We start from the raw sequence: 109272 nt of genomic DNA, 5'->3' as shown, positions 1-109272 counted from the left end.
AAATATTTTATGAGTACGCATGTTTCATCACTCCTTCTACAAAATAAGAACAAATGCAATAAATACATGTTTTCAACTAACATTGATGGTGTTGCGCGATGTCATGCAGAAGATCCGTGAACTCTTGCATGGACTCACCTGGTCCAAGAAATAGCTGGTAAGTCCGAATGTAAGGACCATGAATCAATATACGTTTTTCGAGTGTTGGTAAATGGAGTTGATAATGAATTTCTCCAACCTGACTGACCGACGCACTATCCATCGGAGATACCGTCTCTTTAAAAGTAAGCGTCAATTTAGCAGAATTGGCAGTCATGTAATCAATGTGCATTCCGAAATTCTCTTCTGAGAAATGGTGCTCGACAAGATTGACAAAGTGGGCACCACTAAAAAACTTCATAACACCCACACCTCCTTTAACTATGTATATCCTGTACATGTTTATTGAAAACCTGTATTTCAAATATTACAAAAAAACCACCTCAATAAAGAGATGGTTTGCGTTATCCTGCCAGTTCAAGCATTTGAACGAACGCGACGTCTGGATCAGTCGTCTCAAATCGATTCAACCACTCCTTGAAGTCACCTTCATACAAAATACGACCTTGATGGAGGAAGATGACGTGGGCATCGGTATGTAATAGATCGTGTAATTGATGGGTCGAGAAGAGACACGTTTGTCCACTTGCGGTCATCTGCTCGAAGCGTCGCATGATATGAAGTCGTGTTGCCGGATCAACTCCGCTCGTCGGCTCGTCAAAGATGTAGAGCGAACGTGGAATTGTCGTCAACAGTGTGACGAACAACCATTTCTTTTCGCCAGCGGACATCTTGCCGATTTTCATCTCCCAAAGATGAGCGAATAGATCGAGCTCTCGTGGCTGTTTCAGATGGTGCGTATAGGTCTCTTGCTTGCGATATGCTTTCAAGCGGGCGAGCCGACCGACGAAGACGGCGACATCCTTGCCTTTTAGTTCATCCGAGTAATAGATGAATTGTGTGAGATACAGAATGTCTGAAATATGAGGTAAATCAAGTTCACCAGATGTAATCGGTAAGGCACCGGTCATGCAATCAAACAGTGTCGTTTTGCCGGCACCATTCATCCCGATCAAGACGTTCAGTTTTCCGGGAATGAGCGAAAAGGAGACATCATGTAACAGGTCTGGTGATTTCGGATAGTTGAAGCGTATGTGTTGGACGTGCATCTGAATCCTCCTATCGAGTCAGCAATGACATGAGATTAAAACGTTTGACAGAGAATAGACCAAGTAACAGATAAACGACGAGTACGACGCTCAAGATAAGGAACGATGCTCCCGTAACGTGCTCAGAGACAGCGAGACCGAGTGTTTTCATGACATAAAAAGGATTCAAGTAACTGTACCAACGATCCGGTTGACTACTCGCGAACAAGAACAGTGGATACATGACGATGTTGAGCAATGTCGACATACTCGAAATCTTTGCCGGCAGCATTGTCAAAGCGATGCTCGCGAAGGCGAGCGGGATGCTTAGCACCAAGACGAGATAAGCGAGTAACAACGTTAAAGGTGAGAAGAAGTCGAACACAAGCATCAGAATCGTCGTAAAGACCGTTAAACTAACGGCTGCAAATACGAGCTGAACGAGAACGAGTGCGAGAATACAACCAATCTTACTACCGGAAATCATGATATACGTCTTCATCAAACCATGTTCCCGCATCCTGGCAAGTTGGAGACCAATGCCGTTGACATAAATCGAAAGTAAGATATAGCCCCAAAAGAGTGCAAGAAATGATAGGAAACTGCTCTCTGTGAAATCGAGTCGTGACCCGAAGACGAACGCGAGAATCAATGGGAAGATCAACGACCAAAAGACCGGAATCTTATCCGTCAGCATGATTTTTAAGTAAAGTATGAAGTAGCTAGGAATCGAGTACATATGTGCCTCCCGTTCATAAAAATATGATGCTGTCTATTTTTATACGAATAAAATTGGATAAAAGTTCCTTAATAAGTGATTTGTTAATAAAAGTAAGCATATCAAAAACGCTTAAATATTGTAAACTGAAGCAAAGAACAGGAGGTGTCATGATGAAGTATCTCTTAACTTCAGGTGGGGTACAAAATGCATCGATTCATCAAGTGTTACTGGAGATGCTCGGAAAACCGATTGAAGAATGTCATGCCATTGCAATCACGACAGCGTCTTACGCACTAAAAAGGGGGATGGACCTCGCTGTCAACTTCATTCAAGGAAAAGATGAGGCACCAATGGTCGATGTAGGATGGAAGTCAGTCGGTCTGTTGGAATTATCAGCGGTTTCAGTGGTTGATCCAGCAATTTGGCAACCAGCGGTCGAACAAGCGGATGTCATCCTCGTCAATGGTGGGGATCCGCTATTTCTACATCACTGGTTCGTCGAATCGGGCTTTGATCGACTATTACCGCAACTGACCGGTGTTTATGTCGGGATGAGTGCCGGTAGCATGGTGCTCACTCCCCGTATCGGAACGGAGTTCGTCGAATGGCAGAAGACCCCGGAGCAATCGGACGCAACACTCGGTCTCGTTGATTTTTCGATCTTCCCGCATCTCGATCACCCGCAGTTACCAGACAATCACATGCAAGCAGCAAAAGAGTGGGCAAAGAGACTGACGAATCCAGCGTACGCGATCGACGACACGACAGCGATCCGTGTCATTGGTTCAAACGTCGACGTGATATCCGAAGGAAATTGGGTCAAATTGCAATGACAACGATTTATTTCGTCCGACATTGTGAATCGGTCAAAACGGGGAGTGATCGTGAACGAGGTTTAACCGATGCAGGTCAACAGCAAGCACAGAAACTAGTGGTGTTCTTTAGAACGATACCGATTGACGCCATTTATTCGAGTCCAATGCGACGGGCGATGGATTCCGTTCGTCCACTTGCAAATCAGAGGAACATGCAGGTCATAACGGTTCCATTTCAAGAGCGACTTTTTCAACTAATCGATGAACGATTAACGACTGAGAGACTCGAGGAAGTATTGAGACAGTCATTTTTAGACGCCGATTACTCTGAAGTTGGTGGAGAGTCGAATCGCATGACACTTGATCGTGCTGTAGCAGCCATCGAAAAGCTCCATGACATGCATCCGAATCAACAAGTGGTTGTCGCGACACATGGACTTGTATTGGCGTTAGTTCTTGAAAAATATACTGGGCGAGCGGCGAACGAATGGTTAGATGCCATGTCGAGTCCAGCGATTCACCGGTTGACATTCGATGCCCTCGGGAAAGCGTCTCATGAACAACTATAGAAAGACGATTAAATTTGACCGCTGAAGATGTAACCGAGAAAGAGTAGTAGCAGCACGCCGAGCGGAATGGCACAGGCGAGACTGACATATTTAAGAATCCCGGGCTCCCGTCGTCTGAAGGCGACGATCCCGAGACCGATTCCGAACAGATAGATGGCAAGTCCGATCGGAATCGTAATCATCGAGTTTAGACCGAATGGCCAGTTAATCGGTGGGAAAATCATATAAGCAATGAACAAGCCGAGTAGACTGAAGAAGATAGAGGCTTTAGCATATGTCATGTGAGAACTCCTTTTAGTTAAGTCTGTAAACAAGGAATTCGAATCACAGACACAAAATCCTGCTCTCACCAGTAAATTTCCAGTTTGTCTTATACATGAACGGGAACTATATCTAAAAGATACTATCTTTTAGATATAGGAGGGAACGATGCCAAAAGAAAACATGACACGTTATGCGATTCTTGGACTCCTCGCAAGTGGTTGTACGTCTGGTTATGAGATGAAGCATACGATCGACACGAGTTTGAACCACTTTTGGAAGATCAGTTTCGGCCAAGTCTACCCGACACTGAAACGGTTAGAAGCGGAAGGATTGATCGTGGAAGAGGTTACGGATGGGGAACGAAAACAATTCTCCCTGACGGAAAACGGACATGTGGAGCTCGAGCGTTGGGTCGCTGAACCGTCCGTTGATTTGCCAGTGCAACGAAACGACTTATTGTTGAAGCTTTATTTTGCCCGCCATGTTTCAAAAGACGTCACGATGCAGAAGATTCAGGAGCATGCACGCTTGCTCGAAGAGCGGCTCGAGACGTATCAAGCAATTGATGCGATGATTCGTTCTTATCCTGACTCAAACGACGCCGTTTATTGGTTGCTGACGCTTGATTATGGCATTCGAAAAACACGGGCGTTACTCGACTGGTGTGACGCTTCTCTTGAGACCCATGAAGGAGGAAATTGACATGAAACGGATCATTGCGACTCCGAACAAAGACGTCGTCGTGTTCATCATCGGGTTACGGATCAATCGCCTGCGCTCCGTCCGGCAATGGTTGCCGACGGTCCAAGCGATGGGACCGATGCTGCAAGAGTGTTATGCGAACGATGTCGGACTGATTTCGCATGAGTCCCTTGTCGGCTGGCGATCCGTGACGTTGATTCAATACTGGCGTTCAACGGAAGAGTTGGTGGCATATGCCCATGGTTCGCGCCATTTGACGGCGTGGAAACGATTCAATCAGAAGGCACGGACATCAGAAGCGGTCGGGATCTTTCACGAGACGTTCGAAGTCAGCAATTATGAGTCGATGTATGTCAATCTTCCGACACGTGGTCTTGCGAAAGCACTTGGCGAGTCGGCGATCAAACCGCATCAAGAACAAGCGAAAGGACGATTAGCCGAACGACAGTCGCAAGAGACGATCTGAATAGACAAAAGACGGGTGCCGAGGCATCCGTCTTTTTATATAGTGACTGGCGTGGCGGGTTCGAGCAGCTCCCCACAGTTTTGACAAATATGATCGAGCGTTTTTGTACACGGTTCGCAAAACGTACAAGCATGTGAACATTGATAGACCGTCGTTTCAATCGTTTCTTGGCACCGGACACAGGTTGGTTCCATGCGTATCATCTCCTATTAGTAGTATAAGAAATACTATTCAATGAACACAGCAGCAGAACAAAGTAAAAGGCTATATTTTCCTTTGATTCCATGTTAATTTGAAGAAAGTGGTTTTGAATCAGAAGGAGGATGGAAAATGGACCAAATTGATCAACAGATTGTCCGGATTCTGCAAGATGATGCACGGATCCCATGGTCGGAACTCGGACGACAGATCGGGTTATCGGCACCAGCCGTCATCGAACGGGTCCGAAAAATGGAGGACGCGGGAATCATCGAAGGATTTCGCGCTGTCATTAATCCAGAAGCACTCGCACAAGAGTTACTCGCGATCGTCATGTTTGAAGAGACGCGGTGTGCGGGTTTGATTGAATTTTGCAAAGGGCATCCGGAAGTCGTCGAGTGTCACCGACTGACGGGTAGCTATAACTTCATGGTCAAGTTGCAAACCGCGTCTGTTGCAACACTAGAACGTTTTCTCGATGACGCGTCGGTTTACGGAAAACCATCGACCTGGATTCGATTGTCGACACCGGTTCCGTTCACGGGGTATACGATATGACGGAGGAGACCCGTCTAAGCATCGAGCAAATGACGGGAACAATCGAGGACGTCGAAAAACTCGATGAGCAAGGGGGGACATCGACGGTCTACCGAGTTGAAACGAAAACAGGAACATACTTACTAAAAACTGCAACGAAAGCGAGATATCAAGAATGGCTCGCTGAAGAAGCAATCGTCTTAGAAGAATGGATACAACGAGAACCAGGGTTCCTACCTGAGTACGTCGGCTTTTTCAAAGACAGAACAGCACCGCACAGTCATCTCTTGATGGGGTGGCGGGATGGAATCACGTTGACGAGAGCATTAAAACAGGCGACAAGCGAACAACGGATTTAGCTGTGGCAAGCGTTTGGAACCTATCTCTTCCATTTTCATCAGCGAGCGACAGTAGGAATGTCGGATGTTTGGTTAACGGAACGACTCATGACGGCAGAACGTTATGTCGCGTCTGGTTTGGCGTCCGGAACGATGGATTTACTCGATCGTCTAAAAGAGACTCGTCCACAACCGATCGATGTGTGCTGGATACATGGTGACTGTACGACGGACAACCTGTTGGTCGCGACGAACGGAACGATGTCGTTCATCGATGTCGGAGCGATGAGACCAGGCGATCGACGGTATGATATCGCACTCGCCATCAGTACGATCATCAATGATAGAAAAGCCCTTAATGCCTTTTTTGAAGGCTATCGCTTTGAGCAACTGCCCAGATCAGAATTTGATTATTATGAACAAGGACTGTACACCTTTTTCTAAAAAGACACTGCAAAGGAGAAATAAGATGAACCTCATGCTAATCGGTGGCGGACAACTGATTGCGCCGTCTCATCAAGTCATCAATCGTCATGTCTTTCAACTGACGTCACACGTACCGCATATCGTCTTCCTGCCGACGGCAAGTCGGGACGAGCGATTGTACCAACAACAATTTCGAGATACATATGAAGCGCTTGGAGCGACTGTCTCGATCGTCACATTGTTTGACGATAACCAAACGATTGATACACAACGACAACTATTACAGCACGCCGACATCATCTATGTCGGCGGTGGTAATTATCCGCTACTCGCCAAGACACTTGAGAACTCTGGAATAAATGTACTCCTCAAGCAAGCCATCGATCGCGGCGCCTGGTACGTAGGTGTCAGTGCTGGGGCAATCTATCCGATGGAATCCGGGATTCGCACGACAGAAAGTGGTAACGATTACTGTCTTGATACAGGACAAAGCTGGCTGAGTGGCTGTCTCTGTCCGCATTTAAATCAAGAAAGAAGGGCAGCCCGTTTTCAGGAACATTTGTCTCAAATGGATAATGCGATCGGTTTACCTGACGATACGGCGTATATTCAATCGGAGACAGATCACTATCTATTAGGAGAAGGGCACGTGTTTTGCTTTTAATGATGATGAACGCTTCGAAAATCCGTTGTGTTTATCATCATGATATAAAGTAAATCAAAACAGTTGACGAAAAAAAATTGAGATGGTATATTTATCTCGAATTAAAGATATATGAATTAAAGATACAAAAGAGGTGAACGAAATGACACGACCGAACCCGAACTTGAAAGCATTAATGGTCATGGTGCGCGCAGTCGACGCGTTACATGAAGTCATCAAGAAGGACGTTGCGCAGTGGGGACTGAACCCGACGGATTTTTCGGTTCTTGAGTTGCTGTTTCACAGGGGCAGGCAACCGATTCAATTGATCGGAAAAAAAGTCTTGATTACGAGCAGTAGCATCACCTATGTCATCGATAAGCTCGAAAAAAAGAATTATGTCTTCCGTAAAGCATGTCCAGAAGATCGGCGCGTGACATTTGCGGAACTGACCTCTAAAGGGCAACAACTGATGGAAACGATTTTTCCGGAGCACGAGCAAGCGATTAATCAAGTATTTCAAGGGATAGACCCGTCTGATCTTGAAGCTTTCATCGAGACAGCCAAAACAATCGGTTATCAAGCAAAAGGTAAATAAATTTTTTTAGACTGATATCTCGAATTCGAGATAATAATGATTAGAGGAGCGATTTTTCATGAATGAACTAAAAGGTATCCACCACGTTACAGCGATTACGAGCAGTGCTGAGAAGAATTATGACTTCTTTACCAATGTCTTAGGTATGCGATTGGTCAAGAAGACCGTCAATCAGGATGACATCCAGACGTATCACTTATTCTTCGCCGATGATAAAGGATCTGCCGGCACGGATATGACATTCTTTGATTTCCCTGGTATCCAAAAAGGATCACACGGGACGAATGAAATCTTCAAGACGGCGTTCCGTGTCCCAACGGATGCCGCACTCGAGTACTGGATCAAACGGTTTGACAAATACGACGTCAAGCACCGTGGTATCAAAGAACAGTTCGGTAAACAGACGCTCTCATTCGTCGATTTCGATGAACAACAATATATGTTGATTTCTGACGAGCACAATCAAGGCATCGCATCCGGCACACCGTGGCAAAACGGTCCGGTGCCACTCGAGTTCGCAATCACGGGACTTGGTCCAATCCACATCCGGATCGCGGAATTCGACAACTTAAAAGCGGTACTCGAACAAGCAATGTTGATGCGCGAAGTCGATCAAGCTGGTTCACTGCATTTGTTCGAGATGGGTGAGGGCGGAAACGGTGCCCAAGTCATCGTCGAGCATAACGTCGTCCTGCCGAGTGGACGTCAAGGATTCGGAACAGTCCACCACGTCGCCTTCCGCGTTGAAGATACGGCTGCCTTACAGGAATGGATCGAGCGGATGCAACAGCTACGCTTCAACACATCGGGCTACGTCGATCGGTTCTTCTTCGAGTCCCTTTATGCTCGCGTCGCGCGCGGTGTCTTGTTCGAGTGGGCAACGGATGGTCCTGGTTTCATGGGTGACGAACCTTACGAAACGGTCGGGGAGAAATTGTCGTTACCACCATTCCTTGAGCCACAACGCGCACAGATCGAACAAATGGTCCGTCCAATCGATACGGTCCGGAGCACTCGGACGATCGAAAAAGAATATCTTTAAAAGAAAAGTAAGCTGACAGCATCTAAACATGAGGAGGAAATGAAAATGGAGAAATTAAACATTGGGATCATCTTAGGATCAACACGTGAAGGACGCCTCAGCCCACAAGTCGGGAACTGGGTCAAACAAGTCGCTTATCAACGGGGTGACGCAAACTACACGATTCTTGATATCGCCGATTACAAATTACCACTCCTTGGTGAAAAAGATGGGGATGCGTCAGGTGCTGCTGCTTGGTCGAAGGATGTCGCGGTGCAGGACGGCTTCGTCTTCATCGTCCAGGAATACAACCATTCCATCGCAGCGTCACTCAAGAACGCGCTCGATTATCTACGCGTCGAATGGAACAATAAAGCGGCAGGGATTGTCTCTTATGGTTCCGTCGGTGGAGCGCGGGCAGCTGAACATTTGCGCGGCATCTTAGGAGAGTTATTGATTGCCGACGTTCGGGTGCACCCGGCGTTATCGTTGTTCACTGATTTCGAGAACGGATCGAACTTAAAAGCGGCAGCCGTTCAAGAAACGTCGGTCAACCAAATGCTCGATCAAGTCATCCCGTGGGCAACGGCGTTAAAAACAATCCGCTAAATCGTGATTGATCCAGAAAACCCCCTCATTTCGAGCTGAAATGAGGGGGTTTTTTATCGTTGTCATGTACAACACGACGTGACGCGGCGCAAATTCTTTTCTTGAATGTAAAGCGTGTGTTGACGGACTTTATAAGGAATGTCAGCCGCTTGAAGACGCTCAAGATAGTGACCAGTCGGAGCGACTGTCCACTTCACATAGGATGTTGCGGCATTTGGTGAGGCGAGACAGATGAGTAGTAAAAGCGGAAGGAGCCATTTTCGAATCTTCAACCGTATACCTCCTTTATTATTTCAAATACTATATTAATGATTTTATTGTTTGAGTCAAAAAATAAAAATCGCGACTCACGTCAACAAAAAATAACTGACCATCAAACCGACTAACAGACCACTAAAGACGAGTCGATAGACAGGTGAACGATGGGTACCTTTGTTTCGTTTCACTTGATAGACGATGAAATAAGCCACACTGATCACTATGATGAGGATGGCTAGTGTACTGAGTATCGTAGACATCAGCATTCCTCCTTATCGTAAAATCTTAGATAATGCTTTTCCTTTTGCCAGTTCATCGACAAGTTTATCGAGAATCCGGATGTTACGGATGTGTGGATCCGTTAAGTTCTCGACTCGAATCCCGCAGATGACACCAGTGACTAAAAATCGACGTTCGTTCAAATCGGGTGCGTGCTCAAAAAAAGCTGCGACGGTTTGGGTTTGTTTTGCTTGTTCGAGTGAAGAGTGCGAATGCCCCGTTAACCAGAACAGAACTTCATCGAGCTCCTCTTGCGTCCGTTGCTTGCGCTCTACTTTTTGTAGGTATACGTTGTACAGCTGTTGCATCGGCATTTGAAATACTTTTTCATAACTCATCTGAATCGCCTCCTTTCATGGTAACATATGGGAAAAGATCTTGTGTTAAGGATTTCGATTTCCTTTTGGAGGTGCAGGATGAAATGAGACGTCGAATGATTGGAATGACTTTCATGATATGCGTATTGCTATTTTTAGGCGTCGTTGGTGTAAAACTGTCGTATCAAGCATTAGTCGATCCTCCGATCGATCAGTCGACGGGAAACTGGGTACATGTCCCGAGCACGATCTTACCGACTAAAAAAGTCATCTATGCGAAAAAAGATTTGATCACAAAGGCACTGAGCTCTTCGAAAAATGGGCACAAAGGATATCGGAAAGAGCCGGATAAGAAACCTGTTGTTAAAGTGGGAAAGGAATCATGGACGGATGCAATCAATCAAATCACTCGCGTGGCTCCTTGGATTGTCGCTCTAGTGATGATCATTTATCTCTATCGTAGACAACGATTCAACCGCATGCAGTGGTCATTCCCCTCGGGGCATCAAAGGAAGCGAACCGATCTATCGCTTCCGCTAACGCCTGAAGTCCAGCTCTCCTTAGAAGACAGTATTCTTGATTCGGAAATTCGTGAAGCGGTGCGTACGTTCAATCGGTCACTTGCTCCAGCGCAGCGACGGCGGACACATGAGACGCTGAAGGAGTGGTTGACACGCTTAGAAGTCACGGTTCCGAGTGAGATGTATCAGCTCGTCCGCTATGCCGACGTGGAAGAGCAGACACTCGATCCCTCTCGACGGACTGCTTTCCTCGAACAGCTTAAGCAAAATCAGACACGGCTCGTGTAATCAGCCGTGTCTTTTTTGGTGTCCGCGATACTTGTTGAGGGCGAGCATATTTAAGAGGAACAGTGCTGCGCCGTAAAGGAATAATCCGAGCCAGTACGGCCAGATGCCTGACCACCCGTTGCCGTAGACGAGCACCTCTTTGATCGCACTCGCTCCGTAGAAAATCGGTGTGATATATCCGATGTTACCGAGTCCGTACGGGATTAAATCGAGCGGAATCAAACCCGAGAAGAAGATCTGCGGAATGATCGTAAAAGGAATCAACTGGACGACTTGTAATTCAGACTGGGCAAAGATCGAAATCGTTGCCCCGAACAAGACTGCGACAACGGCAAGTCCAAGCATCGTCAGAAAGACCCAGATGATCGAGCCTTCAGATGGAAGATCAAGAACGATTGTCGCGTACAGGACGACAAGAATGGCTTGGATGGAAGCAAAAACGCTATAACCGAGCGTATAGCCGAAGATGACGTCGGTTTGGCGAATCGGTGTCATCATCAAGCGCTCGAGTGTGCCACCACTGCGTTCCTTGACGAGTGCCATTGCTGACAAGATAAAGACGAAGAAGAATGAGAACAGCGATAAAAAGACGAAGCCAAGCGCATCAAAGGTCGATTGATCGACATCTCCGTACAGATAGTTCGTCTCGAGTTGCATCGTCGGTTGCAGCGATGCCAGTCCAGCTTGAATCTCGCGTAGTGCTTTCGAACTTTTCGTCGATGGTTCGCGGAGACTTAAGGACAGCTGATTGTCGCTCATCTCTAAGACGACGTCGACCGTTTCGTGATCTTTAAGATAGACGTCCGCATCACTACCGTTATACGTTTTAAGCGACAGATCCTGCTTTTCGATCGCTTGTGAGACTGGAGCTGGTACATCCTGGTCAATGGCGACGACTGGCGTGTAGTCATTGTTTCCAAGTAGGAAATAGATCAAGGTGAAAATTAATAACGGAGCAAGCAAAATCAGTCCGACGCTTCGTTTATCGTTCAACGTTTGACGGATGACCCGTCGTGCGAGTTGCCACATCACGTCACGTCCTTTCCAGCGAGCAGGAATAGTTCTTCAACTTTTCCGTTTTCCGTCTGTGCGAGCAAACGGTCGAGCGGATCATAAGCGATGATTCGACCGTTATAGATCAATGCCGCCCGGTCACATTCATTGATTTCATCCATGACGTGGGTCGAGACGACAATCGTCGTACCTTTCGCACGAATCGCTTGGAATTGATTCCAAATCTGTCGGCGTAACACGGGATCAATCCCGACGGTCGGCTCATCCAGAAATAGAATACTTGGACGATGTAGGATTGAGATGGCAAGGGACAATCGTTTCTTCATCCCACCGGAATAATGACGGACGAGCTTTTTTTGATCATTCGTCAAATCGACGAGCGTCAACACTTCTTCGATTCGTTTTGCTAAGTCCTGACGAGACATGTTGTATAAGGAACCGAAAAACTGTAGGTTCGCAAGACCAGATAAATCCTCGTACAAAGCATCGTTTTGTGGCATGAAACCGATCTCTGATAACATCTTAAAGTTCGGCATCAAGGTGTCACCGACTTGAATCGTCCCAGCATCTGCTTGAATCGCGCCGATCATCAAGCGAATCAACGTCGTCTTACCGGAACCTGACGGACCAAGCAAGCCACAAATCTCACCAGACGGAATCAAAAGATCAATTTTTTGGAGGACGTCCTGTTGATGAAACGATTTCGATACACCGTGTAGTTGTAAATCCATCGTATTCTCCCTCCTTTTTATAAAATAATTATTGAACAACGTGTTGATTAATTTCATTATAAAAGGGAGAGAAACTGGGAGCAATGACCAATTGAAGTCCATCTGTTGCTTAAGCGACATATCCTGACAAACTGTTGAAGAAAGAGGCGATTTCGATGAAAAAACAGGATTTACGCGTTATCCGGACCGACCGGAGGATACGCGAGACGTTCCTTCAGCTGATCGACGAAGTCGGCTTTGACGCCGTGACAATCAAGTTATTGACGGACCGCGCTGAAGTCAATCGCGGGACATTCTATCACCATTACGCCGATAAATACGAATTGCTCGAACGGATGACGAATGAAATCTTTGAAAAGATCGAAGCGACATTTGAACGGGAGATTCCCTTTGTCCTAATCAACAAAACGGAGGACTCTCCGTACCGGCGAATCATTCCGTTTTTGATCTTCCTCTATGAGAATCGGACGCTGATGCGAATCTTGCTCAGTCCGACGAGTGACGGGATGTTTCGGAAGCGCGTCCGTGATTACATGCAACAGATTCTTTTTTCAGGGTTACACGAACAGGGGGAACGACTCGTTCCAGAAGACTATCTCATCGCCTATCTTTCTGCTGCCCATCTCGGTGTCATTGAATCGTGGTTGAGTCATCCGAATGAGACGACCCCGGAAGAGATTGCCCGGATCATCTTTACGATTTCGATGGAAGGACCGTTTCGAGCGGCAGGGTTCCGGCGATGAACTTACAGGAAGTATTAGCCTATATCGTCAAGGCATTACAACAAGAGCAAATTCGCTTCGGCATCGGTGGTTCATTGCTGTTAGCACATCATGGACTGCCTGTCACTCCGCGCGACATCGATCTCGTCGTCGCACTAGAAGACGTTGAACGAGCCATTCAATTGTTATCGGAGATGGGAACTGTCGTCGAACACGATGAGACGTCATTGTACGCGACACAAGTGTTTCAGGAATTCATCATTCATGATATTGATCTCGATCTGATGAGCGGACTGCGGATTCGCCATGATGAGGGAATCTTCGTCTATCCATTTGCTGAACAAACGATTAATGAGACCGGACCTCCATTTATGTCACTCGTCGATTGGTATGTCATCTATCAATTAATCCCAGGACGAGAACAAAAAGTCGTGATGATTGAGCACTGTCTTGCTGATCAGGAAGTGGACCGAGAACGACTCGAACAACTGAGACGACTTAATCTCCCGCAAGACGTAAACAATCGGATAGATCAATGGCTGAACTGACTCATAAGTCGCGCATTAAAACGACTTCGTTCGTTGCCGGTAAGTAGGCATGATTCGAGTCAAGCAGTCCGCAGAGAACGTACTGATCGAGCGTCTGGTCGAAAACATAATAGGGCTTTAATGTCACATAAGGCATGAGTGCGTCACGTATGGCTTCTTTGGGCACGCTATTAGGCAACGGTTGTGACGAGTCATGGTAGAGCGCGATAATCGACTCGTTATCAACGAGTAAGCTGACTTCGTAAGTTTCTTCAATCAGGAGAATCGTCAAACGACGTTTATGAGCGAGATTTGGGTCGTCATGTGTCCAGCGTACTTTCACGTTAATGAATGGAAAATCCCGATAGATTTCCTGAATCGTCCACGCTCCTGACTCTTCAGGATACTCCGCGGCGATGACGTCTTTAGCAATTGATTGACAAGTCGTCAGTGTCTCATCGGTCAACGGTCGGTAATCCGGATGTGATGTTTGAGCTTCGGCATCGAGTGCCGTGGCGGCGTCTCTCCGCTTAATCAATTTGCGCGTGTAGGAGAACATAGATGGCTTGTCCCATGTCACGATCTCGTTCAGGGCAACGGACGAAGTGTCTGGATCACTAAAGGGATACGTATGCGAGCCATCTTGAGAAACAAAGATTTCTTCGATTGTATGCGCCTGTATTCGTTGTTGCTCACCAGGAGCTGAAAAGAACCGTATCTGTTCTGTAATGATCGGTGTGATTTGAACAGGTGACAGTGAAAACGATTCAGTCGGATAATTGTTGCTCAGGGCGGGGGTTCCATACACACTGAAAAAATCAAGCGCTCCGTCGTCCGTCAATTCAAGCGAAATGATAAGACCAGGGAAGAGGCGAATCCCGTTATGACAGCTGACATACTGATACAGCGAATCTTGATGCGTAAGTAACATGAATTGCTGGTCGAATGTCATTCCTAATTCTTGCTCAAGCCAATCAATCCGGATGTCTGAATCACGTAAATCATCTGGAACCGAATGAATCGTGACATCACCATGTTTGTTGATTGATGTCGTTCGTCGTGTAGCTGTATCGACTTGGATCTCAATCGTACCGTCTGGATAACTCTCGTCTTCAGACCATGGACCGTGCAGAATTGGGAACCAACATGTCTCAAACGAATACTGAGTTTCACCATGAATTTTTTCGCGGTGATAGAAGGATTCATGTAGGAAATAATCGTTCAGTTGATATTTATCTTGGATATGGGAGATTAAATCTTTCGTTAATGGATGCAATGTGTTCACTCCTTTATTATATGAATTCACTTTAAAGATCTCGTAATAAAATGACCTTATTTGTTGCGGGTAAGAAAACATGATTCGAGTTGAGCAAGCCACAAAGAACATAGTGACCTTTTGAAGCGTCAAATACATAACGCGGTGTGAGAGACAAGTACGGATGTAGTGCGTTGAAAATGATGTCTTGCTGATGATCTTCGAGCTCCGGTACGGTAACGGAAGCAAACACGGTTTGGAGTTCCTGATTGTCGACCAAGTCAATCCAGTGAAGTGTTTTTGCGTCAAGGAGAATCGTGATGCGTCGATGCTGATCGACATAGGACGTCGGATGCGCGTGTGACAACGTGACAGCAAGGTAGGGATCTTGTCGGTAAATGTGCCGAAGCATCCATTGTCCGGAATCGGCAGAATACTCGTTTTGTATGATGTCTTTGATCACGGCGCGACAAGCGTCCGCAGTCTCCTGCGGAATCGGACGAAAATCCGGATGTTCGGTCTGCGTGATCACGTCATTCGCGGTCACGGTTTCTCCAGATTGAAACGGATACCGTTCATGCGTCTTAGACGATAAACCTGTCCAAGATAACACATCATTCACTTCGATGGATGATGTGAAATCTAGTTTACTTGGAACAAGGATAGACGCTTCTTGCGTCACGAACGCCTCAGCGACGGTATGCGCGTATTGATTTCCTGTTTTAGGGTAGGAAAACCATTTTATTTGTTGTTTGGTTAGCGATTCAATTTCCTCAAGTGTTAAGGTGAAAGATTTTGATTCCACTCGGTGATCAAGCGGATGAGGACCGTATATGAACAACTCGTCGAGTTGACCATTTTCCGTTAACGTCAGATGGATGAAGCAACCGGGAGACAGCCGGACTCCGTCGTAACAACTCACATAACTGAAAAAAGTTTCGTCGTCTTTTTCGAGTATGAAATGTGTACCATGGATCATGCTGGTTTCTGACTCGAGCCAAGCGATACGAGTGCTGATATCACGTAAGTCGTTCGGTACGGAATGAACCAGGATCTGACCGTGTAAGGATAACGTTGTCGTTCGTTTCGTGACAGGATTTATCGCAATCTGCACCGTTCCTTCAGGAAGCATCGTGCCATCCTCTTCCTCGATGACCGATGTACCACGCGGAATCCAGAACGTTTCGAAAGAGTAACCGGTTTGGTCGTTCATTTTGTTTTGCGTGTAGGACGATTCATAGAGCACATAATCAGTTAAATGATATTTCTCGAGCATATAATCAGTCAGCTGTTTCGTTAAAGCATGCATCGTATTCACCTCTATTTCGTACGTTCAGTGTAACGTGAATCTCCTTGTGATGAAGCGGAATTGAAAATTATTACATAATTGTAAGGCTTAGAATATAGATTAATGTAATATTATAGTGAAATAAATATAAGGACCATTGAAACGTAGGAGGAAACAAAAGTGTCAGATTTTAGTCTAGCAATGAATCTTTTATTTGGGAGTGTCCATCTCATTCTTATGGCGATGGCGATCCCATCAATCATCTATGCACTCTATCTATTACGAAAAATCGCTAACAAATGATTGCAGGAACTTTTTGGTAAGAACAAGAAGACAGTTTAAGTACCCTCGCATCATCAAAAGGAGACGGTAGCATGTCATTTTGGACATGGTTTGCAATCTTATTTGTGTTAGCGAACAGTATCTTCGTAGCTTCTCAATAGAAACGTTCCAAGAAATAACAAAAGGCGCGACTTCCGTTTACGGAATTGCGCCTTTTCGTTTATTCAGTTTTGCTTGTCGAGCCAAGCGATTGCCTCTGCCAAGTCGTCGGTGATATAGTCGACGTTTGCTTGATCCATCCGGTCAGCGTAATCACGAATGGAGCTCTCTCCGGCACCGGTTCGGACTAAGATTTTGATACATCCGGCGTGTGCAGCTGCCACCATATCACTCCAGCGGTCCCCAATGACGACACATTGCTCGAGTCGGAGATCGTGTTTTGCTTGTGCTTGCCATAATAAATTTGGTGATGGTTTGCGACAGGTGCAGTGATCTTCCGCTGCATGCGGACAAATCAGCGTATCATCAAAGCCGAAGCCCTGTAATTCTGTTCGAAAATCCTCTTCACGCGCGAATCCTTTTGAGATACCAGGTTGATTCGTAAACGCAATCAATAACATACCTTGGTTACGTAAGCGTTCTATTAGTGAAGCGACGTGAGGGAATAACGTAAACGTTCCGGGATAGTGGACGGTGTTATCTCCACCAATCGTTCCGTCTCGGTCAAAAAATATTGCTTGAATAGAATTCATGTGCACAACTCCTTAGTTTACGAAGCATCTTTCAGTTCTTGGTACGGTTGAACACGTGCTGCCAATTGTGCTGGGATGAAGGCGGCGATGACACCGAACAAAATCGGTAAGGCAAGCGACACGCCAATCAGCAACGGTTCATTCCACGGGACGAGATCATACAGGAAGTAAATCGTCGTATAAGCGACAATCAGTCCGACGATGCCGGAAATCAGACCAACAAGGAATCCTTCGAGCACGATCAACTGCCGGATTGCGCCGTTCGTCCAGCCGAGTGCTTTTAAGACGGCGAGAGATGCGCGGCGATCGGTGACGTTTTGCCACATGATCTCTCCCGTCGTTAAAATAGCGATCGTGATCGCAACACCCATCGTCACATAATGCATTGGTCCGACTTGCAGAGCGACGAATTGACCGAGCCATGATGTATAGAGAACACCTTGTAAATGGAACGTGACGTACAGGAAGAACGTCAGCAAAGCCGTTGGGAGAGCGATCGAGAGAACGGACAAGCTATTGCGTTTCCATTTCCCGATCAGTTCCTTCAGTGCGAGCGTCATCGTCGAGCGGAGCTTCAGTCCGACGCGAGCTGCCTTCGCATATTCACCGGTCTTGATCGCTTCATATGGTGAGATCCGGCGAATCGTCCACGCCGACCAGACAGCACCTGCAAGGTAGATGACGAGACTGAATAGGGCAATCCAAACAAGACTCCAGCCGTTCATCGCTTCGTTCCGAACGAGCGAGAAAATGCCTTCGACGATTAAGGCAATCGTCGAGACGAATCCGGCTAGGATGGCTGCCTCAATCAAGATGATTTTATAGAGATCCTTCGTCCGCCAACCGAGTGCGAGCAAAACAGCAAACTCTTTCCGGCGCGCGAGCATCGAGACGTAGCTCGTTGCAAGGACATAAACGATGGCGACTGCGAGCATCGCAAAGATGACTCCTGAGAAACCGACACTCGTCTCACGGAAAATCGTCATCGCGGCACCGATATGGATCCACGGCTGTTCGATCCAGCCGAGTGTCTTGCCGTCATCAACGACTTTCGTGACGACCGGTTGCGGAGAGGAACCTTTAGTGATCGTGACCATTAAGCCAGTTTGCTGTTCAATTTGTTGTTTCACGTCTTGGAGTAGTTGCTCCGATGCTTCACTGACGGTCGAAGCGCCTTTGATTTTAAGGCGAATCGAAGAAATGGCTTGTTCACCATTGACTGCTCGCGCGCTGTCAATCGTCGTCAGGATGTTTGGAGAACTCGTCAACAGTCCGACGGGATTACCAGACGTATCAATCGATTTCGCTGGGTTGACAGGTTCCCCCTTCGCATCTAAAACAAGATCGGCAGACGAAGGACGATAAGTTTCCATTGGTAACTCGTTCAGCGGGTCTTTTGAGACCTTGATGTTTTTCGGATCGTACAGACCAACGACTTTAAATTGTAAAAATGGAAAGCGGACATTAGATGAGCCTGGTTCTGGTTTTTTAACCTTTTGTCCCATCGATGTGAGGGAGCGAAATCCTTTATCTGAAATAAGTTCCTTCTCAACACCGATTCCTGAAATTCGTGTCGACGTCGCGGATACTTCGAAAGCGTTGCTCCATCGGCTTGTAAATGGACTAAGCGTTGATTGGAATTGAAGAGGGCCAGATTGATAAACCAATTGTCCTCCTTCTGCATATTCAGAATCCGTTTGTAAGCTGTTCGTTTTTTCAACCATCGTTCGCAGATAGGTTTCTTCTACTTTAGCGGTTGGGATGGAAAGGTGTTGAATACTCTTAGCGGGATAAGAGGCAAGAGGAGAATTGATAATAGACCGTTTTGGTTGTGTTTTGATGACCTTATCAATTAGTTTTTGCTGGTCTTGTTCGGTTTGATAAGGAGCATCGAGACGTTCGATATCATAGTCGTAACTTCCTCCCTTATTAAAAGAGTTCGGATTCACTAAGATCGGGATGATATTTTGATTATTAGCCGCGTCTGACTCATGGTGATCAGTCGAATTGAAGTATCGGGATTTGTTCGTCGTACGTACACTCTTGTCCAGACCGACCAACCGTGCTTCTTCTTTTGGATCAATACCGACGATCAGGACTGGATTTCTAGCGACAGCCGTTGAAAAACCATCAATTTGTTCAGAAATGAATGAAGCGTTCTCAGGAACTTGAACTTTTGTTCCTTGAGCAAGATGAAGCACAGTTTTTGATTGTTGCTCTTTCTTGAAGCCGTTTTGAATATAAGTGGTTTCTGTAAAACGATAGATTCCCGGTGTGGAAGGAATTTTAATCGCTTTTTCAAAGGAAACGTTAGACATGACATGCCCCATGACAGCGACCGGAGCTGCAATTTCAATGTCGTTCATTTTCTTGATGGTTTCGTATTGTTTAAACGAAATCCCACCATTGATCCCATTGAGATAATTCGGTTCGAGTAAATTATTTGATTCCGTCGACATCTGGCTGCCTTTTGGTCGCACAACGATATCATAAGCAGACGACCATTTCTTTTGTAACGTCTGTTCGACCGTTCCTTGACTGGAGTCGGTCAAGTTGAACATTAAACTGAGCCCGGCACTGATGATCAGGGCACCGACGAGCGTCAGGGTGAATTTCCCGCGCTGCCGAAGCCATTGATTGATGACGAAGCGTAACATATGTAGTCTCCTTTGTAGTTTAGTGGGAGAGCTTTGTCTTTAAATAACGCGCAAGATCTTGTTCGAAATGATGAATCGCTTGTGCATCGAGTGCTTCTACTTCTGCTTGCGCCGCGTAGCGGGTGACGAAATAAGGTGAGAGTGGCGTCACCAGGTGAATGCGATCTGTCCAGTCTGTCAACGATTCATGGCTTCGTCGCTTGAGGGCGAGTGGTAAGCGTTGATTAAAATCAAATAGCATCAGGCGTAGTGATTGTTCTGGCGGAGTGAGTACCGACTGAAGATTTGTTTGCCGAATGGACGTTTCAGACGATGCTTGGATCCAGCGGGTTGATTCACTTTCAAATTCTCGTGGTAGTGATGAACGTCGCCGACGATGAAAAATCCGGTATCCTACGAAAGCAACCAGTACAAGTACAGCGGTGAAGAATATCATTTTGTTAGAGGAGGATGTGCTTTCTACAACATTCATAATCGAAAATGGAGGAAGGTCCTTTACTTTTCGATCGCGTGGTGTGCCACCCGTACTTTTATTTTGATCATCGGACTCACCTAAATCGATGCCGTCTTCTCTCTCATCGATTTTGTCATCGAAATTACAACTATTTTTTGTGAAGAATAAATTGGATAAGTCGTTATGATTACATCCCCTCACGATCGTCGTCTCTTGTTCCGAGAAGTCCGCATTCCGAAACGCTTCATACGCAGACTGCGTCGATACGGACAACAATAGAAAAACGACAATAGAGCCAATGAAACTCGCAATCAGTTTGCTTCGAAACGTTTGCATCGCAGACACCTCCTCATAAACAGTACTTAGACACTTTGCACCGTGCGTTTTCGGCGGTCTTCGACGATCCGACCATCCTGCATGAAGAGAATTCGGTCAGCGCGTTCGGCGAGTTCTAAGTCGTGTGTGACAAATAAAACGCCACATTTGGCTTCACGATGCAGTTCTAGCAACAGTTCAAAAATCGCGTCACCGGTCATGGAATCAAGATTACCAGTCGGCTCATCTGCAAGAATCCATTGCGGATGATGCAACAAGGCGCGGGCGATTGCCACCCTTTGTTGTTGCCCGCCGGATAGTTGAGCAGGTAAAGCATTTCGTTTGTCGTCGAGTCCGACCCGATCGAGCAGCTCGAGGATTCGCTCGTCTTGATTAAACGACGTCTTTTGTTTTAACAAGGCGACCTTTAGGTTTTCAGACACCGTCAGTGACGGTAGGAGATGAAACTGCTGGAAGATGAAGCCGATCTCTTGCGAGCGGAATTGTGATAACCGTTTGTTTTTCCAAGACGTAATGTCCTGTCTGTCATAGAGAATCTGACCGGACGACGGACGATCGAGCGAACCAAGGAGACTAAGGAACGTCGATTTTCCGGACCCGGACGGACCGACGAGTGCCGTTACTTCCGATTGCAAAAATTGTCCGTTTAGTTGATGCAAGACATCGGTCCGGGCACCGCTTCGCTCGAACGAGTGCGAAACATCTTGAAAGGTAATATTCATGTGACCACTCCTTTTACATAATTTGGTTAAATATAGTGTATTATTTTTAGAAAATTTTGTCTATTGTGTTTTTATTTTCGAAATCCTTACTCATTTATGTTTTTCTTATAACTTCTCTCTAAGATTGGATTAACCCCAATCTAGGGAGATATTTAAAATGAAACGAAGACGTAAGAAATGGCTATGCATTAGTAGAAGAATCATGCTGAAGCTCCTGTGAATTGATACCACCATCTTTTTAGGACGATGAGAGGCGTAAGGAACGAAAAGAGTAGTGGAGTCGAAGACATTAAAAATATTCTTCTACTTCTCAGGAACGACAGTGGACGAAGAAATTACTTCGACTTGTCCTTGATTTACTTGGCGTGTCCGTCGATCCTCAAACGAATTATCGCTTCACCTGAAGATGAGGTAACGATTGAAAATCATCCGGATCAAGGAACTAGCATGACAATTATGTTGATGATGCACGAGCTTCAAGCATGATGACATAAAAAAGAAGCACGAACTCACACGAGTCATCGTGAAAAGCAGCGCTCCTTTTTTATGTTTCTAGTCTGATATGAATTGCTCGTAATTGTTTTTTCAAAGCCGTTCTCGCTAAAGGTTCACCCTTTCCTGTACCAGGCTCAAAGGCATAAGGGCTAAAGACTTTAGCACCTTCTTTGAGCCAGTTTGAGCGATACAAGTCATGTGTCTCACTTCTCGATAAAAAGATACCGTCCTCGATTTCGACATTATCGTCTACTCCGAACTGAAAGCCGCAGCAAGAACAAATTTCAAACGAAGCGTCACCATTTTCGTCATAAGCAACGTCGTCCATTTGCGCATATCCGCAGACGGGACATATGTATTTCATGAAAGCACCTCATTGTTCAAGAATCTTTTGATACGTGTACCCTTTTAAGATATCTGCTTGATTCGTATAGGTCCAGTCAGCAATGGACTGATCTGGATGCGACTCAAAATAGTGATTGAGGATATCACGTCCCAAAATGTAGTTACTCCAGCGAGGAATCTCTTTTTGTTTGTTACCTACGACGAAGTCGAGTTGTGATACTTCATAGCTGTTGACCAGATGTACGACATGTTTCTTCGTTGCTTCATCCATTTCGACATTCCATGGAGGCGAGACGCCTTTGACGATTCGGTCGGCAAAGGCATCTGCCTTTCCTTCGACGATGACGGAATTAAGAGTCGTACTTAAACTAAAATCAGGTGTATCCTTGAGGACTAAGTGATGATATTCGTGTGCCGTCGAATATGCCAGGATGTCTTTATCGTAGTTTGTATCCAGATAGAGAATGAATGCATCTTTATAGGCTGCTCCTGTAACACCTTTCATTGACTGAAGATCGAAAGAGGATTCAGGATTAACCGGAGCGACGATGATGGTACTTTTCTTTTTGGGAAGGATCTTATGAGAAGCGATGTAATTTTTTTTAATGATTTTTGTAATGTCATCTTGTTGTTTCATCAAGTTCTCGATTTTGTCGAGTAGCTCTTGTTCGTACACGGTTGATTGCAACATTGGGAAACCTTTCAAGTCGGCTGTCGCAAACTGCTCCTTTTCCCCGATTTTGTCGATATAGCTTAAGATATATTTCGCATAATTCTTTTTATCTTCTTCAGGATCATTGTTTTTTAAGGACGATTGTAGATATTGTTTGTATGGTTCATAAAGAAAAACAATGTTCAATTTACTTTCGGCATCGATTTTTACAGATTCGTATTTTACTTTTGTACTCTTTGATAACAGTTCAGTAGTGGGTTGTGTTGTCTTTTGCTCCTCTGTACAAGCAGATAAAAGCAGAAGGGGAGCAGTTAAAAGTAATATCAGTGATTTATTCAATATACGTTCATCCTCCTTTTTTATGATGTAACAACTGCTTTCTATATCAATACTCTTTCGTCATATGATCAACGACGATCGGATCGCTGTAGGACAAAATGTAAAAATCCTGTTCATGCGTCCTGACAGCAAATAAGTGCAAGTCTCCCCGTTCAGTATAGACTTCATCCGTTTTCATAAACTTCGCAGCAAAATCACCGAACATCGATTCTTTTGACTTCACGACTGGATACGGGTTCCGAAGTTTCTCGTCGATGATGCCATGCTCTTGTAACGTTCCTAGGAAGACGGCGTACTTTTTAAAACGCATCAAAAAGTAATCACGCGAAGGATCGTTGATTATAAGCTTGAACGCTTCGTCAGCCCCATAAAAATAGAAATCAATCGCATAATGATCATTTGCCTTTAGCGACATCTTATCCAGTTCAAGTTCGTATTCTTCAGTCGTCAGTAAAAAATCAAGATCAATCGTTTTCACGGGAAATCACTCCTCTATGAAGATCACGGACATCTAACGTGAAAGATAAACTGTTATTTTTCTGATGAATCTTTATCGATGAACCATTTCGTACCATGTTCCGCGATGAAACGATGTTCTGCTCGATAATGTGTATCGTGACCCTCTTCTTTCATCTTCATGAAGGCAACATCGCCGTCGACAGCTCGTTGATCAATCAACAGATATAGCGCTTCGACGCGCAACAATAACATCGGTAGCAATTCGGAACGCGGACCTTCATAACCATAAGCATCAAGGAATCGACTCACTCGTTCGGCGAAGCGTGCATCATCTTGCTCCGGTGAATAGGCAAGAACGGATCCGTCAGGTGCTTGGCGTCTACTGCTGAGCGGGACGAACGTATAGAGCGCGTAGACGATATCCCATGCACGTGGTCCGGGTGCTGCAAAATCAAAGTCGATCACGCCACTTAGACGTTGATTCTGAAAAATCGTATTATAGACAGCAAAATCATTGTGACAGATGACTTCGTATGGAATAGGGGTGTTGATCAATGGCTCCCAGTCACTGGTTTCGAAGTCGACTGTAGCGTCATGATACTGGCGCATCAGATGTGCGACATCGTCCAACACATCGTCTTGCCACATGTATGCTTTTAGCGGATAATCGGCCGTTTCGCCAGGGAGGAAGGTCAGGATCTCTCGATTTTGTTCATCGATGCCGACGAAACGCGGAACACCGGATAGATGTTTCGCTTCTAAATGGCGTAATAGACGGTGAACATTTGGACTGTTCTCATTTTGTGTACGATAGACATAGTTGCCTTTTTGATAGACAGCAGAGACATTTCCGCCAGTCAATCGTTGTTCTTCAGACATGAGTGTTCCTTCTTTCTTTTGTAATCGGTTACATATCGGCTAGTCTTTTTGCATGCGTTGATGAAGAAGCGAGTGCTTTACGCACGATTGTCATGTTCTTCAATCAGTCGACACCGCATCGAAGAGAGCATCAAGCGTCGGATTCGTGACATGGTCGAGGAATGTGTCAACGTCTTCCGTCGAACGAAGACGAACGATTTTGTCCGCTTCACCGGAAACTGGCGGCTCGATTCGTTGACGCTGATAGATGTCGTAGTACGACGAGTCGCCACGAATTTCTCGTCCATCGCGTTTGGAGTGAGTCAGTCGGTTTGAAAGGATGGCTTCGGGTAAATCGAACCAGACGAGGATCGAGCGGAACGTCGAACGGGGAAATTGATTTAACAGCTGTTTCCGACCGGTCCGTGTAGTGTTGGCATTACATAAAATGATTGTCTCAAAGGAGGAAGTAATCGCCTTCTCGATCAACCATCCCGTCAAGTCATGTTTGATCTGATTCGATCCTTCTGTTGGAACGAGGTCTGGATAATGTTCGAGCAAAAAACGTGCTTGAAGATCCTGATCGATGACAAGGCTTGCTGGTAGACGTTGAGCAAGCTGTCGTGCGAACGTCGTTTTCCCGGCATGGGTCGGTCCAATCGTCAACAGGACGGTCCTCATGACGTCAGTTGTTCTTCCGGTAAGCGATCGGCGAGAATCTGCGCGAGCCAGTCTTCTTTCGTTCCGAAGCAAGGAGTCGTTCGCCCGATATGATAAAACGTACTGGCCAATGGTCCGGTGAAGTAGGTCGCATTCGGCATACATAAGTAAATCGGGCGATTCGTCGCGAGCGCAATCCCGAGTTCGACGTGACTACTTTTTCCTGCTGGTAACACGAGGACGAAGGCGTCCGCTTGCTTGACAGCCTCGAATTCCGCAAGACCAATTTTTCTTAATGCTTCAGAATCTTCTGCCCGGTCGTTCTTCGTCCAGTCGTATGTTAAATCGTGACCACGCAAGCGGAGTTCATCCCGGAGCCAGCGGACGGTCAAAATGTGGTCAAAGCGAGAAGCGATATAGAGTTTCATTCGTCGTACATCCTCCTTTTTTATCTCTCTGTGTCCCATCCTATCGAATTCATTCACTCAAGAAAAGGGAATTATAAGAAAAATTTGAAAAAAATGAAACTTTTTAAATGTGTTGCGTATCTAATAAGGGGTGATTGCAAAAGAGGAGGATGCCGATGTGTTTCGAAAGTCAGGTGCAGCATTATCCGATGCTGCTTTTGAAGCAGCTTTATTCGCAGAAGAAGACTATGTGTATCGCATTTCCTTCATTTATCTGAAAGAGGAGACGGCAGCGCTTGAGAACGTCCAAGAGGTCGCGTACCGGGCATGGCGTGGGCGAAAGAGTTTACGGGATGCTTCGTATTTTAAGACATGGTTGACGCGCATCACGATGAATTGCGCTTTCCAGCAACATCGAGCGTCGTTTCAGCCACTCGCGATCGAACCGAGTCAAACGACGTCGTTTGAAGAGCGTCTCGTCGATCGCTTGTACTTGGACGATTTACTGGATGTCCTTGAGCCGACCGAGCGCTCGATCGTCTACTTCCGGTATGAAGAAGATTTGTCATTGCAAGAGATTGCGCAAACCTTCAATGTGCCACTGAGTACGATCAAAAGTACGTTGTACCGCGCACTCGAGAAAGTACGACGACAGAAGGGGATGAGTCTATGAATCACGAGCCAAAATTCTTGATCGACGTACCGTCATCCGTCAGGCAACGAACAATTCAGGGTATCCGCAAAGCGAAACGGCGCCGGCGCTCGGTACAAGCTGTTTGCCTCGCAGCAGGTCTGACGATCATCGGCTTTAGTTCCTTGCATGAGACCGTTCCCGAGCAATCGTCGCAATCGATGGTAGTCGGCATGTATTATGATGAACAGTTTTACACAATAGCAAAAAGAATCACGGATCCAGACTGGCAACAGCTGAAAGGGAAGCGAATTGGCGTTACTGACGATGTCTTGACCGATACGCAACTGGAACAGGACACATCTGATTTTGCGTCGAACCTTGATGCGTTTACCGTCTATCAAATCAAGGTCGATCCGGTATCCGAGCACGTGCTGGTCGTTGGTGAGGAAGAGGGCCGAGAACGGGTAATGATTTTGTCGCCAACACAGTAAGTGAACAGTGGCATTCGACTGGAACACGAAACAGCCCATCACTTTTATCAGGAGATGGGCTATAACGTGACGAGCACGAGTTAATCGAAGTCGTTCACGTCATCGAGATTGACGGAATCCATAGAAAGCACGAAATCCTTGCTCTTCATAGAAAGTAGCGGATTGACGAGTTGCCAGTAAATCAATTCGTGTCGGGTAGGTGTGCTTCAGGTGATCGAGCAACCGTTGTCCGTACCCACGCCTGCGTGCCTCGCGGCTGACGAGGAGCTCGCAGACAAACGTTGTCACCGAACCGTCCGTCAAAGCACGGACATAAGCAAGGACTTGTCCGTCGCACTCGAGGACGTAAGCGGCATTCGCATTGATCCATGCTTCACGCGTCCGCTCTTTCTCAGCGACGAGATCCTGCCACCCTTCTAATTCGTTCAAGCGATGAATCTGCTCAAAATCTTCAGGTTGGAAACGGCGAATCTGTTCAGTCATAGATGAGTCTCCTTTGGAATAAGATTGTGTAACGGAAGCGGCAACTGGTGCCAGTCCGAAAATTGAGTGTCGGTCAACGCAACATCGCCCGTGCGCTTCCAAATCGTCTGCATACCGAGCGCTCGCGCCGGTAAGATATCGTGATCGTAGTTGTCTCCAACAAACAGCACCTCTTCTGGACGAACACTTAAACGTTCTGTCACACGTAAGAAAAACCCCGGATCCGGTTTACGTAAGCCTTCTTGCTCCGAGGTTCCGATCTGCGTAAAGGCAGAAGTGAGTCCAATCGCGTCAAGGACGGCACGTTGAAACAACGTTCTACCGTTCGAGAGCAAACCAATCGGTAGCTCGGGCGGTAATTGCGCAAAAAAGGTAGTAACGCCAGGAAAGCTCCGTGCGAAAGTCGGATAACGCGTCACGTAGTCGTGTAGCAGTACTTCAATAGAAAGTGACAACTGAAAGCGAGTAATCATTTCGGCGTAAACGACATCCTTCCAAACCCGTCCGCCTTGATCAAGCTCTAAGAAGACGCTGACGTATTCGTCTAGCGCAATAGGCGAGATTTGAGCTGAAAAACGCTCATATTGGTTCTCGAGAAAGGAGGGAAGAGACCCGCTCCGGTCATGTAATGTCTCGTCTAAATCAAACAATAGCGCACGAATCAAGATCAACAACACCTTTCATACTATAGAGGAGTGATTTCATTGGAACGAATGATTCAGCAACAAGAGAAACAAGTGACGTACTATGATAACGGTTCAACAGGTCGACCATTGTTGTTATTACCCTCGCTCGGTGGGACGTATCAGGACTGGTCGGACATTTTGACAAATTTAGTGCCAGACTACCGAGTCGTCAGCTTCCATCCGCACGAATGGTCGGACGATTATATGGACGGAACGACCGGCATCTTACGCCAAATCGACCAGTTTCTCAGCGCAACGAATATCACGATCCCGGTCACACTCGTCGGACATTCCTACGGTGGTCTCGTCGCACAAGCTTTCGCTTTACATTATCCGGAACGTGTCGCCGGTCTCGTCCTTGTTGAGGCGACGTCCGTTGACTTAGAAGAACTTGATCAGCTCGATACACCGACGCTCGATAAGGAAGGGGACGACGCCGTCTGGATCGAACGATTCGCGGAATTAGCGACAGCAACTGATTTACGTGACCGTTTCCCGGACGGGGATGACCGTACGGATTGGAACCCAGCGTATTACCGGGCGATGCATGCGATCATTTCAAAGTGGAAGAGTGATGCGAAGGCGCTTCAGCCACTCATGCGTGACCTTGGGTTCCCGATGACCGTTCTCGGTCGGGATAAAACGAACTCAATCCAGACGATGATAGCAGCCGGTTTTCCGGAAGATGAACTCGAACGAATGGAAAATAAATGGCAGGAATTAATACGGCGACAGGCGAATCTATCCTATCAGGCGAACGTGACGTTCGTTCCGGGAACATCGCACCTGATGAATCGCGATCGTCCGGACGTCATCGCAAACGCGATATTGACACTACATCAATTTAAGGAGTTTACCGTATGACACGTATGTACGTATTGCATGGTTTAATGGGGACGGCAGCAACACACTTTGCACCACAGCTATCCGCTTTAGCGGATGATTTTACGTTCATTCCGATTGATCTGCCTGGTCACGGAATGACGACGGAGCCGGCAACGGAGGATTACTTATCACAAGCAACACGTGCCATCCGCGAACGGATGGCACAGGAAGGTCCAGGATGGATTCTCGGGTTGTCGCTCGGCGCGACGCTTGCGATGCAACTGGCACTCGACCCACCGGACGAACTCGAAGGTGTATGTATCACGGGTTTTTCACCATTCATTCCTAAAGCGATGGAACCGCTGATGCGCGAACAACGAGAGTTTTTCCTTAACATCGATCAGCAAGCACCGGAAATTGCCGACCAATTTGAACAGTTGCATGGTCCTGCCTGGAAAACGACAGCACGGGCAGTCCTCGATTTGATGACGTTCCGTTTCCCGGCACTGACGGAAATGATGTTGCAGTCGATCACCTTGCCGGTCGTCATCCTAAACGGAACGAATGAAACGTACGAAGTCGACGCAACCGCGTTCGTTGCGGAACACGTGCCGAACGTCATCGTCTTACCGGTCGAGGAAGCAGGGCATACGGCAAATCTCGATCAACCAGAACGCTTCAACGCCTTACTGCTTCAAGCGCATCAATCCATGCTGGCGACCTAAGCGTTTTTTCATCTTCTCTTGATACATCCGTGCATCTGCCTCATGCAGGACGTCGTCGATCCGGCGTCCTGTTGTCGCATGAACGGCACCGATCGCGAGTCCAATCTCGTGCGTCGCGAACGTCGAGCGGACGTGTTCGACGAATGCCTCAAACGTGTCAATCGACGGACTATCGTCGATCAAGACGAATTCATCACCACCGATCCGGTAACCATGATCTGTTAAGCGGCGGATGCAAAGTCCTGTTTGTTCAAGCAAGGCGTCACCGACCGCGTGACCGAACCGGTCGTTAAGATCCTTTAGTTCATTCAAGTCAAGCAGAATCAATCCATACGTCGCCTTCTTTTGATCGAGATCGCGGACAGCTTCGTTGAAGGCATGGCGATTCCCAAGCCGTGTCAAGGCATCGATACGGTATTGATCGAGTAATGCCTGTTGTGATTTCAACTGTTCGTCAATGTTACGGATCACCCCTTGGATGGCAACGATCTGTCCATTTTCGCGAATCGGTGTCGCATATTCTTCGAACCAGACGTACGTCCCGTCATTTGTCCGCCAGCGTTGCCGAAACGGCTGATCGTAGTCACAGTCGCCCGAAATCTTCGACATCAAGACTTCGATGTCTTCCGGATGAATCCGCGCGAAACACTGATCCGGATCCATATAGCTGGCTGCTGCCACTCCCTTGCCGATATGGTCATCGAGGGACGGACTGATATATCGGAATCGATATTCCGGATGGACTTCAAACACGTAGAAGATATCTTTACATAACGCAATTGTATCCGGTTGTTGCTGGTGGAATAACCGGAAACTGAGCAACATTAAAAGACTACCTATAACCAATCCCAATACAAATATGACGTCCACCTCCTGTACTCAACGTCCATCATATCACGATTGGGTATTATTCCCTATTATTGTGAAAAACCGCTTCGTTTAGACTACGAAGCGGTTTTTGGTTTATTCCAATTCAAGTAAAACACGGAATCCGCGGCTCGCATAATAGGAATCCACTCCGTTGTGATAGATGAATGTCGTCTCATAACGACGATCTCCAAACAAAGCGCCACCTTTTTGACGAATCACGTCTGGTGTTGCGAGCCAACTGGAGGTCTTTTCGTCAAACGAAAACTGTGTCTGAAGTTCTTGATATTGTTCTGGTGTCAACAGGTCGAGATCAAGTGCTTCAATCATTGACTCGACGCTAGCTTCGGGCGCATTTTTCTTTCGACCGAGTCGAGCGACTTCGTCAAAACAAACGCTTCGTCGACCAGCTGGACTCTCTTTGACCGTATCGATGATGACGAATCGTCCATCAAGGTTTACGATATTCGGTTCTCCTCCTGTTTGTTCCATCCAAGCGAGTGCTTCTCGTTTTGAAGGTGTCAGGCGTGACTCGACCTCAATAAACGAAAGACCATCGTGGTAATCAGGTGTAGCTTCAAAGCGATCACGAAACACCGTTAATTGTTCATCCATCGATAAAACCTCACTTTCTTAGTCCGTTTTTTTCATTATTCTATGAATTCGTTCTCATTGCAATCGTACATAGACTGAATAAGTCAATCTGAAGATAATTGACAAATGAAATCGAACTACCTACACTAATTGTACATATTTGGTTTCTGTCACGATCGCGTGTACAGGAATAACATTCAGGAGAGGAGCCAACCGTATGCGCTGGATCAGTTATGCGGCTGTTGTGACGATTCTTTCGTTCTTAGCGTTCACGGCGTATTCGTTCCTGACGACGATTGACTTTGAGATCGTCTATCAGTTCGGGACGTTTGCGATGACGTTATCCTATTTTATCTTTGGGTTACCGATGTTATGGATTGTCCGACATTATCCATTGCCCCTTCGGCTGCTTATCTACGTGACGACGAGTAGCGTCGTTCTGTTTTTGTTCATTGGTCTATATGAAGTGTGGCACGAAGCATCGCTGTCTCCACTACCATCAATCGGTAGCATGATTCAGTTCACGACTCTTGCATGTATATTGTTCGTCTTACCGTATGAGATCGTCTATCGTAAAAATTTCGTTTCTATTCAACCGAGAGTTTCCTGACAGTATTCTTGTTCCATAAGAGTACTGTTTTTTATTTCCTTTCATTTAGAAGGAATTACCAATCTATTCTTGAATAGTACGTTATCAAGAATAATGGAGGGGTACATATGGAAGGAACATTTCAATGCAAACAGATGGGAAAATCATTTTCAGGAGACGGCGTCGAGACACATGCGTTACAAGACATCGACGTGACACTTGAGGCGGGCGACTTCATTTCGATCATCGGACCTTCGGGATCTGGAAAATCAACGTTACTCAGTCTAATCGGCACGCTCGATCGACCGACGAGCGGGGAGTTGCATTATGACGGGAAACCAATCAACAAATTGAACAGTAAAGAATTATCCGACTTTCGCTTCGAAAACATCGGCTTCATCTTCCAGCAGTTTCACTTGATTCCGACGCTGACGGCGCTTGAAAATGTCATGGCGCCACTGTTCGGTCGGAAAGTACCGTATGATAAAAAAGAACGCGCCGAGCAGTTACTCGCGCAAGTCGGTCTCGCCGATAAAGCAGGCAGTTTGCCGTCGCAACTTTCCGGTGGACAACAACAACGGGTCGCCGTTGCCCGAGCACTCGTTCATGAACCGAAATGGTTGCTTGCCGATGAGCCAACAGGGAACCTCGATACAGATACGGGAGAAATCATCTTCAATCTTTTACGGTCATTAAACGAAGAGAAAGGGTGTGGCGTCTTGTTTGTCACCCACGACCCGGCACTTGCGGAACGGGCGAATCGAACGATCGAGATGCGAGACGGCGTTATTATCGAAGATCGTCTCGTCCGTTTCTGAGCCTCGTTTTTGAACTCCGTTCCTCCACCCTTTACACTTAAGAGGGTAGAGGAGGAATGCGTGATGCGACTAGGAATACTGGATCAAGTACCATTGCATGAGGGCGATACGGTCGAAGCGACGATGGAAGCGACGGAACGACTCGTCTTAGAAGCCGAGCGACTCGGTTACGAACGGTACTGGTTCGCAGAACACCATAATACGAACGGTTTGCTCAGTGCATCACCGGAGTTGTTCATTGCCCGAATGGGTGCGCAGACTTCAAAAATCAAACTTGGTTCAGGTGGAGTGTTGTTACCGCAATATCATCCGCTAAAAGTGGCCGAGAGTTTTGCAACACTCGACGCCTTTTATCCGGGACGGATCGAACTTGGGATTGGCAATTCTCCAGGTGGAAGTGAGCGGACACGACTTGCTTTGACAGATGGTGAAAAAAATCGAGCAGCTGAGTTTAATCGACTCGTTCAGGAAACGGCTGGATTCTTGACAGATAGTCTATCAAATCGACACCCATACCGGATCGTCAAGACGACACCGCGTGATCGACAAGCGTCTCCGATCTCAATCCTTGGTCTGTCGCCACGTAGTGCGCAAATTGCTGCAGAACAAGACCGTGGTCTCGTTTTTGGTCACTTTATTAATCCAGATCGTTGGGAAGAGACACTTTCCACTTATCGTGAGGCAGGAGGAACAGACGTCATCGTCTGCATTTTCGTCATCTGTGCCCCGACGCAAGAAGAAGCAGAACGTCTCGCTCGAACTCAAGATGCCTGGATTCAAGGCGTTCGACTCGGAAATTCAATCGTTCCGTCGTTTGCCTCGACTGAAGCAAAAATCTGGAATGACGTTCAAGCGGAACGTATCCATAAAGATCGACGGCGAGCGATTGTCGGTACACCGGACGTTGTTGCGCAGGAGCTTGAAGCATTAGCAACGCGTTATCAAACAGATCAGTTTTTACTCATCAACAATGCCTTTGATCAAGAAAAGCGATTGCAGTCGTACCAGCTCATCGCGGAGCGACTTCTTTAAACAAAACAGGACCCCTCATTAGCTGTTTTGCTAATGAGGGGTCCTGTCTACATTCAATTAAAGTTGCGCTGTCGGACGAATTAAGATCTCGTTGACCGCGACATCTTCTGGTTCGTTGACAGCATATGCGATAGCACGCGCAATCGCGCTTGCATCAATGGCTTTCAAGTCACCAATTCCTTGTTTGATCTCTTCATCCGAGATATGGTCCTTCAATTCCGTATCGACCGCTCCCGGTGAGATGATTGTTGCACGGATGTGATTGTCGACCGATTCTTCCTTACGAAGACCTTCCGTGATGGCGCGCACCGCGAATTTCGTACCGCTGTAGACGGCGCTCGACGGCATGACTTCATGACCGGCGACAGAAGAGATGTTGATGACATGTCCGCTTTTTTGTTCGCGCATATACGGCAGGACTGCTCCGATTCCATGGAGTACGCCTTTAATGTTGACGTCGACCATCGTGTTCCATTCGTCCTGCTGATTCTTATGGAGGTGCGATAGTGGCATTAATCCAGCGTTGTTGACGATGACATCAACAGAACCATACTTGTCTTTCGCAAGTTTTGCGAGTGCATCAATTTGCTCACGATCGGTAACATCCGTCACTTGATAAACGGCTTGACCACCTTCAGCTTCAACCGCTTTGACAAGCTCTTGCAAACGATCTTCCCGACGTGCAGCAAGAACGAGTTTTGCTCCTTGTTTCGCAAGCTCTTTCGCGGTTGCTTCCCCAATACCGCTTGATGCCCCTGTAATGATGACGACTTTATCTTGAATCATCTGAACTCCTCCTTCTGAATAACGTACTCCTTGAGAGATATTGCCGCTTTTGTTGATTTAAAAACATCACGTAGGAGGTTTGTCTATGAAACCTTTTTTATTTATTGGATTGATTGTGATTGCGATTGCAGTCGGATGGTTTTTTTCACGTGATCCATTTCGACATCAACCACCAGAACCTACCGTGACAATCGAAAACCGTGAAGTAAAGGTATATAGAGGTACCTATAGTTGGTCAGGCATGTTTCGCGGAGAAACAGCTGATGCAAAGGCCGAAGCCGTCGATTTAGTAAAAGGTGATTCGAGTACGCGAGCAAATCCTGAAGATCGATTGACGATTCGTTTTGAAGACGGACCAGCTCCGAAGTCCGTCGCGATTGTCTTATGGTCGGTCAAAGATCATAAAAAGATGGAAACATATAAGAAGATTGAGCGGATTACCGTTCCTTCGACTCCCGGAAAGTATGTCTATCAGATTAAAGCCGATTGGAAAGAAGGTAATGGCGATTTTGCCTTTCCAATTGATGTGAAATGAATAATGGAATAAAAACATATTGACAGGATATATGTTTAGTGGTAAATAATTCGAATGCTGACCTCTTCTTAAGGTAGAAGAGGTTTTTTTCGTGAAATATAGTAAATAAAGTATTAGTTTCGACTTATTTAGTCTGAATAAACAGAATATATGAACATTTGAACGAAAGTGTATTTAAATGTTTCGGGTTCTAATGAACGGGAATAAACACACCATACACATAATATTTCATGTGTTGAATCACCTAGGTGAAAGAAGTCAATAATCGTAAAGGAGAGGTGCAGATGAATGGGTTCAATCGATTCTTACTCGTCATCATAGGCATACTCGGACTAATCAGTGTCGGGCTGCTTGTGCTCGGTGTGTATGATGTTCCACGGCTTAGTTCGTTAATCGAGCAGTGGCAGGATCAGCAATGGTATAGCTATACCGTTCTATCCATTGGAGGATTTTTAGCATTCGTATTCGTCATTCTATTATTCACAGGATTATTTAGCCGCTCGAAAGGTCAACGACTGTTGATTCAAACGGGTGACGGAACGATTACGATTTCGAAGGAGACGATCGAACGGACGGCTTTAGAGTCGATTCGTGGAATCGGTGGTGTACGGACACCGCGTGTCCATGCCGATATCCATTCGAAAAAAGAAACGGTCGCTTTAAAAGTCGACTGCTCGGTCTTTGGACAAGATGGGTTACCGACGATTGCGAAGGAAATTCAAGAACGAGCTAAACAAGCTGTCGAATCCTTACTTGAGTTGCCAGTAACGAGTACGAAAGTCACGATCAGTGACACGAAAACGAAAACATCGGAACGTGTCGTCTAAAGGAGGAGAGGGAACATGAAGACAAGAGAAGCACTCTATCCGTATCGGTTCCGACTGATCGGGGGACTTGCCGGTCTAATCCTCGCCATCTTATTCCTGACGATTGGCTTTGGTCCGACAATCCTTATCGTTGCCTTCGCAGCAATTGGATTTTTAATTGGAAAATGGCGCGATGGTGCACTCGACATTGAAGGGTGGATTCAGTTCTTTCAACGGGACTGATTCATATATAACTTACTAAACATTTAAAAGGAGAGATTTCAAATGGCAAACGAAGTAAACCCAACAACTGAAAACGAAGTGGTACGCGAGAATAAATTGACATTCGAAGATCAAGTCATCAAAAAAATTGCTGGGATCGCGTCGAACGAAGTGACAGGCATCTTGTCAATGAGTGGTGGATTCATGAGTGGACTGACGGATCGTCTCCGGAGCACGGAAGACATCACAAAAGGAATTGGTGCCGAAGTGGGAGAACGTCAAGTTGCACTCGATTTGAAAGTCATCGTCGAATACGGCAAAAATATTCCGTCAATTTTCCAAGAGACAGTCGCTAAAATCAAAAAATCAATCAGTGACATGACAGGCCTTGAAGTCGTTGAAGTCAATATGCATGTCGAGGATGTCATGACACGTGCCGAGTTCGAAGCTAAAAATAAATCGAACAACGAACAAGAAGAAAAAAGCCGCGAACTGCAATAAGCAAGTCGAAAGACCCGACAAACTCGTCGGGTCTTTTTTCATGTATTCATCAAATAACGTAATTCTCAAAAGTAGCGGTTAGATGGGGTACGATAGATATAAGAATGATCATTTGTTTAAGGAGGCATCACATCTTTGAATCAAAACGATTCGTATTATATGTGTCCCGTATGTGGATGGAATAAACTCGAAAATCCGCCATATTATGAACACTTTGCGGGGAGTAACGAAATTTGTCCATGTTGTGGTTTCGAGTTCGGTGTGGATGATTTCGACTGCGCGGAAATAGACATGGAACAGTTGTCAGATGAAGAAATCGTTAGACAAGCACATGAAATCTATCGACAAAACTGGATTGATAGTCACTTTAGATTATTTGATCCAAGTATATTCCAAGCATCGTTGAAAATCGGACGGCGACTACGTGCTGAAGTCGCGATGAACCAATTACAACGAACTAGCTATAGGACCTGACGAAACTCGTCGGGTCTTTTTTTCATGGAATCGACATGACGTTTGATACATTTGATGATGAGAACGGGAATAGATTAGTATCATGATAGACGAAAGGATGATTCAAGATGCGACTAACAGGAAAAACGATCATCGTCACCGGAGCCGGCTCAGGAATGGGTGAAGCCATGGCAAAATTGTTTGCACAAGAAGGCGCACGAATCGTCGCAGCGGACATTCGGTTGGAAACCGTTGAACGGGTCGTCTCTGACATCAAGGAAGCGGGCGGAGAAGCGATGGCTGTTGCGAGTGATATCGCACAACAAAAGGCAGCAGGACAACTCATCAAACAAGCAATCGACGCTTTCGGTAAACTGGACGTTCTCGTCAATAATGCCGGGATCATGGACGGGATGGAGGGCGTGGCAGACATCTCAGATGAACGTTGGGATCATATCCTTGCAGTCAATACGACAGGAACAATGCGTCTGATGCGCGAAGCGGTCAAACATTTCAAGGAAGTAAAAGGTGGTGTCATTCTGAATAACATCTCGATTGGCGGTCTGAATGGTGCCCGAGCAGGAGCAGCCTATACGGCTTCCAAACATGCCGTCATCGGTCTGACGAAGAATACCGCCTTCTTTTATGCCGGAGATGGTATTCGCTGTAACGGAATCGCACCTGGAGCTGTCGAGACGAACATCGGACAATCGATGTCGAATCTGAATGAATTCGGGATGGGGCGCGCGATGCTTGGCATGGGTCTCAATCCACGAGCCGGTCAGCCGAATGAAATCGCAAATTTGGCATTGTTTCTCGTGTCCGACGAGGCGAGTTTCATCAACGGGGCAATCGTCGTCGCAGATGGGGGATGGAGTGCGTATTAAAATGAATACTTTATTTACTAGATTTTAATTTAAAATAGCAGGAACTTGTCGATATAAGGGATAATATGACAATAGGTAAACCATGACCTCAGTTTGAATCCAGGGAGGAATCGGCATGTCGATGCATGAGCAAGTAACACAGGTCACCGACACACAAGTCATTCGGGCAATCGAACAAAATCTAGCCATCATTCGTTTTGATGATCGACGCAAAGTCGCATACGTAAATGAGTTGTTTGCCCGGACGATGGGGTACGAAGTGGAAGAGTTAATCGGTAAATACCATCGTGATCTCTGTTTTCCGGCTTTCGTTAATAGTCCAGATTACGAGTTGTTTTGGCGAAAATTGATGCAAGGCATCACGTATCAGGATAAGATTGAACGCCGGGCTGCTGACGGACAACAGAAGTGGCTCGAAGCGACATATATGCCGATTTACTCGGATGACGGACGCCGGGTCGTCGGGGTCTCGAAAATTGCATCGGACATCACGATTCGCCAGCAGGACGTTTTACGAATGGCGGCCGAACTCAACGAGACATCAGCCTTCTTGACGGTCAAATCGGAAAGTGGTCGACAAGACGGTTTGAACGTTCTTGCGACTGTCCAACAAATCGAGTCGGAATCCGTCGAGAACTTATCGAGTCTTGTCGCCTTGCGTAAAGATGCAAACTCGATCACTGACATCGTCAAGACGATCCGTGAAATTGCCGCGCAGACGAATCTACTCGCCTTGAATGCGGCCATTGAGGCAGCACGTGCTGGAGAACATGGACGCGGATTCGATGTCGTCGCGACCGAAGTCCGAAACCTGTCGAATAAAGTCTCGCATTCGATCGGAGAAATCAAGGAGAATATCGAAGGGATCGTTGAGCGGATCAAGGAGGTCTCGCACAGTATCGAACGGATTTCAAGCAAGGTAAAGGACAGTACCGGTCAGCTTGAACATACGGTGAGTGAGTTCGATCAGTTGGCTGATTCTGCGAAACAACTGGAGCACCAGGCCAAACAATTCGTCGATGTCTTATGAACGAGTGACACTATTTAAATAGACTTAAGAAGTCAGACCCTAGGTCCGGCTTCTTTTTATGCATTTACAAAAAAATATGGCAAACAATTAGCAATGCAATGCTGTTATAGAGGTAGAAAAAGAATACGAAAAGATCGCAAATAAAGAAAATATCACACTATTTATTTCACTTACCAAATTTATTCTTGTAAAATTAGATACAACATGAAGTTTAATCTATACAATTGGTTCATGCTACTAAAACCATAGTGTTTAGAAAAAGAGTTTGATATCCTTAGGGCTTACATACCTTGTATGTTCGAAAATTATTTTGAAGGGATGTGAACCAATGATTTTTGAACTAACTACTACATCATTTGTCTTACATATGAAGGTCCAACTAGTATGGTGAGTACTCAACCGAACCACAAAACGTTTTGGTTACTTGCCTATCCGCTCATTCTCTCAAGTATTGCGACACCGTTGCTTGGTGTGACCGATACCGTCGTCATCGGTCAATCGGGTGATCCGCGCGCGATCGGTGGCATAGCTGTTGGTGCCGTCTTCTTTAATACAATCTACTGGTTGTTCGGCTTTTTAAAAGTCAGTACGACAGGATTCAGTGCTCAGGCAAGCGGCGCGAATGACGCCCATGCCTTACGGATTTCGCTCTACCGACCGCTGTTCCTAGCAGCTTGTATCGGTTTGCTCATTCTATTGTTTCGTCAGCCGCTCGAGCAGCTCGGACTCTATTTACTTGCACCACCCGCTGATTTGCTGGATGCGGTCAAGACATACATCTCGTACCGGATGATTGGCGCACCATTCGTCTTGATGGGTTATGCGTTACTTGGCTGGTTAATCGGAACGGGACAAGTCAAACATGCTTTGTTCGTCCAATTATTCAGTATCGGGGTCAACGTCGTACTCGATATTGGATTCGTCTACGGATTGAACACCGGTGTTGCTGGAATTGCGCTTGCGACCGTCATCGCGGAAATCAGCATTGTCGCCTGCAGTCTCTATCTGATTCGGAGTCATTTGTCGATGACGCGCGACGAACTGCGTGCCTTGACGGATTGGCACGCCTACCGTCAATTCTTTCGTGTCAATCGAGATTTATTCATTCGAACGATTTTCCTGTTACTCGTTACCGGCTGGTTTACACGAGCGGGAGGACAATTCGGACCAGATATCCTTGCAGCCAATGCGATCCTACTGCAGATTCAGTATCTGATCTCCTATTGGTTCGGTGGACTCGGTCATGCGTCAACCGTTCTTGTCGGTCGGGCGAGAGGGCATCAAGATCAGGAAGCATACCGGACGAGTGTCCGTTTGGCACGGACGTTCGGATTCTACTCAGTCGTGTTCTGGTCACTTGTGCTCCTATTCCTTGAAACACCGCTGCTTCAGTTGTTCACTTCAGAAGAAGCGATCCTAGACGCGGCGCGCGACTATTATCTCTGGATCATCATCCTACCGCTGATTGCCGGGTGGGCGATGATTTACGAAGGAATCTTTGCTGGTCGTGTCGAGGCAACTCCAGTCCGGAACTCGATGATTCAAGCAGGGATCGGTTTTGCGATTGTGCTGCTGTCGACATCAAGTTTTGACAATCAGGGAGTCTGGGCAGCATTTCTGACGTTCTTTTTAATTCGCTCCTTATCGTTGGTCCTCGTAGAAGCGAAACAATGAATAACCCGAAGTTCCCTCATGCAGATGAAGGAACTTCGGGTTATTTGTCGTCAATCGCTAAAGGACGGACGAATAGGGCATTCAAGTGATGGACAAGGACATGACGCAATCGTTCTTTCGGGAGACGTTCTGGTCGAAACAGCGCATGAAAGGCTAATCCATCAACGAGTGCTGCGAGACGTTCGCTCTCAAGCTCGATGTCTATATCTGCTCGGAACGTACCGTCCGGAATCCGTGTCAGTAATACCAGACACATGTGGTAAATGTCGTCTGGATTCTCTGTTGATTGAGACGCATATGCAGACATCATGAATTGGAACCAGACCTGCATCTCAAGCTGATGCTCAGGTGCATACGGCAAGACTTCTAGTAAGACGTTGCATAACGTCTCTTCTGGTGTTCCTCCTCTCTCGAAAATGGTTGTAATGCGTTCTTGGACCCGTTCTTGAACGAGTTGCATCGAGAAACGGAGCAATTCCTCTTGGGTCGTGAAGTAATACCGTAAGGCACCAAGGGACAGACCTGCTTCCTTGGCGATCGTCCGGACGCTAGCTTGTTCGATACCGACATTAGAAATCGTGCGCCACGTTGCTTTTGCGATGAGGCGTTTTCGTTCTTCGTGATTGACTTGTTTTGGCATACATTAAGTATATCAGCTTTTTTAGCACGAATGTATTAAAAAGACTAGTCAAGTGACGAATGTGATGTTATCTTTATAATACAGTCGTATTAAAAAAGGAGAGGATCACGATGCAACTCGTCGCTTGGGCAATCGTTTGTTGTGAAATTCTATTTTGGGTATTCATCGTCGCAGGACTGATCGTGCGTTATGGATTCAGACGAGAGAAGCTCGGTTTTCGATTGATGGCGATGTCACCCGTGATTGATATCGTCTTACTGGTCTTAACAGTGTTTGACTTAAGTCGCGGTAGCACAGCTACGCTTGCACACGGACTTGCTGCGATTTACATCGGCGTATCGCTCGCATTTGGGAAGCAGATGATTGCTTGGGCGGATAGGGTGTATCGCCGGGTGATCCTCAAGGAACAAGTAGCAAAAGAACGCATATCGCGTGCGCGACGGGAACGCAACGGATTCTATCGGCACATCCTGGCATTCTTGATTGGTGGTGCCTTACTCGGAGCAATGATTCTCTGGCTCGGAAATACCGAACAAACCGAAAGCCTCTTGCGGACGTTACAACTGTGGGGACTCGTTCTTGTGATTGATGGCGTCATCTCGATGAGTTATACCGTTTTTCCAGCTCGCTCTAAATAAAAACGAACCTTGGCTGTCAGCGGTCGACAGTGAAGGTTCGTTCCCGAATCGTATTCGTATGTACTTCTTTCCGGGCGTCGATTGAATCCAGAATGTGGATGATGTAGCGACGTCCTTTTTTATATCCAGTACGCGGTGGTTTGATTCGGATTTCTTTGCCGTCTAGGACTTCAATCTCCGTTTGCATCCGCTCACCATTTGAATCCGTCACGGTAACCGTACGGTTTGAGACTTGTTCCTTACGTAGTCCTTTCGCGTATTCGATGTCGAAAGTATGATACGAGGAGATGGAGCGGGCACGTGATTTGAAGTGTGGCTCGTCCGTCCGTTCGTCGAGAGTGCAGTAGCAACCCGTGAACAAGAGGCTCGCCGAGAGGAGTATCGAAAATAGATGTTTCACGAAAACGCTCCTTTATGTATTTGGTAATTTTAGTATAAGACAAATTTTAGGTTACGACAATCCTTCTTGAGACCGAGTCGTTGACATCTATTAAAATTGAACAGGTCCATGCTATAATCGACCGAGAGAAAGGAAGCGATACACCATGCCAGTACAACCAGACCAACGTGAAATCATCGTCTCGATTCGGACGAGTTATGACTTTAAAGCTGATACCGGACGCGCAATCCGTGTCATCGAGTTTCACGGACGCCGGACGACACTGTTCGATACGTTCGAAGCGTCGTCACCAAAACGAATGATTTTGATCGAGATGATCCGCGCCGTCCAATCTTTCAAGGAACCCTTCCACATCATCTTCAACGTCGAGTGTAACTTCGGCTTCAAGTATTTGACGGATCAGCGGAAATGGGAAAACCGGGACGTCGGGAATACGTTCCTCGACTTGATTGAACAAGGCGGTCATACGTATGAATTACGGGATTGTTCGTTCTATGAAGGCGGTAAAGCCCTCCAAAAATGGCTCGGCAACACATTAAAGCAAAATAGCTGACAAAAAAGGCTGATTCCACAATGGAGTCAGCCTTTATCCGTTGCATCGATCGTCTCGCTTTCGAGATATCGATACAATGTACTTTTACTAATACCGGTCTGTTCTCGGATATCAGCGAGCGAATACTCTTTGCTTTGATACATCGCAATCGCGCGGCGGACATTTTCATCGGGTTTGCGCGGTCGACCGGTCTGTTTTCCTTGCTCTTTTGCTTTTGAGAGTCCGGCACGCGTTGACATGCTGATGACATCACTTTGCAACTGGACCAGGTGGTTGGCCGTTTCAAGGAACGACAAGGATGCACGCTCGCTCGTGCGAATCTGTTCGCGGAGTGACCAAAGCGTCGCGCCACGTGTCTCCATTTGCTCGAGCACCTCAATCAAGTGCCGCGTCGAGTCTGCTAGGACGTAGAGATGCGTGACGATGACTTCGTCTCCCGCTTGCAGCGCCTCAAGCATCTGTTCAAGTTCCGTCCGGCGTTTGGCCGAATCATGGGTCTCGATGATACGTGTCGTCACATCAACCTTGTCGGCTTCCGCTTGTTGCGTAGAACAGTCTGGATCATCCGGATAGGGTCTCATATAGAAATATTGCATGGATGGAGCTCCTCTCTGTCGATCACGATCGACGTCAGTTCCTCATCAGTATACCGTATTCTCACCTTCGTGCCGTAGAAAACCGAAAACATGCCTTTCTTCTCATGTTCGGATCGACTAATTTGTGGTAAATTGAGTGGAAGTCAGTTTCTCGGACTCATTCTTATACCATTCATTCTTTTTAAATGAGGTGCTCATCATGAACAAAGAAGATCATCAACTCGCCCGTCAGCTTTTGACGACCTATTTCATCGGAACACAATTGGCGACGGTTCATGTCGCAGGCTACGTTACGCTCGAATTCATCAATTTGTTCGATACGACAGCGCCTGAACTGCGACTTCGGATCGAGACGGACCGTCTATTTTATGGTGATGTCGAGACGACACAGAATTGGGTCGTTCGCCATGCGACAAAGGAAGAGATGCTACACTTGATCGTCTCATTGCACGCGGAACGGATCACGGGTGTCCGGATCGGCAAGACGGCACCACATTTATTCTTGACCTTCAGTAACGGACAAACGCTCGTCCTGAATGGATCGGATACATATTACGAATCGTGGGCGATCGATATCGGTCTCGCGCCACACCGAGCCGACGCGACAATCGTTGCCGTACCGGGTGACGAACTAGCCGTCTTCTCCGGGATTAGCGAACAAGTTGAAGACTAAGTGGACACGCATGGAGTGGTGTGATTGGATCATGCCGCTCGTCGCGTCACGTTATCCGGATCATTGTGCCGTCTTACTTGCCGGTAGTCATACGCGAGGACAAGCGACCGTACAATCAGATGTCGATTTAATCATCTTTGAAGCAAGGCGACGGCAGGCATATCGGGAATCGTTTACCTATGACGGTGTCCCGATCGAAGCATTCGTCCATTCCTTTGAGACGATCGCGCATTTTTTCGAGAGCGACCGGGAACGTGGTCGCCCGTCCCTGCAACGCATGATTGCTGACAGCTGGACGATCGAGGATCATCCACACCTTGCCTCTATCCGCAAGGAAGCCGTTCAACAATTGGCGGATGGACCTGTTGCGTGGTCGAATCCGGAGCAACAACGCGCGCGTTATTTTTTAAGTGACTTGCTCGACGACTTCGAGAGTGTGACGAACCGCGCAGAAGGTCTAGCGATTGCATCACGTTTATATGAACAGAGCATCGAATTCGTCCTTCGTGCCAATCAACGCTACATCGGACAAGGGAAGTGGACAATTCGTGCTCTTGCGGAGTTTGACGAAGAATATGCCAGTCGACACACAATGGCTTTTGAGTTGTATTATCAGTCGAATGACCGCCGAGTCGTCATCGCGTTAGTCGACGATTATCTCACACCGTTTGGCGGGCGTTATTTTGACGGCTTTATGCTCGGCAAAAGATAACAAGCATACAAAAAGAGACACGTTTTCGGTCGATGATCCGAAAACGTGTCTCTTTATCGTTCGCTTCTGTTTAACGCCAATGGGACGGACGGAGCAAACGCGGCGGTAACTGTGTCGCCGCGTTGCCGATCGCGGCATTGATTTGTGCTTGTGTCAAAAAGAGCGCGTCTGTCAAATCCGCGTCTTTGACGTTACAGTCTCGCAGATCAGCCCCGAGAAAGTTGACACCGCACAAACGGCTATTCGACAAGTTCGTCGCCAGCAACCACTGGTTCTGAACGCTGGCACCTGAAAAATCTCGTTCTTGTAGCTGTTTTCCGACCCAGTCGCGTGGTGTCTGGTCGCGTCTTCCGCTATACTGAACTTGAACACGAGAAGCGATCATTTCAAGGAGGGGTCGGACGGTTTGACGGATTGACATCATGTCAAGCCGTGCAAATTGATCCGCCGGTAAGGCAGCGTATCGGGTCAATGCGGCAAGCGTCTCATCGAGTTGATTGTGGATGTCACGCGTGACATCACGTTTTCCGTCCGTTACGTACCACATCATCTCAAACAAGTGAACCATCTTCGGGAAGGCAGCATAAATCGCTTGGCGTCGCTTTGGTGCATCATCGCCTTGAAACGTCCGCTGTGACAAATGTTGCCCGGCACCAAAACAATCATAGACGGTACAGCCTTTGTAGCCGCTATCGCGTAACCGGTCATGGATGCGGCAGCTGTAATCCGCGTCAAGATTGCGACACGGTGTCGCTTCCGGTTTATCATGACCGAAATCACTGGATTTCGAAAAAGCGAGTGCCGTACAACATAAACCAAAACAATTTGTACAATCAATTTGGAATGTAGGTTCCATCGTATTCACCTCCACTACTACTATAGCAAGAAAGGAGTCCGGATATGCTGCAATTTCAACTCAATGAAAATGAAGGCGGACAAGATTGGATCAGACAACAGGTGCGACGCTATAACGTCGAGACTTCGCCGTTTCATGCCATAAAACGGTCAAATGGAACACAAGCCGTCACTCTGCTTGCGAAGCGAAACGATCAACCGATCGGTGGCATCACAGGAGATGCGTATTGGGGCTGGTTACATATTGAATGGTTCTTTGTCGTCAAGGAGGAGCGGGGAAGTGGACTCGGCACGACGTTATTTCATCGATTGGAAACATGGGCACGAGAAGCAGGAATCGACCGAATCCGTGTCGAGACCTTTTCATTTCAAGCGCTCTCGTTTTATGAACGAAAGGGATTCATCGAAGTCGGGCGAATCGATGATTATCCACCGGGTGCTAGCTATCACCTGCTCGTCAAGCAGGTCGACCGATGAAACGCCAACTTCTTTTTATCTTAGTTATTGGATTAGTACTCGGAGCATTGACGGGGATGTACCAGCGTCCAGAGACCCCTTCCTTCACTGCAAAAACGGTCACGAAGTTATATAAACAAATGACGAACACGTCGATCGAATCGCGTGATGTCTACTTCGTCGAACGATTGTCTGAACATTATGCCGTCGCATATCTTGAAGCGAAACATGATCGCTTGTTTCTGCTCCTGCAACAAACCGATGAGGCACAACGAATCGATCGAATCATTCGCACCAAGCAGACGACGGAGGCGGATTGGTTCGAGGGACGGTTACTTGCGACACCGGAAGGTCGGTATCTCGTCGCCTACGGCATGAATGGCTCAAAACAAATGAAAACGATTCGGTTCGAGCCGTATAAGATGACGGCTGATGGGGAAGTACCATTACGTCCGATGCAGCGCTCGTTAACCGTCGCGGGTCAGGAACGTTTCCATACCATCCAACCGTTACCGGATGCCTTCCCGCATTCGCTCTACTTCGAAATGATCGCGACGCGTATGGATGGAAAAGAGACGATCCAACGCTTGACGTCATTAAGCGAAAACGCATCTGCGTTTTCTATGACCCGTGACTTTTAGTATACTGAAGACGAAAAAAGGGGGAAAAGAACATGTGGATCGTTATGAATCAGCTACACGTCGTGAAGGGCGCAGCAGATCAAGTCGCAGCGCGTTTTAAGACGACGAAGGGAATCGAACGGATGGAGGGGTTCCACCGGATGCAAGTCCTCGTCGATATTAGTCAGGAAGAAGAAGACATCGTCACGATCATGACGATATGGTCGAATCAAGCGGCGTTTCATGCATGGCAGGAGAGTCAAGCGTATAAAGGGGTTCACCATAAACGAGATAATGGAACGTCCGAAGTCAAACCGCTCGTGACGTCGAATACCGTCACGGAATATGCGATCGTCGCCGACCATAGCGCTGCAACAGAATAAATACAAGACCCCTGAGAGGATTCTTCTCGGGGGTCTTGTGTGTAATAATACATTAGATTGTTTTACCGTAATCTGGGTATATTCTAACAAACTAGATGAAACGAGGTGGCATCGCATGGTCTATCGTAAACCTGTCGTCTCTAGCCTATCCGTCCTCGGTGGTATGATCCTGCTCTTCGGTTTCTTGACGAGCGGTGGCTTCATTTATCTCTACTTCTTCGTCTTACTGTTTGCTTGCGTCTCCTTCTTACGTGAACCGTTGACACGTAAAGAGTGGTTGCGAGAGGGGATCGCCTTCATCTTCTGGTGTTCCTTGATTTATTTACTGCAACACTTCGTCTACATGACATAAGTCATTTTTCATACTGCTCGAATAAAGGGAGGATGATGTCACGACCCGTTGCTGATAAGTGAATCGACACGTCACGCTTTGGATCCTTTAAGTAGATGTCAGTCTTTTTGACGCGTTTATCAAGATAGACTTCGTACTGTTGACCAGTCACGCCTTTTCGGAACGTCAAGTATTTCCACTTCGCCCTCTTGCCCCGTATATCAGCCTGTTCACTCGTCTTGATCGCTTTTTTTAATTTCCCGGATTCATCACTTGTCATCATGATCATGTTTTCCCAATCAATATCTTTTTCCGAAAAATGATTTCCTCGATCATCTTCTTCAAAACGGATATGCGAAAACTGTTTTTGATGGAACAGTGTCTCGTTTTGGTTTTCCGCAACGTCGTCGTCTGTTGTTCGATCCGGTCCTTGGACTTGGAGTTCAGTCGGTTGTTGCATCGTATGGCGAATCGATAATTCGTAGCGGAATTCGCGTCCGTTTTTCTCCGTTGCGATGACCGTTCCATAATGCTCCGGCGTGCCGTCACCCGGAACGAATCGGACCTTTCCTGGTTGTTTCATTGAATGGACCGGGTGTTCCACACGGCGTCCACCATACAACTGCGGTATACGAACCGAAACGTCGTATGTCGAATCGTATTGTTGATTGTAGACGAGATAGAGATTGACATCACGGGTGAACGGTGTCAGAGAATTCGCGTATGCGAAAGTCGTCGTCCGTGCATCTTTTTTTGTGACATCCGTTGCCTCGATGACGAGGTAACCTGATCCTGGAAGTTCTAATTTTCGAGCAGAATGGTCTGCGATTTTCTCATCAGGATTGAACCAGTCGTCTTTTTTTAATACAACAGGCTTCATGCTAAAGTTCTTCCGTTGTGGAGTCAGAGTAGTCTTCTTGAAGATGTCTTCTTTCTTTGGTAACGGATAGTACCCATTTTTAGATGATGTCTGACAATATAAATACGTCTTTTTCCCAGCTTTCACGTAACGAACGGTTTGACTATCATAATCTTCGAACGGATTCGTCATCATGACGGAATAGATGTTACCGACTGCGTAATTGACGGGTGCATCGCTCGCTTTAGATGCACACGTTTTTTGAATGACGGTTCGCTCTTTAGCTGACAAAGTGCGAGATTCTTTTTCGTTGAATTGCCCTCCATCATACATTTGTGATAAGTAATCCCATTTAAAATTCGGGGCGTCACTTTGGCAACCGCTTAATGCTAGTGTCGCTCCAAGTGTTAGTCCGATCCAGTAACGTTTATTCATTGATTGAGCACCTCACTAAGTGCTTCACTTGTCGTACCTGACAGCTTCGCACCTTTCATTGATCCCAGTTTGACAACATAGATTTCAAGCTTTTTAGCTCGTTTGCGTTCGAATAGTTCGAACGTTTGACTTTTTCCTTTGCGGATCAAGGTCAATTTTTTCTGTTTCAGCTTTGTTCCTTGTGGCTCCATCACATCGGTCTCTTTTAATTCTTGAGCCATTTTTTTTGCTAGTTTATCTGGAATGGCCGAGATGAATTTAAAATCGTTATCGACGAGCTGCTTTGGTGAGTCGTGAATGTAGCCGACATATGTGGTTGGTGATGCATCAAGAAAGCCATATTTGTAATTCGCAGGTTTTTTGTAGGTCTGATTGAGACGCATATATAGCGATGTTTCTTGAACGATTTTGCCTTCTTCTTTCTTCCAAACAGTCGCAAAAGGAACCGTCTGACCCATTGAAAGCGTAGCAGGAAGTTGCTTTCGCTTGATTTGATATGATTGCCCCATTACATGGTCTTGAATGACGGATGGAATCCCAATACGATCACCACTGGTCATGAGTTCAATCGATGTGTGCTGCAAACCACTATTCGGAATGACACGAAAAGCTAAATTCAATTCGGAACCGACTCGGGACTCGGTCGTCTCGAAGAGTGTTTGTTCTTTATCCTTATTTTTGTCTTTCATGAAGAGAACGAATTGCCCTTCCGGTGGTAAGGACAATTGATACGATGGGAAGAGGTAACGACCAAGTCCTTTCGTGTCTTTACTTTCTTCATTTTCTTGTTTTTGTTGATTCGTCACTTCTTTTGGGACAGGTTTAAAGCGAACGTCTGTCGATTTAGCTTTAAGCGGTTGGTTCGACCAATCGACGAATGGATAATCACTGCGCTTGATTTGGTGGATCGCATAATCCGCGTGGCGAATCGGCTGACACGCCAGATAGTCCTTTTTTTCGTCTGACAGGAAACGGACGTGCTGGAACTCGCGCCCTTGGACACTCGGAGGCAGGAAGTATAAATCAAATCCTTCGTGTTGCACATATCGATCAGGCAAGCGCATCATATCTGTTTTTTGCTGACAACCCTTCAACAAAGCCGCCGTTTGTTTTTTCGGGAGATCCGGTATCTCTTGACCATCAAAGGTAGTCGAGATACCACCCCAGTAATTGGCATCATATGTAAGATCTAAGTATTGTTCTTTTCCGCACCCAGCAAGGAGAACTGCTCCTGCGAGAATACCAGTATGTATATAGCGTCTCATGAAAACCCTCCTCTATACGATTGTCTGTATTTTACCATATTTTCTATAATAGACAGAATTTTCTATAACGCTTTAACATCAAGATGTTTGACATCCCTCGACTCGGGAATAATAGATGCATGCATGGTCAATCTATTACTATGGGGGTTTTATGATGGGTACATTCATTCAAGCAGTTGATGGCACGAAGATTTACGTTGAGGATGTCGGATCGGGTCAACCAGTCGTCTTTTTACACGGATGGCCGGCAAACAACAACATGTTCGAGTATCAAAAGAACCTGCTCGTCGAAGAAGGGTACCGTTACGTCGGAATCGATTATCGCGGTTATGGTAAATCAGATGCACCGGCAACGGGATATGACTATAAGACGATGGCGTCCGATGTCAATGAAGTCATCGAACAGCTGAAATTAACGAATGTCACGTTGCTTGGCTTCTCGATGGGAGGAGGAATCGCTTTGTCCTATCTCTTACACTACGGGGACTCAAAAGTCAGCAAGCTCGTTCTCGCAGGAGCTGCGGCACCTGTCTTTACACAACGCGACGGTTACCCATATGGGATGACGAAAGAAAAAGTTGATGCGTTGATTGCCGATACGAAACAGGATCGTCCGTCGATGCTCAAAGGATTCGGTGAAATCTTCTTTGCGAAGGAACATCCAGAACCGCTACAACAATGGTTCCATGGTCTTAGCATCGCCGCTTCGTCACACGGTACGATTCAGTCAGCAATCGCCTTGCGTGATGAAGACTTACGTGGAAAACTCGAGAACATCAAAGTCGATACGTTGATCATCCACGGTAAAAAAGACCAAGTCTGTCCGTTCGAGTTCGCGGAAGAAATGCAAAAGGAAATCCCACATGCGCGACTCGAAGTCTTCGAAGAGAGTGGACACGGGATGTTGCTTGACGAACAAGAGAAGTTCAACGAGACATTACTGACGTACGTTAAAGGAAATCAAACCGTCTAATCCAACAAGCCATGGACACGCGTCCATGGCTTGTTTTTGTGTACAGAAAAAGTGTGCGCCGGCGCACACTTTTATGAGCGATACTTCCGCATGAACCGTTGATCGATCCAGCGCTTCAGGTACCAACCGAACGGGTGCGTTGAATAATGACGACCATACAGGGAAACCGCATGACGCGATCCCATCGATAAAATCGTCAAATAGTTCGTTTGCGGACGATAGGTTTGCAATACCTCTTCCTCTAGGTATCGTAAAAGGTTCGTAAGCAAAATTGGCGCTTGTCGGACAGCTGTGACACCATTCTTCGGAACGTCGGGGTAGGCGATGAGGGTCGCCGCGTCACCCGCAGCAAACAAACTTGGATGATCGAGTGCTTGTAACTGTTCATTGACGAGTAAAAATCCGTCTTCGGTGAAAAGATTGCTGTCTGCAAACAATGCCGGAGCTTTGGCACCCGTCAAGCGGACGATTGCATCTGACTCGATTGGTGGATGATGCGTAAAGCGGAATGGTAGTTCGTCATCTATAGGACGTTCCCGGATCCAGTACACTTCGAGTTCTTTTAACCGTCTCGTAATGGCTTCCGCTGCCGGATGACGAGAAAGGATATCTGGATCCGTGATCAATGTGATCGGTACACCCGCCGCTCTCAAGGACGCCGCCATCTCGACGGCAGCTGCTCCGCTCCCAATCACGACCGGACGCTTTGCTTGTTGCAGTCGCTTTAATGTATCCGGTAACCGGTAGTTCGGTTTAATCGATAATCGCGTCGTATCTTCCGACCAGTCGAATGAACCGATATTCGTTGAGACGACGTCATAGGTGTAACGTCTGCCGGATGCACCGAAGACGACCTTTTCAACAGGGTCGACTTTGATGACGGTCTCCTTGATGAATGGTTTATCATAGGCACGACATAAGGCGGCGACGTCAATACGCATCTCATCCATGTCGTATGTTCCGTCAGCAAGCCCAGAGTACATGCCCGAGTAATATTGGTACGTCGAGGCGTTCAGGACCAGCCACTCGACGTCTTCTGTTGGTCCGTGTGTAATGCAATGCAGGTGAGCGTGACCTGCACCAATCAAGAGGATACGTTTCATGTCGTTCTCCTTCAATCTGTCTTGCTAGAGTGTACCCGGATACGGGTGGCGGTAATCATAGCCAAAAGACAAGACTGATGAATAGGAGGATGACCACGAGATAAATAATATCCTGACGCTGAACGACCGGTACCTCGTAATACGTTCGCTCTGCTGAAAAGTGACGGGCTTCGAGAGCAATCGCCATCCGTTCTGCCCGCTGGATCGATCGTGAGAAGAGCGGTAAGCCAATTGAAAGAAATCCATCACCAGGAAAGCGACTGTGCACATTGCGAATCATCCGGACTTGCCGCAAAACGCGGACTTCTTCGACCAGTTGCGGCAGAAAGCGAATCCCGGCAAGGAATCCGTAAGCAAAGCGGGGCGATAACTTCGCCTGATGGATCAAGCTCATTACGAAACGGGTCGCGTCGGTCGTCGTGACGAAAGCGAGGCTCAAGCAGACGAACGTGGCCATCCGCAAGGCAAGTAACCAGCCGTGCGCGACGCTTTCCAACGTGACATGAAACCAACCAAACGACCAAAGAGTATTCGTTCCTTTGCCGAAAGCCGCCATCATCCAGAACGTCAATAAGAATAATAGACTATACGGCGCAAGTCGCTTCAAGAAATCAAAAGGACCCCATCCGGAGAGGAGTAGCATTGCGATAGCAAAACTCAGGAATACTAACGTTTTGACCCAGTCATTCGTTGCAATCAAGGCAAACATGATCAAAAACAATCCGCTTCCCTTAATGACGGGATTGAGTTTAGCGAACGGGGACACGTTCGTTTGCATCACGTTTCACCTCCTGGAATTGGTACGAAAGTGGACGTTGTAGCTGACAGCGCTCGAGTAATGGAACGTCAGCGAATAACTCGCTTGGGCGACCGTCAAAAGCAATCCGTCCTTGCTCCATGACGAGGACACGATCCGCATACCGGGCGACGAGCTCCATATCATGCGTCGCCATGACGAGTGTCGTACCGTTCTGTTGTTCCATCTGTAACTGTTCCATTAAGCGTCGTGTCGTCAATCCATCTTGTCCGAAGGTCGGTTCATCGAGCAACAATAAGTCTTTCGTTTGTCCGAGCATCGTTGCGACGCTGAGCCGTCGTTGTTGCCCCGTACTAAGAGCAAGTGGTGACTGCTGTTTGACAGATGTCAGTTCTAGACGTTCGAGCAACGCCGCGCGCTTAACGTTCGTCGCTGCCCGGTGGCTCCAGTCGATTTCCGCTTCGACCGTCAGCTTAAGAAACTGCAGATCCGGTTGTTGAAAGACATAGCCAACGTGCTCATAAAAGCGACGCCGGGAGTAACGATGAACCGGACGTCCCTGGAGCTGATACGTTCCACGATTGGGAAGCAACCGCCCGAGTGTCGCAAGCAATGTACTTTTCCCGGATCCATTTGCCCCGAGCAGCATCACCCATTCTCCTGTCTGCAGGGAAAATGTCGCATCGGTCAGCGGATATGGTGCTTTCGTCGATAATGCAGCGACGTGTAACAAAGAGCGACCAGCTGTAGCGACGGGGGAAGGCACATGAAGTCGCGCCGCTTGCGGTCCATCTATGGGTAATGTCTCTAACGTATACGGATACAAAGAGGGAACGGCAATACCTTTCGTTTGAAGCTCTTTGTAATCCTGGGGGAACAGATCCCGTGGATCTGCTGTCGCAGTAATCGATCCGTCCTCAAGCAAGACGACCTGGTCGACGTACGACAAACAGACATCGAGTTGGTGTTCGATCAAGACGATCGTTAAATCGTGTTCTTTTTGAATCCGAAAAATCAACGCCATCAGCTCATGTTGTCCGATTGGATCAATCTGAGCCGTTGGTTCATCGAGTAATAAGATCGTCGGCTCAAGTGCTAGGACCGCTGCGAGCGCGAGACGCTGTTTCATTCCACCGGATAGACTCGCGATCGGTGTCGAGAAGGGGAGGGGGAGACCGACGAGTGCGAGTAAGCGTTCAATTCGTTCATCCATCTCCACGCGCGGAATCGAGCGATTTTCTAAACTAAAAGCGATTTCGCGTCCGATCGTCTCCATGCAGAACTGTTCTTCTGGATTTTGAAACAAGATTCCGACCGAACCGGACCGGGTAACGGTACCAGTCTGTTCGACTTCAATCGTTTCCGGTGTCAGTCCGGCAAGGGCATGAAGTAATGTCGTCTTGCCACTACCACTTCGTCCGAGCAGAAGGGTCATCCCTTGCTCAATCGTCAGCGATACATGATTGAGCACCGATTTCATCTGACCGGGATAGCGGATGCTGAGGTCGTCGACAGTAATCATGCGATTTCTCGTTTCGCACGTCCTGCCGCAAACCCGTTCAAGACACCAGTCGCAACAAGGCGACGGACGAGAATGGCTGCAAGCAAGCCACCGAGTAATGCGCCGCTGATCAATTGTAAGCCAGTTGTCGCAAGCAACGTCGACGTTGTGTAGTAACCGAATCCGTTCGCGATTAGACTATAAACGATGCTACCAATCGCGGCTCCGATACCCGATAACATCAAGGTCCATGTGTCATAACGACGGTAACGCGTCATCGCGAAGACGAGTTCCGCACCAAGTCCTTGGCAGACTCCGATCAGAAGAGCGGATAAACCAAAATGACTTCCCGTGAACAATTCGACGGCTGCCGCGACGACTTCCGCAATTAAAGCGGCACCTGGCTTTTGAATGATTGCCGCGACGAGCGGACTCGCAATGATCCAGATGCCAAACATCCAGTTGGCACCGACAGGACCGAAGATCGCTGAGATCGGTAACCAGAGTGTTGACCAACCAAGATAGATGACGCCGCAAGCGACGGCGAGCATCATCATGACCATGATTTCTTTCATTTTCCAGTGTTGCATTAGATACGTCCTCCTTTGAATGGGGGAGACGCCAAAAAAGACCGCCCTCCGTAAAAAAGAGAGCGGTCCTCAGAAAAACTGCGCGCAGCAGGAGTCATTGGATGTGATCGCTCCACTTTCCTACGCTAGTATGAACTAGATCAGGTTCGAAGGGTCCGAAGTGAATCGTCTCAGCCAATTGGGCTCCCCTAGTGGATATGGTAATAGGTGATACGCTGTTCACTTTAGGCAATCCAGCGTCTGTTGTCAAGACACAAAAAAAACGATACGCCGCAAAGGGCGTATCGTTAAACGACTTATTTATTGTCTTCGTTCTCTTCAGCTGTTTCTTCTGAAGACGTTTCTGTTGCTTCCGCTTCGTTGTCTTCGCCAGCTTCTGCTTGTGCCTCTGCTTCCTCGATTTCTTCAAGATCCTGCTCGAGTGTCGATTCGACGACAGCTGCGACTTGAATATCGCCTTCTGTAACGATGCGGAAATCTTTTTGTTCTGGAAGATCGGCTACAGAAATCGAATCGCCGATTTCGAGGTTCGTGACGTCGACTTCGACGTTCTCTGGTAATTTATCTGGTGTAGCGGCGACTGTTACTTTAAAGAGTGTTTGTGATAGGAAGCCACCAACTTTTGCACCGGCTGCTTCGCCAACAAGTACAACGTCTGCTTCGACTTCTGTTTCTTCATCCATTTTCACGGCGATGAATTCAACGTGATCGACTGTTGGTGTGAAGACATCCATATCACGGCGATTGATCAAGACGTTAATATTTTTACCGTCGAGTTTGAGTGAAATCAAGACGTTTTCACCGTTTTCTCGGACGATTTTAAGCAATTCTTTTTCTTCAAATGCGATTGGTGTACTTTCCACTTTGTAACCATACACGACGCCAAGAGCTTTTCCTTCATGACGCAATTGTTTACGGAGTGAGCGTGGACGTACCTCGCGTTTTTCGGCTGTTAAATTAACTGACATGTTCATTTCCCCCTTGAATTTGGTATAGCCCTCAAAAGGTAATGAATGTAGGAGCAGGACGAATCCTGAACAATATGAATCATGCTAAGACAATCGGTTTCAGACTCTCATGAATCTGACGCTTTCGTGACTTTGCATTTCTCTCCCAGGTCATTACGCTGATATTGAGAAACATGTGTGAGTAAGTCACCGGTTTGATGCGGTGCTAATGAGTTTATACCCCTGTGTTTTAAATCCATAAACCTCTTTTTTTATCTTTTTGAAGTCGAAAGACCTCCAAACCGCTTGAAATCAGGGGTTGAGAGGTCTTTCGTTTTTTTCATTCTTTATGATGATTCGTTGATTTTCACGAACTAAAACACGAACGAGACGTTCAATTTGCCGCATCGTCGTCTGTCCCATCGTCGAAATTTGTAGCCACTGATTGTAAACGAGATAGTCGCTTTCGTACTGGACGTGATACCCCTGAATGCGCAGAGCGTCGCCTAAATCAGTTGCGGACGGATGAACGATCGTCAGTATTCCCGGCGCTTGTGCTTCTTGTTGTGCGAGGAGTTGGAATCCAGTTGCGCGGACGGCTTGTTCGAGATAGGTCATCTTGATTGCTGCTTGATTAAGATCGAGGGCATCAAGCGCTGCCTGACAGGCAAGCAACAGGTTCGACGAGCCGGAAAAGGCAACCCCTTCTGCGTAGAGTCCTAAATCCAGATAACGGGGAATACAGAGAGAAGGTAGGACGCGATCTGCGTGACCAATGAACGCAAGACCCGGTAAACCACCAATCGCTTTCCCGGAAACAGTCGTGACGAAAGTGCAGCCATCGTATGAGAAATGTCCGGTTCCAACAGCGCTGATCGCATCGACGACGAGTGCGGTTCGTTGATCTAACAGCACTTTTACTGCATCAAGATCATAGAGAACACCCGTTGACGTCTCACAATGCGTCAACCAGATCCAGTTGTATGCCGTTTGCCTCAATTGATGAGCGAGTTGCTTCAAGTCGATCGGGTGACCGGGGGGAAGCGTATGGACATCAAAAGACTTGCCGGCACGTGCCGCGTGATCAATCAAGCGTTGACCGAACTCGCCGCCGTTCAGGATCAATCCATGTCCAGTGAGTTGTTGCGCGACAATATCATTGGCGAGCGTACCGCTGCCGACGGCCATCGAGACATGTGGCAAATCCAGCAACTGACACATTCGGCCACGTAAATCTTGATCGAGCTGCCGCATCGAGGCCGTCCGGTGTGGACGCGGTGCTTGTTGCGCCGCTTGACGGACCGTCGGCGCAACCTCGACCGGACCGGCTAGAAAATGCAGGGGACGTAAGACATCCGCGATGACGGATCGTTCGTATGTTGCGCGCGACAACAACATCGGTACAAACTGGGCGTCACCACTACCAAGCGTAGCTGCAATCGGTGTGAAGCCGAACCGCGCGTATAGTTTTGCTTCCCGCGTCGTACCACTGATATAGACATGATCAATCGTCTCCCGCTCGAGGTAGACCATTAAAAAGCGCATCAATTGCATGAACGTACGACTATTGCGGTATTCGGGACGAACGCTAAGTAAGCGGATTTCCGCTGGGTCCGTCAGTGTCTCTTCTAGCGTCACGCCCTTTTCCTCAAGCGAAAAGGGACGATGCTTTCGAATGGCGATCATCGCGACGAGTCGATCGTCTTCCTTACCGATCAAGTAAGTGTTCTGATCATGGAATCGATCAATTCGTTTCCGTTCGATGTTCGGTTGATGTTGCGGAATCTCTTCTGTAAAGGTGAGGTAGTTCAATTCATGGATTGCTTCCGCGTCGTCCGCAGTTGCAATGGAAAAGTCGATCATGGAGACGTCCTCCTTATGTAATGGCTGGCTTGTGGAGTGCATCATGAGCCCGCAGGACAAGTAGACTTACGGCAACGGTACACAAGATATTGACTGACCCTGCGTCTAAGAAGACGGGTAGTAACGGAAGTAAAACAACCGGAATAAGGCCCGCTTTGACACTATCTTTCGTTACGAGATAAGACAAACCGAGTATGCCTAATCCGGCAAGATATGCCCATGGCGTGATAGCGAAGACGATTCCGGAAAATACAGCGTACCCTTTACCGCCGCGTCGTGGGTGAAACAACGGAAACAAGTGACCGATGAGCACGGCGAGGGCGACCGGATAAAACGTGTCAGTGATCTGCAACGCAAAGACTGTCTTCGCGGCATCAAACAGATAAACGAATAAAAAAGCCGGAAGCCCACCGGCACGATGGGCATTGCGGGCACCGATGTTTCCGGAACCGACCTGTGCCAAATCGGTACGACTAATGTACTTAAAGAGCGTACCACCTAAAATACTACCGATGAGATAACCAAGCAGGAGATCAAGGATCACCGTTGTTCCTCCTTTGTCGTTACGAGATGAACGAGTTCCTTGACGGTCAAGGCGTCACTGTCTGGAGCCGTCAGGACGGCATCGACCATTTTGGCTTTTCGATCTTGTAATTCCGTCATCTTCTCTTCGATCGTTCCGCGTGTCAGCAATTTGATGACCGTCACGTCAGACTGTTGTCCAAGCCGATGGGCGCGATCGGCTGCCTGTTGTTCGACGGCCGGATTCCACCAGCTGTCAAAGAGGATGACGGTATCAGCGGAGGCGAGGTTGAGTCCCGTTCCGCCAGCTTTCAGCGAAATCAAGAAGAGATCGACTTCACCGTCATTGAACCGGTCGCATAACGCGACCCGGTCTTCGAGCGGTGTCTCACCCGTCAATAGGAAGTGGGGGAGGTGACGTTGCGCGAGATCCGAACGAATGCGCTCGAGCATTTGCGTATACTGCGAGAAGATCAAGATCCGTTTTCCGGCTGCTCGTTTTTCTGCAATCAGTGAGAGCAGACGCGTTCGTTTCGTTGCTTCCCCTGTGTACCCCTCGACGAATAATCCCGGATCGTTGCAAATTTGCCGCAAACGCGTTAAGCCCGCCAGTAACTTCAAACGATCTTCACGTTTCGTTTCGTCTAAATGCTGCAGCGTCTCGAGTTGCAATTTGGCGAGATACGACGCATATAACCGTTTTTGATTCGGTCCGAGCTCGACATAATGATGCTCGATCTGCTTCTTTGGTAAGTCCTGTAAGACATCTTTTTTCTCACGCCGTAATAAAAATGGTTGAATGAATTGTTGCATGTCATCAAACGACCATTTCTCAAACGTCGCTAAATCCGGCAGTAATTCCGGAAACAAGACATGGAAAATCGACCAGATATCGCGCGGTCGATTCTCAAGTGGAGTTCCCGTCAAGGCGAACCGGCGTTTTGCTTGCAGATGTCGCAGTTGACTGACCGTTTGTGACTGCGGATTCTTCAAGTGCTGTGCTTCATCAAAGAAAACGACGTCATATACAGGGTGGCGACGGACGTCGGTCCGAAGCGTCGTGTAGGAGACGATCGTCACTGTGTTTTCAGCCAAGTACTCCAGTTCGGAAAGTCGGCTAGTTTGAGAACCCGTCACGACATGAACCGGTCGACCGGGTAAAAAGCGCTTCAGTTCCGCCTCCCAGTTGCGGAGCAGTGATGCTGGTGCGACGATCAGTGCACGACTATCCGAAATCGTTGCTATATAACCAATCGCTTGAATTGTCTTTCCAAGCCCCATCTCATCGGCCAAGATGCCGTGACATCCTTGCGCGTCCAAATTCTTTAGAAATTGAATGCCCGTCCGTTGATATGGATAGAGTTGTGACTCTAATGAATTCGGCAAGTCGATCCGGAATCCTTGTCCGGATTTCAATTCGAACCATTTCTCGAGCAAATCGGCATGGAGATGCAGGATGGAGGCACCGATCAGATGCTTCATGTTCCGGACGGCAGGTAAGACGAGTCGCCCGTCGCGTAAGTCGCGTTCACTCGCTTCCATCTGGGCGAGAACCCGTTGCAACTGCTGAAAGGCCCGTGCCTCTAAAGATACGAACTGTCCGGATTTCAAGCGGTGATAGCGTTTTTGTAAGATGAGCGACTTCAGGACACGTTTCAGTTCGTCTTCCGGAATTCCGTCCATCGAAAAGTTGAACACAAGCCAGTCGAGGCGGTCTGTCACGTCGACTTCGATCCGCGGATGAAAGGGTCCTTTTGGTAACGTCGTTCGGATGGCTTGCGTTGCAAATAACTCCAGTTGACCGAGCGCAACCCGTTCGTCAAGCAGACTCCGCAAAAAAACATACTGCGCGGCATCACTGGTGATGACATAGTGCGAATTCGATGGTGTCGCTTGGAATTCACGTAAATAGCGTAAGACACTTTGCTCCGTTACCTGATCCCGTCCAGCATAAATCGTCTCATCGAGCGGATTCAGCTGAATCCCTTGATAATCAAACGACACGCGGACTTCAACTTTCTGAGCCGTTCGATCGAGATGAAGCTTAACGATCGGCGTACCGGAAACAATCCGTTCCTGTAAATCAGGACTGAACGAAACATCCGCAACCCGCTGCAAATACTCCGTCTGTCCAAGCAAACGATCGAAGTAGGGCAGGGACAGTTGATGCTGCTGTTTATCCGTCAATCGTTTGAGCGTCACGACGGGTCCAGTCAGTTCGAAATGAATCGCCACCCGACGATCAGGTGTGAGACTGCGTAAATAGTTGCGCGCGCCTGCGTCGTCGACTTGAATTGCCGTAAAAGGGCGGATTTGCGGCGAGAGCGGTGTTGGTGTGCCGTGTGCCTGCACATGATGCATCGCCAGCAAAACAGCGACGATGTGTCCACAAAATGACGTATCCATCGCAAGCGACGGACAGTTACAGCCAGCGTCGACGCCGTGCTCCTTGACGCGGACCGTCACCGTGAATCGTTCCTCACCGTCTACGCTCGCTTCAATTAGCTCGTCACCCATCCGGTAATTGTGTAACGTGACCTTTCGGGCAGCGACATACTTCTTTCCCCGTCGAAAGGCATAGGCATCAGACATCTGTTTAATTTTACGTTCACTGAGCCCGTAATTCATGAGATCCCTCCTTTAGTTAACATAATATTATTATCGTTCACCATCAAATAAATCGACGGCGCGTTTTTTCTCCGAATCACCGATATGGGCATAGACCTGCGTCGTTGCGACGGATTCGTGACCGAGTAACTGCTGGATCGTCAGGACGTCGACCCCGCCGGTCGCAAGTCGTGTCGCAAACGTATGCCGTAGTTTATGTGGCGTAATTTTTTTGCGCTCTAAAAAGGGGAGGATTGGCTTCAGTCGTTCCGTGTGCCGCTGCAAAATATGCTGGACTGCCCGTGGGCTGAGTGGTTTCCCGTGTTTTTGGAAGACAGGTACGGCGCCGCTCGTTGGCATCTGATAATGGATCGCGTATTTGCGTAAGGCAATTCGTGCTGGTTTCGCAAGTGGAATCAATCGTTCTTTATTGCCTTTCCCGATGACGCGGAGCGTATTTTCGTGGAAATCGACATCGTTCCAGACGAGTTGCGTCATCTCACTTAAACGCATCCCGCTATAGCCAAGTAATTGGAATAACGTCACGTCGCGGACACGATCCCGTTCATAATGCGACGCTTCACGTGCATTCATCTCAACGTTTGATGGTAATAATTGAATCAATTCGTCCCATTCGCGTTTTGTCAGATAAACCGGTTCCCGTTTCGCTTGTTTCGGTCGATTGACTTTGGCGACCGGGTTTTCCGACAACTGACCGGTATCGACCAAATAACGAAACAGTGACTGTAACGCTGATAACTTCCGGTTGATGACGCTCGGTGCATTTTGTTTCGTTAAGGCAAGGTATTCGGCGTAGGCTTCGATTCCTGCTGCATCGATCTCGACGAATGCTTCAAGCGGAATATCTCGCGCTGTTACCTCTTCACCTGACGCCGCAGCGACGAATTGGAAGAACGCTTCATAGTCATAGACGTAGCGGCGCATCGTTGCTAATGAGAAATGTTTGGCTGCTAACTGATCTAAATAGGACTGAATGAAGCGTGGCATCCGCTCATAACCGGGAATCGCTGGTGCTGTAGCCGAAACGGTCGTTTTATGTATTGTTTTTCCTAGGTTTTTAAATAAACTCATCCGACAATCACCCCTCTAGTAGTAGTATACCAAACGTTGATACGTCAGGCACTTGTTTGCGTGAAATAGTTATTTCACGCAATGTTAAATTGTCAGACAGGGAGCGCTCAGTTGCATCGACAATGCATCGGATGGGTCGTTGGTCAACTCGATGCACGTGAGAATTTAACCTATTTTTAGAGATTTAAGGGTTGTAGAGTCTCTTTAATAACAATAATAGTATTATGTAACCTAAAAACAATAAAAAAGAATGAATAGTCAATTTCGCTCTCAGTTGCATCGAGAAGACATCTGATGGGTCATTGGTCGACTCATTTGATTTCAAGACGATTTCTGAAAAACGTCGAAAACGTGTTTGATTTCGCATACTTCATCTTGGTTCGGGTATAGAGTGTTAGGTAAGAGTTATTTTCATAAGGGGGAGTTCTAAATGATTACCGATCAACAAGCACGTCAGTATTTGAAGGACGCGAAACGAATTGCGGTCGTCGGTGTCTCAAGTGATTCTGGGAAGACGGCGAACTGGATTGCGGACTACTTGGTTCAACACGGGTACGAAGTCATTCCGGTCAATCCAACGTTAAACGAGTGGAACGGTCAAAAAGTCTATCCGAGTGTTGCAAGCATTCCAGGACACATCGATATCGTTGACGTTTTCCGTCGGTCTGAGTTTTTGGCGGATGTCGCGAAAGATGCTGTCGCTCACGGTGATGTCGGGATGATCTGGAATCAACTTGGTCTCTCAAGTGTCGAAGCAGAGAGCCTGGCGCTCGGCGCTGGCATTCCATATATTGAGAATCGTTGCATCAAAATCGAACATCAATACCTGTAAGTCATCGCACGACTTTAGGCATCTTCACCCGTTCGTGAAGGTGTCTTTTTTCATGCCCATTACAGGTTATGCTTGTCAGGAAGCAAGAAGATGCCTACAATTAGAGACAGACTACTTGAAATAACGAACGAACGTTTGTAAAAACGACGTCGTAATTTCGAATTTTGAGGTGAATTGAATGGCGACAGACTTAAATAACTACAATGATGATGCCATACAGGTGCTCGAAGGACTCGAAGCAGTCCGGAAGCGCCCAGGTATGTATATCGGTTCTACCGATCACCGTGGACTTCACCATCTCGTCTACGAGATCGTTGATAACGCGATCGATGAAGCACTCGCAGGATTCGGGGAACAAATTGATGTCACGATCCATAAAGATAATGCGATCACGGTCCGTGACCATGGACGTGGGATGCCGACGGGGATGCATGCATCGGGAAAACCGACTGCTGAAGTCATCTTCACGGTCCTTCACGCTGGTGGTAAGTTCGGTCAAGGTGGATATAAGACGTCCGGTGGCTTACACGGTGTCGGGGCGTCGGTCGTTAACGCCTTATCAACGGATTTGAAAGTAACGATCTTCCGTGACGGGAAACAATATGAGCAAACGTTTGAAAACGGCGGGATTCCGAAGACGACGTTGCTTGAAACGGGTACGACGCGCCAAAAAGGAACGAGCGTCTACTTTAAACCAGATGGCTCGATCTTCAGTACGTTGACATACAACTACGATACGCTTGCGGAACGCTTACGCGAATCAGCCTTCTTGCTAAAAGGTCTGAAGATTACGTTGACGGACGAACGGTCCGACAAACAGGACATCTTCCAGTACCAAGACGGTGTCAGCGAATTCGTCCAGTACTTGAACGATGATAAAGACACGCTTCATCCGACAGTTGCATTCGAAGGAACGGAAAACGAGATCGAAGTCGATATCGCCTTCCAGTTCACGGATGCGTACTCGGAAAACGTCCTTTCGTTCGTCAACAACGTCCGGACACGCGACGGCGGCACACATGAAGTCGGGGCAAAAACAGCAATGACACGGGTCATGAATGAATATGCCCGGAAAAACACGCTTTTGAAGGAAAAGGATAAGAACCTTGACGGAAATGATATCCGCGAAGGGTTGACGATGATCGTCTCGATCCGGATCCCGGAAGAATTCCTCCAGTTCGAAGGGCAAACGAAGTCGAAACTCGGCTCACCGGAAGCGCGGACGAGCTGTGACGCTGTCATCAGTCGTCGTCTCTCGACGTACTTGGAAGAGAATCCACAAACGGCGACGCTGTTGATCAAAAAAGCAATTCGCGCTGCGCAAGCCCGGGAAGCGGCACGGAAAGCGCGCGAAGAAGCACGAAACGGGAAAAAGAAAAAACGTTCGAGCATCTTGAACGGAAAACTAACACCTGCGGCTTCAAAAAACGCGGACAAGAATGAATTGTTCCTCGTCGAGGGTGATTCTGCTGGTGGTTCTGCAAAACAAGGACGAAACCGGACGTTCCAAGCGATCCTTCCACTTCGTGGTAAGGTCTTGAACACAGAGAAAGCGAAACTTGCCGATATCATGAAGAATGAAGAGATCAACACGATCATTCACGCGATTGGCGGCGGTGTCGGAGCTGATTTCGACTTGTCAGATTGTAATTTCGACAAAGTCATCATCATGACCGATGCCGATACCGATGGCGCGCATATCCAAGTCTTATTGCTGACTTTCTTCTTCCGCTACATGCGCCCATTGATTGACGCTGGGAAGGTCTTCGTTGCTTTACCACCGCTCTACCGTGTCTCAAAAGGGAAAGGCAAATCGGAGAAGTTCGAATACGTCTGGGATGAAGAGACACTTAAGAAAACGACGAAGAAATTCGGTAAAGGTTATATGATCCAGCGTTACAAAGGACTTGGGGAGATGAACGCACCGCAACTCTGGGAAACGACGATGGATCCCGAGACACGGACGTTGATTCGGGTTACGATCGACGATGCTGCCGTAGCGGAAAAACGCGTCTCTGTCCTGATGGGAGATAACGTCGGACACCGCCGGACGTGGATCGAGGACAATGTCGCCTTCGGTCTCGCAGAAGACCTCTCGATCATCGAGAATGAGCACGTGACGAAAGAGAGTGTGAACGAACATGTCTAATCTACAAAACATCCTGAACCTGTCGCTCGAGCAAGTCGTCGGCGACCGGTTTGGTCGTTATTCGAAATATATCATTCAAGATCGTGCCTTACCGGATGCCCGTGATGGTCTGAAACCAGTACAACGTCGGATCTTGTATGCGATGCATACGGAAGGAAACCTGTTCGACCGTGCTTACCGAAAATCGGCGAAGACGGTCGGCGTCGTCATCGGTAACTACCACCCGCATGGTGACTCATCGGTCTATGAAGCAATGGTCCGTTTGAGCCAAGAGTGGAAGCTCCGTTACCCGTTGATCGATATGCAAGGAAACAATGGATCAATCGACGGCGATAGCGCGGCAGCGATGCGGTATACGGAAGCCCGTCTGTCGAAAGTCTCAAGCCTCATTCTCGACGGGATCAATAAACAGACCGTTGATTATACGCTCAACTTCGATGATACGACGGAAGAACCACTCGTCTTACCATCATTACTGCCGAACTTGCTGATGAACGGTTCGACGGGGATTTCCGCCGGTTACGCAACCGAGATTCCACCGCACCACGCGGGGGAAGTCCTTGATGCTGCGATCGGTCGGATTTCCGGTACGGTTCAGAACGTCGATGACTTATTGACGCACATGCAAGGCCCTGATTTCCCAACTGGTGGTGTCGTTCAAGGTCTTGACGGCATCAAAAAGGCGTTCGAGACAGGACGTGGGAAAGTTATCATCCGTTCGCGTTCAACGATTGAGACATTGCGGGGCGGTCGCCAGCAAATCGTTATCACGGAGCTCCCGTATGAGGTCAATAAAGCGAACCTCGTCAAACGGATGGAAGAACTCCGTCTTGATAAAAAGGTTGAAGGTGTCGCCGAAGTCCGTGATGAGACTGATCGTGACGGTTTACGGGTCGTCATCGAGTTGAAAAAGGAAGCGGACGCGGAAGGTGTCTTACACTTCTATCTCAAACAAACGGATCTACAAATTGCCTATAACTACAATATGGTCGCGATCCACGAGCGGACACCGCGGCAAATGGGCGTCTTGACGCTCCTCGATGCGTATCTCGCACACGTCAAGGAAGTCGTCATCCGTCGGACAGCGTTTGATCTTGAGCAAGCGAAACGCCGCCAGGAAGTCGTCTCCGCCTTGATGACAGCGATCTCTGTCCTCGATGAGACACTTGCCTTGATCCGTTCTGCATCGAATAAAGCAGATGCGAAGGACAAGCTGATTGCGCGGTTCAACTTCACGGACCGTCAAGCGGAAGCCGTCGTCATGCTTCAACTCTACCGGTTAACGAATACCGATATCGTCGAGTTGCAGGAAGAAGCGGCGAAACTCGAGAAGGAGATCGCTCGTCTTGAGAAGATCCTCAACGATGAAAAAACACGTAATCGTCTCATCATCAAGGAATTGACGGTCTTGAAAGAACAAGTCGCGGATAAACGTCGCTCAACGATCGAAGCGGAAGTAGAAGAACTGAAGCTGAAGACGGAAGTCATGATCGCTGTCGAGGAAACGATGGTCTTCCTGTCGAAGAACGGTTACGTCAAACGTTCATCACTCCGTTCATTCGGTGCCTCGAACGACTTACCGGACTTGAAGGAACAGGATCGTCCGTTGCTCCAAGGGCAAGCGATGACGACCGATCACTTGATTGTCTGGACCGTTCGCGGAAACTACTTGCTGATTCCGGTCCACCAATTGCCGGATACGAAATGGAAAGATGGCGGTCAACACGTCGCGAACCTCGTCCCTCTCGAACCGGGTGACCGGGTTCTTTCAGCTGATCTCGTCCGCTCGTTCGATGAAGCCCATCACTGCTTGTTCGTCACCCGTCAAGGGATGGTCAAACGCTCGAAACTGAGTGATTACAATGCACAGCGGAAGTCAAAACCACTCCAAGGCGTCCGTCTGAAGGCAGACGACGAAGTCTTGTACGCTCAGGTCTCGACGGGTCAAACCGACTTGTTCCTTGCGACACAGAACGGTTTCGGGCTCTGGTTCACGGAAGATGACGTCCCAGTCGTCGGTGTCCGGGCTGCCGGTGTCAAGGCGATCAACCTGAAGGATCAGGACGTCGTCGCGGGTGCGATCGGCTTCAAGGAAGCGCCGCAGATCGTTCTTTTGACGCAACGGGGTGCCTTGAAAAAGATGCGTCTCGCGGATCAGTTCCAAGTCTCGAGCCGTGCGCTCCGTGGCTTACAGTTACTGCGTGATTTGAAGGCTAAACCACACCAAGTCGCAGCATTGATCGATGTCACGCAAGCAAAGGAATTAGTTCTCAGCGGGAAAGAGCAGGAGAAAACGATCCAAATCGGTTCGTTATCGTTCCTCGACCGCTTATCGAACGGTTCATTCGCCTATGATGAAGAGAAATTCGGTCCATTGCTCGACTGGTATACACGATAAGCGATGCTCCTCCGGATAACGGGGGAGCTTTTTTAGATTTAGCAGTGCAGGAGAGGGAATTTTGAGACGAATGCTCGGAATTTTGAGATTTATCGCGAGAAATATCGTTTACAAATTGAAACACTGACCAATAACGGCTACAATAGAAGAAATAGTCAGGTCACGATTCGTCACGAACAAGCGTCGGGTCACGCGTCTCCGCAGCTTTGCTTATAGCGTCAATTGATCAAGCAGCTACGGGACCGTCCCTTTAGCTGCTTGTTGTGCAATCTGCCGACCTTGGAGAGGTGATGAAGATGAAATTCAGACGTCGCGAAAAAGTAGCAATCTATATCACTCGGGAAAAACCTAACGGATGGGAACTACTTGTTTTTCATCCACAATCGGCTCCTGAGAGTGATTGGCAGATTCCTGCAGGTACGATCGAAGATGCTGAAATCGCAAAAGAAGCGGCTGTCCGTGAGACGCTTGAGGAAAGTGGTCTCTCGTTAGCATCCGTCCAGTACATCGGCGAAGAAGAGATGCGCTATCCGGAGCGAATGCGGGTGCATTACACGTATTTCTATCATGCGCACATTGAATGCCAAGAGAACCGCTGGACGCATTGTGTGGCTGGTGACGGTCAGGATTGCGGTGATTTCTTTGATTTCGCGTGGTTGCCGCTTGAACGGATCACGCAACTCGAACGCCGCCATCATATATTCTTGGATCGTTTGATTCATCGATTGGAACGGACACGTCCGTATGATTGTCGAAAACACGGTTAATCCCGTGTTTTTTTGCTTTGTCTCACTATCTTAAGTTTACCTTGATTATGAGACAAATTCTTATAACTATTGATAATATATGTTATGTTAACTTAAATAAAAAAATGATATTTTAGTCAGATTCATTTATCCCCCCTGCCACTTAAAAATCGGTCTATCGTCCTGTTGGTCTTCTTACTTATTCTTTGTTACTCTAATAACAGTAACACTGCAAATGTTACCTTTTTAACGGTAACAAATTAAATGTTTCCATTATTGTGGTAACAAATGAATTGGAGGAATCGTCATGCAAGCTGTTGCTTTGTCGTTTGATGTCAAAGGCTCCCGCGATTATCCGAGCAAAGAAGCGTTACTTCAAGCGCTTCGTGTACTCGCGAACGATTTGAATACAGCATTTCCATTGAGTATTGTTCCGTTTCAAATCAAATCCGGCGATAGTTTACTAGCGGTATTCGCGGATTATCCGGTTAGTTATCCGGTCATTCTGCACTTATTGAATCAAGAATTGCCAGGTTACATCGGGATTGGATTTGGTCAATATGAGACGATTTCGACGACGCGGGCTGAAGAAGCCAATGGTAGTGCGATCATTCATGCTTTCGAAGCACAGGAATTAGCGAAGACGCTTCCATCGCGGATTGCCTTTGCTGGACCGCCCTACTTACCGACTGCCTTGCTAAACGGTTATCTCGAAATGCTGTATCCGGCTTACTTCGGGAAGACGGACCGTCAGATTGAACTGCACCGGTTGATGGATCGATATCCGGATGATACGTATGAAGAGATCGGACTGAAGATGGGCTTCAAGGAACAAGATGCCCGCGTAAATGTCGCAAAACTCGTCTCCCGCTCGCAGCGTAAGCAACGGAAGCGTCTTGAAGCTGCCTTGACCCAGGCACTGGAGCAATTCCAAGTCTGGGAGGCGATTCGGTGACCGTCTTACTTAGTCTTTTACTTGTCCATCTACTTGCTGATTTTCCATTACAGACGAAACGAATGGCGCAACTGAAACATCGACACCAACGCATCTTACTCCAACATCTTGCCGTTCATGCGGCTCTGATGCTACTTGTGCTTGCGTTCTTCGTCATCCAACGGGAATTGACCATCGACATCGCCGGATGGCTTGGAGGCAGCATTCTCGTGTTTCATGCCCTACTCGATGCTTCCCCGCTCAAACGCCGCGTCAAACAAGCAGTAGCGTACTGGATCGATCAAGCGTTACATATCGTTGCCATCATCGCCTTGACATGGGTGTTTGTTCCGATTGATTGGTCGTTGTCGTTCTCGCGACCGGAGCAGATCCTGTGGATTCTTTGCTTTAGTTTAGTGACGACGGAGTTACTCGGTCACGGAATCGCCTTGATGCTCGCACCATTCGCGCCGCGGTTGATTGAAGCGCATTTCGAGCGGACAGTGACACGCAAAGAGCAGTTAGACGGCATCTCGCGGACCGTCACGCACGAAGTCGAAGATTCTGCGCGCAGTTATACGACGGAATTAAGCGGGATCGGACGTTATATCGGTCTCGTCGAACGCGCAATCATCACCCTGCTCGTTGTCACGAATGCAACTGGAGCCATTGGCTTCATCATTGCCTTGAAGGCATTGGCTCGTTTTAAACAGTTTGAAGATCGCCGCTTTGCGGAATATTACATCATCGGGAGCTTGCTCAGTATCTTAGGAGCGATTTTATGTGGACTGGCAATCCGTGTCGCTTTGTAAACGATGAATGAAAGTGAGGGAGACGGTTTAATCCGTCGTACGACATATGAAACAAATTGGATTAGTCAGGCATCACCGGGTGACGGAAGGATATCCGACGAAAGGCTGGATTAGCGCTAGCGATATTGAAAAATGGATTGAACGGTATGATACGTCAGAGATCGATATTCAACCGGTCGAGCTCGGTCAGATTGACTGGACAGTCTGTTATGCCAGTAGCATGCCGCGTGCCGTCCAGACGGCGCAAAGCGTTTATGATCAAGAAATCATCGTGACGGATCTGCTGCGTGAAGTGCCGTTTCCGACGATTCGGTCGAATCTCCGATTACCGTTCCTCGGCTGGGCGGTTCTCGGTCGATTCGCAGCCCCGTTCAGTAAACGAATTCAAGCCGAAATCAAGGATGCGAATGAACGGATTGAAGTGCTCTTAAATCAATTAATGTTCGAAGACGACGAACGGGTTCTACTCGTCGGTCACGGCGGCATGATGATTCTGATGCGCGCTGCCTTAAAACGACGCGGTTACAGCGGACCACGGTTCGGTCATCCGCGCAATGGCATGCTGTATCTGTTCGAGAAAGAGGAACCGACATGTTGAAATGGGGATCAACGATTCTATTAGCACTCTGTTTAATCGTCATCTTCTATACGACACGGGACGAAGCACCCCCTGCCCCGACGGCAGGACAGATGGAGATCTATGGTTTTGACGTCGGTCAAGGAGATAGTACGTTCATCCGAACGAAGGAAGATGCGATCTTGATTGATGGTGGGAATAACGGCAAAGGCGAAGATGTCGTCCGCTACCTACAAAAATTGGGTATCAAACGCTTAACAGCGGTCATTGCGACACATCCGGACGCCGATCATATCGGTGGACTCGATACCGTCCTCGATGCCTTTCCAGTCGACAGCGTCTATGCCCCGCGAGTCACGCATACGACGGAGACGTATCGCGATTTCCTCCTTGCCGTCAAACGCGAAGGAGTGACGATCAAGTCAGTTAAGGCAGGTCTTAAAATACCGAGTGAAGCCGCACGCTTTACGTTCCTTGCTCCTCTAACAGACGGGACACAGGATCTTAACAGCTGGAGTGCCGTCCTCCGGGTCGAACATGGACAAGACCGCTTCCTCTTCATGGGCGACGCGCCGATCCGAACTGAACAACAATTACTCGAGTCAAACACCGATGTACGTGCTGATGTCTTAAAGCTTGGACATCACGGGGCAGACACATCGTCCTCCCTGCCCTTCCTACAGGCTGTATCACCAAAACGTGCCTTGATCTCAGCCGGAAAGGACAATGCCTATCGTCATCCACGTCCTTCCGTCTTACAAGAACTGAAGGCAGAACGGATTACGATTGACCGAACCGATCAAAGTGGAACGATTCAGTATATCTCGACTGGTGACGGTATCAAGGAATCGAACCGGCCTGATTTACGACCGGAATAACTAGACGCGGAGGTGTATCAGATGCGATTGACCGTAGCTGATTTTGAAGATGATCTAGCAATTTGTGAGACCGACGACCGTGAGACGATCACGTTACCGAAAAGTCGTTTACCGCGCCAAGCGACGATTGGCGACCGACTCGATTGGAGCGGACGCTCGATTCGAATCTTACGCAATGAGACGAACAAGCGTAAAAAAGAGATCACCGAGCTGATGGATGATCTCTTTAAAGAATGATGGGATTCCCTCGGTGCGCTGAGGGAGTCTTTTTTAATCAAGTAGACTGATGATAAGTCCAGTGAGGATGCTTGCTGTGAATAAGAAACCAAGCGTATACGTAAGCAAACGTAATCCGATTGGGAGTCGACGGATCGCGGCAAAGGCACGACGATTCGGGGGACCTCCGGAAACGACGCGTTGGTAATCATCGAGCGGACTATGGACGACGTCATGTTGAACGACTGGAGTTGTATCGGATTCCGTAGTGTATTGTTTCATGAGTCCATTCCTCCTTATCTTAGCAACCCTAAATACATTATTCGATAAATGACTTCCTAATCCTGTTTCAATGTTTTTGATATTTCACGAAACTTTTGGATGAAAATGGTAGTATAAAAGGTAGACGTATTTCTAGACCAATCGTTTTAGGAAAATCACTAGCGGTTTTTTCTGAATTTTCGTACACTTTAGAAATACAAAGCATCTTAAAGGGGGAATCGTTTATGTTTCAAACGTTACGGACATCACTTAAGCAATCCATCCTTGGTCAGGACGATGTGATTGATCATTTATTGATCGGTTTACTTGCCGAGGGGCATATTTTACTCGAAGACCGTCCCGGGACTGGTAAGACAACACTAGCAAAAGCGCTCGCGCAGACACTCGATGCAAAATTCTCACGTGTTCAATGTACAGCAGATACGTTACCGACGGATTTACTCGGAATGGAGCTGTTTAACCCACTCACTGGGTCGTTCGAACAAAGGTTTGGTCCGCTGTTTGCGAACATTGTCCTCGTTGATGAGATCAACCGAACGACTCCACGGACCCAGTCCGCTCTCCTTGAAGCCATGGCAGAGGCACAAGTGACAATTGGTGATATGTCGTATACGCTACCCCAACACTTTCTTGTCATCGCGACACAAAACCCGTTCGACGGACACGGCACATTCCCGCTCCCCCATGCGCAACTCGACCGCTTCTTGTTCAAGTTGTCGTTCGCTCCCCTGACGCGTCAAGCGGAAAAAGCATTGTTACGTGGAGCGCATCTGACCGCAGCCGATCTACACATTCCACTTGAACAACTCAACGACTGGAAAGAGGAAGTGGTTGCTGTCACGATTGAGGACAGCGTCGAAAATTACTTACTTGATGTCTGTGATGCACTCCGCGCCCATCGTGACGTTGAGATTGGACCAAGTCCACGAGCGACACTCGCCCTTTTAAAGGCAGCAAAAGCGCGTGCTTGGATGCAAGAGCGGACGTACGTCACACCAGAAGACGTCAAACACTTAGCAACGCCGCTTCTCGCTCACCGACTCGTCCTAACACTTGAAGCGACGCTGAAGTTGTCGAACGAACGTCTCGTCCAGCAGGTTCTCGATTCACTCACCGTCCCGACTGAGGTGTAATCATGCAATTGATCACACCAAAAGCCTTTAACCTCATCATTCTCACCATGACGGGCGCAAGTGGGATCATCGTCGGACTCTATGGTCCTGTTTGGATGGCGGCTTTATTATTTGCCTATACGATATACGGCTGGGTGATGCCCTATTATCTTGAATACGTCGCGAAGCGGATCCACGTCCGCCTCCTTGAGACAGTCCGTGCTTTCCGGGAAGAAGCGATCCAGATTCCGTTCGAGCTGACGAATCCGACGAAGTTACCGCTTGGACGGATTACGATTTCCGGTCTACTCGGGGATCAAATCAAGCTTCCTGACGCGAGTAGTCAGTTTTGGCGTCAACACATGTATGTCGGTAAACAGACGATCGTCCCGTTTTCAATCGATGTCATTGCCGCACAGCGAGGAACGATTCGGATTCAATCGTTTGACATCATGATCTCGGATCCGTTTCATCTGATGACGATCTATATCACGCTCGACATCCAGGAACTTGGGCATGTCTTCCCGGACTTCGCGCCAGCGTCCGTCGAGTGGAACGAGCGAATGATCCCGGGTGAGACGATTGATCGTTCGAGTCCGTTTTCGGATCGTTCGAGTTTTCATTCAGTCGTTCCCTATTCCGGAGACGCGAAATCGATTTATTGGTCTGCCTATGCAAAGACAAACGAACTGTACTCGTATCAATATGATCGGAAACGTAATCATGATTATGCCGTGATCGTCGATGGTCTGTCAGCAGACGGGCTCGCCCTCCGCTCTGACTTCGAGAAACTCTTATCGCGTGCCGCAACAATCATCCGCGAACTCGAAAAACAAGGCGCTTCCTACAGTCTTTGGATCTCGATGGTCAATCGAACGGGTCAGTGGTATCATGTCCCGTCCGGTACGGGGAAACATCAGTTCCTGCGGACGATGGAATGTCTTGCCCGGATCTCGGAATATGACTTACCACTCGAGCGCCGCTATTTCACGAAACGCTTACAACGGAGCGTTCCGTCAACGACGGCAGAGATCCATCTCGGTCATCGGCAGAAAGGGGTGAGCGCATGATTCTCTGGTGGATTTTCCTAGCGAGTCTGTTACCCGTTCCGTTCTATCTAGCACTCGTTTTCCCGGCACTTGCCTTCGTGCCGCACCGCTCGCTTCGGATTGGACTACAGCTACTCGCAGCGGGATTACTGTTCATTCTATCTCCGGTTGCTTGTATTTTAGCTCTTATCTTCGTCGCCTGGACCGCATTTCTTGATACGGTCGAGTCAGCTTGGCGTTACGCCGCAAGTGGACTGATCGTCGGTGGCGTGATGATTCTATTCCCAGGTGTGACTCCACCGCTGGGTGCCTTTTTGCTCCTCTTCCTTGTCGTCGCGTATCCATTCGTCGTCACCTATATGACAGAATGGCGACGTATCTTCTCAACAGTTGGTCTGATGCTGACGTTAGGGCTCCTTTTAGCCGGTCTTTTTCGATTGACGAAGGAAGCACTCGTAGGGTCTGTGACGAATTCGATCCGACCGCTGTTTGAAGCATTTGGCTCCCTCTTCCTTTGGACGGAGCCACTCGGACGAAAAGCGGACAACATGACGAACCGCGCGATGGGACTTGAAAACATCAAAAGCGTGGAAGACGTCAAACAAGCAACGGTCCAAGCGGGAACGTCACATTGGATTTGGATCGTGACGGCAATCGTGACTGTACTGTTCGTTGCAATCACGCTGTACGTCATCCGGAAGCGAAAAGTCATTCCGATTGAAATGGAACAGACTGTCAAACGTTCCAAACAGGTACGAACGCATGCTCCAAAACGTTATAGTCATCACCCGTTGCTGAAGATTGCTTCGCAACTTGAACAAGCCTTCCCAAGACGTCATGAGGAGACGACGCTTGAGTGGTTGATGCGGATTGAGTTCCCGGATGCGTCATCCAATGCGCGTTTAATCGACGGGATTGAATTCAGTACAAGCGAACCCGCCTATGATATCCAAACGTTCCGGCGTCAAGTACGCGAACAAATCGAACGTTAACAAAAAGCCTTTGCTCGTGGAGCAAGGGCTTTTTGTCGCATTAAGTGCGCATCAATTGATTGCGTAGTGTCGTCGCAAGTCACCAGTCGCAGAGATGGTTTGATCCACCATCGCGCCACCACAACATGTCAATATCCGGGAAATCGTCTTAGCGCCAACAAAACATTTCGATGGACGAAAAACAGACCGAAGCGAAAAGAAATGAGTACACTTTCGGTCTAGTTTCCTTCAAGCGTTAATTTGCCAGGTGGCTCTGTTCAATCGTTTGAAAAATCGATTGATAGATCCTCAGTTGCTCCGAACGATTCGGTCGTTCGATCCCCTCTCCGAACAACCAGGTCGTCTCTTGCGTATCGTCATAGAGCATACCAGCTGCAAACGTCGGATTCGGCACCGAGATGCTTCCCTCATAGGAGAGACTCGGATCAAGAAACGGTTCGATGGATTTTTGAGAGCCGATGAAGAAAAATGGAATATGTGCTTTCCGGTAGACGGCGGCATAGTCACGTCCTGCTACCTTATGTAAGTACTCCGGCATGATCATGACGGCGTCATATTGACGTAAATCTCCTTTGATTTCCTGCAAATCAATTGAATGGAAGTCCGGAGATTGTGTAAGAACCGGAGCCGTTCCGACGACAGCGATGGTGAGATCGATGGTACTAGCTTTTGGCGTCAACGTCGATTTTTTCAACATACATACGGTAAGCAGTAGACTGAGTGCAAGTAAAGTCATGACGGTTCTTTGGCTCATCTGTCCCTCCATGATTTCCTGATATTAGGTCTTTCACCTAGTTTCTTTATACCATAAAAATGTGTGGCGTTATGTTTTCGAACAATAGGGAAATCGCGCGAATAAAGTGTCAACGGAATCCGATAAAAAAAGACTCCCTAGTTGGAGTCTTCTTACTTTTCAGCATCGATTTTTGAAGCCTTACGCGCAATGACGACAATAAAGACGATGGCACCGACAGGAATCACGAGCGGCATCCAGTCGAGGATATACTGTGCGTTCATCGTATCCCCCCTTACCTAGCAAGCTATAAGCGTAGCATATGCCAATTGCTGGGGAGTTGCAAGTCACAGTCGGGGTAGAAGCGCGTAGGCAACTGAATAATAGATCAAAACACTTGTTGAAAGCATATACCCGATGAATAAAAGGGGGGTAAATTTAGGTTTCATGCGCCGTTCAATCAAACGTAGCGATCCGATGGTGACAACAAGAGCGATAACCGGACTGAATCCGAACGCGACGATGTCGAGTGATGTCATGACATCTTCTGGTAACACGAGATGAAAGACAAAAAGTGAGAATAAGTACCAAGATGTATAGGATAAACAAACGAAGAACAGGAAAACACCTAGTTTCCGCATCCCGTTTGATCGGCTTTTTTCCATCTGTTGCATGTCGTTCCTCCTACATAAGTATCAGATACCTATAATAGTAACTGGAACTATTCGCTTAAAATATTCAAATATGAATATCCGACAAAAAACGACATTTTTTTATTCAATAATTAAAAAAGCAAGATCCATGGTCAAATGAACCTTGCTTTACCTCTTAAAGAGCAGGTGTTTCGACTTGGTACATCGTCGCAAGACCCGCTACTTTATTCTTGAATGTCTCTCGGCGTTCGACAGGTGCGATGATTTCTGCTTGGTTGCCGAACTGGATCAGCCACATCATGAAGCCGTCAGAAAAGAGCGCATCGACCTTAACCTCGAACCAGAGGTCATCGAGACGACGACAACGGATATCGGTTCCGAACCGGTCAACGACGGTCGGCATCAGACTCTCCTGGAATTTAAGCGTCAATTGCTCGTTCTCTCCTCCATACATGTTGAACATATTACTTAAGTAACTTGGCTCGACATAGACCGGTTCTTCCATCGGTTCGAATGCTTTACAATCAACGATTCGGTCGACCCGATACGTTCGAACCTCTTTGATCCGTTCGTCTCTTCCGATCAAATAGTAATTACCGTTATCCATCAATAGATGTGCTGGTGAAACGAGATAATGCTCGCCATCCTTGCGTAACTCGAACTTTCGCGTCCGTTCGTTGAATTTCCCTTGGTACTGGAAGCTGATGACGAAACCTTCGCTGATTGCTTTCTGAATCGTATCGATTGAGCGGGACGTCATCCCTTTTGGTTTTTTGACAGTATGTAGGACCGGCTGAAGTGACTCCGCCATCTTATCACTCGTCAGGGATTGAAGCGTCTTGACGAGAGATGTTGTCTCACTTTCCGAGATGAACTTCGCACTAGCGATGGCATCGACGAGCAATCGGAGCTGATGATGTTCAAAAGGACGACTGACGAGATGATACGGAATGGCAAGTCCATTCTTCGTCTCTTCCGCCACGACGTCGAAGCCTGATTTAGCAAGTGCTGCAATATCATCCTTTAACGATTTTCGGGATAGCTTCTCGATTAAGCCTCGTTTCGAGAGTTCCATGCTTAATTCCTCAAGCGTCAACGTATGATCTTCATCCGACTGACGTTCGAAGATTTCTCGTACAGCAAGTAAGCGGTCACGGTTTGTTAATTTTTCGTTTGACACTACGCATCCTCATTTCCTAAGTCACAATGGTTTGGTTATACTTTACAGTATACATGAAAAAGAAAATTAGATTAACAATAAAATGGTAAATATTAAGAGATAGGAGAATTTGGATGCATTGTATCGCAGAATGGAACGGTCAGCGCTTTGATTACCGGGATAGCGGAAGCGGTCCCATCATTCTTTTAATTCATGGGACGCAGTCGGATTATCGGGAAATCTACCATGTCGAGAAATTGATTGCTGCAGGGTATCGTGTCATCGTACCATCGCGTCCGGGGTATGGGCGAACACCACTTCAACTCGCAGATAATCCAGAGGCGCTCGCGACATTTTACGCCGGGTGGCTCGCATCCCGTCAAATCGAACACTATACCGTTTACGGCATCTCAGCCGGAGGACCGACGGCGATCGCCCTTGCCGGAATAGATACAGGTGTTCATGCCCTCGTCTTAGCGTGTGCGATGACGCATCGGATATCCCTTCCCTACCACCGACTTTTGATCCAACCGGTCTTACAACGTCCTTTACAGTTCATCCAGTGGGGGCTTTGGACATACGTGAAGGATAAGATTCGCAAGTTTCCTGAAGAGGCAGCGGTTCGGATGGTTGAGATGACGAGTCTTTTACCACGCGAAACGATCCGTACTCACATCAGTGAGACGGATGCTTCGTTGTTATATGAGGTCGGTCTTCAAAATGGTCCAGGACGGGGTGTGTTGTTCGATATCACGCAAGACTTAGGACAAGAGCGACTCGAAGCCGTCACGTGTCCGGTTTTGATCGTCCATTCAAAGTCAGACCGTGCTGTTCCGTTCGAACACGCCGAACACGCTCGACGAAGCATTCCGCATGCACAGTTCATCGAATCGAAGAGCCCCGGTCATCTCATTTGGATTGGTCCATCCGCGCGTCGGGATGAACGCATGATTGAACGCTTCATCGCTTTCAATCAGATGACTTGAAGCCGAAGCCGCATCTTCAACTTCTCGTCGTCCTCCTCGATCGCAACCAGTCCCCGGTTCTTCAGTTCACCGATCGCACGACGTGTTCGATCTTGATTGAGGCGGGCACAGCGGGCAATCTCGGCGATCCCCATTCGGCACGATAATTGATTGGCCTTGATTTTTGATGAAGGCTTCGCAACGGAACGTTGTAAAAGTCGCCAAAAGACGTGTCGGGCATCTTCCGACAAGGCGTAGGCGTTCTTCTCGATCACCGGTGGCATATAGCGGACATCTTCTCGAATTCGGCGAATCAGATAGAGACTGAGCCATTCTTCGAGTTCCGCTAGAATCCGTGAGAACTCGAACCACCAGAGCTGCTCGAGTGCCTCCTCTTCTTTCGACGCCAGTTGCCAATTAGCAGGAATCTCATCAAACTCTTCCTCGAGCCAATCTTCGTAATCGAGAGCCGTCTCATATAAGACTTGTGACGGAATCTGTTCGAGCGACGTCCGATGTTTATAGATATCAAAGCTCATCCGCCGAAAATGTTCGACGGATGCAGCCACTTGGCTCAAATGAATCAATTGTTTCGTAATCAGCCGCGCCAGTCCATCCATTTCGAGGTGGATGGCATATAAGTGTTTTTCTAGCGCAATGAGCGTACTTCTCTCCATTCGACAGTTCCTCCCCTATTTGTTTTTCGTCTTCTTGTCTTTTTCCGCAAAACCCTTATTCAAAACCAATTGTGAGCATATCGGTGTATTGACAGTGAAGTTTGGAATAGAATAAAACAATCGAATTCAAAAGGAGATGCACGATATGTATACGATTTATGGTAGCTCACGTAAAGGAAACAGTGAATGGCTCGGTGAACAAGCGTTGAAAGGCATCCCTCATGTGGCTGTCGATTTGGCGAACGTCTCGATTCAGCCGATTGAAGACCGCCGTCATCATGGTGGCTTTTTGCCGATCGGTGATGATTATCGCCGAATCGTCGAAGCGATGCTTGAACACGATGACATCCTGTTCATCACGCCGATTTACTGGTACTCGATGTCGACGAAGATGAAATTATTCATCGACCGATTCAGCGAGTCACTTCGCGACGAAGAGCTCGACTTCAAAAGCCGAATGGCAGGGAAACGATTCCACTTGATTGCCGTCGGTGGAGACGATCCGCGCGTCAAAGGACAGGCACTCGTCACGCAGTTTAAGCATATCGCGTCGTTCCTCGGTGCGACGCTTGAGACAACGATTCTTGCCGAAGGGAATGCACCGGGTGAGGTCGAGCACGATCAAGAAGCAATTGTGGCAATCGAGGCGTTTCGCGAAAAAATGTCAGGTGCACGTGTTTAAGCACGGATCTTGAAGGGAATTATCTGAAGCAGAGCGCACGACTGTCTAGCGTACGACTCAATTCAGGAGGTGGTCAGCCATGTTCGCATCTAAAAAACGATCGAATCGCAAGTGGAAACAACTGACTTCACGCCAGCATATCCTTCATCTTGAACATTTGTATCAATCACGCGAAGAGACGAGTGTTCGTGATCGCCTCTCCTTGCAACACATCATGGAACGTGCAGTCCGGACCGGACAGACGGTCCACGTCCGATTGAAACAACTGGATACGGTATCCGGTTCAATCCAAGCGATTTTTCATGACCGTGGAACGATTGAACTCGTCACATCGACAGGTATGCGCCGAATGGTGCGAGCGTCGGACGTCATCGATATCAAGTGGAAGGCAACCTAACAGCATTCAACCCCTTCTCGATGAGAGAAGGGGTTTTGATTTATATGAGTCCTTTGCCACCGAGCGGTTGATCTTCCAGTACACGTTCAACATGTTCAAGTAACGGACGCGCTTGCGTAATCAAGTGCTGCGTCACCGGTAAAGTTAAGGATGCTTGATAAGTAGCCGCATCCGTCCAAATTTCGCGAACATGCAAAACATCTGGCTCGTCAGAACGACTGATGATGTAGTGCAGGCAGCCCGGATGCGTCGCAAGAGAAGCCGCAGCTTCAAGCAACAGGGCAATGACGTTGTCGCGTTGTCCGTTTTGAGTCGTAAATGTCGTCCATAATCCATACATCATGAGGTACCTGATAACGGTCGAACTTCCGCTCGCCAACCGTAAGATTCCCCTTCTGCGACTTGAGTCGTCGGATGAAGGAAAGCTAGTTCCATCGCATGATCTAAATCACGTGCTTCAAAGACAATCAAACTGCCAATCTGCTCTCCATGCGTTCGATCCGGCTCTACTTTCTTCTGTACGACCCCATCCTGCCAGTAAAATGCTTGTGTCGTAAGACCCGGGTGCCAGTCTGATAGGACATCGACTTGTTTATTGAAGGTGTTCATCAACGCATCACAACGCGACATCAAAGCATCGATCTCTTCCTTCGATATAGCATCCATCCGCTCAGCATCGTAATAACCGACATATAAGAATTGCATTGTCTCTCCTCCTCTCAATTTTCCCATTCCCTTCCATGAGAAGGCTAAACAAAAGCCTCCTGTCTCTACGCTGAGAAACAGGAGGCTTATGTATCATTCATCTTTTAACTTGACGTTTTGATCGGCTGGTAACGTCGTCGTCGTTTCCTCGTCTTCAAGTTTTGGTACGCCAGCACCATAATCGGTTGCTTCATCCGTCACGTAAGACGCCGCGAACGCTGGATTCAGTAAATCAGACTTCGAACCGACGATGACGATCCGCCCGTGTCGGACTTCATCTTCTAGATCCTCAGCAACATCCTTCGTCATGCCAAGCTCGGACAATTGAGCAATCCGATCATTACGGTTACTCCGGACGGCTGATAATAACGTCTCGAAGAACGACTTCTTCGTCACGCGGTATGGTAACGTCTGTGTGTCATTCGCGATGCGTTCCGCGAGTTCTTCGTCTTTTGCAAAGATGTAGATCTGTTTATTCGAATAGCCACTTGATTTGAGGCTCGTCACTTCTGCGTCGACAGCGGTCATGTTTCGCACGATGCGTGTTTCAAGCATAAAAATCCCTCTCTTTCATGCAGCAAGCTGCTGATAAGAAGTTATACCCGAAACATAATAGTTGAAACCTGAAATTGAAAAATGGATCAAGCAGCAGTCTGGATTGCTGCTGTGCGCCGCTTTTGCCAGATCGTAAACAAGGCAATCAGAATCATCAGGACGACTTGCGGGATAAGCGTCTCGAGCGTTGGGTAGAAACCAATCCAGCCGGCGGTTCCGAGTCCATTGATCGGACGAATCGGTAGGACGTTCGTCAGTTGCAACGCGTGCAGACTCGTACCGAGAATCTTGAACGCCATCACATAAATCAACCAGGACGCGACTTGGAACAGACGATGGATCGGTAAACGAACACCAATCTGGATGACCGCATACGAGACGAGACCGATGATGACGATCGCGAGTCCGATTCCGGATAACAAGGCAGTTTTCGTCATCGCTGGTGCCATTCCGATGTAGAACAACAACGTCTCGGCGCCTTCCCGGAAGATCGTTAAGAAGCTGACGAAGAATAAGGACGTCGTCGAAAGCGTCGATAAAAAGTGTTTTCGTTTGGCGACGGCGCTTTTCGAGTGCAACCAGTAGCCGACGAACAGCATGACGACGACCGCGACGATTCCCGTATAGCCCTCGATTTGTTCGCGACCTGTTGCTGCGAATGAGGCTTGAAAGACTGTCTGCAGGATGAGGGCTAACAGACCACTTGCGATCAGACCAAGCCCGGCACCTGCCCAGACCTTACCTTCTTGTTTGGTTCGGCTTTTCCGTGCGAAGGCAACAAGTGCACTGACGATTAATAATGCTTCCAAACCTTCCCGGAGCATCACGAGCATCGCGTCGATGAACGTATAATGCGTCTTTGTTTGTAATTGTGCAATAGCATTCTCGAACGACTGGAGTTCTTGTGCCGTCTTTTGCCGAGTTTCCGGCGTCAGCCGAGCAAGTAGCAGTGGTACGTCTGATTCAAGCTGGGAATAGAGACCTTCATTTCGTGTCCGGACCTCACCTTCGGCTCGCGGCCAGGTCTTCAGAAACGATTCGAGTGCCAGCTTCGCTTGCGGCAAATCACTTGCTGCAAGCGCGGTCTGCGCCTCTTCAAGCGGTGTCAGCAGTGACTGCAGTCCTGTTTTCTTCGCTTGGACTTGTTCTCCGTCGAGGAAGGACTGGACTGCATTGTCGAATTGATCAAGTGCCGCCTTCCACTCCTTCGTATCCGCAGGCTTTCGCGCCGCGGCGATCCGAATCGAGGCAAGCGCCATCTCGATGTTGCCATAGTGACCGATACTGTCATTACGGACAAGACTTTCGTGCGTTGCCCATGCGGTCAACAATCGTTGTTCCGCTGCCGGACGATCGCTCGCTTTGACTTGACGCATCTCGTTCGTAAGCGAAAGTAATTGCTTCACCTTTGCTTTCGCAACCGGATCTGTCTTCGGTTTCGTTGCTTCTTCCTGCTTCCGAACGGCAGCAGAGAGTGCCGTCAGTTGCTCGCGGACCTCGGGAAACGTTGCCGACCGTTTTGCATCGACCTGTTTGACGGTTTTCGTGATTGCTGCTTGTTGATCAGGTAAATCTTGAGCAGCTTGCCCTAATTCTTCGATGGCTTGATTCAGTGCCGTGCGATCTTCACTTGCGACGGCAGACAGCGCTTGTCCGATTGCGACATAGAGATCATCCGTCGAAGCAGCATGGGCAGGCACCGCGTGTTGACCAGCTACAAGGAGTACAAGTAAAAGGACAAGATTACGCAAATAACGCATCACCGATGTAGCCTCCTTTCGAGATCCCACCGAAGCAGGCGAAAATGGCACTTCCACGGTGCGTGATGTATTCATTCAGTCGATCCTGCGCGGCAAGACGGCGCTGAATCGCGATGAATTGTTTTGGCGAACGCTGATACGATAAAAAGAGTAGTCCAGCATCGAGGGCACCTGTCTTCTCATCAATGCCGTCTTGATAAGAGTAGGAACGGCGTAGGATCGCTGTCTTCCCGTCTCCATGCGCGACAGCGGTATGCGAGTCAACCGGTAAGGCAGCTTCGCCACGAGCTTGTCGTTTCGCTGGGGTGACGGAAGCGAACTCGTCTGTTGAGCCGAGCGGTGCCCCGGAAGCACGTTCGCGTCCGAAAGTCCGTTCCTGTTCCTTCAGGATCGTCCGGTCCCAAACCTCGAGATGCATCTGAATGCGGCGGACGACGAGGAACGAGCCGTTCGTTAACCACGGCGTCCCGTCCTGCCACTGACAAAAGAGCGATTCTTTCCGGACTTGTTGCTTCGAGACGTCGGGATTTCCCGTGCCGTCCTTGAAGCCGAATAGATTGCGCGGCGTCCCGCCAGAGGCATCTGCTGCTTTACTGCGCTGGAAGCCAGCTTGCGACCATCGCATCGCGACCGTTCCGCGCCCAACACGGACGAGGTTACGAATTGCATGGAAGACGACTTGCGCATCATCACCGCAAACTTGAACGACAAGATCACCTCCGCCCCATTTTTCATCTAAACGATCGAGATCGAACGTCGGCAACGGTTTAAGCGCCTCCGGTCGTTTATGCTGAATACCAAAGCGACCGTCAAATAGACTTGGACCGCACCCGAACGTAAACGTCAAATGACCGGCAGATAATCCGTCCGCTTCCCCCGTATCTTCCGGTGGGACGTAACGGGAGTCGGAATCGCCATATGGTAACCCAGCCGCAAGTCGGGCACATAACCGTGTCCAGCGTTTTAATAAATCAACGAGTTCATCGCGTCGCTCCGTCTTGATATCAAACGCTACGACTTGGACGTGGTTTTGTGGTGGTGTCAAAATGCCTGCTTGATACGTCCCGTAGAACGGCTCTTGATCACTTGCTTCAACAGTTAATGTCCGCGGAAGAAACTTCTCAAGACCACTGGCATACAGGGCGGCCCCGAGACTCGTCAAGCCTGCGACCTTCAGGACATCCCGTCGCGTGACGCCTTCTTGTATTGGTTTCATGCTTATCCCTCCAGTACGATGCCCATCTTCGAGAGCGGTTCCGCGAGTTCATTGATTGCGACACTCATCTGTTTGACGTCTTGTTTCGAGAGACTCGTGTAGAGGACATACCCGTCACCCTTTTTCTTCGCGTCAAGTAATGCATGGACATCCTTGAAGCGAGCAGCGATCTCTTTTGATAACGTCGCATCTTGTTTCTTCAGCGCCGGGTTCAACAAGTCATAGATTTTTTCAGCCCCCTCGACGTTTGCTGCGAAGTCATATAAGTCCGTATGCGAATAACGGTCTTCTTCGCCTGTCACTTTTGACGTCGAGACTTCGTTTAATAGATCCGTCGCCCCCGTGACGAGTAATTCCGGTGTCACCTCGACCGTCTCGACCTTCGCCCGCAGTAAATGAACGTCTTTCATCAATTGCTTCGCGTACGCTTCATAGCCTTTTGTCGTTCCCTTTTCAAACAACCCTTGTTCGATCCGGTGGTAGCCACCCCACTCCGACGCTTTGACATCGCCTGCTCGCGCATCGATTTTCGGATCGAGATCACCGAACACTTCCGCGATCGGTTCCGCGCGTTCGTAATACATCCGCGTCGGTGCGTACAATGCTTTCGCTTCTTCCAGTTTGCCCGCTTGAACGGCATCGGTGAATTTTTCTGTCTCACGAACGAACGTATCGATTTCATTGATTGCATACGTCCGGTAATCGGTGACGACCTGATCGAAATTCTCCTTTTTCGGTGCTGGTTTCTCCGCTTGTTTGGCTTCACTACAACCCGCTAAGACGACCGCGAGTGCGCCTGTCATCAACAATGCTTGTTTCATCTATCGTTCCCCCTGTAAATGGTTAAGTCAGTTCCTTCATCAGTATAGACGACAATGATAATCGTTATCAATAAAAATTTTTGCGTAATAAAAAAAGCTTGAATTAGTCATTTTTGACCAATCCAAGCGCTTTGTCAGGTATTTTTTTTTCGTTTTTTGAAATAGGTCCGTGAAATTATGAACGTGACAATCCCAAAGCCAATGAAGACGAACGCTTTTTGGAACAAGGTGAGGAATGACAAGTCAAACAATAAAAGCTTGACGGCACTGATCGTCAGGAGCAACAACCCGGATAACCGCCATGTCGACGACGTCCGCATCCGACCAATCGCGACGAGCACGAGGGCAAGGACGATATAAGCCGCGGATAACGTCGTACTACGCGCTGTCTCTTCAAGACCGCGATAGAACGGTAACTCCATGATGATCAACGTATAGGTCGTAAAAACACCGATCGCCGCTAGGACAAGTACGAGTTGCCACGACCCTTTCCAGCCCGGATCACGATGTGTCTGAACGAGGAGTAAGACGAACGCCGTCGAAGCTAGGACCATCGCTAGAACGGTCAAGGCGTAGGATAAACCTAGGTTTTGATAGGTTTCATAGTCAACGACAGCCGAGAAGATGAAGACGACATACAGTCCGACGTTAAATAACCGTTGGTGTGGCATTCGCGCTCGTGGAACGAACCAGAATGCAGCGATTAATCCAGCAATCAAAAAGTAGCGCAGTTGATACGTCCAGCTGAGGGCATCTGCCGGAATCAAGAGGACGGCGACGAGTAAGGCGACGTGACCGACACCGTTTTGAGCGGAATCCTTCAATCGTTCAGCGAGCAGGTAGGCAGTGCCAGCGAACAGAATCGCGATCAGCGTACCGAACGACCAGTCAAGGATCAGTAACGTCAGTAAGACGACACCCCCAGCGAGCCAACTTGGGACGTTCTTCTCAAACTGAATCCGTTTTCCGACGAAGGAAGTCGCACCGTAGCCGAAGAATGTCGCAAGTAAGAGAGACCATTCATCAAGTCGTGGTACCTGTTCATCAAGCCAGTAGAGCTCTAACGAGAGTAGACCGAACGCGAGTGCGATCGTAAAGATCACCCAAGCGAAGACAAACGCTTTTTTGGCCTTCAGTCGGTCAACCGCAAAGAAGATCGCTGCGAACAAGACGACTTCGTACAATAAGAAGAGCGGTAAGTTCGGGTCGTCCGATAATTGTAGATACGGTAATAAGAAGCCGGTGATGGATACGAGGACGAGCAAGGCTTGCGATCGCATCCAGAGCATCAAACCGTACGCGATGAAGACGACGACGAGCTCAAGTAAGAAGGCTAAAGATGGTGGATAGAATTGATATAAGGCCATCCCGGCGAACAGTGCCGCCAAGGCGACGATCGTACCGGTCGCGACGAGTCCGACCCCGAGCTCACGTCGTTTCTTCTCATACTGGTATTCTCCAAGGGCGATGACGAGTAAACCGATCAATACCCCACTTCCGATGCGGACAGGCGGACTGATCAGACCGGCAACCGAGGCGTAGGAAAAGAGGAACAAAGCCCCAAGTGCGGCGAATATGGCTCCAATCCGGGGTAACCAAACGGTCGCGATGACCTGTTCCCAGTCTTCGCGGGAGCGTTTTTCCTTAAATGTTGGTGGAGGAACAACCGGTTTTCGTTTCGTATAAGCAGGGCGCGGAGCTGGGCGGGCGACCGTACTCACTTCTGGTTCGCTCGGTTCAGGTGCGACAGACGAAGTGTGCTGTCCTTCAAGGGCAGCCACGCGTTGGCGTAACGCTTCGACCTCCTGCTCGAGACGCGTGATCCGTGGATCTTCCATCTCTTCACTTCCTTTCATGGATACATTGTCATTCTTTTACACACCTAGCAGGTGAACTCCTTCATTTTACAGTAGTTTTCGTATCAATATGCCTGAAAATGACAAAAATCCGGTCGCGTCGGGGCGACCGGATGAGGAATTAACGAACAGATAACGCATATTGTCCCGTTTGATTGAAAACGGATGTGAACTGCGAGCGACTGACACTATACTTGCCACGATATGGATCTGAAACGTAGAACGAACCGCTCGAGACACCCGTCACAAGCATGACATGATAATTACGGTACCCTGTGAATGTTTTACCGTCTGGTTTAATCCAAGAGAAATAACCGTATGGATTTTTGAAATCGACCGTTGCCCAGACGATGACTGGGTTACCGCTACGAATCTCACTCTCAATTTTCGAGACGCCTTGTTTTGAGATATCAACGGACCCGCTGCGGTATTTTTTAGCGAGAGGTAGAATTCCTTTCGGATAGATGCCCCAGTTCTTGTAGTAATCGAGCGTTCCGGCTGGATTCCCCGTGAACATTTTTTGTGGATCTGCCCAGTAATACTTCCCGTTCTTATACGTCGCGTTCTTCATGCTTTTCGGCATTTGATTATAGAGTGACGCAGCAGAAACGGCTTTTTTCTTGTATTCGAGTGCCATCTTCAACGAGACGAACTCACAGCCAGATGGATACCCGAGTGAATATTGGTTGTAGTACGGAACGTTTAACTGCTTCGTCGTCGTCGATGGTTTTGACTTCGAAACGTATTGCGTCGAGATATAGCGGTAGCTTCCCTTGTAGAGAATCCGTGTCCAGCTCCCTGACGTGCCGTATGTCGCAACGGCAACCCCTTTATTCAGCTGTCCTACGACTTTATACTTCGTTCCAGCACCCGTCCGGACGTTGAGTGTGCCGACCGTCGTATACTTCGTTCCTGTCGACGTATATTTCGACGAAGACGATTTGACGTAGTTCTTGTGTATGTAGCCTGTGCGGGATTTGTAGCTGATTTTATACCAGCTGCCGGACGTTCCCTTTGATGTGTAGACGTTCCCTTTGTAGACGTTACCGAGAATCTTACTCGATGTCGACGGTTTCTCGCGGACGCGTAAGACATCCGTCGTCACGGTCAACTTCGTCGCGGCCTCAGCGATCAACGAAGGGCTGAGTACGCCAACGATGACAACCGCTACGAGCAATGCGGATAAGAATCGTTTCATGATAGACCCCCTATGTTTTGATTTGGTGAGACATTCCCTTATTCCCAACTTTTTGAAAAAATAATCAACATTTCTTTAGAAAAATCTGAAAAATAAGGAATGCACCTGTTCTTTATATCAAAAAAACCCGACCATGCCTATGGGCACAGTCGAGTTGTCATCAACCTGCAATCAAATTAAAATTTAATTTTGGATCGTCAAGATATAAGGTGACGGTTGCGCAAAAGCTTGTTCGAGCAGGTGGGCAACAAACAAGGTATCTTCTTCTTTCACCGGAAGCGGTGCATCTTCGACGATACTGCGGTAAAAGGCACGGTACAGCTTGCCGTAATCACCGACGGGACTCGGTATCCGGACGTCTTGTAAGTGACCGTGTTCATCATGATAAATCAAACGACCGTAATCGTCTTCCGAATCCTCACCGAACCCCTCTTCTCCCGGGAAGTAGTTCGCTTTCAGGTCGAGCTCTTGCCGATCGACGTGTTGTTTGATGAACGTGCCGTTCGTGCCGTGTAACATCCACCGGGGTGCCGGGGCAAGTGCGACATGACTCGTCCGGACGCTGACCTTGAGCTCCGGATAATAGAGATCAATCGCAAACGCATCATCGGGATTGTGCGGCAGTCGAACACTACGCACATCAAAGGCGACCTTGTCCGGTTTTCCGAACAAAGCTATGATTTGATCGAGCGTATGGACGCCGAGTCCGTAAAGCGCACCGTTCTCATGGCGCGCATCAGCTGACGCTGCTTCGGGACGAAACAAATCAAACTGCGAGACGACTTCGACAAGTCGTCCGAGTTTTCCGGAACGGATGATTTGGGCGACGACTTGGAAGTCGCTGTCGTAACGGCGGTTTTGATAAGCGAGAATTTTGACGCCTTGCGCATGTGCTTCCGCAAATAAACGCTTCGTCTCCTCTTCAGTCACGGTAAACGGCTTTTCGACGAGAACATGCTTTTGATGTTGCAAGGCGAGCAACGCGTATTCGAAATGGGTAGCCGGTGGTGTATTGATGACGACGACATCAAGTGCCGGGTCAGCGAGCATCTCAGACACATCCGTCGTAAAACGGGCATCCGGCAGTCGATCCTGATAGGATGCGAACAGCTCCGGTTTTTCCTTCCGATTGTAAATCCAGGTGACGTGATAGTTGTCCTCGATCATCACGTACGGTAAATGGTAACGGGTCGTACTTTTGCCAAAGCCGATGAAGCCGATATTCAATCGCATCCGATCACTCCTTGAACCGTTCTTTTTCTCTTACCATACCAAACGAAACGACCGTTGTCTTGATTGAACCGCTTCAAGCCGTCGCTTCGATGCGTTCATACTCATAAATCGAGAAGCCGTCCCGTGTTCCTTGATGGACGAATCCGAAAGACGTGTAATACGCGTTGAGAAACTCGTTTGAAGCGACACAGTCGAGTCGTAGGATTTCTCCTTCGTCCTCTGTCACTGCAATCGCATGTTCCAGCAGTTTCCGACCGACTCCACGTCCTTTTGCGCGGTCGCTGACGACGATTCGATGGATATACAGACCTTCTACATCATCCCACAAGGATTGATCCCATTCGAGCGAAGGAAGCAGGGCAACGGAACCAAGCAGCTCGTTCTGATCCTCAAAGACATACAGGCGACCGGCTTCTAAATCTCGCACGACGAGTTGCTCGATGTCTTGCTCAAGATAAGCTGACCACTGGCTACTGCCACCAGCTTTAAGGGAGAGCGCTTTTTGCTCAAGTAGGGTTGCGATGTTTCGAACGTCTTTCGATGTAGCTTGTCGTATCATGTTATTCCTCCTGTTACAAAAAAATTCTTCTCTATCCTAACGAATGCGAAGCGAGAAGAAAACCTTTTTGCTTCAAGATTTCATGTTTGCCCATTATTTTGTGATTTTTTTCATATTCCACAATTTTATTTCGATGTAACGTAATCTTTAGGAGTGATCTGACCCCCAGTCGTCACAACGGTAAACGACCGGCTTCCCACGAGCCGGTCGTTTTTTTGGCGTTCAGGATAATTCGACCCAGCGGCGCGACAAATTCCGTGCTTGTGCCCGGTACTCGTCATCTTCGACGATCGGATTGCTGAGTCGAGGAGCGGAATCCGCATAATAGCCGCCGTTGTCAAGTGGGTCGTCGGTTGTTGCGAGATAGAGCGCCGTCTTCGCACCGTATTCCGGTGTATAAAGTTTTCCGGTCCAGTATCCGACTTGCGCGACTGGTTTGAGTAACGTCTTCATCACTTTGCCGTACTTGCCGCGATAGAACAGATCCGTATTGACGATCCCTGGGTGGACGCTGACGAACGTGATCCGGTCACCGTGCTTTTCAGCTAGCTCACGCATATGAATCATTTGCAGGAGCTTCGATTCGCGGTAAGAACGCATCGGGCTGTAATGTTCTTTTTTGACGTGCGCGATCGCCTCAAGTTCGACGTCGGTCCGGATCAAGCCGCCTTCACCGGCGAGAGAGGAAATCGAGATGACGCGCGGATCTTGTCCTTTTTCGAGTAAAGGTAACAATCGCTCGATCAAGTAGAAGTGACTCAAGTAATTGACTTGGAATTGCGATTCAAAACCGTCCTTCGTGACATGATACGGCGGTACCATGACTCCAGCATTTAGGATCAAACGGTCGATTCGACCCACCATGTCGAACAGGCGATCCGCAAAACGACGGACGGAGTCAAGTTGATCCAGTTGCACAATCTCGATTTCCAGTTGTGTATGCGATACACCGTTTTCCCGCAACAGTTGAACGAGTGCCGTCGCTTTTTTCTGAGACCGGACGGTCGCGATGACACGATCTCCCCGCTCCAGTAATTCTTGAATCGTGACCATTCCCATACCAGAATTGGCACCCGTGACGATACAGATGTTCATCCCTCTTCCTCCTTGATGTTCCATTTTGAACGCACTAGTCCTGCTTCTAGTTTTCCTTTTTCTATTCGTTTATACACCTTATTTCGGTGTTATTTTTCGAAATTTTCGAAAAATAACGTATACTAAGAAGAGAGCATGTCATCAAGAAAGAGGTGGTGGGATGGAAGAAGGTACGATTTTGTTCGTCGCAGGCACACTATTACTGATTGCAATCATCACGACGAAGTTCGCTGTCCGGTTAAATGTACCGACGTTGATCCTATTCGTCGTTGTCGGTATCGTCGCCGGGTCCGACGTTTCAGGAATCATCAACTTCGGTGATTTCGAACAAGCTCGTCTCTATGGGACAATGGCGCTCGTCTTGATTCTATTTGACGGTGGCTTGCATACAAAATGGACGCATTTCCGAAAGATTCTCCCTGCTGCCCTGTCGCTCGCGACCATCGGAGTCCTCGCAACGACAGGAATCATCGCTTTCGTCGCACATTATCTGCTTGATTTTTCTTGGCCGGTCGCGTTATTGATCGGCGCACTCGTCGGCTCAACCGATGCGGCGGCTGTCTTTTCTCTGTTAAGTGGACGACCGGTCGATGCTAAGGTCAAACATACGCTTGAAGCGGAGTCTGGAACGAATGACCCGATGGCTGTCTTTCTAACGATCTTATTCACATCGTTTGCATTGGCACCGGAATCGTTCTCGATTGGTGCGGGTATTCTTTCCTTCATCTACGAGATGGGACTTGGGACACTAGTTGGTCTTGCGATCGGGTATCTCGTCACGCAACTGCTGAACCGGATCGAGTTGCCATCGTCCGCCCTTTATCCGACGCTTCTGTTCAGTGGGGCGCTCTTCTCGTATGGTCTCGCGACGATTTTGCACGCCAGTGGGTTTCTCGCCGTCTATCTGACCGGAATCTGGATCAACAATCATGATATGATCTACCGCGAGACGCTCAAACGATTTAGTGGTAGCTTGTCGCATCTAGCAGAGATCGGCATGTTCATCATGCTGGGACTGCTCGTCTTTCCAAAACAATTACTCGATCCTCGGACCTTGTTCGTCTCGGCCGTCATCGTCCTGACGTTAATCCTGCTCGCTCGTCCACTTGCCGTCGTCTTGTCGTTGCTTCCGTTTCGGTACACGGTCAAAGAACAGAGTGTCATCACGGCAGCCGGATTACGGGGCGCCGTTCCAATCATTCTCGCGACCTATCCGCTTTCGAGTGGTCTTTCTGAAGCGCCGCTTCTTTTCAATATCGTCTTCTTCACCGTCATGACGTCTGCTCTTTTGCAAGGAACGGCCTTGCCGTGGATCGTCCGGCGAATGGGGCTAGAGACACAGCGCGACACGACGGTCGAACCGTTCCTGAAATTCATGACCGTCACCCATCCGCAAGCGGAGATCATCGAGGTCAGGGTCTCGACAAACAGTGTGATTGCCGGAAGAACGTTACAGGATATCGAGATGCCCCAGGATGTGCTCGTCGTTGCGATCATTCGTGAAGATGAAATCCTGACGCCGCGTGGTCAGACACGTGTCCTCGTAGACGATCAACTGTTGATTTTAACACCTAAACAAGCGGATCAGGACGTGCGACGGTTGATCGCGTCACTCGGAATATAGATCATTTAACACATCCTCCAGTAGGGTGTGTTTTTTGATGTAGATTGATATACTCAAAAAGGAAAATAAAGGAGGAACCTTGATGTTAAACCGATTACTTGCCGTCATCTTGACTACCACGCTCGTTTGCACCGTCCTAGCATACATATCCTATACACCGCTCCGAGATCGGACATCGGATACGATGTATGAATCATTCGGTTCAACATTTTTGTTTTACGTCTTAGCGACCTTGCCGATCATCTTGCTGTCCGGCTTCTTACTCGACTTCCTTATCGGCATGATCATCAACCGGTCATCGACGACATTAGCGTATGTGCCGACAGTCCTCGGTTACGGAGTGTACGGTATCGTGATCGCGAGTCTCCTGATTCTCTTGACGACGAAGGACGCATTTGACCTGCCGCTTTCTTTTACGATCGCTGCTCTGACAGCAATGATCTATTACAGTCTGTCCGTCGTCTTTAATCGATTGTCACAGCACGCGCACTAAAAAAACGAACAGACACGTCTGCTTGCTCGCGGACGTGCCTGTTCGTTTTATTCTACTTCCGTTCGTTCAATCGTGATGACACCCGGTGGACGATGCGGGAAGGTCAACGTCAGACCGGCAAAGCGACAAATATCATCTTCGTTCGGTGCCCGGTGCACCCACTCGATCGTCTCTTGCCTTGCTAGCGCGTGGCGGATCCGGTTATCGGCTTGTGTACGCGAGATGCCGCGGCAATCAACGTTCGTGATATACGTTGCTTCGTCCGACTCGATCTGTTGCCAAATCCCGAGGATCAGTTGACCAATCGGACCGACGGATTGACCATCCGGTTCTTCACTGCTGACGGCAGCATCGAGCATTTCGATGACAGCGTCACAAGTCTCACCGGAAGCAAGCAATCGCGTCGATCCTTGTTGTAGAATCCGGTAACGCGTCACGCCGTTCTCGAGCCACAAGCGCTGTGCGAATGGATTGACCGGAACACCGTGGAAAAATGTCTGCGTCCCGCGCCAAGCAAAACCAAATGATGGGTCGTACGCCTGAATCGTCGCCATGGCACGATCATGGAACTTAGCGATCGTCTGTCGTTCCGTTTCCAGTAAGTTTCGGATCGCCTCTTCATCCTCTAACGGTACCGACTTTGGTGTCACAGTAAATAATTCCGATTCCGGTAAGCGGTGTGGGGACAAAATCGTTCCGTCGAAACGATAATCGTTCGCCGGACGTCCAGTACGCCCGACGGATAAGCGCCACGTCCGTTCTTCCGGCATGAAGGCATAACTTTGATGGGCGAAAGGTGGTGCGACGAACAGTCCCGGAAACGGATCGAATGTGTCGACTCGCAGGACGTCACCGTCATACCAGCACTCTTCGATCAGACGGACGAGCCGTCCGACGGGTGCATTACGGTCCGTCAGGTAACGACCGGTATTCGCATGAAATCCGAGTAAGAACTCGCGCTCTTCTTCTTGGAACGTCACCATCAAGAGTTGGAACAACGAGGCAATCTGCTGCTCGACGAGTTGCGGATCCTCCCCCGTCTCTGCCTCAAACGCGACCATCTTCCAGCCGGACCGTTCATAGAGATGAATCGTCACCGGGAAGAACAGGAAGGCACCATGTGTCGCTTCGAGTTTGACCATGTCTTGCATCGCTAGGCGTTCCGTCAGTAAGGAAAAGCCCATTCGTTCGAAATGATCTTGCAACCGTCGTTTCCAATGTGTGAACTCCACGCAACCATCCCCTCTCGCGAATTATGCGCCGCGTTTTCGTAACGGATTCTTTGACCAGTAGATGTAGAGACCAACGAGTCCCGCGATGCCGATGAGATAAGACGGCATTCCGCTGACTTGAATCAAGACGTCCGGTGCCGGGAAGACCGTCACGAGCAGTGCCTTATAGGTTGAGAATAAAATGAAACTGATGACGAATTGAATCCAGACCCGCGACTTGACTTGTTTGATCTTAGGTGCCGTGATGACTTGTGACATCGCATCGATCAAGAAAAGAGCGATGATTGAGAAGAATAAGTAATCGATCAGGGCGAATTGGAACAATCCGTCGATCCCTTCGATGAAGATGAACATCAGAATTGAGGAGACATAGTTTCGTGTCCAGCGTTTTTGCGTCTCCATCCGATGTCGTTGTGGTAACTCAGCGATCATCTGATCGAGGCGTGCTTCGACGGATAGACCGTGAATCTCTTCGAATGGACGCTGCTTCCGCTGGGCTTCGTAGATATCTGCCCGCAGACGGTCTTCAATTTCCGTCCGGTCCGGTTCTGCAACGTTCAGATTCAATCGTGGTAAAACGGTTTCTAATAAACGTGTGTTGGCTTTCGTTAATTTCAATCGATTTCCCCCTTTTTCATGTTTAAGTATACTGGGTTTTTGGGAAAAATACGTAGTGGAAGTAAAAGATTGCTTGACGAAACGATGAAGAATGTTCAGAATTATTAAAATATAGTGTCGGAATCAGACAGAAAGGACGTGTCGAACCATGCGTCAAACATTGACGAGCGCCGCCTTGATCACCTTACTGACAAGTGCGGGCATCGCCTTCCCGTTGGCTGAAGCGAAGCCACCCGTTGACCAAGAACCGGTCGAACTTGATCAGCAGCAGGAACAACCAACTGAAATAGAATGACAACACCCCGCGCTCCAAGAGGAACGCGGGGTGTGTTATGTATCGCTTGGTCGCGTGGCGTGTTCCTCAATCGTGACCCTCCACGTGACGACGGTCGTGCTATCGCGTACGCCCAACGCTTCAATCGTCGCAAAGAGTTCTTCGACACCCCCTGACTGTAAGGCTTTATCGATTTGCATTGCTTCGACATACGGTGTACCTGGGCATTCAAGCAAACCATCCGTCGTCACGAACAATTGGTTCTCACCTTGCCGCAACTCGCGGATCCCACGCGCGTAACTTGGTACCGGTAAGGCAAACGTATTTGCACGACCGATCCATTCATAGAATTGACGCTGGTTTAAAGCAGCTTGTCCCATGTTCATCAACTCTGGATGAAACAGGTACAAGACGACGTCGCCGACCGAGAACCACCAGATGAACCGTCCTTTGCGGACCGCAATCAGACACGCCGTCTCCCCTTGCAACATCGCACACGCCGCTAAAAAGTCCGGGTCTTGAAATAGATCCAGCACGGTCGTCTCGATCCGTCGGAATGCTTCCGTAAGTGGTGCATCAAGATTAGTCCGAATACGCGACTCGTGTTGTGCCAACTGCTCTAAGACAAGTGCTGCACTATCCGCTGTCTTATGAGCGTCTAAGACGACGGTCATCTCCCAATCGTCGCCGATCAAGATGGCAGCCCCGTCTTCGTTTTTATATTGACCGCTTCTTGAGCAGCCTCCGAATCGACCGAGCGTCACCCGACCAATCTGGTCAATCTGCTTCGTGTCAACGAATGGTTCGTCGGATCCGACCCAGTAGTAGGATGATTGTGTCGTCTGCATGCATCAGTCTTCCCTTCTTTACATCTCCCGCAAGTACGGTTGCAGGAATAAGCGTAATCGTTTTTCGTAGTTATCCGGGTCCATCGTATACGTCTCGTCATGACCGGCATCACGAACCGGATACAATTGCTTTAATCCCGTTTTTGCTTGGTACAGCTCGTACATCATCCGAACCGGGACCAGGTCGTCCTTCATTCCATGAATGAACATCGTCGGAACCCGACTCTTCGTTGCTTGGCGCGTCACCGAGACGTCGCCATAAAAGAAATCTTGCTCGCCTTTATTCCACATGCTCGCGACCGTCAGAGACGGCAGTGCCGGGTAACGGATCTGTTCATCCGCGAGTAGACTGAACCAGTCGTCGAGTCGGGCGTAAGCTCCTTCAGCAACGATCGCCCGGACTTGTGTAGGTACGGTCTCGCCAGAAGCGAGTAAGACGGTCGATGCGCCGACACCGAGTCCATGATAGACGATCCGTGTATCGTCTCCGTTTTCAGCAAGCAAGCGCTTCGTCCATTCCAAGGCATCCAGTCGATCGAGCCAACCGTAATTCCGGACGCCACCGCTACGATCCTGACCACGCCGTTCGATGAGTAAGACATTAAAATCCGCCTCATGGTAATAGCGGGCAAGTGCATAAACACCGGTCTGTGAAAACATCATCTCATCCGGGACGAGGAGGACTGTCTGTTTGCTACCGTCAACCGGTAGATAACGACCGAAGCGGACGAGCCCGTCCTTCGACCATTGCTGTGTCTCGCTCGTTTGTTTGAACCATGTCTCGTCTTTCGTCACCTGTCCGTCCGTTCTCGTCGTCTTCAGAATCGGAGAAGCGTCCGACTGACCGATCAATGTTTCTTGCATCCGGTATCCATCATAGACGATGAACAGTAGCAGACACGTGACGAGCAACACGATGCCGATTCCCCATTTGCGCATGTGCTTCGCTTCCTTTCCGACAGTGAGTCTTTCCTTATTCGTCGTCGGTTTTCACTTCCCCTGCTAACGGGGTCGAAAGGAACGATTGTTTATACCAGCGCTGTAAGGTATCGATATCCGTTCGTTCAAAATAAAGCGCGTTAAAAGCAGTATTGCCCCGTAGTTGAATCTGAATTCGGGCAATCTCCTTTGCTTCGAGCCAGCGAGAAACGGACCAGGTCAATTCCTCGATTTTCAGTCGTGGCGTATAGACGGTCTCTTTTTGGACCCATTGTTTGCGTAACATCAAGAGATCGTGGCCGGTTCCGAAACGGGTCTTTCGGTAACCGCTGCGCACAGCGAAGTAATAGAACGGTAACCAGATGAACAGAAGCAAGATCAAGAAGCGCCATGAGGAATCAAGAACGATGATGACGACACTGCTTAGTGCAGTAAACAACAGCGCATAACCGAGTAACGGCCAACGAACCCGGTAGCGAAAACCGATCGGTGCGACTTCATGCTGCGGGCTGAACTGTCGAAAGCGCGGCAGATATGTCGCCAGAAACGGATCAATCTCGTTCGTCCGGATGAACGGATGGAGCAACAGTCGCTCCTTCTCTCCGGTCGCCGAGATGATGTGCAAGGACAGGCTCGCTCGTCCGATCAAACGCTGAATCCAGCTTTCCTGAATGACGAGGGCTTGAATCTTATCAGCATGAAACGCGACCTCGGTCCGGTTCAACATCCCGTACCCGATCAACAATCGGTTGTGTTGCAAGACGGCACGGTACGAACCGTATTTCAAGATATAGACGATGATCGAGCCGATGTAGATGACGAGTAAGACGAGTACGCCAAGTCCCGTCAAAACGAACAACGATAAATGAGCGAGTTCTGAGAACAGTCGATCGACATAACGTTCAATGAACTGATCGATGAATTGATAGGCGGTCCCGATCCCGACGAGCGCTAGTCCGACGCGTCCCGACAAGGCACCAGCTAATGCCAAATCGCGGACAGGGATCGTATAGGCGACTTCCGCCTGCTGTTCTTCGACGACGAGTTGCCCCTCATTTTTGATCGACGACTTCAGTTCTTTCGCAAAATCAAGACGGATCCCTTTTAGTTCGACTTCCGGTGTTCCGCTCTCGGACGATGTCTCGACGGTCAACGTCGCAAGACGCAACAGTCGTTCGATGACGTTTTGTTGAATGCCGATCGACTCGATCCGTTTACGTTGCGTCGTCCGTTCACTTTTTTGGAAAATTCCTTTGCGGACCCGAATCGTCTCGGCATCAATCGTGAACGTATAGAAATACCAGGAGGCGATCCCGTATAAGAGGACGAATACAATCCCGATACTGATCCCGATCCACGTATAGGTGTTGATCTCACCTTTTCGGATCGCATTTAAAATCAAGGCGGCGAACGGAATCAGGAGCGAGCGGATGATCGAGATACTCGACATCACGATGAACAGTGGGTGGACGCGCCGGGTCATAACGATTCCTCCTCCCGCTCCTCGAGTTTCGCGAAGCGTTCGACTTGTGTGCGTAGCGCGTCTCCTTGCGCACGATCGAGTCGAGTTAACGTGACGAAGCCGGATGCCGTTCGAATATCCAGTGTGATCAAATCATAGCGACGCAGGATCGGTCCCGTTTGGCTATCGATCAATTGCACCTTGACGAGCGGCACGGTGACTTCGCGGCGGAAGAAGATGCCGTTGCGGACGACGAGAAATTCCTCATCGATGCGATAACGCATATACTTCAAGCGAAGAACGGGTATGTAGACGATACGGGGAATGAAATAGATCAGCCAAAGCAGACCGACGATGCCCATCCACCAAGGTGTCAGGTCGAGCCACATGACTTGAGTAATCGTCGTTCCGATCAAGATGACGGCGATTAAGCCATGTAACGGCAACAATCCGAGCCGTTCTGCTCGAATCGATCGTTCTGGCAGCGTATGCCATTGTACAGTAGACATCAAAAAACACTTCCTTTCGTTTCCATTTACGGTTAAAAACGTCGCTTGGTTTCAGACAGCGGTTGACATTTTGTTTGAATTCATCGCATATATAGAAGTGAAGAACTGTAACACCAAGGAGGAACCATGTTAACTTTTGAAGAAAAACTACGAATTATCGAGACCTTCCCACAACTCGTCCGAAAAGATGTCTCGCTGAAGCGCGTCAATTTCCAATTTCCGGACAGTCAGTATGAGAAGAAGAATCTCGTCTATCATTTACATCCGAACGGTAACGGCTTCGTCTATGCCGCTGGTCTACCAGGTTATGAAACGGACGAAAAAGGGTTCGTCAACATCCGTGAATTCTCAGAGCCTGCTTTAATTCTCTTATTAGAAGATGCAATCAAAGCACTCTCAACAGTCCAATCGGTCGAAACACTCGAAGAAACATGGGTCAACGATAACCAGTTCGAATTGACGTTGCTCAATGAAGACATCGACACGTGGCTCGTCTACGCCGGTGATCTTTTAGACGGTGCATTCAACTCGTATAAGGAAGCAGCGAACTATCTTGAAGAAGAAGGCTTCCGCCGTAAATAAGACAATGAGCGATCCGGTTAATCCGGGTCGCTCATTTTCATGACGAGACGATTCAGTGCCGCTTTGACGACGCGTAAGTCTTCTTCATCGACGTCGAGTGTTTGGACGAGATCAAGCGGAACGGTCTCTGCTTGTTTCCGTAACGCACGACCGGCATCTGTCAAAAAAATCTGGATGTGTCGTTCGTCTTCCGGCTTACGGACGCGTCGCAACAGTTCTGCTGCTTCGAGTTTCTTTAGTAACGGCGTCAACGTACCGGAGTCAAGATGGAGCCGTTCGCCGATGGCTTTAAGCGATTGTCCCTCCTCCTCCCAGACGACGAGCATGACGAGATATTGTGGATACGTCAGACCGAGGGGTTCAAGTAACGGACGATAACGACGCGTGATCTCACGCGAAATCGCATAAAACGGAAAACAGAGTTGTTCATCTAAAGCTAACGGGTTCATAAAAAATTCCTCCTATCGTGAGCAAACGAGTTGCATTTCGATTTAAATTGTATACAATCTAATTGTAAGCTACTTATTTGAATCTAACAACGAAAGGGAGTTACACACATGAAACCAATGTTCACATCATCTGCAACAGCTGTCGGAGGTCGCGACGGACGCGTCGTATCGGAGGACGGAATCCTTGACGTCGCCCTCGCAATGCCAGTACCAGGATCGAAAAAACAAGCAACGAACCCAGAACAACTCTTTGCTGCAGGATACTCTGCTTGCTTCGACTCTGCCTTGAACATGGTTGCTCGCAAACAAGGGATCAAACACGATGGCAGTGAAGTCACAGCACACGTGACATTAAACGAAGCAGCTGACGGATTCATGCTTTCCGTCGAACTCGATGTTCTCGTCCGTGGGATCTCGGAAGAAGCAGCGGCTGAACTTGCGAAAGTCGCGCATACGGTCTGCCCTTACTCACGTGCAACTGCTGGAAACATTCAAGTCGACGTCTACACACGTACGACTGACGCAGAATAAGTGTAGCATTTCTAGCCAGCCTGAGGTTTACTCTCGGCTGGTTTTTTGTTTTTATAAAAAACAATTGGTATGTGAAATAATTTTATATTTGCAGGCATAGCGGTTGCTCTCGCGCAGAGAACAACCGCTCCTTTTATAATTGATGGACTGATAAGATGACGAGTTCTCCGGACACAGTGACATAATAGGCATCTTCGAAGCGATAGCGTTCATTATGTTCTGCGTCATAGACGGTGACCATTGGTTCCGCGTTGTCTCCAACCGCTTCGTGTAGATAGAAACGTCCGCGTAAGACACGTTCGAACGGTTCTTTATCAAGGAATCGGGCACCGTTGCGTAAGTTGATTACTTCATGATGGTGCTCGGAACGGTCATTAACGATGAAGATCGTCGACTCAACGTCATCGTACGTGAAGTCAAGCGGTTCATAGTCACTCCACTGGATCCGGGCGACCTCTTCGACACTCGCTTCCGTATCGATCCGGTAAAAGATTTCTTCGTTCAGACGATCGGTATAGGCACTAAAGATAAGATGCCCTTCTTGTTCCCCGAGATATTGGACGGTGTCCCCTTCCCCGTCTAATTTCAATAGTGTCGCAAACGATAAATGCTCGACACCGTGTTCGATTTCTTCGATCAAGGTCGGCAGCGGAGCAATCAACAAGCTTTCGGAGTGATCAATCGGATCTTCTGGTGAGATGACACCACTTTCAAGGGCGTCATAGAACGAGAACTCATCGAGCCGAGCGTTACAGACGATGTACTCCTTCTCTTCGAGCGTGACGAGAAAGAAATAGAGTTCCCGGTAATTCTCCGTCATCCCGTAGAGCCGTGGATCGCGAATCGTCTGCCGTGATTCGTCCTTGACGTCATATAGAAACGCGGACGTCGTATCGGTCGTTTGTAAGAATACGAGATAGTTCTCATTGAGCACCCAGTAGAGCGTCAAATCCCCTTCGACATAAAACGACGCAATCTGCTCCCGTTTACCGGACAAGAGATCGATAACGAGCACTTCCGTCTCCCCGCCCTGCTCTTGCGTATGTTCATTCAAACAATAGACTCTTCCGTGCCGCACGAACGGTCGGGTCGGTCCGTGATCCGTCAAGGCTTCTGGCGTTAGATCGACCTGTTCTTGATCTTCAAGATCATATCGGCTGATGTGGTAACGGGCGTCATCAAGACGACGTCGAAAATAGATCGACGATGGTGTGACATGCAAGACATCCATATGATCGGCGGGTAAAGCACGGGCATCCACTATTTCCATGATTAATCTCCTCCCGGACACGTACTACTTGTCTTTTTCCCACGAATCGTACTGCTTCAAACAGGGTCTTGCTGTGCGTTTAACGAAGCAGAGTGCTACAATATGGCTAGATGACTACAGGATGAGGAAGGTGCGAAACGGTGCAATCACAAGATTTAAATACGATGATGCTCGAATACGTCAATGATAAGGAAGAATATGATGCCTATGCCGACAAGTTGAAGATGCTCTTGTCCGAGTTGCTCGACGCGGCAGGCATCAAATACCACTCAATCGTCGCCCGGACGAAAGACTCCGAGAGCCTGTATCAAAAGGTCTTACGGCAACCGAATAAATACCGTTCGCTCAAGGACGTCCATGACTTGACCGGGATCCGGATCGTCACTTATTTCCATGACGATGTCCGGGAAGCGGCACGCATCATCGAGAATGAGTTCGCAATCGATCGCGATCAATCGGTCGATAAGTCGACCTTGCTTGATACGACGGAATTTGGTTACCTCTCGGTCCACTTCGTCGCGTCACTCAGTGAACAGCGGCTTGCCTTGAGCGAGTATGGACGTTTCAAGGACTATACGGCTGAGATCCAAATCCGCTCGATCCTGCAACACGCTTGGGCGGAGATCGAGCATGATCTCGGATATAAAAATCCGAACAGCGTCCCGGCAGAAGTCCGGCGCAGCTTCAGTCGAGTGGCAGGACTTCTAGAGATCGCTGATCAGGAGTTCGTCAACATCAAGAAGCAATTGAAACAATTCGAAGATGAGACGGTCCAACAAATCTTGTCTGATCCCCATCAAGTCCGGATCACGGCAGATAACTTGAACTATTTCATCGACCACTCCCCCGTCATCAGCGAGCTCGACAAACGTCTCGTCACGTCACAAATGATGCTCGATTCCGATCAACAGTTGATCAACGAACTGATCCGGATGTTCCATTACGTCGATATCCGGACGTACGGTGAACTGATTGAAGCGGTCTCGACACATAGTCCGCTCGCCTTACGTTGTGCAAAGGTCATGCCGAACCCATTCTTGCCTCGTCAAGGAATCGGGATCGCCTATATCTGTATGGCATTGACGATCGCTGGCGAAGATACGCATCGCATTGACTACTTCTTCCGCCGTTTCTATCCGGAGTTACGTAACGTCGAAGAAATCGTCGCTCAAGTCGCCCGTGTCGTCGAGTCAGATGATTCAAGAGAAAAATATTGATTAAACTAAAATTTTTCACTATACTAAATCACGAGTGAAAGAAACTACGGTATAGAAAGAGTGAAGGATACATGGCAACTACACTAGAAGTAGCACTACGCGATCAGTTGATCGTTGATACGGAAAAAGGATTACGGATGAACTACCGCGCGATCAAAAAGGACGTGCGTAGCATGTTTACGACTTACTTGACACGTAACGAGTTCTTCATCTTAAAATCACTTTGTGCGAACAGTCCTCAAATTGCTTCAGCGCTCTCACAAGAGTTCCAGTTTTCAGCAAGCATGATTACAGCTCTGGCAGACGAATTGACGAAAAAAGAGTTGATCTCACGTGAGCGGAGCGAGCTCGATCGTCGTGTCGTCGAACTGCGAGCAACACCGAAAGGCATCGAGCTTTACGAAAAACTCGAGTCGATGAAGATGGATTACCTTGCAGACGTCTTTGAGGACTTCTCGGATCAGGAACTGGAGTTGTTCCGTTCGCTCTTAACGAAGCTTGAAAAAACAGTCTAAGCTGTTCGATGGAACGGATCCGGTCAAAAGCGATCGGATCCGTTTTTTAGTAATCGATTAGGAGGAAACACGATGTTTGATTTCGAATCAGTGCAACACTTACGAAAGACAGGGCAGTATGAAGCAGCAAAGGAACTCGTCCGTCAGTATGTCGAAACAGCCCCTAACGATCCGACGGTCCTCTATCAGATGGCCTGGTGTCATGATAGTCTTGGTGAGGAACAGGCTGCTGTCCCCTACTATGAACAAGCACTTGCGCTCGGTCTTGCTGGTGAGGACCGCTTGCAAGCTTATATCGGGCTCGGCAGTACATACCGCGTCATCGGTCAGTTCAAAGAAGCATCAAGCGTTTTCCGAAGCGCGTTGCTTGAATTTCCAGACGCCCACGCCTTACAAGCATTCCTCGCGATGACGGAGTACAACCTTGGTCAAGTCAATCAGGCTGTCGGTCGGTTACTCAAGAGTCTTGCTGCGACGTCGTCGGACGCCTCGATTCAGACATTTAACCGGGCACTTCGTTATTATGCCGATCATTTGGACGAGATCGACACGGAATAAAGCAACAGTTGACGATGGATTGGTTCGCACAGCATAATGTAACAGCTAAGCGGACTCGCTTTTGGCAGGAAAGGAAGTTAATGATGTCATCAAAAAAAGTATGGACAGTAGAAGGTTATGAAGAACAAGGGCAAGAAAAACACGGCAAGGCAAGTAAGTCAGAAACATATACGACTGAAGCGGATGCTAAGAAAGCCGCTAAGAAGATGGCGGATCAAAACGATCATCTCGACGTCTACGTGATTTATACGAATACGGTAAACGGTAAAACAGAAGAACGGTTCTTCAATTCGAACGGCAAGTATAGTGAAGAAGGATTCGAATGGTAATCTCCCTTTTCATTTAAAGGTCCACTCAAAAAAATGGATTCGATTCTCTTCAAGTGAGAGACGAATCCATTTTTTTAGTCATGGCTTTGCCTCTCATACCAAAGCGGTATTTCACACTGAAACCCATCGTGGTCTCGGATGATCCGCTGAACACGTCGTTGCATTGCCTCCAATCCGTCTACATCGAACCGTTTTGCCCAGACGAGAGACGAGAAGACGACCATCGCCATATAGAGGCTGTAGATTTTCCAAAAGTTAGAAGGTACTTCGTTCTCAAAGTATCCATCGATCATGTGACGGGCAAAGACGGGACTCGTCTCGACTTGAAACAACCCACATTTGACGAAGTCATGCCACGGATCGCCGTAATCATGGTTCCCGTAATCGAGGAAGGCACAGAGATGTCCATTCTCAACAAGAAGATTATCAAGATGGACATCGTCATGTTGCAGTTGATTCGGACGCTCAGCTAAAAGGGAGAGCCTCAAAAGGATGAACCGATCGAGTCTCTCGATCCACTCTGGCTCAAGCAACCCATCAACCGCTGCGCGATAGCGGTCATGTTTCGCCTGACAACGTTCCTTCCATGCCGCCGTCCCGCTCGGTGCTATCACGTCATGAATGCATCTCAATGCTCGCCCTGCCTCCTGACCGAGTCGAGGGGCTAATTCTGGTGACTCGAGAAGCACGCTTCGAACGGTTCGTCCGGGTAGGTATGGATAAATGCCGTACGCGGTCGTCGCAGTCCGTCCGGTCGCTAGCGGTAAGGCGTGAGAAATTCCCTTTTGTTCTGGGATCATTAAAGCCGTCTCACGTTCAAACTGACGACTTAATGGGTCCGTCACGACCTTGACGATGTAGTGTGCTGTTGCCGTCTTGACGGACCAGACGGCTTGGTGCGAGTGTCCGGTAAGCCGTCTAACGCTATCGATATCAGTCAGTAATGGATGATCTGGTAGCATGAAGACTCCTTTCTGAAGACAAAAAGAGGACGCTTACTTGCGTCCTCTTCGTCATGCCTGTGGGATATAGCTGGCAATGATCTCAAGCAGATCGGCATACGCCGTTTCGAAATCGATGTTTTCGATCATATAATCGTAGTGATCGCGGTCTTTCCACGCTTCCTCGTAATCGACGAGTCGCGCTTCGAACTCCGGTGTATCACCGCGCATTAACAATCGCTCCTTCATCAAATCGGGTGGGACCGAGACGAAGATCGTGATGACTTGGTCACCAAACAGACGTTTAAAGTTTGCTGCTCCTTTTGGATCGATGTCCTTGATGACGATTTGATCCTGCTCGAGGACATCGACATACGCTTGCCGTGGTGTTCCGTACCACGCGCGGTGAACATGGGCGTATTCGATGAACCCGTTCTCTTGGATCAGTTGCTGGAACGTCTTGACGTCGACGAAGTGATAGCTTGCTCCATCAATTTCCGTCGGACGTTTCGGTCGTGTCGTCACGGACGGGATGAACCGGACGTGTGCGTATTCCGTCCGCAGACGTTTGATTAGGGAAGACTTTCCGCTGCCCGATCCACCAATCAAGAGAATGATTTTACCTGACATCGTTTTCCCCCTATTGTTGTGTCGTGAAATAACCTGTAAAGCGGAGCGCGAACTGTTCTAGTTCACTATCAACGACCGTCCCGTATATTGGTCGGATGACGATCAAGTAGCGTTCATACGAGATGATCCGGGACGTCTCATTACGTGTCATCTGGACTTGAGCTTCCGGGTAACTCTCAACATAGTACCAATCGACCGCAATCCGTTCATCGGATGGGGTCTCATAGATCCAAGTCACCGTCGTTCCATTAGCAGGAAGGGTGCTTTTCAAGGTGAAGCGCTGAATCTGCTTCAATTCACGTTTCGCTGATGCAAGTCCTGCCTCATAATCCGCAGGGCGCATCGGTGTCGTCGTCACTTGTTTCGGTTTTGGTTCCGGCAAGCGGGCAAAGCCGAGCTGGAGACCGACGAATAAAGCGACGAGCGACAAACTGATGACGAATACGTATTCCTTGCGCATCCCTTCCTCCTCCTCATCCTTCGAGTGTGTCGCGCATTCCTTTTGGATCATTGACGATGACGGCGTCAACACCGATCGTTTGCATCTGACGGACATCGTCGATCGTCTTCGGGGTATAGACCCGAACCGTGACGTCTTTTGCGTGAGCGAACGCGACATCCGCCTCCGTCACGCGTCGGTAATCGGGATGAATCCCTGTCGCACCGATCCGGAGGGCTTGTTCTTCCGGATGATAGATCGGATACGGATACAGAATCGCCGTCTCGACGCTCGGGTCAAGCTTGCGAATCAGAGCAACCGAATAATGGTTGAACGAACTGAACAACAACCGATCCGTCGAAATGCCGTGCGCTGCACAGCGTTCAAGGACATACGCTTCAAGCCCGTCATAGCGGATCGTATCCGTCTTCAGCTCGATGTTGAGCCGCAGGGTCACTGGTGCAAGGATTGCGAGTACTTCGTCAAGCGTCGGAATCTTCGTCTTGATTGGTTCCCCTTTGAATCGTGCTCCAGCATCCAGCGCCTGCAGTTCGGCAACCGTCATGTCGATGACGCGCCCCTTCCCGTTCGTCGTCCGGTTGACGGTCTCATCGTGAATGATGACACCGACACCGTCCTTTGAGAAATGGACATCGAACTCGACCCCATCGACGTCGTCTTCAATCGCAGCAGCGATGGCTTCGAGCGTGTTCTCCGGAAAACGGTCACTGACGCCGCGGTGTGCAAACCATAACATCAGAGTGCCTCGACGACACGCGTGTATTTCTTCGTCAAGTAGTTGACGAGGGGTGCGACCGAGATCGATTGACCCGTTGCTGCTTCGATCAGTTCAGCCGGTGTCTTCGATTTCCCGTGACGGTGAATGTTTTCTTTCAGCCAGCTTTTGATCGGTGCGAGTGTACCAGCTGCAATCAGACCATCGACGTTTTCGACGTCACGACGAAGCGCTTCGTTCAATTGTGCTGCATAGACGAGACCAAGCGCGTAACTTGGGAAGTAACCAAACGAGCCTCCTGACCAGTGGACGTCTTGTAAGACCCCTTTATCGTCACTCGGGACATCGACGCCGAGATACTCTTTATAGAGACGGTTCCATTCTTGCGGGAGATCCTTCACTTCGAGTTCTTTCGTCATCAGGCGCTTTTCAAGCTCATACCGAATGATGATATGAAGGGCATATGTCAATTCATCGGCTTCGATCCGAATGAGTGACGGCTTGACTTCGTTGACCGCTGCGTAGAAGCGTTCAAACGGAACATCAGCAAGCGACGGGATTGCTTGTTGTAGACCATGATAACGTGCTGATAAGAAGCCTTGATTACGTCCGATGAAATTCTCGAAGAACAGTGATTGTGATTCGTGGATCCCCATCGAAGCACCTTCACCGAGACCGAGAGAATCGAGTTCCGGTTCGATACCTTGCTCATACGTCGCGTGTCCGGCTTCATGCATCGTGCCGAAGACGGAGTTCCGGTAGTCGTTCTCATCATATTTCGTCGTGATCCGCGCATCCTTCCGGTTGATCGTCGTTTGGAACGGGTGAACCGTCTCATCCAATCGACCGGACGTGAAGTCATAACCGATATCACGGAGCCATTCTTGATTCAAGGCGATCTGTGTCTTGCGGTCCGCTGACCAATCAAGCGTCGGGAAGTCTTTTCCTTCGAGCTGACTGAGCAAACCAATGATTGCTTGACGGAGTTCCGCAAACAATGGATCGAGTGTTGCGACCGTCATCCCTGGCTCATAGTCATGCAGGAGCGCGTCATACGGGTGCGCGTCATAACCCCAATACTCAACAAACTGGCGTTCCATCGCGACGATTTTCTCGAGATATGGTTCAAACATCGACCAATCATTCGCGTCCTTCGCCTTTTCCCAGACACTCTCGGCTTCCGAAATCAACGTGATGAACGTTTGATACTCGGCTTCTGGAATCTTCGAGTCGCGATCGAATGCTTCTTTTGCTTTCGCGAACGAGATCGCTTCGATGCCCGTCAGCGTCTCTTGCTCCATCGCTGCCAGTAATTGTTGGTACGTTTTTCCTGTCCGGCGACGGAAGCTCTCTGTTGAGAGGAATCCGATTGAAGCGGAACGGTTCGCTGCACCTTGATCCGGCATGTATGTCCGCATATCCCAGTATAGTAATGCGACGGCTTCTTCGTATGCGCGAAGACCATCAAAATGGTCGCGCCATTGTTGTGTCGTTGACATGATTAGAGACCCCCTTGAAGTATGTAACAGTGTAGCATTTTTAGCATATCACAAAATGTTCAAAACTTTCACACACGAATGATTTTTGAAACTTTTCCCGTCAGATGAGCGTATAATGAACATACGATCAAGCAGAGCGAAAGGAAGTGGCAACAGTGAAGACAGACGCTGAGTTAGCCGATTTGATTCAGTTGAAAGAAACGGGTCCGGTCTGTACGATCGAACATCTCCCAAAAGAGCTCGACTGGATCGGCACCGGTCGTAGCGCCTATGTATTCCGGGTTCGTGGCACCGACCGCGTCATCAAGAAGTTCTATCCGTCATTTCGTCCTCTCGCTGAGTTAGAAGGCGGCATTTATGAACAACTGACGACGTTTTCGACGTATGCGAGGATGTTCGAATATGGACCCGATTACCTTGTGCTCGAATACATTGAGGGACAAACGTTATTCGAATGCCTCGTCAGCGGGACCTATATTCCAGAATCCGTCTTAACGACAGTCGATGCAGCGCTAGCAGAGGCACGCGCCGTAGGTCTTAATCCATCAGATATTCATCTACGCAATATTTTGTTAACGGCAAATGGAACACGGA

The 109272-nt window shown here is 48.3% G+C and carries 136 protein-coding genes and 1 riboswitch (2 of these 137 running past the window's edge); of the genes, 64 read left to right on the top strand and 72 right to left on the bottom strand.

The features are described from left to right. The 4 genes from ASG02_RS05265 to ASG02_RS05250 all read right to left on the bottom strand — a co-directional run. On the bottom strand, positions 1-21 hold the beginning of the coding sequence (locus tag ASG02_RS05265; protein ID WP_056061658.1) for a hypothetical protein. It extends 1230 nt beyond the left edge of the window; the window shows 21 of its 1251 coding nt (coding positions 1-21); it begins with the start codon at positions 19-21; the stop codon falls past the left edge of the window. 55 nt (positions 22-76) lie between these two features. Next, positions 77-400 (bottom strand): hypothetical protein, encoded by a 324-nt coding sequence (locus ASG02_RS05260; RefSeq protein WP_056061655.1) that lies wholly within the window; start codon positions 398-400, stop codon positions 77-79. A 103-nt stretch (positions 401-503) separates the two neighbouring features. Next, entirely contained in the window at positions 504-1208 is a 705-nt protein-coding gene (locus tag ASG02_RS05255; protein ID WP_056061652.1) for an AAA family ATPase, read from the bottom strand. A 10-nt stretch (positions 1209-1218) separates the two neighbouring features. Continuing rightward, positions 1219-1926, bottom strand: a complete 708-nt coding sequence (locus tag ASG02_RS05250) for a hypothetical protein (RefSeq protein ID WP_056061648.1) — start codon at positions 1924-1926, stop codon at positions 1219-1221. A gap of 152 nt (positions 1927-2078) precedes the next feature. Here ASG02_RS05250 and ASG02_RS05245 point away from each other — a divergent pair, with 152 nt between their 5' ends. Together ASG02_RS05245 and ASG02_RS05240 are read left to right on the top strand one after the other, a co-directional pair. Beyond that, a complete protein-coding gene (locus tag ASG02_RS05245; protein WP_056061647.1) occupies positions 2079-2741 on the top strand; it encodes a Type 1 glutamine amidotransferase-like domain-containing protein in 663 nt (220 codons plus the stop codon). After that, positions 2738-3292 carry a histidine phosphatase family protein gene (locus tag ASG02_RS05240; RefSeq protein ID WP_056061644.1) on the top strand — a complete coding sequence of 185 codons (555 nt, stop codon included), beginning with the start codon at positions 2738-2740 and terminating at the stop codon, positions 3290-3292. Before ASG02_RS05245 ends, ASG02_RS05240 begins: the two co-directional genes overlap by 4 nt. A gap of 8 nt (positions 3293-3300) precedes the next feature. Here ASG02_RS05240 and ASG02_RS05235 read toward each other — a convergent pair whose 3' ends face one another. Next, positions 3301-3573, bottom strand: a complete 273-nt coding sequence (locus ASG02_RS05235) for a hypothetical protein (RefSeq protein WP_056061639.1) — start codon at positions 3571-3573, stop codon at positions 3301-3303. A gap of 148 nt (positions 3574-3721) precedes the next feature. Here ASG02_RS05235 and ASG02_RS05230 point away from each other — a divergent pair, with 148 nt between their 5' ends. Further along, on the top strand, positions 3722-4258 hold the full coding sequence (locus tag ASG02_RS05230) for a PadR family transcriptional regulator (RefSeq protein ID WP_056061636.1): 537 nt from the start codon (positions 3722-3724) through the stop codon (positions 4256-4258). A gap of 1 nt (position 4259) precedes the next feature. Beyond that, on the top strand, positions 4260-4724 hold the full coding sequence (locus ASG02_RS05225; RefSeq protein WP_056061633.1) for a DUF4188 domain-containing protein: 465 nt from the start codon (positions 4260-4262) through the stop codon (positions 4722-4724). 35 nt (positions 4725-4759) lie between these two features. Here the strand turns inward: ASG02_RS05225 and ASG02_RS15485 are convergent, their stop codons facing one another. Then, positions 4760-4918 (bottom strand): DUF1272 domain-containing protein, encoded by a 159-nt coding sequence (locus tag ASG02_RS15485; protein WP_235514005.1) that lies wholly within the window; start codon positions 4916-4918, stop codon positions 4760-4762. A 136-nt stretch (positions 4919-5054) separates the two neighbouring features. Here ASG02_RS15485 and ASG02_RS05220 point away from each other — a divergent pair, with 136 nt between their 5' ends. The 7 genes from ASG02_RS05220 to ASG02_RS05190 all read left to right on the top strand — a co-directional run bounded on the left by ASG02_RS05220 (position 5055) and on the right by ASG02_RS05190 (position 9094). Further along, positions 5055-5480: an Lrp/AsnC family transcriptional regulator gene (locus tag ASG02_RS05220; protein WP_056061631.1), complete on the top strand. Its 426-nt coding sequence runs from the start codon at positions 5055-5057 to the stop codon at positions 5478-5480. Continuing rightward, complete coding sequence (locus ASG02_RS05215) at positions 5477-5818, top strand: hypothetical protein (RefSeq protein ID WP_056061628.1); 342 nt, start codon at positions 5477-5479, stop codon at positions 5816-5818. The genes ASG02_RS05220 and ASG02_RS05215 overlap by 4 nt, the downstream gene beginning before the upstream one ends. Then, positions 5819-6241, top strand: a complete 423-nt coding sequence (locus tag ASG02_RS05210) for a phosphotransferase (protein WP_082478668.1) — start codon at positions 5819-5821, stop codon at positions 6239-6241. A gap of 25 nt (positions 6242-6266) precedes the next feature. Then, positions 6267-6887 (top strand): Type 1 glutamine amidotransferase-like domain-containing protein, encoded by a 621-nt coding sequence (locus ASG02_RS05205; protein WP_056061623.1) that lies wholly within the window; start codon positions 6267-6269, stop codon positions 6885-6887. 142 nt (positions 6888-7029) lie between these two features. Continuing rightward, positions 7030-7464, top strand: a complete 435-nt coding sequence (locus tag ASG02_RS05200; RefSeq protein WP_056061619.1) for a MarR family winged helix-turn-helix transcriptional regulator — start codon at positions 7030-7032, stop codon at positions 7462-7464. Positions 7465-7522: 58 nt separating this feature from the next. Then, entirely contained in the window at positions 7523-8506 is a 984-nt protein-coding gene (locus ASG02_RS05195) for a ring-cleaving dioxygenase (protein WP_056061617.1), read from the top strand. Between the two features lie 45 nt (positions 8507-8551). Then, positions 8552-9094 (top strand): NADPH-dependent FMN reductase, encoded by a 543-nt coding sequence (locus tag ASG02_RS05190; protein WP_056061614.1) that lies wholly within the window; start codon positions 8552-8554, stop codon positions 9092-9094. A gap of 62 nt (positions 9095-9156) precedes the next feature. Here ASG02_RS05190 and ASG02_RS05185 read toward each other — a convergent pair whose 3' ends face one another. From ASG02_RS05185 to ASG02_RS05180, 3 genes are all read right to left on the bottom strand, one after another. Beyond that, the gene (locus tag ASG02_RS05185) at positions 9157-9366 is read right to left on the bottom strand and encodes a hypothetical protein (protein ID WP_056061611.1); all 210 of its coding nucleotides are present in this window, start codon (positions 9364-9366) and stop codon (positions 9157-9159) included. Between the two features lie 75 nt (positions 9367-9441). Next, a complete protein-coding gene (locus ASG02_RS15575; protein ID WP_156358983.1) occupies positions 9442-9612 on the bottom strand; it encodes a hypothetical protein in 171 nt (56 codons plus the stop codon). Between the two features lie 12 nt (positions 9613-9624). Then, positions 9625-9969, bottom strand: coding sequence for a DUF2200 domain-containing protein (locus tag ASG02_RS05180; protein ID WP_056061608.1), 345 nt, complete (start codon positions 9967-9969; stop codon positions 9625-9627). 113 nt (positions 9970-10082) lie between these two features. Here ASG02_RS05180 and ASG02_RS05175 point away from each other — a divergent pair, with 113 nt between their 5' ends. Beyond that, a complete protein-coding gene (locus tag ASG02_RS05175) occupies positions 10083-10757 on the top strand; it encodes a hypothetical protein (protein ID WP_156358982.1) in 675 nt (224 codons plus the stop codon). On the opposite strand, the gene ASG02_RS05170 is transcribed toward ASG02_RS05175, so the two are convergent. Next, positions 10758-11786: an ABC transporter permease gene (locus ASG02_RS05170; RefSeq protein WP_056061600.1), complete on the bottom strand. Its 1029-nt coding sequence runs from the start codon at positions 11784-11786 to the stop codon at positions 10758-10760. Continuing rightward, entirely contained in the window at positions 11786-12502 is a 717-nt protein-coding gene (locus ASG02_RS05165; protein WP_056061597.1) for an ABC transporter ATP-binding protein, read from the bottom strand. Before ASG02_RS05165 ends, ASG02_RS05170 begins: the two co-directional genes overlap by 1 nt. Positions 12503-12657: 155 nt before the next feature. Here ASG02_RS05165 and ASG02_RS05160 point away from each other — a divergent pair, with 155 nt between their 5' ends. Further along, positions 12658-13245, top strand: coding sequence for a TetR/AcrR family transcriptional regulator (locus tag ASG02_RS05160; RefSeq protein WP_056061589.1), 588 nt, complete (start codon positions 12658-12660; stop codon positions 13243-13245). Next, positions 13242-13772 carry a hypothetical protein gene (locus tag ASG02_RS05155; protein WP_056061587.1) on the top strand — a complete coding sequence of 177 codons (531 nt, stop codon included), beginning with the start codon at positions 13242-13244 and terminating at the stop codon, positions 13770-13772. Before ASG02_RS05160 ends, ASG02_RS05155 begins: the two co-directional genes overlap by 4 nt. Position 13773: 1 nt before the next feature. Here the strand turns inward: ASG02_RS05155 and ASG02_RS05150 are convergent, their stop codons facing one another. Beyond that, entirely contained in the window at positions 13774-15027 is a 1254-nt protein-coding gene (locus ASG02_RS05150) for a hypothetical protein (RefSeq protein WP_056061585.1), read from the bottom strand. Positions 15028-15058: 31 nt separating this feature from the next. Next, positions 15059-16315, bottom strand: a complete 1257-nt coding sequence (locus ASG02_RS05145; protein ID WP_056061583.1) for a hypothetical protein — start codon at positions 16313-16315, stop codon at positions 15059-15061. A 159-nt stretch (positions 16316-16474) separates the two neighbouring features. On the opposite strand from ASG02_RS05145, the gene ASG02_RS15885 reads away from it, so the two are divergent. Next, a complete protein-coding gene (locus ASG02_RS15885; protein ID WP_255344362.1) occupies positions 16475-16597 on the top strand; it encodes a hypothetical protein in 123 nt (40 codons plus the stop codon). A gap of 203 nt (positions 16598-16800) precedes the next feature. Here ASG02_RS15885 and ASG02_RS05140 read toward each other — a convergent pair whose 3' ends face one another. The 10 genes from ASG02_RS05140 to ASG02_RS15660 all read right to left on the bottom strand — a co-directional run bounded on the left by ASG02_RS05140 (position 16801) and on the right by ASG02_RS15660 (position 25754). Next, positions 16801-17328, bottom strand: coding sequence for an HAD-IIIA family hydrolase (locus ASG02_RS05140; RefSeq protein WP_056061580.1), 528 nt, complete (start codon positions 17326-17328; stop codon positions 16801-16803). A gap of 17 nt (positions 17329-17345) precedes the next feature. Next, positions 17346-19985, bottom strand: a complete 2640-nt coding sequence (locus tag ASG02_RS05135) for an ABC transporter permease (protein ID WP_056061575.1) — start codon at positions 19983-19985, stop codon at positions 17346-17348. Between the two features lie 19 nt (positions 19986-20004). Then, a complete protein-coding gene (locus ASG02_RS05130; RefSeq protein ID WP_056061572.1) occupies positions 20005-20775 on the bottom strand; it encodes a hypothetical protein in 771 nt (256 codons plus the stop codon). A gap of 26 nt (positions 20776-20801) precedes the next feature. Next, positions 20802-21497: an ABC transporter ATP-binding protein gene (locus tag ASG02_RS05125; RefSeq protein ID WP_082478666.1), complete on the bottom strand. Its 696-nt coding sequence runs from the start codon at positions 21495-21497 to the stop codon at positions 20802-20804. Between the two features lie 544 nt (positions 21498-22041). Next, positions 22042-22356 carry a hypothetical protein gene (locus ASG02_RS05120; RefSeq protein WP_056061570.1) on the bottom strand — a complete coding sequence of 105 codons (315 nt, stop codon included), beginning with the start codon at positions 22354-22356 and terminating at the stop codon, positions 22042-22044. Between the two features lie 9 nt (positions 22357-22365). After that, positions 22366-23349, bottom strand: a complete 984-nt coding sequence (locus ASG02_RS05115) for a DUF2268 domain-containing protein (protein ID WP_056061567.1) — start codon at positions 23347-23349, stop codon at positions 22366-22368. Between the two features lie 46 nt (positions 23350-23395). Next, positions 23396-23827: a hypothetical protein gene (locus tag ASG02_RS05110; RefSeq protein ID WP_056061565.1), complete on the bottom strand. Its 432-nt coding sequence runs from the start codon at positions 23825-23827 to the stop codon at positions 23396-23398. Between the two features lie 53 nt (positions 23828-23880). Then, positions 23881-24687: a phosphotransferase gene (locus tag ASG02_RS05105; protein ID WP_056061562.1), complete on the bottom strand. Its 807-nt coding sequence runs from the start codon at positions 24685-24687 to the stop codon at positions 23881-23883. A 99-nt stretch (positions 24688-24786) separates the two neighbouring features. Continuing rightward, positions 24787-25347 carry an ATP-binding protein gene (locus ASG02_RS05100; RefSeq protein WP_162236129.1) on the bottom strand — a complete coding sequence of 187 codons (561 nt, stop codon included), beginning with the start codon at positions 25345-25347 and terminating at the stop codon, positions 24787-24789. Next, positions 25344-25754 carry a hypothetical protein gene (locus ASG02_RS15660; protein ID WP_056061557.1) on the bottom strand — a complete coding sequence of 137 codons (411 nt, stop codon included), beginning with the start codon at positions 25752-25754 and terminating at the stop codon, positions 25344-25346. Before ASG02_RS15660 ends, ASG02_RS05100 begins: the two co-directional genes overlap by 4 nt. 157 nt (positions 25755-25911) lie before the next feature. Here ASG02_RS15660 and ASG02_RS05090 point away from each other — a divergent pair, with 157 nt between their 5' ends. Together ASG02_RS05090 and ASG02_RS05085 are read left to right on the top strand one after the other, a co-directional pair. Beyond that, the gene (locus ASG02_RS05090) at positions 25912-26406 is read left to right on the top strand and encodes a sigma-70 family RNA polymerase sigma factor (RefSeq protein WP_056061554.1); all 495 of its coding nucleotides are present in this window, start codon (positions 25912-25914) and stop codon (positions 26404-26406) included. Beyond that, positions 26403-26858 (top strand): hypothetical protein, encoded by a 456-nt coding sequence (locus ASG02_RS05085; protein WP_056061552.1) that lies wholly within the window; start codon positions 26403-26405, stop codon positions 26856-26858. The genes ASG02_RS05090 and ASG02_RS05085 overlap by 4 nt, the downstream gene beginning before the upstream one ends. A gap of 99 nt (positions 26859-26957) precedes the next feature. Here ASG02_RS05085 and ASG02_RS05080 read toward each other — a convergent pair whose 3' ends face one another. Further along, positions 26958-27341, bottom strand: a complete 384-nt coding sequence (locus ASG02_RS05080) for a GNAT family N-acetyltransferase (protein ID WP_056061548.1) — start codon at positions 27339-27341, stop codon at positions 26958-26960. Continuing rightward, positions 27338-28006, bottom strand: a complete 669-nt coding sequence (locus ASG02_RS05075) for an HAD family hydrolase (protein WP_056061546.1) — start codon at positions 28004-28006, stop codon at positions 27338-27340. Before ASG02_RS05075 ends, ASG02_RS05080 begins: the two co-directional genes overlap by 4 nt. A gap of 48 nt (positions 28007-28054) precedes the next feature. Between ASG02_RS05075 and ASG02_RS05070 the strand changes: the two genes are divergently transcribed. Together ASG02_RS05070 and ASG02_RS05065 are read left to right on the top strand one after the other, a co-directional pair. Beyond that, a complete protein-coding gene (locus ASG02_RS05070; protein ID WP_235514015.1) occupies positions 28055-28891 on the top strand; it encodes an alpha/beta fold hydrolase in 837 nt (278 codons plus the stop codon). Next, positions 28888-29577 (top strand): alpha/beta fold hydrolase, encoded by a 690-nt coding sequence (locus tag ASG02_RS05065; protein WP_056061541.1) that lies wholly within the window; start codon positions 28888-28890, stop codon positions 29575-29577. Before ASG02_RS05070 ends, ASG02_RS05065 begins: the two co-directional genes overlap by 4 nt. Here ASG02_RS05065 and ASG02_RS05060 read toward each other — a convergent pair. Beyond that, entirely contained in the window at positions 29539-30402 is an 864-nt protein-coding gene (locus ASG02_RS05060) for a sensor domain-containing diguanylate cyclase (RefSeq protein ID WP_056061537.1), read from the bottom strand. The two genes, ASG02_RS05065 and ASG02_RS05060, sit on opposite strands and share 39 nt — an antisense overlap. 138 nt (positions 30403-30540) lie before the next feature. After that, entirely contained in the window at positions 30541-31059 is a 519-nt protein-coding gene (locus ASG02_RS05055) for a DUF4256 domain-containing protein (RefSeq protein WP_056061534.1), read from the bottom strand. Between the two features lie 196 nt (positions 31060-31255). Between ASG02_RS05055 and ASG02_RS05050 the strand changes: the two genes are divergently transcribed. The 3 genes from ASG02_RS05050 (at position 31256) to ASG02_RS05040 (ending at position 33477) form a co-directional block, all read left to right on the top strand. Beyond that, positions 31256-31648 (top strand): hypothetical protein, encoded by a 393-nt coding sequence (locus ASG02_RS05050; RefSeq protein ID WP_056061530.1) that lies wholly within the window; start codon positions 31256-31258, stop codon positions 31646-31648. A 107-nt stretch (positions 31649-31755) separates the two neighbouring features. Continuing rightward, entirely contained in the window at positions 31756-32445 is a 690-nt protein-coding gene (locus tag ASG02_RS05045) for an ABC transporter ATP-binding protein (protein ID WP_056061528.1), read from the top strand. 63 nt (positions 32446-32508) lie between these two features. After that, a complete protein-coding gene (locus ASG02_RS05040; RefSeq protein WP_056061526.1) occupies positions 32509-33477 on the top strand; it encodes an LLM class flavin-dependent oxidoreductase in 969 nt (322 codons plus the stop codon). Positions 33478-33534: 57 nt separating this feature from the next. Here ASG02_RS05040 and ASG02_RS05035 read toward each other — a convergent pair whose 3' ends face one another. Further along, a complete protein-coding gene (locus ASG02_RS05035) occupies positions 33535-34263 on the bottom strand; it encodes an SDR family oxidoreductase (RefSeq protein WP_056061522.1) in 729 nt (242 codons plus the stop codon). A gap of 85 nt (positions 34264-34348) precedes the next feature. Between ASG02_RS05035 and ASG02_RS05030 the strand changes: the two genes are divergently transcribed. From ASG02_RS05030 to ASG02_RS04995, 8 genes are all read left to right on the top strand, one after another. Beyond that, on the top strand, positions 34349-34798 hold the full coding sequence (locus ASG02_RS05030) for a hypothetical protein (RefSeq protein ID WP_056061519.1): 450 nt from the start codon (positions 34349-34351) through the stop codon (positions 34796-34798). Positions 34799-35082: 284 nt separating this feature from the next. Continuing rightward, positions 35083-35625: an alkaline shock response membrane anchor protein AmaP gene (amaP, locus tag ASG02_RS05025; RefSeq protein ID WP_035407854.1), complete on the top strand. Its 543-nt coding sequence runs from the start codon at positions 35083-35085 to the stop codon at positions 35623-35625. Positions 35626-35640: 15 nt separating this feature from the next. Further along, positions 35641-35847, top strand: coding sequence for a DUF2273 domain-containing protein (locus ASG02_RS05020; RefSeq protein WP_035407857.1), 207 nt, complete (start codon positions 35641-35643; stop codon positions 35845-35847). A 42-nt stretch (positions 35848-35889) separates the two neighbouring features. Beyond that, a complete protein-coding gene (locus tag ASG02_RS05015) occupies positions 35890-36327 on the top strand; it encodes an Asp23/Gls24 family envelope stress response protein (protein ID WP_035407860.1) in 438 nt (145 codons plus the stop codon). A 135-nt stretch (positions 36328-36462) separates the two neighbouring features. Beyond that, complete coding sequence (locus tag ASG02_RS05010) at positions 36463-36801, top strand: hypothetical protein (protein ID WP_056061516.1); 339 nt, start codon at positions 36463-36465, stop codon at positions 36799-36801. Positions 36802-36908: 107 nt separating this feature from the next. Further along, positions 36909-37667 (top strand): glucose 1-dehydrogenase, encoded by a 759-nt coding sequence (locus tag ASG02_RS05005; RefSeq protein ID WP_056061513.1) that lies wholly within the window; start codon positions 36909-36911, stop codon positions 37665-37667. A 115-nt stretch (positions 37668-37782) separates the two neighbouring features. After that, positions 37783-38697: a methyl-accepting chemotaxis protein gene (locus tag ASG02_RS05000; RefSeq protein WP_313350705.1), complete on the top strand. Its 915-nt coding sequence runs from the start codon at positions 37783-37785 to the stop codon at positions 38695-38697. Positions 38698-39081: 384 nt separating this feature from the next. Next, positions 39082-40371 (top strand): MATE family efflux transporter, encoded by a 1290-nt coding sequence (locus ASG02_RS04995; RefSeq protein ID WP_056061510.1) that lies wholly within the window; start codon positions 39082-39084, stop codon positions 40369-40371. A 40-nt stretch (positions 40372-40411) separates the two neighbouring features. Here ASG02_RS04995 and ASG02_RS04990 read toward each other — a convergent pair whose 3' ends face one another. Beyond that, positions 40412-41011: a TetR/AcrR family transcriptional regulator gene (locus ASG02_RS04990; protein ID WP_035407868.1), complete on the bottom strand. Its 600-nt coding sequence runs from the start codon at positions 41009-41011 to the stop codon at positions 40412-40414. Positions 41012-41121: 110 nt separating this feature from the next. Here ASG02_RS04990 and ASG02_RS04985 point away from each other — a divergent pair, with 110 nt between their 5' ends. After that, positions 41122-41649, top strand: a complete 528-nt coding sequence (locus tag ASG02_RS04985; RefSeq protein ID WP_056061507.1) for a hypothetical protein — start codon at positions 41122-41124, stop codon at positions 41647-41649. Between the two features lie 16 nt (positions 41650-41665). Here ASG02_RS04985 and ASG02_RS04980 read toward each other — a convergent pair whose 3' ends face one another. After that, positions 41666-42049, bottom strand: a complete 384-nt coding sequence (locus tag ASG02_RS04980; RefSeq protein WP_035407873.1) for a hypothetical protein — start codon at positions 42047-42049, stop codon at positions 41666-41668. 145 nt (positions 42050-42194) lie between these two features. Here ASG02_RS04980 and ASG02_RS04975 point away from each other — a divergent pair, with 145 nt between their 5' ends. Then, the gene (locus ASG02_RS04975) at positions 42195-42602 is read left to right on the top strand and encodes a hypothetical protein (protein WP_035407875.1); all 408 of its coding nucleotides are present in this window, start codon (positions 42195-42197) and stop codon (positions 42600-42602) included. Between the two features lie 26 nt (positions 42603-42628). Here ASG02_RS04975 and ASG02_RS04970 read toward each other — a convergent pair whose 3' ends face one another. Then, positions 42629-43198 carry a recombinase family protein gene (locus tag ASG02_RS04970; protein WP_056061504.1) on the bottom strand — a complete coding sequence of 190 codons (570 nt, stop codon included), beginning with the start codon at positions 43196-43198 and terminating at the stop codon, positions 42629-42631. Positions 43199-43397: 199 nt separating this feature from the next. On the opposite strand from ASG02_RS04970, the gene ASG02_RS04965 reads away from it, so the two are divergent. Both ASG02_RS04965 and ASG02_RS04960 read left to right on the top strand, forming a co-directional pair. Next, a complete protein-coding gene (locus tag ASG02_RS04965) occupies positions 43398-43871 on the top strand; it encodes a hypothetical protein (protein WP_056061501.1) in 474 nt (157 codons plus the stop codon). 10 nt (positions 43872-43881) lie between these two features. Further along, a complete protein-coding gene (locus tag ASG02_RS04960) occupies positions 43882-44583 on the top strand; it encodes a nucleotidyltransferase domain-containing protein (protein ID WP_056061498.1) in 702 nt (233 codons plus the stop codon). A gap of 70 nt (positions 44584-44653) precedes the next feature. On the opposite strand, the gene ASG02_RS04955 is transcribed toward ASG02_RS04960, so the two are convergent. Next, entirely contained in the window at positions 44654-45439 is a 786-nt protein-coding gene (locus tag ASG02_RS04955) for a pentapeptide repeat-containing protein (protein WP_056061496.1), read from the bottom strand. Positions 45440-45483: 44 nt separating this feature from the next. Here ASG02_RS04955 and ASG02_RS04950 point away from each other — a divergent pair, with 44 nt between their 5' ends. From ASG02_RS04950 to ASG02_RS04935, 4 genes are all read left to right on the top strand, one after another. After that, positions 45484-45915, top strand: coding sequence for an N-acetyltransferase (locus tag ASG02_RS04950; protein WP_056061492.1), 432 nt, complete (start codon positions 45484-45486; stop codon positions 45913-45915). After that, positions 45912-46535, top strand: coding sequence for a hypothetical protein (locus ASG02_RS04945; RefSeq protein ID WP_056061491.1), 624 nt, complete (start codon positions 45912-45914; stop codon positions 46533-46535). The genes ASG02_RS04950 and ASG02_RS04945 overlap by 4 nt, the downstream gene beginning before the upstream one ends. 32 nt (positions 46536-46567) lie before the next feature. Continuing rightward, positions 46568-46897 (top strand): antibiotic biosynthesis monooxygenase, encoded by a 330-nt coding sequence (locus ASG02_RS04940; RefSeq protein ID WP_056061488.1) that lies wholly within the window; start codon positions 46568-46570, stop codon positions 46895-46897. 115 nt (positions 46898-47012) lie between these two features. Next, positions 47013-47249 carry a hypothetical protein gene (locus ASG02_RS04935; RefSeq protein WP_056061485.1) on the top strand — a complete coding sequence of 79 codons (237 nt, stop codon included), beginning with the start codon at positions 47013-47015 and terminating at the stop codon, positions 47247-47249. Between the two features lies 1 nt (position 47250). Here ASG02_RS04935 and ASG02_RS04930 read toward each other — a convergent pair whose 3' ends face one another. Together ASG02_RS04930 and ASG02_RS04925 are read right to left on the bottom strand one after the other, a co-directional pair. After that, on the bottom strand, positions 47251-48522 hold the full coding sequence (locus tag ASG02_RS04930; protein WP_056061483.1) for a hypothetical protein: 1272 nt from the start codon (positions 48520-48522) through the stop codon (positions 47251-47253). After that, positions 48519-49787 carry a hypothetical protein gene (locus ASG02_RS04925; protein ID WP_056061480.1) on the bottom strand — a complete coding sequence of 423 codons (1269 nt, stop codon included), beginning with the start codon at positions 49785-49787 and terminating at the stop codon, positions 48519-48521. The genes ASG02_RS04930 and ASG02_RS04925 overlap by 4 nt, the downstream gene beginning before the upstream one ends. A 154-nt stretch (positions 49788-49941) precedes the next feature. Here ASG02_RS04925 and ASG02_RS04920 point away from each other — a divergent pair, with 154 nt between their 5' ends. Continuing rightward, entirely contained in the window at positions 49942-50760 is an 819-nt protein-coding gene (locus ASG02_RS04920; protein WP_056061477.1) for an alpha/beta fold hydrolase, read from the top strand. A 71-nt stretch (positions 50761-50831) separates the two neighbouring features. Here ASG02_RS04920 and ASG02_RS04915 read toward each other — a convergent pair whose 3' ends face one another. The 9 genes from ASG02_RS04915 to ASG02_RS04875 all read right to left on the bottom strand — a co-directional run bounded on the left by ASG02_RS04915 (position 50832) and on the right by ASG02_RS04875 (position 61742). Continuing rightward, positions 50832-51863 carry an NAD(P)/FAD-dependent oxidoreductase gene (locus ASG02_RS04915; RefSeq protein ID WP_056061474.1) on the bottom strand — a complete coding sequence of 344 codons (1032 nt, stop codon included), beginning with the start codon at positions 51861-51863 and terminating at the stop codon, positions 50832-50834. 55 nt (positions 51864-51918) lie between these two features. After that, positions 51919-52641, bottom strand: coding sequence for an energy-coupling factor transporter transmembrane protein EcfT (locus ASG02_RS04910; protein WP_069201463.1), 723 nt, complete (start codon positions 52639-52641; stop codon positions 51919-51921). Continuing rightward, positions 52613-54142 (bottom strand): ABC transporter ATP-binding protein, encoded by a 1530-nt coding sequence (locus tag ASG02_RS04905; protein ID WP_056061471.1) that lies wholly within the window; start codon positions 54140-54142, stop codon positions 52613-52615. Before ASG02_RS04905 ends, ASG02_RS04910 begins: the two co-directional genes overlap by 29 nt. Then, positions 54139-54711, bottom strand: a complete 573-nt coding sequence (locus ASG02_RS04900; RefSeq protein WP_056061468.1) for an ECF transporter S component — start codon at positions 54709-54711, stop codon at positions 54139-54141. Before ASG02_RS04900 ends, ASG02_RS04905 begins: the two co-directional genes overlap by 4 nt. 100 nt (positions 54712-54811) lie before the next feature. Beyond that, a riboswitch (TPP riboswitch) is annotated at positions 54812-54911 on the bottom strand. 96 nt (positions 54912-55007) lie between these two features. After that, on the bottom strand, positions 55008-55679 hold the full coding sequence (locus ASG02_RS04895) for a 50S ribosomal protein L25/general stress protein Ctc (protein ID WP_035407916.1): 672 nt from the start codon (positions 55677-55679) through the stop codon (positions 55008-55010). Between the two features lie 291 nt (positions 55680-55970). Further along, a complete protein-coding gene (locus tag ASG02_RS04890; RefSeq protein ID WP_056061463.1) occupies positions 55971-57521 on the bottom strand; it encodes a GNAT family N-acetyltransferase in 1551 nt (516 codons plus the stop codon). Positions 57522-57534: 13 nt separating this feature from the next. Beyond that, the gene (locus tag ASG02_RS04885; RefSeq protein WP_056061460.1) at positions 57535-58065 is read right to left on the bottom strand and encodes a glycerol-3-phosphate acyltransferase; all 531 of its coding nucleotides are present in this window, start codon (positions 58063-58065) and stop codon (positions 57535-57537) included. Further along, positions 58062-60671 (bottom strand): DEAD/DEAH box helicase, encoded by a 2610-nt coding sequence (locus tag ASG02_RS04880; RefSeq protein WP_056061456.1) that lies wholly within the window; start codon positions 60669-60671, stop codon positions 58062-58064. Before ASG02_RS04880 ends, ASG02_RS04885 begins: the two co-directional genes overlap by 4 nt. Positions 60672-60701: 30 nt before the next feature. After that, positions 60702-61742 carry a tyrosine-type recombinase/integrase gene (locus ASG02_RS04875; protein ID WP_056061453.1) on the bottom strand — a complete coding sequence of 347 codons (1041 nt, stop codon included), beginning with the start codon at positions 61740-61742 and terminating at the stop codon, positions 60702-60704. Between the two features lie 430 nt (positions 61743-62172). Here ASG02_RS04875 and ASG02_RS04870 point away from each other — a divergent pair, with 430 nt between their 5' ends. The 9 genes from ASG02_RS04870 (at position 62173) to ASG02_RS04830 (ending at position 71305) form a co-directional block, all read left to right on the top strand. Then, positions 62173-62574: a CoA-binding protein gene (locus tag ASG02_RS04870; RefSeq protein WP_023468336.1), complete on the top strand. Its 402-nt coding sequence runs from the start codon at positions 62173-62175 to the stop codon at positions 62572-62574. A gap of 178 nt (positions 62575-62752) precedes the next feature. Then, positions 62753-64723, top strand: a complete 1971-nt coding sequence (gene parE / locus ASG02_RS04865) for a DNA topoisomerase IV subunit B (RefSeq protein WP_035407952.1) — start codon at positions 62753-62755, stop codon at positions 64721-64723. Continuing rightward, positions 64716-67121 (top strand): DNA topoisomerase IV subunit A, encoded by a 2406-nt coding sequence (gene parC / locus ASG02_RS04860; RefSeq protein ID WP_056061450.1) that lies wholly within the window; start codon positions 64716-64718, stop codon positions 67119-67121. Before parE ends, parC begins: the two co-directional genes overlap by 8 nt. Positions 67122-67417: 296 nt before the next feature. Continuing rightward, positions 67418-67888 carry an NUDIX domain-containing protein gene (locus ASG02_RS04855; protein ID WP_230088538.1) on the top strand — a complete coding sequence of 157 codons (471 nt, stop codon included), beginning with the start codon at positions 67418-67420 and terminating at the stop codon, positions 67886-67888. Positions 67889-68174: 286 nt separating this feature from the next. Further along, a complete protein-coding gene (locus ASG02_RS04850; RefSeq protein ID WP_035407956.1) occupies positions 68175-68822 on the top strand; it encodes a hypothetical protein in 648 nt (215 codons plus the stop codon). Continuing rightward, the gene (locus tag ASG02_RS04845; protein ID WP_056061449.1) at positions 68819-69613 is read left to right on the top strand and encodes a DUF3307 domain-containing protein; all 795 of its coding nucleotides are present in this window, start codon (positions 68819-68821) and stop codon (positions 69611-69613) included. The genes ASG02_RS04850 and ASG02_RS04845 overlap by 4 nt, the downstream gene beginning before the upstream one ends. Before the next feature lie 46 nt (positions 69614-69659). Next, a complete protein-coding gene (locus ASG02_RS04840) occupies positions 69660-70211 on the top strand; it encodes a histidine phosphatase family protein (RefSeq protein WP_035407960.1) in 552 nt (183 codons plus the stop codon). Next, positions 70205-71068 (top strand): ComEC/Rec2 family competence protein, encoded by an 864-nt coding sequence (locus ASG02_RS04835; RefSeq protein WP_235514004.1) that lies wholly within the window; start codon positions 70205-70207, stop codon positions 71066-71068. The genes ASG02_RS04840 and ASG02_RS04835 overlap by 7 nt, the downstream gene beginning before the upstream one ends. Positions 71069-71089: 21 nt before the next feature. Then, positions 71090-71305: a DUF3006 domain-containing protein gene (locus ASG02_RS04830; RefSeq protein ID WP_056061446.1), complete on the top strand. Its 216-nt coding sequence runs from the start codon at positions 71090-71092 to the stop codon at positions 71303-71305. Between the two features lie 33 nt (positions 71306-71338). Here ASG02_RS04830 and ASG02_RS04825 read toward each other — a convergent pair whose 3' ends face one another. Beyond that, entirely contained in the window at positions 71339-71566 is a 228-nt protein-coding gene (locus ASG02_RS04825) for a hypothetical protein (protein WP_056061443.1), read from the bottom strand. A 224-nt stretch (positions 71567-71790) separates the two neighbouring features. On the opposite strand from ASG02_RS04825, the gene ASG02_RS04820 reads away from it, so the two are divergent. Genes ASG02_RS04820 through ASG02_RS04810 form a run of 3 tightly spaced genes read left to right on the top strand, consistent with a single transcriptional unit; the run spans position 71791 to position 74719 of the window. Beyond that, the gene (locus ASG02_RS04820; protein WP_056061438.1) at positions 71791-72699 is read left to right on the top strand and encodes a MoxR family ATPase; all 909 of its coding nucleotides are present in this window, start codon (positions 71791-71793) and stop codon (positions 72697-72699) included. A 2-nt stretch (positions 72700-72701) separates the two neighbouring features. Next, positions 72702-73748 carry a DUF58 domain-containing protein gene (locus ASG02_RS04815; protein WP_056061433.1) on the top strand — a complete coding sequence of 349 codons (1047 nt, stop codon included), beginning with the start codon at positions 72702-72704 and terminating at the stop codon, positions 73746-73748. After that, the gene (locus tag ASG02_RS04810) at positions 73745-74719 is read left to right on the top strand and encodes a hypothetical protein (RefSeq protein WP_056061430.1); all 975 of its coding nucleotides are present in this window, start codon (positions 73745-73747) and stop codon (positions 74717-74719) included. The genes ASG02_RS04815 and ASG02_RS04810 overlap by 4 nt, the downstream gene beginning before the upstream one ends. A gap of 235 nt (positions 74720-74954) precedes the next feature. On the opposite strand, the gene ASG02_RS04805 is transcribed toward ASG02_RS04810, so the two are convergent. The 3 genes from ASG02_RS04805 to ASG02_RS04795 form a co-directional block, all read right to left on the bottom strand. Then, positions 74955-75473 carry a hypothetical protein gene (locus tag ASG02_RS04805; RefSeq protein ID WP_056061428.1) on the bottom strand — a complete coding sequence of 173 codons (519 nt, stop codon included), beginning with the start codon at positions 75471-75473 and terminating at the stop codon, positions 74955-74957. A gap of 326 nt (positions 75474-75799) precedes the next feature. Then, the gene (locus ASG02_RS04800) at positions 75800-76126 is read right to left on the bottom strand and encodes a hypothetical protein (protein WP_035407975.1); all 327 of its coding nucleotides are present in this window, start codon (positions 76124-76126) and stop codon (positions 75800-75802) included. A 154-nt stretch (positions 76127-76280) separates the two neighbouring features. Continuing rightward, a complete protein-coding gene (locus tag ASG02_RS04795; protein WP_035407977.1) occupies positions 76281-77285 on the bottom strand; it encodes a YafY family protein in 1005 nt (334 codons plus the stop codon). Positions 77286-77398: 113 nt separating this feature from the next. Between ASG02_RS04795 and ASG02_RS04790 the strand changes: the two genes are divergently transcribed. After that, on the top strand, positions 77399-78250 hold the full coding sequence (locus ASG02_RS04790) for an alpha/beta fold hydrolase (RefSeq protein ID WP_056061425.1): 852 nt from the start codon (positions 77399-77401) through the stop codon (positions 78248-78250). Here ASG02_RS04790 and ASG02_RS04785 read toward each other — a convergent pair. Continuing rightward, complete coding sequence (locus ASG02_RS04785) at positions 78238-78906, bottom strand: hypothetical protein (RefSeq protein ID WP_056061422.1); 669 nt, start codon at positions 78904-78906, stop codon at positions 78238-78240. The genes ASG02_RS04790 and ASG02_RS04785 overlap by 13 nt on opposite strands. Positions 78907-79051: 145 nt before the next feature. On the opposite strand from ASG02_RS04785, the gene ASG02_RS04780 reads away from it, so the two are divergent. Further along, positions 79052-79588, top strand: a complete 537-nt coding sequence (locus tag ASG02_RS04780; protein WP_035407983.1) for a flavodoxin family protein — start codon at positions 79052-79054, stop codon at positions 79586-79588. 79 nt (positions 79589-79667) lie between these two features. Further along, on the top strand, positions 79668-79985 hold the full coding sequence (locus ASG02_RS04775; RefSeq protein ID WP_056061419.1) for a hypothetical protein: 318 nt from the start codon (positions 79668-79670) through the stop codon (positions 79983-79985). A 40-nt stretch (positions 79986-80025) separates the two neighbouring features. Here the strand turns inward: ASG02_RS04775 and ASG02_RS04770 are convergent, their stop codons facing one another. The 11 genes from ASG02_RS04770 to ASG02_RS04720 form a co-directional block, all read right to left on the bottom strand. Next, entirely contained in the window at positions 80026-80328 is a 303-nt protein-coding gene (locus ASG02_RS04770; protein ID WP_056061413.1) for a putative quinol monooxygenase, read from the bottom strand. Beyond that, complete coding sequence (locus ASG02_RS04765; protein WP_056061409.1) at positions 80325-80690, bottom strand: YciI family protein; 366 nt, start codon at positions 80688-80690, stop codon at positions 80325-80327. Before ASG02_RS04765 ends, ASG02_RS04770 begins: the two co-directional genes overlap by 4 nt. A gap of 93 nt (positions 80691-80783) precedes the next feature. Next, complete coding sequence (locus ASG02_RS04760; RefSeq protein WP_023468312.1) at positions 80784-81245, bottom strand: general stress protein; 462 nt, start codon at positions 81243-81245, stop codon at positions 80784-80786. An 86-nt stretch (positions 81246-81331) separates the two neighbouring features. Further along, positions 81332-83005 carry an FTR1 family protein gene (locus ASG02_RS04755; RefSeq protein ID WP_056061406.1) on the bottom strand — a complete coding sequence of 558 codons (1674 nt, stop codon included), beginning with the start codon at positions 83003-83005 and terminating at the stop codon, positions 81332-81334. Next, a complete protein-coding gene (efeB, locus tag ASG02_RS04750; protein ID WP_369792028.1) occupies positions 82989-84221 on the bottom strand; it encodes an iron uptake transporter deferrochelatase/peroxidase subunit in 1233 nt (410 codons plus the stop codon). Before efeB ends, ASG02_RS04755 begins: the two co-directional genes overlap by 17 nt. A 2-nt stretch (positions 84222-84223) precedes the next feature. After that, a complete protein-coding gene (gene efeO, locus ASG02_RS04745; protein ID WP_035407998.1) occupies positions 84224-85042 on the bottom strand; it encodes an iron uptake system protein EfeO in 819 nt (272 codons plus the stop codon). 134 nt (positions 85043-85176) lie between these two features. Then, positions 85177-86880, bottom strand: coding sequence for a DUF2339 domain-containing protein (locus ASG02_RS04740; protein ID WP_056061402.1), 1704 nt, complete (start codon positions 86878-86880; stop codon positions 85177-85179). A 139-nt stretch (positions 86881-87019) separates the two neighbouring features. Then, on the bottom strand, positions 87020-88096 hold the full coding sequence (locus ASG02_RS04735; RefSeq protein WP_056061399.1) for a C39 family peptidase: 1077 nt from the start codon (positions 88094-88096) through the stop codon (positions 87020-87022). A 183-nt stretch (positions 88097-88279) separates the two neighbouring features. Continuing rightward, positions 88280-89329, bottom strand: a complete 1050-nt coding sequence (locus ASG02_RS04730) for an oxidoreductase (protein ID WP_056061392.1) — start codon at positions 89327-89329, stop codon at positions 88280-88282. Between the two features lie 73 nt (positions 89330-89402). Further along, entirely contained in the window at positions 89403-89888 is a 486-nt protein-coding gene (locus ASG02_RS04725) for a GNAT family N-acetyltransferase (RefSeq protein ID WP_056061389.1), read from the bottom strand. A 222-nt stretch (positions 89889-90110) separates the two neighbouring features. Continuing rightward, a complete protein-coding gene (locus ASG02_RS04720; protein WP_035408008.1) occupies positions 90111-90983 on the bottom strand; it encodes an SDR family NAD(P)-dependent oxidoreductase in 873 nt (290 codons plus the stop codon). Positions 90984-91143: 160 nt separating this feature from the next. Between ASG02_RS04720 and ASG02_RS04715 the strand changes: the two genes are divergently transcribed. Together ASG02_RS04715 and ASG02_RS04710 are read left to right on the top strand one after the other, a co-directional pair. Then, complete coding sequence (locus ASG02_RS04715) at positions 91144-92607, top strand: potassium/proton antiporter (RefSeq protein WP_056061386.1); 1464 nt, start codon at positions 91144-91146, stop codon at positions 92605-92607. An 82-nt stretch (positions 92608-92689) separates the two neighbouring features. Beyond that, positions 92690-93100 carry a hypothetical protein gene (locus tag ASG02_RS04710; protein ID WP_056061383.1) on the top strand — a complete coding sequence of 137 codons (411 nt, stop codon included), beginning with the start codon at positions 92690-92692 and terminating at the stop codon, positions 93098-93100. Between the two features lie 47 nt (positions 93101-93147). On the opposite strand, the gene ASG02_RS04705 is transcribed toward ASG02_RS04710, so the two are convergent. After that, entirely contained in the window at positions 93148-94332 is a 1185-nt protein-coding gene (locus ASG02_RS04705; protein ID WP_056061380.1) for a hypothetical protein, read from the bottom strand. Positions 94333-94353: 21 nt separating this feature from the next. Beyond that, a complete protein-coding gene (locus ASG02_RS04700) occupies positions 94354-94950 on the bottom strand; it encodes a hypothetical protein (protein ID WP_056061377.1) in 597 nt (198 codons plus the stop codon). 148 nt (positions 94951-95098) lie between these two features. Here ASG02_RS04700 and ASG02_RS15570 point away from each other — a divergent pair, with 148 nt between their 5' ends. Then, positions 95099-95245, top strand: coding sequence for a hypothetical protein (locus ASG02_RS15570; RefSeq protein WP_156358981.1), 147 nt, complete (start codon positions 95099-95101; stop codon positions 95243-95245). Positions 95246-95280: 35 nt separating this feature from the next. Here ASG02_RS15570 and ASG02_RS04695 read toward each other — a convergent pair whose 3' ends face one another. The 4 genes from ASG02_RS04695 to ASG02_RS04680 are packed head-to-tail and all read right to left on the bottom strand — an operon-like array spanning position 95281 to position 98982. Then, complete coding sequence (locus ASG02_RS04695) at positions 95281-96072, bottom strand: protein phosphatase 2C domain-containing protein (protein ID WP_056061374.1); 792 nt, start codon at positions 96070-96072, stop codon at positions 95281-95283. An 18-nt stretch (positions 96073-96090) separates the two neighbouring features. Continuing rightward, the gene (locus ASG02_RS04690; RefSeq protein WP_056061372.1) at positions 96091-97011 is read right to left on the bottom strand and encodes an alpha/beta hydrolase; all 921 of its coding nucleotides are present in this window, start codon (positions 97009-97011) and stop codon (positions 96091-96093) included. 34 nt (positions 97012-97045) lie between these two features. Next, positions 97046-98494, bottom strand: coding sequence for a PH domain-containing protein (locus ASG02_RS04685; RefSeq protein ID WP_056061370.1), 1449 nt, complete (start codon positions 98492-98494; stop codon positions 97046-97048). Beyond that, positions 98491-98982: a PH domain-containing protein gene (locus ASG02_RS04680; protein WP_056061365.1), complete on the bottom strand. Its 492-nt coding sequence runs from the start codon at positions 98980-98982 to the stop codon at positions 98491-98493. The genes ASG02_RS04685 and ASG02_RS04680 overlap by 4 nt, the downstream gene beginning before the upstream one ends. Before the next feature lie 126 nt (positions 98983-99108). Between ASG02_RS04680 and ASG02_RS04675 the strand changes: the two genes are divergently transcribed. Then, positions 99109-99564: a hypothetical protein gene (locus ASG02_RS04675; RefSeq protein ID WP_023468294.1), complete on the top strand. Its 456-nt coding sequence runs from the start codon at positions 99109-99111 to the stop codon at positions 99562-99564. Between the two features lie 17 nt (positions 99565-99581). Here the strand turns inward: ASG02_RS04675 and ASG02_RS04670 are convergent, their stop codons facing one another. Continuing rightward, positions 99582-100013, bottom strand: a complete 432-nt coding sequence (locus tag ASG02_RS04670) for a MarR family winged helix-turn-helix transcriptional regulator (RefSeq protein WP_056061363.1) — start codon at positions 100011-100013, stop codon at positions 99582-99584. 108 nt (positions 100014-100121) lie between these two features. Between ASG02_RS04670 and ASG02_RS04665 the strand changes: the two genes are divergently transcribed. Continuing rightward, positions 100122-100544: an organic hydroperoxide resistance protein gene (locus ASG02_RS04665; RefSeq protein ID WP_023468292.1), complete on the top strand. Its 423-nt coding sequence runs from the start codon at positions 100122-100124 to the stop codon at positions 100542-100544. 133 nt (positions 100545-100677) lie between these two features. On the opposite strand, the gene ASG02_RS04660 is transcribed toward ASG02_RS04665, so the two are convergent. Beyond that, the gene (locus ASG02_RS04660) at positions 100678-101814 is read right to left on the bottom strand and encodes a hypothetical protein (RefSeq protein WP_056061360.1); all 1137 of its coding nucleotides are present in this window, start codon (positions 101812-101814) and stop codon (positions 100678-100680) included. Positions 101815-101954: 140 nt separating this feature from the next. Between ASG02_RS04660 and ASG02_RS04655 the strand changes: the two genes are divergently transcribed. From ASG02_RS04655 to ASG02_RS04640, 4 genes are all read left to right on the top strand, one after another. Continuing rightward, positions 101955-103031 carry a GTP pyrophosphokinase family protein gene (locus tag ASG02_RS04655; RefSeq protein WP_235514003.1) on the top strand — a complete coding sequence of 359 codons (1077 nt, stop codon included), beginning with the start codon at positions 101955-101957 and terminating at the stop codon, positions 103029-103031. A gap of 71 nt (positions 103032-103102) precedes the next feature. Further along, positions 103103-103546, top strand: a complete 444-nt coding sequence (locus tag ASG02_RS04650) for a MarR family winged helix-turn-helix transcriptional regulator (RefSeq protein WP_035408025.1) — start codon at positions 103103-103105, stop codon at positions 103544-103546. Between the two features lie 72 nt (positions 103547-103618). Continuing rightward, positions 103619-104104 (top strand): tetratricopeptide repeat protein, encoded by a 486-nt coding sequence (locus ASG02_RS04645; protein ID WP_056061357.1) that lies wholly within the window; start codon positions 103619-103621, stop codon positions 104102-104104. An 80-nt stretch (positions 104105-104184) separates the two neighbouring features. Continuing rightward, positions 104185-104433 carry a hypothetical protein gene (locus ASG02_RS04640; RefSeq protein ID WP_231496855.1) on the top strand — a complete coding sequence of 83 codons (249 nt, stop codon included), beginning with the start codon at positions 104185-104187 and terminating at the stop codon, positions 104431-104433. A 74-nt stretch (positions 104434-104507) separates the two neighbouring features. On the opposite strand, the gene ASG02_RS04635 is transcribed toward ASG02_RS04640, so the two are convergent. Genes ASG02_RS04635 through ASG02_RS04615 form a run of 5 tightly spaced genes read right to left on the bottom strand, consistent with a single transcriptional unit; the run spans position 104508 to position 108678 of the window. After that, positions 104508-105395, bottom strand: coding sequence for an aminoglycoside phosphotransferase family protein (locus ASG02_RS04635; protein WP_056061352.1), 888 nt, complete (start codon positions 105393-105395; stop codon positions 104508-104510). Positions 105396-105446: 51 nt separating this feature from the next. After that, positions 105447-106004 (bottom strand): guanylate kinase, encoded by a 558-nt coding sequence (locus ASG02_RS04630; protein WP_056061349.1) that lies wholly within the window; start codon positions 106002-106004, stop codon positions 105447-105449. Positions 106005-106014: 10 nt separating this feature from the next. Next, positions 106015-106464 (bottom strand): hypothetical protein, encoded by a 450-nt coding sequence (locus ASG02_RS04625; RefSeq protein ID WP_035408033.1) that lies wholly within the window; start codon positions 106462-106464, stop codon positions 106015-106017. A gap of 13 nt (positions 106465-106477) precedes the next feature. After that, positions 106478-107200 (bottom strand): glycerophosphodiester phosphodiesterase, encoded by a 723-nt coding sequence (locus tag ASG02_RS04620; protein ID WP_069201462.1) that lies wholly within the window; start codon positions 107198-107200, stop codon positions 106478-106480. Continuing rightward, complete coding sequence (locus ASG02_RS04615) at positions 107200-108678, bottom strand: carboxypeptidase M32 (RefSeq protein ID WP_056061344.1); 1479 nt, start codon at positions 108676-108678, stop codon at positions 107200-107202. The genes ASG02_RS04620 and ASG02_RS04615 overlap by 1 nt, the downstream gene beginning before the upstream one ends. 155 nt (positions 108679-108833) lie before the next feature. On the opposite strand from ASG02_RS04615, the gene ASG02_RS04610 reads away from it, so the two are divergent. Beyond that, positions 108834-109272, top strand: the 5' portion of a protein-coding gene (locus tag ASG02_RS04610; protein WP_056061341.1) for a hypothetical protein. Its footprint extends 182 nt past the window's final position; only the first 439 of its 621 coding nucleotides appear in the window; the start codon lies at positions 108834-108836; its stop codon lies beyond the right edge, outside the window.

This window comes from Exiguobacterium sp. Leaf196 (assembly GCF_001423965.1).
In the GTDB taxonomy this organism is placed as follows: domain Bacteria; phylum Bacillota; class Bacilli; order Exiguobacteriales; family Exiguobacteriaceae; genus Exiguobacterium_A.
This window is presented reverse-complemented; position numbering and strand designations above follow the sequence as displayed.

What these genes read in the sequence shown, in the direction of transcription:
- ASG02_RS05245 (WP_056061647.1), top strand. Translation starts at nt 2,079, where the DNA reads ATGAAGTATCTCTTAACTTCAGGTGGGGTACAAAATGCATCGATTCAT.
- ASG02_RS04755 (WP_056061406.1), bottom strand. Translation starts at nt 83,005, where the DNA reads ATGCGTTATTTGCGTAATCTTGTCCTTTTACTTGTACTCCTTGTAGCT.
- ASG02_RS04620 (WP_069201462.1), bottom strand. Translation starts at nt 107,200, where the DNA reads ATGTTATGGTTTGCACACCGCGGCGTCAGTGACCGTTTTCCGGAGAAC.
- ASG02_RS04890 (WP_056061463.1), bottom strand. Translation starts at nt 57,521, where the DNA reads ATGATCGACTTTTCCATTGCAACTGCGGACGACGCGGAAGCAATCCAT.
- ASG02_RS04640 (WP_231496855.1), top strand. Translation starts at nt 104,185, where the DNA reads ATGATGTCATCAAAAAAAGTATGGACAGTAGAAGGTTATGAAGAACAA.
- ASG02_RS04665 (WP_023468292.1), top strand. Translation starts at nt 100,122, where the DNA reads ATGAAACCAATGTTCACATCATCTGCAACAGCTGTCGGAGGTCGCGAC.
- ASG02_RS05100 (WP_162236129.1), bottom strand. Translation starts at nt 25,347, where the DNA reads ATGAGGACCGTCCTGTTGACGATTGGACCGACCCATGCCGGGAAAACG.
- ASG02_RS05045 (WP_056061528.1), top strand. Translation starts at nt 31,756, where the DNA reads ATGGAAGGAACATTTCAATGCAAACAGATGGGAAAATCATTTTCAGGA.
- ASG02_RS04990 (WP_035407868.1), bottom strand. Translation starts at nt 41,011, where the DNA reads ATGCCAAAACAAGTCAATCACGAAGAACGAAAACGCCTCATCGCAAAA.
- ASG02_RS15575 (WP_156358983.1), bottom strand. Translation starts at nt 9,612, where the DNA reads ATGTCTACGATACTCAGTACACTAGCCATCCTCATCATAGTGATCAGT.
- ASG02_RS04850 (WP_035407956.1), top strand. Translation starts at nt 68,175, where the DNA reads ATGCAAGCTGTTGCTTTGTCGTTTGATGTCAAAGGCTCCCGCGATTAT.
- ASG02_RS05055 (WP_056061534.1), bottom strand. Translation starts at nt 31,059, where the DNA reads ATGGATGAACAATTAACGGTGTTTCGTGATCGCTTTGAAGCTACACCT.
- ASG02_RS05195 (WP_056061617.1), top strand. Translation starts at nt 7,523, where the DNA reads ATGAATGAACTAAAAGGTATCCACCACGTTACAGCGATTACGAGCAGT.
- ASG02_RS04910 (WP_069201463.1), bottom strand. Translation starts at nt 52,641, where the DNA reads ATGCAAACGAACGTGTCCCCGTTCGCTAAACTCAATCCCGTCATTAAG.
- ASG02_RS04970 (WP_056061504.1), bottom strand. Translation starts at nt 43,198, where the DNA reads ATGCAATATTTCTATATGAGACCCTATCCGGATGATCCAGACTGTTCT.
- ASG02_RS04815 (WP_056061433.1), top strand. Translation starts at nt 72,702, where the DNA reads ATGCAATTGATCACACCAAAAGCCTTTAACCTCATCATTCTCACCATG.
- ASG02_RS04785 (WP_056061422.1), bottom strand. Translation starts at nt 78,906, where the DNA reads ATGGAGAGAAGTACGCTCATTGCGCTAGAAAAACACTTATATGCCATC.
- ASG02_RS05255 (WP_056061652.1), bottom strand. Translation starts at nt 1,208, where the DNA reads ATGCACGTCCAACACATACGCTTCAACTATCCGAAATCACCAGACCTG.
- ASG02_RS05240 (WP_056061644.1), top strand. Translation starts at nt 2,738, where the DNA reads ATGACAACGATTTATTTCGTCCGACATTGTGAATCGGTCAAAACGGGG.
- ASG02_RS05175 (WP_156358982.1), top strand. Translation starts at nt 10,083, where the DNA reads ATGATATGCGTATTGCTATTTTTAGGCGTCGTTGGTGTAAAACTGTCG.
- ASG02_RS04625 (WP_035408033.1), bottom strand. Translation starts at nt 106,464, where the DNA reads ATGCGCAAGGAATACGTATTCGTCATCAGTTTGTCGCTCGTCGCTTTA.
- ASG02_RS05170 (WP_056061600.1), bottom strand. Translation starts at nt 11,786, where the DNA reads ATGTGGCAACTCGCACGACGGGTCATCCGTCAAACGTTGAACGATAAA.
- ASG02_RS04820 (WP_056061438.1), top strand. Translation starts at nt 71,791, where the DNA reads ATGTTTCAAACGTTACGGACATCACTTAAGCAATCCATCCTTGGTCAG.
- ASG02_RS05155 (WP_056061587.1), top strand. Translation starts at nt 13,242, where the DNA reads ATGAACTTACAGGAAGTATTAGCCTATATCGTCAAGGCATTACAACAA.
- ASG02_RS04995 (WP_056061510.1), top strand. Translation starts at nt 39,082, where the DNA reads ATGGTGAGTACTCAACCGAACCACAAAACGTTTTGGTTACTTGCCTAT.
- ASG02_RS05190 (WP_056061614.1), top strand. Translation starts at nt 8,552, where the DNA reads ATGGAGAAATTAAACATTGGGATCATCTTAGGATCAACACGTGAAGGA.
- ASG02_RS05205 (WP_056061623.1), top strand. Translation starts at nt 6,267, where the DNA reads ATGAACCTCATGCTAATCGGTGGCGGACAACTGATTGCGCCGTCTCAT.
- ASG02_RS04670 (WP_056061363.1), bottom strand. Translation starts at nt 100,013, where the DNA reads ATGAACCCGTTAGCTTTAGATGAACAACTCTGTTTTCCGTTTTATGCG.
- ASG02_RS04930 (WP_056061483.1), bottom strand. Translation starts at nt 48,522, where the DNA reads ATGAATAAACGTTACTGGATCGGACTAACACTTGGAGCGACACTAGCA.
- ASG02_RS05165 (WP_056061597.1), bottom strand. Translation starts at nt 12,502, where the DNA reads ATGGATTTACAACTACACGGTGTATCGAAATCGTTTCATCAACAGGAC.
- ASG02_RS05085 (WP_056061552.1), top strand. Translation starts at nt 26,403, where the DNA reads ATGAATCACGAGCCAAAATTCTTGATCGACGTACCGTCATCCGTCAGG.
- ASG02_RS04760 (WP_023468312.1), bottom strand. Translation starts at nt 81,245, where the DNA reads ATGCTTGAAACACGCATCGTGCGAAACATGACCGCTGTCGACGCAGAA.
- ASG02_RS15485 (WP_235514005.1), bottom strand. Translation starts at nt 4,918, where the DNA reads ATGGAACCAACCTGTGTCCGGTGCCAAGAAACGATTGAAACGACGGTC.
- ASG02_RS05005 (WP_056061513.1), top strand. Translation starts at nt 36,909, where the DNA reads ATGCGACTAACAGGAAAAACGATCATCGTCACCGGAGCCGGCTCAGGA.
- ASG02_RS04710 (WP_056061383.1), top strand. Translation starts at nt 92,690, where the DNA reads ATGTTAAACCGATTACTTGCCGTCATCTTGACTACCACGCTCGTTTGC.
- ASG02_RS04935 (WP_056061485.1), top strand. Translation starts at nt 47,013, where the DNA reads ATGGTCTATCGTAAACCTGTCGTCTCTAGCCTATCCGTCCTCGGTGGT.
- ASG02_RS05160 (WP_056061589.1), top strand. Translation starts at nt 12,658, where the DNA reads ATGAAAAAACAGGATTTACGCGTTATCCGGACCGACCGGAGGATACGC.
- ASG02_RS04805 (WP_056061428.1), bottom strand. Translation starts at nt 75,473, where the DNA reads ATGAGCCAAAGAACCGTCATGACTTTACTTGCACTCAGTCTACTGCTT.
- ASG02_RS05250 (WP_056061648.1), bottom strand. Translation starts at nt 1,926, where the DNA reads ATGTACTCGATTCCTAGCTACTTCATACTTTACTTAAAAATCATGCTG.
- ASG02_RS04830 (WP_056061446.1), top strand. Translation starts at nt 71,090, where the DNA reads ATGCGATTGACCGTAGCTGATTTTGAAGATGATCTAGCAATTTGTGAG.
- ASG02_RS05215 (WP_056061628.1), top strand. Translation starts at nt 5,477, where the DNA reads ATGACGGAGGAGACCCGTCTAAGCATCGAGCAAATGACGGGAACAATC.
- amaP (WP_035407854.1), top strand. Translation starts at nt 35,083, where the DNA reads ATGAATGGGTTCAATCGATTCTTACTCGTCATCATAGGCATACTCGGA.
- ASG02_RS04740 (WP_056061402.1), bottom strand. Translation starts at nt 86,880, where the DNA reads ATGGAAGATCCACGGATCACGCGTCTCGAGCAGGAGGTCGAAGCGTTA.
- ASG02_RS04695 (WP_056061374.1), bottom strand. Translation starts at nt 96,072, where the DNA reads ATGCAGACGACACAATCATCCTACTACTGGGTCGGATCCGACGAACCA.
- ASG02_RS04790 (WP_056061425.1), top strand. Translation starts at nt 77,399, where the DNA reads ATGCATTGTATCGCAGAATGGAACGGTCAGCGCTTTGATTACCGGGAT.
- ASG02_RS04810 (WP_056061430.1), top strand. Translation starts at nt 73,745, where the DNA reads ATGATTCTCTGGTGGATTTTCCTAGCGAGTCTGTTACCCGTTCCGTTC.
- ASG02_RS05220 (WP_056061631.1), top strand. Translation starts at nt 5,055, where the DNA reads ATGGACCAAATTGATCAACAGATTGTCCGGATTCTGCAAGATGATGCA.
- ASG02_RS04955 (WP_056061496.1), bottom strand. Translation starts at nt 45,439, where the DNA reads ATGGAACCTACATTCCAAATTGATTGTACAAATTGTTTTGGTTTATGT.
- ASG02_RS04770 (WP_056061413.1), bottom strand. Translation starts at nt 80,328, where the DNA reads ATGATGTATGGATTATGGACGACATTTACGACTCAAAACGGACAACGC.
- ASG02_RS04735 (WP_056061399.1), bottom strand. Translation starts at nt 88,096, where the DNA reads ATGAAACGATTCTTATCCGCATTGCTCGTAGCGGTTGTCATCGTTGGC.
- ASG02_RS04870 (WP_023468336.1), top strand. Translation starts at nt 62,173, where the DNA reads ATGATTACCGATCAACAAGCACGTCAGTATTTGAAGGACGCGAAACGA.
- ASG02_RS05125 (WP_082478666.1), bottom strand. Translation starts at nt 21,497, where the DNA reads ATGAATATTACCTTTCAAGATGTTTCGCACTCGTTCGAGCGAAGCGGT.
- ASG02_RS04775 (WP_056061419.1), top strand. Translation starts at nt 79,668, where the DNA reads ATGTTCGCATCTAAAAAACGATCGAATCGCAAGTGGAAACAACTGACT.
- ASG02_RS05235 (WP_056061639.1), bottom strand. Translation starts at nt 3,573, where the DNA reads ATGACATATGCTAAAGCCTCTATCTTCTTCAGTCTACTCGGCTTGTTC.
- ASG02_RS05140 (WP_056061580.1), bottom strand. Translation starts at nt 17,328, where the DNA reads ATGAATTCTATTCAAGCAATATTTTTTGACCGAGACGGAACGATTGGT.
- ASG02_RS05230 (WP_056061636.1), top strand. Translation starts at nt 3,722, where the DNA reads ATGCCAAAAGAAAACATGACACGTTATGCGATTCTTGGACTCCTCGCA.
- ASG02_RS05260 (WP_056061655.1), bottom strand. Translation starts at nt 400, where the DNA reads ATGAAGTTTTTTAGTGGTGCCCACTTTGTCAATCTTGTCGAGCACCAT.
- ASG02_RS04840 (WP_035407960.1), top strand. Translation starts at nt 69,660, where the DNA reads ATGAAACAAATTGGATTAGTCAGGCATCACCGGGTGACGGAAGGATAT.
- ASG02_RS05070 (WP_235514015.1), top strand. Translation starts at nt 28,055, where the DNA reads ATGATTCAGCAACAAGAGAAACAAGTGACGTACTATGATAACGGTTCA.
- ASG02_RS05035 (WP_056061522.1), bottom strand. Translation starts at nt 34,263, where the DNA reads ATGATTCAAGATAAAGTCGTCATCATTACAGGGGCATCAAGCGGTATT.
- ASG02_RS05130 (WP_056061572.1), bottom strand. Translation starts at nt 20,775, where the DNA reads ATGCAAACGTTTCGAAGCAAACTGATTGCGAGTTTCATTGGCTCTATT.
- ASG02_RS04925 (WP_056061480.1), bottom strand. Translation starts at nt 49,787, where the DNA reads ATGAGACGCTATATACATACTGGTATTCTCGCAGGAGCAGTTCTCCTT.
- ASG02_RS05135 (WP_056061575.1), bottom strand. Translation starts at nt 19,985, where the DNA reads ATGTTACGCTTCGTCATCAATCAATGGCTTCGGCAGCGCGGGAAATTC.
- ASG02_RS04765 (WP_056061409.1), bottom strand. Translation starts at nt 80,690, where the DNA reads ATGCAATTCTTATATGTCGGTTATTACGATGCTGAGCGGATGGATGCT.
- ASG02_RS05145 (WP_056061583.1), bottom strand. Translation starts at nt 16,315, where the DNA reads ATGCATGCTTTAACGAAACAGCTGACTGATTATATGCTCGAGAAATAT.
- ASG02_RS05050 (WP_056061530.1), top strand. Translation starts at nt 31,256, where the DNA reads ATGCGCTGGATCAGTTATGCGGCTGTTGTGACGATTCTTTCGTTCTTA.
- ASG02_RS04675 (WP_023468294.1), top strand. Translation starts at nt 99,109, where the DNA reads ATGTTAACTTTTGAAGAAAAACTACGAATTATCGAGACCTTCCCACAA.
- ASG02_RS05225 (WP_056061633.1), top strand. Translation starts at nt 4,260, where the DNA reads ATGAAACGGATCATTGCGACTCCGAACAAAGACGTCGTCGTGTTCATC.
- ASG02_RS04855 (WP_230088538.1), top strand. Translation starts at nt 67,418, where the DNA reads ATGAAATTCAGACGTCGCGAAAAAGTAGCAATCTATATCACTCGGGAA.
- ASG02_RS04985 (WP_056061507.1), top strand. Translation starts at nt 41,122, where the DNA reads ATGCAACTCGTCGCTTGGGCAATCGTTTGTTGTGAAATTCTATTTTGG.
- ASG02_RS04690 (WP_056061372.1), bottom strand. Translation starts at nt 97,011, where the DNA reads ATGCGCAAATGGGGAATCGGCATCGTGTTGCTCGTCACGTGTCTGCTA.
- efeO (WP_035407998.1), bottom strand. Translation starts at nt 85,042, where the DNA reads ATGAAACAAGCATTGTTGATGACAGGCGCACTCGCGGTCGTCTTAGCG.
- ASG02_RS04960 (WP_056061498.1), top strand. Translation starts at nt 43,882, where the DNA reads ATGGAGTGGTGTGATTGGATCATGCCGCTCGTCGCGTCACGTTATCCG.
- ASG02_RS04635 (WP_056061352.1), bottom strand. Translation starts at nt 105,395, where the DNA reads ATGCTACCAGATCATCCATTACTGACTGATATCGATAGCGTTAGACGG.
- efeB (WP_369792028.1), bottom strand. Translation starts at nt 84,221, where the DNA reads ATGAAACCAATACAAGAAGGCGTCACGCGACGGGATGTCCTGAAGGTC.
- ASG02_RS05060 (WP_056061537.1), bottom strand. Translation starts at nt 30,402, where the DNA reads ATGTTGCTCAGTTTCCGGTTATTCCACCAGCAACAACCGGATACAATT.
- ASG02_RS04720 (WP_035408008.1), bottom strand. Translation starts at nt 90,983, where the DNA reads ATGAACATCTGTATCGTCACGGGTGCCAATTCTGGTATGGGAATGGTC.
- ASG02_RS04945 (WP_056061491.1), top strand. Translation starts at nt 45,912, where the DNA reads ATGAAACGCCAACTTCTTTTTATCTTAGTTATTGGATTAGTACTCGGA.
- ASG02_RS04680 (WP_056061365.1), bottom strand. Translation starts at nt 98,982, where the DNA reads ATGTCTACTGTACAATGGCATACGCTGCCAGAACGATCGATTCGAGCA.
- parE (WP_035407952.1), top strand. Translation starts at nt 62,753, where the DNA reads ATGGCGACAGACTTAAATAACTACAATGATGATGCCATACAGGTGCTC.
- ASG02_RS05105 (WP_056061562.1), bottom strand. Translation starts at nt 24,687, where the DNA reads ATGTCTGAAGAACAACGATTGACTGGCGGAAATGTCTCTGCTGTCTAT.
- ASG02_RS05030 (WP_056061519.1), top strand. Translation starts at nt 34,349, where the DNA reads ATGAAACCTTTTTTATTTATTGGATTGATTGTGATTGCGATTGCAGTC.
- ASG02_RS04825 (WP_056061443.1), bottom strand. Translation starts at nt 71,566, where the DNA reads ATGAAACAATACACTACGGAATCCGATACAACTCCAGTCGTTCAACAT.
- ASG02_RS05040 (WP_056061526.1), top strand. Translation starts at nt 32,509, where the DNA reads ATGCGACTAGGAATACTGGATCAAGTACCATTGCATGAGGGCGATACG.
- ASG02_RS04880 (WP_056061456.1), bottom strand. Translation starts at nt 60,671, where the DNA reads ATGAATTACGGGCTCAGTGAACGTAAAATTAAACAGATGTCTGATGCC.
- ASG02_RS04660 (WP_056061360.1), bottom strand. Translation starts at nt 101,814, where the DNA reads ATGGAAATAGTGGATGCCCGTGCTTTACCCGCCGATCATATGGATGTC.
- ASG02_RS04875 (WP_056061453.1), bottom strand. Translation starts at nt 61,742, where the DNA reads ATGAGTTTATTTAAAAACCTAGGAAAAACAATACATAAAACGACCGTT.
- ASG02_RS04780 (WP_035407983.1), top strand. Translation starts at nt 79,052, where the DNA reads ATGTATACGATTTATGGTAGCTCACGTAAAGGAAACAGTGAATGGCTC.
- ASG02_RS04725 (WP_056061389.1), bottom strand. Translation starts at nt 89,888, where the DNA reads ATGATACGACAAGCTACATCGAAAGACGTTCGAAACATCGCAACCCTA.
- ASG02_RS04630 (WP_056061349.1), bottom strand. Translation starts at nt 106,004, where the DNA reads ATGTCAGGTAAAATCATTCTCTTGATTGGTGGATCGGGCAGCGGAAAG.
- ASG02_RS04715 (WP_056061386.1), top strand. Translation starts at nt 91,144, where the DNA reads ATGGAAGAAGGTACGATTTTGTTCGTCGCAGGCACACTATTACTGATT.
- ASG02_RS15570 (WP_156358981.1), top strand. Translation starts at nt 95,099, where the DNA reads ATGCGTCAAACATTGACGAGCGCCGCCTTGATCACCTTACTGACAAGT.
- ASG02_RS04915 (WP_056061474.1), bottom strand. Translation starts at nt 51,863, where the DNA reads ATGAAACGTATCCTCTTGATTGGTGCAGGTCACGCTCACCTGCATTGC.
- ASG02_RS04920 (WP_056061477.1), top strand. Translation starts at nt 49,942, where the DNA reads ATGGGTACATTCATTCAAGCAGTTGATGGCACGAAGATTTACGTTGAG.
- ASG02_RS04730 (WP_056061392.1), bottom strand. Translation starts at nt 89,329, where the DNA reads ATGCGATTGAATATCGGCTTCATCGGCTTTGGCAAAAGTACGACCCGT.
- ASG02_RS05120 (WP_056061570.1), bottom strand. Translation starts at nt 22,356, where the DNA reads ATGAAATACATATGTCCCGTCTGCGGATATGCGCAAATGGACGACGTT.
- ASG02_RS05000 (WP_313350705.1), top strand. Translation starts at nt 37,783, where the DNA reads ATGTCGATGCATGAGCAAGTAACACAGGTCACCGACACACAAGTCATT.
- ASG02_RS04900 (WP_056061468.1), bottom strand. Translation starts at nt 54,711, where the DNA reads ATGCAACACTGGAAAATGAAAGAAATCATGGTCATGATGATGCTCGCC.
- ASG02_RS04800 (WP_035407975.1), bottom strand. Translation starts at nt 76,126, where the DNA reads ATGCAACAGATGGAAAAAAGCCGATCAAACGGGATGCGGAAACTAGGT.
- ASG02_RS04940 (WP_056061488.1), top strand. Translation starts at nt 46,568, where the DNA reads ATGTGGATCGTTATGAATCAGCTACACGTCGTGAAGGGCGCAGCAGAT.
- ASG02_RS04895 (WP_035407916.1), bottom strand. Translation starts at nt 55,679, where the DNA reads ATGTCAGTTAATTTAACAGCCGAAAAACGCGAGGTACGTCCACGCTCA.
- ASG02_RS05180 (WP_056061608.1), bottom strand. Translation starts at nt 9,969, where the DNA reads ATGAGTTATGAAAAAGTATTTCAAATGCCGATGCAACAGCTGTACAAC.
- ASG02_RS04615 (WP_056061344.1), bottom strand. Translation starts at nt 108,678, where the DNA reads ATGTCAACGACACAACAATGGCGCGACCATTTTGATGGTCTTCGCGCA.
- ASG02_RS05065 (WP_056061541.1), top strand. Translation starts at nt 28,888, where the DNA reads ATGACACGTATGTACGTATTGCATGGTTTAATGGGGACGGCAGCAACA.
- ASG02_RS05015 (WP_035407860.1), top strand. Translation starts at nt 35,890, where the DNA reads ATGGCAAACGAAGTAAACCCAACAACTGAAAACGAAGTGGTACGCGAG.
- ASG02_RS04950 (WP_056061492.1), top strand. Translation starts at nt 45,484, where the DNA reads ATGCTGCAATTTCAACTCAATGAAAATGAAGGCGGACAAGATTGGATC.
- parC (WP_056061450.1), top strand. Translation starts at nt 64,716, where the DNA reads ATGTCTAATCTACAAAACATCCTGAACCTGTCGCTCGAGCAAGTCGTC.
- ASG02_RS04905 (WP_056061471.1), bottom strand. Translation starts at nt 54,142, where the DNA reads ATGATTACTGTCGACGACCTCAGCATCCGCTATCCCGGTCAGATGAAA.
- ASG02_RS15660 (WP_056061557.1), bottom strand. Translation starts at nt 25,754, where the DNA reads ATGAAACTCTATATCGCTTCTCGCTTTGACCACATTTTGACCGTCCGC.
- ASG02_RS04645 (WP_056061357.1), top strand. Translation starts at nt 103,619, where the DNA reads ATGTTTGATTTCGAATCAGTGCAACACTTACGAAAGACAGGGCAGTAT.
- ASG02_RS04975 (WP_035407875.1), top strand. Translation starts at nt 42,195, where the DNA reads ATGCCAGTACAACCAGACCAACGTGAAATCATCGTCTCGATTCGGACG.
- ASG02_RS05200 (WP_056061619.1), top strand. Translation starts at nt 7,030, where the DNA reads ATGACACGACCGAACCCGAACTTGAAAGCATTAATGGTCATGGTGCGC.
- ASG02_RS04835 (WP_235514004.1), top strand. Translation starts at nt 70,205, where the DNA reads ATGTTGAAATGGGGATCAACGATTCTATTAGCACTCTGTTTAATCGTC.
- ASG02_RS04685 (WP_056061370.1), bottom strand. Translation starts at nt 98,494, where the DNA reads ATGACCCGGCGCGTCCACCCACTGTTCATCGTGATGTCGAGTATCTCG.
- ASG02_RS04965 (WP_056061501.1), top strand. Translation starts at nt 43,398, where the DNA reads ATGAACAAAGAAGATCATCAACTCGCCCGTCAGCTTTTGACGACCTAT.
- ASG02_RS05080 (WP_056061548.1), bottom strand. Translation starts at nt 27,341, where the DNA reads ATGACTGAACAGATTCGCCGTTTCCAACCTGAAGATTTTGAGCAGATT.
- ASG02_RS05020 (WP_035407857.1), top strand. Translation starts at nt 35,641, where the DNA reads ATGAAGACAAGAGAAGCACTCTATCCGTATCGGTTCCGACTGATCGGG.
- ASG02_RS04650 (WP_035408025.1), top strand. Translation starts at nt 103,103, where the DNA reads ATGGCAACTACACTAGAAGTAGCACTACGCGATCAGTTGATCGTTGAT.